Below are 113091 nucleotides of genomic sequence, written 5' to 3' on the forward strand. Positions count from 1 at the left end.
TAAGTGTCCGCACCATCCACTGATAAAGATTGGCCAGCTTACCTGACATCGCTTTGCCCGTGTGTTTCTTATAGAAATTGGGGAAGCTCGGCACGTCGCCAAAGATGTGATCCAAGTTGGCGTAGCCACCAGCAGCAGTCGGCGTCGGGTGATACCACAGTGCGGTTGCCTTACCAGGCTTAACCAATGCATCAACTGCATAACTGGAGAACACGTTTAGGCCCACTGTCTGCATGTCGAGTTCGCCACGCAGCACTGAGTTATAAACTTTTTTGGAGCCCTTAAAGCCAGTCGTGTAGTTATATTTGGCACCTATCAGGTCCAAGCTAACACGACTCAAAAGGTCAAACCTGTGATGAGGCCGTTGGCCACCAAGTTTTGCACCCGCCTTCAAATTGTCAATGTCATCACGATTTTTAACAACTGACGTTCTGGCATAAGTCATAGCCAAGTTGGTCAAACCACCAACGAAAGCCATTGTGGTGAAGTCGGCCCGCATGCTCTTTTGCTTCTGAATTTGCGGAATCGAGTTATACGGCGTGAAGATCATCTGTAGCCCATTAGGTTTGGCTTTGGCGATGTGGTTATAAATCTTCTTTCCGCCACCACCGGTCAGTTGCTTGCCGACGAGTTTTGGATTGCCAGGAATGAATTTGCTCCAGTATTTAAGGAACGAACGGACCGTTAAGTCAGCGCCACTACCTGCAGGACGGCCAATCAGAACCGTAATCGTTTTACCTGCGTAGAATTCCTTCGCTTGTGCTTCTTCCGTGACGGCAAAGCCTGTCACAGCAAGTGAGAACGTTGCCGCTCCCAAGAGTAAGTTTCTAAATTTTCCCATTTTTACTTCTTCCTACTTTGGTTAACCCAGTTGATATAAAGGCGGCATTTGCACGCCCGAAAATATTATTTACCCCCGGCTTCTTAATTGACCGGATTGTTGAAGTTGACCCCGCTTAAGTGCGGGTTAGTGGGAAGAAAATTATGGAAAGCAGATGCTAATATCATCCTTCTCTCCCCCCTGCTGTCGGTAGCCTAGCAATACTTGTTTTCTCCCGCAAGAGATCAAGCTGCCATTGTCGTTTGCATTTCCTTTAATTCTGCAGAGATATCTCGGGCCGTATTAACAACTTCCCGAACAATACTCGAAATTTTCATTTTAGGCAGCCGCGTATCCGGCGCCCGAAGCACCACTGCAGCCACAACATTTCCGAGACCATCAAAAACCGGCGCTGCAATTGCCGACGTATCTATGGCCACTTCTCCGACATTAAATGCGTAGCCGCATTGCCGAACCTCATCCAACTCTCGTATGTAAGCGTCGCGATCTGTAACGCTTTTTGCTGTCATGGCTTTAAAGGCGACCTGATCAAGAATTCGGTCGCGTTGCGCTTCAGGCATGAACGCCATCATTGCGCGGCCCGACGCCCCCATAAAAATGGGTATTTCTCGACCGACGGGTGCGACGATTCGAAGGTCACGGTCCGGTTCCAGCGAATCGCGACACACACGTTGATTGCCCCGCGGCGTGATCAAGCACACCGTCTCCTGGGTCTTGCCCAACAAGGCCTGAAGATGAGGATGGCAAATACTTCGGATATCACTTGGCCAGAAATTATAAATGCCGGCCCCCGGGAGATAGCACCGCGACTCGCCTTCTTGGCGCACCATATCTGCATTCCCAAGGGTGGTCAGCAGGCGAAGCGTCGTCGCCTTATCCAACCCCGCACCGCGGCTGATTTCAGTCAGTCCCATAGGGCTGTCGCTTTGGCAAACAGCCACCAGCACGCTGATAGCTCGCTCCACAGATCGATTGGTCTTCATCTCATGCGCCTTTTTAGCTTTCGTGTTTGAGGGCCTTCATGTTCGAAAACGTCAAAAGGAGTGTAATTCGGTGGGTTCACTAAGTAAACCATTTATTTTACCAATTGAACTCTCATAATTATGGTGGTATTTAATTCGATCTATTTTAGGGAGCCAGGATACATGCCGGAACAGATGGACAATGCCCGCGTCGAAGCGCAAAAAGATGTAAGAGACGTTCGCAGCCGCATAACGCGGCTCGATGATGATGGAATTGATCTCGTATTGCGCCGCGCACGGACTCACTATTCATGGGCCGACATGCCGGTAACCGACGATGATCTGCGGCAAATTTACGACATCATGATCATGGGGCCGACATCGAATAATGGGTGTCCGATCCGACTATTTTTCACGCGCTCTCAAGAATCCAAAGAGCGAATGATCCCGGCCCTTCACGGCAATAATGTTGAAAAGGCCGTCACGGCACCTGCGTGCGCCATTCTCGCCTACGATATGGAATTCTATGAGAAGCTCCCGGTCCTGTTTCCCCATCGCCCAACGAAAAAGCAAATGTTCATTGAAAACAAACAGCGCGCCGACGATGACGCCTTCCGTAACGGCACTCTACAAGGAGCCTATTTCATCATCGCGGCGCGGGCATTAGGCTTTGATGTCGGCCCGATTTCCGGGTTTGATAATGAGATGATCGACAAAGAGTTCTTCGCTGGCACGACCCTACGTTCGAACTTCATCTGTGGTATCGGGCATGGTAAGGAGGCCGATGTTTGGCAGAAACTACCCCGTCCGCCCTTCGAAGAACTCTGTGAGATTATCTAAGGGAAAGACGCCCCATGTATATCCAAAAGACCGGCTTGACCATTTGTGACCATGACCGAGCAACCCCAGGGTATAGAATCTTTTCAACGTTTGGATTACCGGAAGTACGGGTCATCAATATGGCTGGTAAGGTTGTTCATTCTTGGGAACTGCCATACGAGCCCGGCAACTACGGATATCTTTTGCCCAACGGCAACATGCTATCCGCCTGCCGCACACCCGACGGCCCCAAAGGTCTGCCGGCGAAGGGCGGCTTGATCCAGGAATGGGACTGGGACGGCAACGTCGTTTGGGAATTTCAGGACGATATGCAGCATCACGATTTCAGGCGCTGTAAGAACGGTAATACGCTCTACGTCCGATGGGAACTGATGAAAGAAGAAAATCAGAAACGCGTTCAAGGCGGTCGTGAAGGTTCAGAACACGAGGATGGAATTTGGGGCGATGTGGTCCGGGAGATCGAGCCCGACGGCACCATCGTTTGGGAATGGCGCGCGGAAGACTGCGAAGAAATGTATAATTTCCCCATCAATCCCATGTGTCCCCGGGTGGAATACTGCCACACCAATTGCATCACACCGCTGGATAACGGCGACGTACTGATTAATTTTCGCTACAACCATTTAATGGCAATTATTGATCGCAAAACCAAAAAGTTTAAGTGGCACATGTGCGACTACTCCTATGGCCAGCAGCATAATGTCAGCATGATGAAAAATGGGAACATTATGTTCTTTGCTAATGGTGGCAACGTTTTAAGCATTGGTCCCGAAGGCGGATCAAGTGTTGTTGAACTCGACCCCAAAACAAAAAAGCCTGTGTGGCAATATAGGGGATCACCGCCGTTCACATTTTTCAGCTGGTTCATCAGCGGTGCCGAACGATTAGACTCTGGCACGACGTCTATAACGGAAGGTATTTGGGGCCGCTTATTTGAAGTCACCCCTGATGGTGAAACGATCTGGGAATATATTTCGCCCTTTTTTGTAGAAGATCACCAAACGTTCAAGGGCGCTAATTCTATATTCCGGAACTATTTTTATGCACCGGACGCCGTGGAACTCGCGGGCCGCCTGCCTGCTGACCCCTGGTAAAAGAACCCAGGTAAAACAACAAGGAGAATAAGACATGACCGTAATGCTATATCACTGGTGGGGTTCCACATGCTCCAGAAAAGCGCGCACCACCCTTCACGAAAAAGGCGTTGATTGGGAAAGCACCCATATTAATCTCCACGAGTTCGAAAATTGGGCACCGTGGTACGTCAAAATTCACCCCAAGGGTGTCGTTCCCGCGCTAGAGCATGATGGGCGCGTTGTTATCGAATCGAACGCCATCATCGAATACATCGACGAGACCTTCGATGGTTCGTCGCTGAAATCTGACGATACTTGGGAACGGGCGAAGATGCGGGTCTGGATGGATAAGTCCGAACACACCCTGCACAAAAACATGCATCTGATTTCTCACAACAATCACCACGCCCACCGCTGGGAAGAATATGCCGAAAAACATGGTCGAGATGTCCTGATGAAAATGGTCGAATCTCAACCCGACCTGCAACGCCGCGCCGATGAAATCCGCAATTCCGATGGCATTCCTGACGATATCGTTGCCTTCGCGGTCGAACGGGTTAAAGACGAACTCACCCTGATGGAGGAGGATCTTGAACGTGGTCCTTGGATGACCGGCAATACTTTTTCCTTGGCCGACATTGCGGTCCTGCCGTTTGTCGAACGGTTCCAGGCCAATGGCTTTGGTGATGAAGTGACCAAACGCCCCCACCTTGCAGACTGGTTCGCGCGCATCCAAGAACGCCCTGCGGTCAAGGAAGCCTATGCCTTTATGGACCCGGACAAGCAAGCCTGCTAGAAGCAGCTTCGAATGCATGTTGTTCTTGATATCTCTGACCATGGGTATGGCCATCTCGCGCAAATAGCGCCGGTGGCGGGCCGGCTTCGTGTCCACATTCCGAACCTGGAACTTACGGTCAGGTCCCGCATCCCCACGGAAACCCTTCGTCGTTTCATCAGTGGCCCGTTCAAGACTGCCCCTGCTGCGCCGGAAGCTAAAGTCCACATGGCGGGCCCATCAGAGTTGTTGGTCGAGGAAACAGCGACGGCTTTCAAAGACCTGCACGAAAACTGGGGCAATGTTGTTGCAGGGGAAGCGGAAGTCCTCAAGAATCTGTCGCCGGACATTCTCGTCACTGGCATTACCTATTCGAGCCTCGCGGCGGCAAAATTATTGGGGCTGCCCGCACTCGCCATAAGTTCGCTCAATTGGGCTGACATTTATGAGGCCTATTGTGGGAATAGAGCGGAGGCATCCCGCATTGCAAAACAAGTCTTAGACGCCTACAACGGCGCAAATAAATTTTTACAGATTGCCCCCCATCTTCCCATGTCCAAAATTACCAATCGCCAGTCCATCGGGCCATCAGCTCGTATGGCCCCTGACAGCCTTGGAGTTATAAGGGAACGCGCCAACCTGTCCGAAGAAACGCGTATTGTGTTGGTCGGGTTTGGTGGCATTGAGGGAATTGGCCGTCCTAAAACCTTGCCCAAACTCAACGACACTATCTGGCTGGTCGAACAATCGGATCAAGCAAACCGCCCAGATATTCTCTGCTTACCAGACCTTGGGGTGCAATTTTTCGAAGCCATTCCTGATGCAGACTTAGTCGTTACCAAGCCAGGTTATGGCACAATCGTTGAAGCTGCATGTCAAAGCACACGGGTTTTGCTTCAAGAACGACCTGATTGGCCGGAGACCGAATTTATGAAGGCTTGGTTAGACGAGGTTACTTGCTTCGCACCCATTAGTGCGTCGGTAATGGCGGCCGGAGATATTGCTGATGCCGTCCAAAATCTTTTAGAACGTTCCTTGCCGACAACCCTTCCAACGCCCTCTGGCGCCGATGAGGCAGCAATAATTATTAAAGGCCTGGCCCACAATTGATCACTTTTGAATTGAAATATCGGGAGCCAAAAGCTAAGGATATGACCATAAATTTTAGTTCACCATCACCTTCGGTCGCGATACGCCTGCGGCCATAAATCAATTGAGAACAGGGGAAACCATGTCCAAGGATAAAGACGAAGCCTTTAATATGAAACTAATCGGCCACGACCGCTTGTTAGAATACGGCGGCATTGGCGAAGGGATGGCGATACAAGAAGTCAAAGACGGACGCCGTATCATGTGGCTGGCCCACGAAGGACCGCCGAAGAATTTCACCGGCGTTGATGTGACCGACCCGCGTAAGCCAAAGGTCATCTGCCAAACCGAACTGCCCCACAAGCAAGTCCGCTCCAATTCCTTGGAAGTTACCGGCGATATCATGGCGGTCGCATATCAGAGCTTTGGACCGCAGGGTTTGTTTGATCACAAACTAGGTGTAGAACCTGCGGGCATTGAGCTTTTTGATATCAGTGATCCAGAGAATCCGAAGACAATTTCCTTTTTTGATTGCTCTGGTCCTGGCTCCATGGGCGTGCATCAGCTTTGGTTCGTCGATGGTGAATATATTCATGCCTCCGCTGGCGCGCCTGACTTTAAACCTACTAATGATCTGGATTGCCAGTTCTACCGCTGCATCGACATTCGCAACCCCTCAAAACCTGAAGAAGTAGGCCGTTGGTGGTATCCTGGCACGTGCGAAGGCGACAGCGCCCCACCGCCGCCGCGCAATCCGTTGTTCGACAGTGGCTACAGGACTCATAACACCAATGTCTATCCAGACCATCCGGACCGCGCCTATCTTGGCTACCTAGACGGCGGCACGGTCATTTTGGATATTTCCGACAAAGCCCATCCAAAGATGGTGACCAACTGGAGCCCACACCCACCGTTCCCTGGTTTCACTCACACGGCGCTGCCCTTGTTCAGCCGTGATCTCATGATCGTGTCCGACGAATGCGTGCGCGATGGCGGAGCCGATTGGCCCAAGCTGACGTGGATGTTGGACATGCGGGAAGAAACTAATCTCGTGCCGATCTCCACCTTCCCGATGCCAGACAAGGAAGAGTTCTTCCGCCGCGGAGGACGCTATGGGTCTCATAACATGCACGAGAACCGTCCAGGACCTGCGTATCGTTCGGACGAAATTATCTTTGCAACATTCTTTAATGCCGGCGTCCGCGTGTTCGATACCAAGAACCCGTTCCAGCCCGAAGAAATTGCCTATTTCGTCCCCGCAACGCCAAAAGATTCGCGGGTTGATTCAGTGCAAATCAACGACGTCTATGTGGACGAAAATCAAATCGTCTACGCCGTCGACCGTTTCGCAGGCGGTCTCTATATCCTCGAAATGGAAATTGATATTTAAGGAGAATACCCATGAGTGACAAAATCATTGTTTTTGCGAGTTTCACCCCCAAAGCGGGGGCAGAGGCTACTGTCGAAGGCATTCTTCAGGGCATGGTGGCCCCAACCCGGAACGAACCGGGTTGCGAACGCTACGACCTGTTCCGCATCAAAGAAGGCGACGCCTCATTTCACTTGTTTGAAATCTACGAAAACGCGACGGCGCTGGATCATCATCGTGGGACAGAGCACTACAAAAACTACCGCGCTGTCATTGCAGATAATTTAGCCGCAGATATTGCGGTAAAAGTTCTGTCTGGAATTGATGTGGCGGACTGACGCTTAACCTAATAAAGGCACCAATAATCTGAATTCTGTACGACCAGAAAATCCGTCCCCAGGGCAACAGGCGCTAGCCCCTGGGGAAACTGTACTGAGCCTCGATAGCATGATCTCAGGTTACCGCGCGAACCTGATTGTGCCACCGGATCGGCGAGCACGAAAATTAAGCAAAAAATATATTGAGAAAAATCTGAACGCCCTCCATCGCGACCTCCATGCATTAAGGGTAGAAGCCGACGCGCATTTTCTGGAACTCCGCGATCGTGCGACCCAAGGTGATCTCGAACTCAATGCCGAGCAACATTGGAAACTTTCGAATTATCCTGTGAGTTGCTGCTTAGAAATCACTCGCCACATGTTATCCAAGATATCGCAAGCGGTACCGTCCTCCAATTCAAAGGGGCTCCGGGCACTCCAGAAATTTTCGCGTGAGGGCGGTCAGATCAAAAGGGTTTGGGGGGAGCTTCGACAAAGCTATTTCCAAAATGCCATTCAAGCCGGCAGCTATTATATCGATGTTGCAAATGACACGGTCGATCCGACCAAGGATAAGGTAGATATCCTTCCCATTCAGGATTCCGGATTTCGCAACATTGACTCCTACCACGCATTTGCCGCTGTCGCAGAAAGCTATTGGAAATGTAGAATGGTGCCCAATATCTTCTTTCCAAATTTAGCACCGTTTTTGCCAATCATTACCGAGTTTGAAAATGGCGTGTTGGGTTTCGATAGTACGAACACTTTTATGATGCCAATGAACCTAGAAAAAAACTTCCAGCTTGCTCACGAATTCATCTTTGACAACAGTCGCCGAAATGAAAATTTCGAAACCTGCCGGGATGGTTTGGTGGAATTGATGTCCATCAGAAGCAATCCGGACAAAACCCATCTCCTCCATTTCACTCCGGTCCGTGATGACGCTAAATTGGAAAACTCATTCGAGGCCTGTAAGACTGCCAGCCCAACCGCGATGACCCAAACCATCAATCAGGCATTACGGATAAAGCGCTACATAAAGGATGCTGTTTCAGCCCTAGAAATTTGAACCAGGGTTCATCAATGCTCTAAACACTTCTGTGGGTATAGGCAGCAGTACTACAGTTCTGTACGTTCATTAAATCGCAAAGCGGGGAGTTTGTTCCATGACTAAGGCAATTAAGTTCCTTTTTGCAATTGTGCTAATGGGGACCTGGATCACAGGTGATGCACGGGCGGAAAGCACCCCGGTGTTCTTATCATTTATGAATGGTGGAGGCTCAACCGATTTTTCTTTAAGCCATATCAATTTTGATGACAATTTTGTTGCCGCACCCTTGATAGTCTAGCGACGAGAACCCGGCAATTCCGGCCATGGCAATGCCGCGACCGTGGGTGTGGGTCCCTCTGTTCGGATCAAACTGAAGGTAGGGTGCCCAGTCAAAGCCTTCGCCTTGATCCTGAATTTGGATATCAATTTCGGTCTTGCCCTTAACAACCCATACATCGACGGATTTTTCAGCGTATTCTGGCAGGCCCAAGCGTCGATTAATTTCTCGGTCGTAATCTCCATTCTCTTTAAGGACTGTTTTGAGATTGTACCCAATTTCTAAATTTCCATGCTCCACTGCGTTCACCATGAGTTCCACAAGCCCAATAATTGCTGCGTCCGGATTGGGGCACGTAAGCGCAACAAGTTTTGCAATGTCCTGCGCCTGAGCAATTGTCTGGAAGCGGAAATGGCCTGTAAGCATATTGGCTAAAGCTTCTTTCCTGCTATTCAAGTCTTCGCGTAAATTACGATAGAGCCTTGAATCATCGATTGCAGATTTGACAATGGTCAGCATGACGTTAGGGCTGTACGGCTTGATTAAATAATAATAGGCCCCAGCCTTTATGCCTTCGGCCACTTGCTTCGTCTCTTTTTCCGCCGTCTGCATAATAACGGGAATACTTTTGATCTCCGGGGTCTTCTTTATTTTTCGCAAAACATCAAAGCCGTCCATCTTGGGCATATTTTTATCCAAAAGGATTGCACTGAACTTTTGGTGGGGGTCGGACAGAACTTCCAAGGCTTCTGGACCATCTTGGACTTCTTCAACCTGATAACCATCATTCCCCAAGATCAAATTCAATAGATCGCGGTTATCTTTATTGTCATCAACAACGAGGATTCTTTGTTTCACGATGCGGCCCCATCAGTTGGGTGTCCATCAGTTGGGCGAACGAGGCAAACGACCGTAAGATCATCCTTCAAAGGACGAACGGCAATTTCAAAAAACATTTCCAGAACTTTAGAAGCATCGAATTCTTCTCCGGCATTCACACTTGCTGATTTGACAAGACCAATTACGCCAGCATCGCCAATCAGTGTTTCATCTTCCCGGCGGCCTTCTGACATGGCGTCACTATAAAGAAAGAGCGCCATTCCCGGTGAAAAAGGCAGACTTCTGTTTACATACGAAGCATTACTAGAAATCCCAAGGGGAAGCCCTGACCGTTCACCAACAATTATCTCCTGGGCACCCAAACTGAGCACAAGAGGTTGAGTCGAAGCTCCGGCAGCGTAGGTAAACGTATGGCTCTCTATGTCAATAATTCCATAAAGTGCTGTTGCAAATTGCTCAGGTAACAATACCGGACATAATTGATTATTTAGAAACTTAAGATACTCAGCTGGATCAAACATTAACTTATCACGTCGACGGACCATCATATTGAAACTTAACGTATTCAATGCCGCTGTAACGCCGTGTGTTGAGAAATCTAGTAGATACACAGCCATTTTGGTGGGGCTCAAATTCCATACACCCCAAATGTCGCCGCTAATTTGATCACTGGGCTCAAACCAGGCCGTAATATTAATGCCAAAGTTCTTTTGAAGGATCTGTAATTGTTCTGCCTTAGGCAGAGTTTCCAACTGCATTATTCTAGCTGTTGCTAACTCGGCTTCCATTTGAGCATGGTAGCGTTCTAAATCAACGGCCCGGCCATCATCTGTCTGCTTCGACACTGTAGTAATTGCAGAGGATGCTGCCATATTTTCTCAACCTAGCTATCGATATAGCGAGTTATTGGATAATCGCTATTACACCACCGAAGTGCGCAACTTCTAACATCGTCGCGACCTGCCCACCTTCCGACACGCGCATCGAAACTGCACGTCCTTTTTTATCAGCATTCGCTTTGATCTCCAGCAACAGCCCTAGTCCGGCAGAGTCGATGAATTCCACACTTGTTAAATCGAGGACTATGCTCTCACCATCTTGACCGTTAATCTCCGTATTTATAACCCTGAACTGACTATTTACTTCCATGACAAGATGCCCCGATAAAAACACCTCTATCGCGTCCCCATTAGCGACACACCTGTATTCCATCAATTTTTCCTTCGTGAAATAAGCTGGTATATTTTAATCTTGGAACAATTCTAAAATTTATTCCAATCATTTTTCCTTGAAGAATTTTTTATTAATTTATACATAAACAGGACAGAAAAGTGTGCCATTATGGGTAGACCGCTGTGTAGTAGGCTGAAATGCGTATAGAACGAAAAGAACAGGATCAGAAACTCAAGGCTGCCGCCAAGCAGGCGTTGGACACAGTCTCCAGTGCGGCCAGTCAAACGGGTCGGCCCTGCGGATCGGATTGCCATCGTGAATGCGACAAGTGCGGATCAACCTCCTGCACATGCATGTGTTCGCGCGATTGCCGGTTTATTTCAAAAACGCTGACCAGCGACCCTGAACACTTCCCGCTTGAAGAAAGAATCGCACCCCTTGTTTTTGAAATTAACAAACTTGGAATCTTCACCCCCAATTGGTCCTGTGAAGGGCATGTTGGTCTTGATGGTAAAATATGGAAAATTCCAAGGGTTTGGTTTTACGCGGAATCAGTTCTCCACGTCCGACTGCTAGCCGACAGCCTCAGCAAAATGTCTATTGAAAAGAAATTGAAGTGCCCGTGGCAGGTGGTGCTTACATTCACCGATAATGACAATCTGGATACGACTTTTTCGGTCGAGCCGGTTTTCGAAGAAGCTCAGAAACTAAGTTACAAACAACTGAGCGACGACATCTATGTTCTGGCTGAAAATATCGGCCCGATGGTTTCGGCCCGCGCGCGCGAGCTCTCCCGCCTTACATAAATTCACTTAACGAAACTGAACGGCCTTCCTTCGACGACCGTTGCGCCGCCAGCACCACAGCCAGCGGCAACAGTGCTTCCGTGCCGCCAACTTCTGGTACCTTGCCATCCTGAACACATTCGGCGAATTCTTCCAGTTCCGCCATTAGATGGTCGCTAGGACCGATGTCGACGGGGGACGGCTTATCTTCGCCAATCCGCTGAAGTCTCAGACCGTCGTTATCAATATCGAAAAAGGCATTCGCCTTGGTCCCGTGGAGTGTCATCTGAAACCGACGAGGGGAAATATAGTCTGCTGCGACGTAGCCGACAGCCCCACTTTCAAACCGCATCAGCAGTGCCGTAACATCTTCGATTTCAGGTTCGACTTCCAAGCGGTTGAAGTACGCGGTGACATCCGTCGCAGGGCCGAGCAAATATAAAAGATTATCAACGTGGTGAATGCCGATTTGCATTAAGCAACCGCCCGGAATTTCCACCGCGTCCGTCCGCCATGCGCCAGGTTTGAGCTTCAAACCGTTGGAATTGGAGAAAACACCTTCGGCCAAACTAACCCGCCCCATTTCGCCCGTATCAATCAGGTCACGTAGCTTGCGAAGGGCTGCATGTCGGCGATAGCTGTGGCCGACGCTTAAGACCACCCCCGCCGCATTACACGCCTCAATCATCGCGCGGCCATCTTCCATGGTGTTCGAAATTGGCTTTTCGACGAACACATGCTTGCCGGCTTTAGCAGCGGCTTCCGTTCCTGGACGGTGGGCGGAATTTGGCGTCGTCAGGATCACGCCATCGAGGTCCTGCATCGCCAACATGTTTTCGTAGCTCTCTGCCGGGTAGCAGTCGAACTTGTCAGCAAACGCTTTGCGCTTTTCAGCGCTGCGCGTGAAGCAGGCGGCGACTTCTAGGTGGTCGCTTTTCTGCATGGTTGCAGCCAGCACATCAGACCACCATCCGATGCCGACCACGCCGACCTTCATTTTACTCACTGGCAGCTAGAATCTTCTCTGGCCCGGTCCAGAATTCGTCGTCATCCTTCACCTTAGACGAACGCGCTTTTTCGACCGTCTCGATGCAGTCTTCGGCCATCTCGACATACCATTTGGCGACATCTTCGGGATAATCCGGAAAGCTGCCCAGGTCTTTGGTGATGGGGCCTTCTACCGTCGGAATGTCATTTTCACCGTCATAGAAATGCGTATAGGGCTTGCCCTTGGCATCTGCCATATCGGACGGAATGGTCGCATCCAGCTTCAGCCACTTGCCATCAAGATAGGCCTCTCCTAACGAATGCCACGGCAAAGGACGATCAGTCCAAACCGCCTTGACTTCATCGTTCATGAAATCTTTGTTGGGGCAGTGAATTTGTTGAAAACCAATGCGCGACGGAATACCAACCGCGCGGCAGAGCGTCACGAAGATACTCGCCTTGCCCATGCAAAACGCGTAGCCCTTTTCCATGGCATCACTGGCGCGGTATTTGCCTTCGGCCAAGTAGCGGAAAGATTCATAGATATCGTAGGGGTATTCACGCGAATAATAATAAATCTTTTCCAGCTTTTCCTTGTCCGTGGAGCACGACGCTGTCAGTTCGTCTGCCTTGTTCTTAATTGCCGGGTGCTTCCAGTCCAAATAATCAGTTGATTCCAAGCATTCCGCCAGTTCTGTTTCTTTATCGGTCATCTTTATTCCCTCATTTTAATTTAGACGGCATTTAGGTCAATATGACTCTAGATTGCAAGGAGCCTTTGCTGAATTCTTCGTGATCGCGAGAGAAACCTCACATCCTATTGAGTTGACGCATCCCTTCTTCTGTGGCCGATTCTGGGGCCGATTTCATAAATGGAATTAAGACTCTGGAAGAAACATGGCGAACTCAACGGAAACTGACGATGACCTTCTGTCCTTGGATGCCATCAGCCTTTCGTTTGGCGGCGTCGCGGCGCTAGAAGACGTCAGCTTCAACGTCCGCCAAGGCGAAATTCGTGCCATTATCGGTCCCAATGGTTCAGGCAAGAGTTCCCTGCTTAACTGCATCAACGGTTTTTATCAGCCTCAAAGCGGCCGCATTACTTTTAAAGGCGAAACCCGTTCCCGCATGAAACCTCATGCCGCAGCCAAGCTGGGCATCGCCCGTACATTTCAGAATATCGCCCTGTTCCCCGGCATGGCGACCCTGGATAACGTCATGACGGGCCGGAACTTAAAAATGCACAGGAACATTTTCTGGCAGGCCTTGCACTTCGGCCCCGCCCGAAAGGAAGAAACCGAACACCGCGCGGTCGCAGAAGAGATGATCCACTTTCTAGGACTTGAGGCCGTTCGCGATACCCAGGTCGGCGAACTTCCCTATGGCTTGCAAAAACGAGTTGAGCTTGCCCGCGCTTTGGTTGCTGAGCCTGACCTTCTTCTGCTCGACGAGCCCATGGCTGGAATGAACCGCGAAGAGAAAGAAGGCATGTGCCGCACCATCATTGATGCCAAAGAAAAGTTGGGGATAACGATTGTGCTGATCGAACACGACATGAGCGTGGTGATGGACATTTCTGACCGGATCGTCGTGCTGGACCACGGCAGCAAAATCGCCGACGGAACCCCAGATGAAGTCCGATCCAATAGCGACGTCATCGATGCCTATCTTGGCGTTAAGCACAGTTAAGCAGGCGAAACATGGAAGCCCTATTTATCACCCCTTTTGTTGAGATCGTCGACAGCCCTATCTTCTTTATGGAAGTCGTTATCAACGGCATGCTGACCGGAATTTTATATTCGTTGGTGGCCCTGGGTTACGTGCTGATTTTCAAGGCCTCCGGCGTGTTTAACTTTGCCCAAGGTGCCATGGTGTTATTCGCACCGCTGACATTGGTCGGGCTTATGGAAACAGGTGTGCCATTTCCAATCGCTTTTATTCTAACCATTTTAGTGATGATCGCGTTGGCCATGCTGATCGAATGGTCGATGCTTCGGAGATTGGTCAACCAAGACGGCATGATCTTGTTCATGGCGACCATTGGTTTGAGTTTTGTCCTAGAAGGCAGCAGTCAAATTATCTGGGGCTCAGACGTTAAGAAGCTCGATATCGGCCTGCCGGATAGTTCCTTTGAAATTTGGGGAATGCTTCTGAATACCCTTGATCTTTCCGCCGCTGCCGTTGCCGCGTTGCTGGTCGGCGCGTTGGCACTGTTGTTTCAGTATACAGCAACTGGTCGCGCCCTCCGCGCCGTGGCGGATGATCATCAGGCGGCACTGTCAATCGGCATCCCCTTAGGCAAAATGTGGGTCATCGTCTGGTCGGTGGCAGGGATCATCGCCTTGGTTTCCGGTATGGTGTGGGGCGCGAAATCTGGCGTGCAGTTTTCGCTCACTCTTATCGCGCTGAAGGCATTGCCAGTGCTTATTCTCGGCGGGTTCACGTCGATCCCTGGTGCCATCATCGGCGGGCTGATCATCGGCGTTGGAGAGAAGGTTGCAGAGATTTATTGGGGTCCCGTGTTTGGCGGTGCCATCGAAGGCTGGTTCGCCTACATGCTGGCGTTGGTGTTTCTAATGTTCCGCCCGCAAGGCATGTTCGGCGACAAGATTATCGAGAGGGTCTGAGGAATGCGTAACCACCGTTTCATAGCGGTTGTCCTAATCATTGCGTTCGGTGTTGTGCCGTTCGTCGCCAATGAATACTGGCTTCAGGCGATCCTCATCCAGTTCTTGGTCTTTTCCTTGGCCGCCATTGGTTTAAACATCCTAACCGGATACGCGGGTCAAGTCAGCCTCGGCACGGGTGCCTTCATGGCGGTCGGGGCCTATGCGACATTTAAGATCACAACCGCGTTTCCTGAGATCAATATTCTCATTGTCTTTATTCTGGCCGGTGGGGTTGCCGCCGGCGTGGGCATTTTGTTCGGCCTGCCAAGTCTTCGGATCAAGGGTTTCTATTTGGCCGTCGCAACCCTAGCGGCGCAGTTTTTTATTCTCTGGCTGTTTAACAAAGTCGGCTGGTTCTACAACGACAGTCCATCCGGAACGATTTCAGCGCCACCCCGAGACGTCTTCGGATTTTTGGTCACCGGACCTGAGGCTACACCACAGGCAAGATATCTCGTCGTATTGGGATTCCTGACGGTCTTTGCATTGATCGCCAAGAATATCGTTCAGGGGCGAATTGGACGATCATGGATGGCCATCCGTGACATGGATATTGCAGCGGAAATCATTGGTATTGAGCCCTTAAAAACAAAACTCCTAGCCTTCGCCGTCAGTTCGTTTTATTGCGGCCTTGCCGGGGCGCTATTCATTTTTGCCTGGCTGGGCAGCGCCGAGACTGAAGCGTTCGATATCTTCCTGTCGTTCCAAATTCTTTTCATGATCATCATTGGGGGCCTTGGCAGCATTACAGGCTCCTTCATCGGCGCCGCCTTTATCGTCCTGTTTCCGATCTTCCTGACCAACGTTCCACCGATGATCGGGGTCACAATCCCAACCGATTTATCCAAACATATAGAAGAAATAATCTTCGGTGCCTTGATCGTGTTCTTCCTCATCGTCGAACCCCACGGCCTTGCGCGACTGTGGCAGATGTTCAAAGCAAAGCTCAGGAAAAGGTCTTTTCCTTAACAGAGGTATGACTCTAACATGCAGGACAGCTCGGCACTAGAGTAAGGGGGGCAGATTTGGCAATGTCATTCACAGTTCAACCCTGTACCAAATATCTTGGTGCCGAGATTGGTGGCGTTGATCTCTCCCGTACGATCAATACGGAAATCTTTGCTACGATCGATCAGACATATGCCAAACACGGCGTCATCTTTTTCCGCAATCAAGAGATTTCACCCGATCAACAGATCGCATTTTCCGGACGGTTTGGAGAAGTTGGCAGCTTCCCGCTGGCGCAGTATTCCCTGGAAGGCCACCCAGAAATTCTGCTTATTTCGAACATTCAAAAAAACGACGAAAATGTAGGCCTCGCTGATGCCGGACAAACTTGGCATACGGATATGTCCTGGAGTGCTTTGCCACCCCGAGGCACCGCGCTTTATGCCAAAGAAATTCCCATCAACAATGGTGAAGTGTTGGGCGATACTTTATTCGCAAGCGCAGATGCCGCTTACGATGCGCTATCTGATGCAATGAAAAAACGTATTAAGGGACTGAAAGCGATCCATTCCTATCACGCCAAACATGCCTATCGTGCGAAGGTCGGAACTAGTGACCGGGAAGAGATGAACCAAGACCAAAAAGATGCTCATCCAGATGTGCTCCATCCCGTTGTTCGCACCCATCCCCTGACAGGACGGAAATGTCTCTATGTCATGACCGGGGAATGCGTCGGTATTGAGGGCATGCCGGAAGACGAAGCGTTGGCGCTGTTGGATGAACTGGCAACCCATACGGTCAAACCCAAATTTCAATACCGTCACAAATGGCAGGTTGGCGATTTTTTAATTTGGGACAATTGTTCCGTTCAACATTTGGCGGTCCGTGATTATGAATTGCCGCTACGTCGTATGATGCACAGAACCCAGTTCGCTGGCTCTCGTCCCTTTTAATTTAAAAGGAATTGATGATTTTTTATGAGTGAGATTTACCAATTACCTGTCACCGGCCCGTCGGCTTGGAAGGCCCGAGATTTTGAAACCAATCAATCCTGGATTAGGGAATTCACGGCGGACGAGTTAGACGAACTGCACACGGCAACCCTTACCCTGAAGGCAACAGGCAAGGGGCCTGAGGAGTTTGGTCCTGATGATTTTCCGTTGCCTGCGTTCTCCCGCACCATCGCCGAAATTCATAATGAGTTGGCCGAAGGCCGGGGCTTTGTCTTGCTACGCGGGATTGATGTTGATCGCTATGACCAAGAAACGCTGGAGCTTATGTTTTGGGGATTTCAGGCACACTTGGGCACAATCATTTCGCAGAATTCCCAAGGTGACCTGCTCGGCTACGTCACCGACCGGGGCGAGAATTATGAACTTGGGTCGCATTACGAAAACAACATTCGCGGACACCGGACGCGATCAGAGCTGAACCCTCACACCGACACCTGCGATGTGGTCGGCCTGTTATGCGTGCGCCCAGCGAAATCAGGTGGCACCAGTTCTATTTGCAGTTCCATGGCGATCTACAACGAGTGCCAAACCCAGCATCCTGAATTTATTGATCCCCTAACCAACGGGTTCCATTTCGATCTGATCGGCAAGGGCTCAAAAGAAATCGAATACACGGAAACCCGTATCCCTGTGTTCAGCTTCCATCAGGGGTATCTGTCCTGCCGCTTCAATAAACGCCAGATTGAACTCGGCATGGAGCGGTCAGGTAAGGGACTGACTGATTTAGAACAAGCCGCCATTGATTATGTGAGAGAGCTTTCCGTGCGAGAGGATTTTCTCCTCCACATGGATTTTCGACCCGGCGACATTCAGCTTCTCAACAACCACGTCGCCTTGCACGCCCGCAATGAATATGAGGACTGGCCAGAGGCAGAGCGTAAGCGCCTTCTGCTGCGGGTTTGGATTAACGTACCCAACGGCCGACCCCTCGCACCAAATTTCGCCAACCGCCTCAATTCCGGGGACAGGGGTGGCGTCGCCAAACGCGCCTAACTTTTACAAACAAGGAAGAAATATCGTGACTGTAACAGATAGAAGAAATCGCCTTCGGGACTTATTCAACGCATCGGAAATTCTTGTCAGCCCCGGCGTCTATGATGGCTATAGCGTTCGCTTAGTGGAAGCGGCGGGGTTCGAGACCGGCGCCATTTCAGGTGCCGGGGTTTCCGAATCTCATTTGGGCTGGGCCGATAAAGGGATCATGTCGTTCAAGGACAACCTAGAAGCCTGCCGCGCCATTCAAGCCTGCACCGACCTGCCGCTTATGGCCGATGCTGACACCGGGTATGGCAACGCCGTCACCACCCATTTTACGGTTCGTGCGTTTGAAGATGCCGGGCTGGCGGGGGTCATGATCGAAGACCAGGTATGGCCGAAACGATGTGGGCATATTGCAGGTAAGGCCGTCATTGAGGCCGAGGAAATGGTGCAGAAGGTCAAGGCCGCGGTTGATGCCCGCCGGGACGAAAGTTTCATCATTCGGTCGCGCACCGATGCCGCCGGGCCGCTCGGCGTTCAGGCCGCCATTGATCGGCTGAATATGTATGCCGAAGCCGGGGCCGATGTCTTGTATGCGGATGCCTTGCTGAGCGCTGACGATATTAGCGCGGTCGCCGCCGGAGTACCAAAACCCCTGACCGTAAACATGGGGCTTGGCCTGCGTCACCGATCAACGACCCCCCTTGTTCATCCCAAAGATCTACAAGCCATGGGCGTCGCTGCGGTCACCTATCCCCGACTCCTGTCGACCTCAGCAATTCGCGGCATGCAAAACACGATGGGCGCGTTTAAAGAGATGCTAGATGGGGACGCCCCCGTAGAAAGACACGATCTTCAGGCGGACTTTGGAGAACTTAATAGTTTAATGGGACTGACTGAATTGGATGCGATGGATGCCAAGTACGGCGTGAACGAAAGCTAGTCGCAAAGAATTGAACAGCCCCCGCCGAAGGCACATGATAGGGTCCGGGCCCATAACGATAACGAAAAATCTTGGGGGATTTTATCTGTGAGACGACATCGATCAATTTTGTTTGCTGTCGCTGTAGCTTTGGGAGCTACAGGAGGAAGTCAATCCGCCAAAGCCGCCGAACAATTTTTTCCGATCCTGACCTATCGCACCGGCCCCTATGCGCCAAGTGGGATTCCCATCGCCAATGGGTTTCATGATTATTATACCCTGGTCAACAAACGCGATGGCGGCATCAACGGCATTCGCGTGACCTTTGAAGAATGTGAATTCAAATATAAGACCAACCTCGGCGTCGAATGCTATGAGAAACTAAAACATAGAGGTGAAAAAGGTGCCTCGATGTTTAATCCCTTGTCGACTGGCATGACCTATCAAATCATCCCCAAAGCAAGAGTCGATAAAATCCCAATCCTATCAATGGGCTACGGTCGTACGTCGACAGCGGACGGCAGGGTCTTCCCCTGGGTGTTTAATTTCCCGGCGACATATTGGAGCCAGGCCTCGGCCACAATTCGTTATATCGCCAGCCAAGAAGGTGGACTTAAGAATCTAAAGGGCATGAAGATTGCTCACGTCTATCATAATTCCGCTTACGGCAAAGAAGCCAATCCGACATTAAGAATCCTCGCTAAGAAATTCGGTTTCAAACTGATCGAACTGGCAGTCGATAGCCCCGGTCAGGAACAAAAGGCAACGTGGATTCAAGTGCGTCGCAAAAAGCCACGCTGGGTCTTTATGTCAGGATGGGGGGTGATGAACCAAGTCGCGATCAAAGAGGCTGCGAATATCAAGTTTCCCATGGAGCGGTTTATTGGCAATTGGTGGTCGGGATCAGACGCCGATGTCATCCCTGCTGGCAAAGGAGCGATTGGTTATAAGTCTTCGGCTATGCATGGGGCCGGCGACCGCTGGCAAGTTCACAAAGACATCATCAAGTATGTCTACAACGGCGATGCGGCCAGGGCGAAGAAGAAAAAACTGGGTGAGGTTCTTTATAATCGTGCCATCTTGAATGCGATGTTTTCTGTTGAGGCCGTCCGCACCGCGCAAAGGAAATTCGGCAAAAAGACCATGTCGGGGACAGAGGTCCGCTGGGGTTTAGAAAACCTCCGCCTCACGAAAGAAGATTTTATAGCGCTTGGCATGAAAGACTTTGCCCAACCGGTCGCACCGACCTGTGCCGATCACGCGCCAGGCGGTGGCATCGCCATTCAGCAATGGGACGGCAAGGCATGGAATGTCATTTCCGACTGGGTGCCGCCGTTCAGCGAAATCGTCCGCCCACTGATCGAAAAGGCGGCGGCGAGCTACGCAATTGAAGCCAAGATAACCCCGCGTGTTTGCTCTTGAAAAATGGAAGCCGCTCTGCCCCTCCTTTCCGTTAAGAACATTGAAGTCATCTACAATCGAATGGCGTTGGTGCTGAAGGGGGTTTCGCTTGAGGTTCCCATGGGTGGCATCGTTGCCCTGTTAGGCGCTAACGGGGCGGGCAAGACAACCACGCTCAAAGCCATTTCTAATTTGATTCACAGCGAACGCGGTGAAGTGACCGAGGGCTCTATCGAGATCATGGGAGAAAGAACGGACACCCTCACCGCCAACGACCTTGTCCGCCGGGGCGTTGTTCAGGTCATGGAAGGTCGACATTGTTTTGAACACTTAACCGTTGAAGAAAACCTTCTTACCGGTGCCTATACCCGCGAGGATGGACGCAACGTCATCGCTGCTGATCTAGAAAAAGTCTTTGAGTATTTCCCAATCCTAAAACAGCGTCGTAGCACGCTGGCGGGATACACCTCAGGCGGTGAACAGCAAATGACGGCAATCGGTCGGGCACTGATGGCGCGGCCAAGAATGATCTTGCTCGATGAACCCTCTATGGGTCTCGCACCGCAATTGGTTGAGGAGATTTTTGACATTATCGTTGGCCTCAATAAAGTCGAAGGTGTCGGCATTCTCCTCGCCGAGCAAAATACTATGGTGGCTTTACGGCACGCCGACTACGGCTACATCCTCGAAAACGGGCATGTCGTTTTGGAAGGCGAGGCCGAGCAATTGCGTGAGAATGATAACGTGCAGGAATATTATTTAGGTCTCAGAAGTTTTAGAGAAGGTAAACACGAGCGGAATGAGAAGCACTGGCAGTAGGGCTTTTCTTGGCGTCCTTCGAGACACCGCTAGCGCGGTTCCTCAGGATGAAGGATTTAATTAAATTAACCAAAATTCTTCATCCTGAGGAGCGCTAAAAGCGCGTCTCGAAGGACGCTGAGTAAAGCTTTGAAGTTAATAGCATTGCGCTTCCTGACCGGGGCGTTAAACTTTCGCCATAACGTATCTAGGAAACAATATTATGACGTTACAGATTTCGCCCTTGTCGGCTGCTTTGGGCGCGGAAGCAACTGGAGTTGATTTAAGCGGCTCGGTTTCTGATGCTGATCAGGAAGCTCTGCGCCAAGCGATATCGGATAATCTTGTATTGGTTATCCGGGATCAACAAATGACCTCGCCCGAATACCTTGCGGCTGTGCGTCTGTTTGGCGAAACGATGGAGCAACAGTTGTCCACATTTCTGTTGGAGGATCATCCTGAAATTGCAGTTTTGGATAGCAGTACGTCAGAGTTGGATGAAGATGGCAATCCGTTCCCTGTCGGCTCCCGGGCTTGGCACTCTGATCACACCAATCATGCGGAGCCGCCAAAGATGACCGCGCTCCGCGCTGTTCAACTGCCTAAATCAGGTGGTGGTGATACAGGTTTTGCGAATATGCACAGCGCCTATGATGCATTGCCTGCCACCCGGAAAACAGAATTAAACGCCCTTCAAACCGTCAATAAGATTGAAGACAAAGCCTATGTCAGCGATGAGGCGCGAGCAAAGTTCGGTGCCCTTCAAAGCCACCCCCTGATCCGCACCCATCCGGAAACCGGTAAAAAAGCAATTTACCTGCACCCCGGCAAGGTCGACCATATTGAGGGTATGACATCTGCGGATAGTAAAGACTTCGTTGATGACCTAATGGAAGAAATCATTCAGCCAGATGTTATCTATCGCCACGTTTGGCAACCTGGCGATTTAACCATATGGGACAACCGCGCGGTCTTGCACATTGCCCATCGGGGCTACGATCACACCGAACAACGGCTCATGCACCGCGTGCTCATAAAGGGCGACAGACCGCATTAACAAACCCCGTTAAAACATAGAGAGAAAATTATGAAAGCAGCTTTTTTTAGTAAAATGGGCGGACCGGAAGTTATGGAGTACGGCGAGGTCCCGGACCCCATTGCGGCCCCTGATCAGGTAATCGTTGATATTCATGCGGCGAGTGTCAACGCGGCGGACGCAAAAGTGCGCACCGGCCACTATGCACCCATCACCGAATTCCCTTCTATATTGGGGCGGGATTTTTCCGGTGTTGTCAGCGCGCTTGGTTCCGAGGTGGACGATCTAAAAGTTGGCGATGAAGTGTTTGGAGTCTGCGCTGGGGGCCAAGAAGGCGCTTATGCCGAAAAGATCGCCATCAAGGCCAGCATCATTGCGAAGAAACCGGATGGGCTTTCCCATGTCGAACTCGCCGCCCTTTCCCTGATCGGGCTCACGGCGCTGGTCTCTATTGAGGACACGTTGAAACTGAAATCTGGCGAAAAGATTCTGATCCAAGGCGGAGCCGGTGGTGTCGCCAGTTTCGGCATCCAAATCGCCAAACACATCGGTGCCCATGTCATCACCACTGCCAGCCCCGCCAACCATGACTACGTGCGCGGTCTTGGCGCTGATGAGGTCATTGACTACAACACCCAAGATTTTACTGAGGTCCTATCAGATTGTGACGCGGTGTTTGAAACCGTTGGCGGCGATGTCGCGACGCGTTCCTTTGCGGTGCTGAAACCTGGCGGTCGAGCGGCCTTCATCGGCTCCGGCGGCAAGGCACCTGAATCGCCCCGCGACGATGTGGACTCCCTACGGCCCGCCGTCGGACGTGACCGTCCGCATCTTGAGCGCATTGTCGAATTGGTTCAGTCAGGTGCCATTCGCGTCCCTGAAATTACCGAGTATCACCTCCGCGATGCAAAGGCGGCCCAAGAAGTAAGCGATTCTCGCCACCTTCGCGGCAAAATGGTCTTTAAGGTGCGGTAAGGTCAGCTATGGACTTTCAGCTAGAAGGCAAAACCGCATTGATCACCGGCGCAAGCCGGGGGATTGGCGAAGGCACGGCCAAGGTCTTGGCGCAGGATGGCGTCAAGTGCGTGATCAGCGCGCGGCGCATGGACCTGCTTGAACAGCTTGCTGATGACATCGAAGCTTCTGACGGCGTCCGCCCAATCACAATTCGGTCCGATCTATTCGAACGTGATGCGACGCGCAAGCTTGCGGCAGCGGCCGAAGATGCCCTTGGTCATGTGGATATTCTTGTGAATTCGGCCGGTCGCAGCAAACACCCCGACGCCCCAAGACACACTCCCTTCGATCATCGGGATGCCGCCTGGGATGATGAAATGCATCTGAACTACAGCACCATCCGGCAAATTTCTTTTGCTTTGCTACCTGGCATGATTGAGCAAAAATATGGCCGCATCATCAACATTACCGGCAAGTCGGAACCGGAAAAAATTGGCACCGCAAATCCACCCAAGGCCGCTGTCCATGCTTGGGCCAAGGGAGTGTCGCGCAGGGTCGCCAAGGACGGGGTGACGATCAATTCAATCCCGCCTGGCAAAATCACCAGCGAGCAAATTCAGCGAAATTATACTGATGAAGAGCGTGCCGCGTATTCTTCAAACGATATTACGCTCGGCTATTTTGGCGAGCCCGAAGACATCGGCCATCTCATCGCCTATCTCGCCTCACCCTTGGGCAGCTATATCACGGGCACTGTCATTCCCGTTGACGGTGGCTTTAGAAAGCATAGTTTTTAATGATGAAAAGAGACTCACAGCTCAAGGGAAAAACAGCCTTGGTGACCGGTGATAATGATATCGCCAGCGCCATCCGTGAAGCGCTTGCGACCGAAGGTGCCGTTGTAACTGACACGCATTCGGGCGCGGTAGATATCCTCGTCAATGCCGCCGCTGATCTTCATGCGCCGTCAAGCACGCCGCTTGATTCGGATACTTGGGCTGACGATATGGAACGCTGCTTCGAAGCACCCCGCCAGCTTGCCCATTCTGTCTTGCCGGGCATGATCGAAAATAAATTCGGCCGCATCATCAATGTCATTGGATCGTTCGAGCCGATGCATTTTAACAGCGAATTTGCCGCCTGGGGTGCGATGGCTGCGTGGTCAAAAAGCCTCACCCGCGAAGTCGGCCAACACGGCATTACGATCAACTGCATCCAGCCCGGACTTATTGAGACCGCCGACACCAGCACAGAAGATTTTGACGCAAATATAATTCCCGCAGGCCGATTGGGAACCCCGGCAGATGTCGCCAACTTCGTGGTCTATCTGGCGTCCGGCTATGCGCGCTATATCACAGGCACAGTTATTCCAATCGATGGCGGTCTAAGTCGGTATCAGCATTAGGGGGGGCGACTTGGCGTCCTTCGAGACGGCTTCTTCGAAGCCTCCTCAGGATGAGGTTGTTGAGTAGAATTCACAGGATGGGGTTGCTGAATAAATTTCAGAGAATCAAATATAACCCTCATCCTGAGGAGCGCTCTCTTTGAGCGCGTCTCGAAGGACGCTCAGCGGCACAATATCAATTAGCTTTTTCTCCTACCCACAGAGCTTCGTCAATTCCCCCAAATTACCAACCTCATCCAACGCCCAAACCATGTCACAGATTTTCCCCGCGCGTTCAGCACCAACGACAGGTTCTACATTGGCCATAAATTTCGCCTTAATTACCTCGTCCGACATGGGGCAGTCCGTGGTGCCGGTTGCGTGTTCAGTGACGAAGTCAAAAGTTTCACCGTTGTTAGACGTCACCACGCCGCGAGCTTGATCGGCCGCTAAATTATCATCGGTGGCAACATTCACCTTATCGCGCAAGGCAACGACATCCGCCGCCAAGGCACGTTCATTGCTGAATTGCGCGCGGCCTGCGGTGCCATCAATATATCCAACAGCCGCAGAATGCGTGATGCTGAATTTGGATTTAAGACCGGTTTTCGGATTGGCGACGCCTGTGATGATAACCGCCTTTGCATTCGCCGTGATATCGATGGATTTTACGTCATCGGGTGAAATTCCTGAGCCCTTGGCAAGCCCGATTGTGGTGTCGATGATGGGATGCAGCACAACGCCGCAGGCATAAGGCTTATAGCCGTTTGTGGTGATGCAATAGCCCTCGTCCAGGCCCTTCAAGATTTGATCTATGTCTGTGCCGGAACTGTAGATGCGGCAGAAGCCTTTTGTTCCTTCGAGAATTTCTCCGGAACTATCAAAGCCGCCTTCCGCCAACAACGCGGCCAAAAGTCCGTTGGATGCAGCTTTGCCAGCTTGGAAACTTTTGCACATGGTGCCCCGGTTTTGCTGCATGCCAGCGGACTGGGTGCCCGCGATGCCAAATGCGTGCACGATTTGCTGCGCATTGAGACCCAGCATGACGCTGCACGCTGCACCGGCGGCCATGGCACCCAGGGTACCGGTCAGGTGCCAGCCGCCGTCGTGATGGTTAGGCGCGCCCCGACCCGAACGCACACCGGCTTCGAACCCAGCGACATAGCCCAGCATCAGGTCTTTGCCACCGAGCCCTCGCTTCTCACCCAGTGACAACATCGCCGCCAACACCGGCCCACTGGTGTGCAAAATTACGCCGCCCATGTGAGTGTCATCATAATCCAGAACATGGCCCATTTGACCATTTGCGATTGGAGCTTCCAGAAGGCCAAGCTTCGTGCCTCGACCGAAGACAGTGCTGTTGCCTTCCCCATTCATTGATTGCAGAACACCGGCGAGTGTATCAGTGGTCGCGTGCCCACTGCCGGCAATGGCGCAGCCGATCCAATCCAGCACGCCACGCCTGCATTCATGCACGACATCGTCGGGCAAATCATCAAATTTTAAACCAGCTAGGTATGAACTCAGTTTTTCAGTAATGCCGAGATTAAGATCGGCTGCTCCGTATTCGGCCATCGATTGTTCCTTGGTTAAATCTTAATTTATGCACATCCATATTACGGCTTACATTTGCATCATCAAGCCAACTGAGTACATCGAGCGCAATATTAAGTCTCTACCCGAACCTAAAATTGGCCTATGATTGCACTCTGGGGGAACAGCACCGATGGCGAAACATATCGTCTGTTTATCATTTGATTATGATGTCACGTCTTGGCACATGCCGGACGAGGACACCGAATTGGCATCGGTGGTCGAAATCGAAGACGGCCATGTGGGTGCCAAGAACATTCTCAAGGTTCTCGAAAAGCAGGAAATACCGGCAACGTGGTTTATCTCCGGCTTCACCATTCAGATGTTTCCAGAAATTTGTGACGCAGTCATCCTCGCTGGACACGAAGTCGGGCACTCCGGCTGGACCCATGTGGCCCCGGCGAAGCTCAGCCGCAAGAAAGAAGAAGACCTGCTGATCCGCGCTAACGCCACAATTCAAAAGCTCAGCGGTCAGAAAGCTCTCGGCTACCGTTCCCCCGCTTGGGATCACAGTCCGCACACGCTGGATTTACTTTTGAAGTATGATTTTTTGTACGAGAGCAGCATGATGGGAACCGACTACGACCCTTACCGTGTGCGACGGGGATACGTGGAAGACGGAATTAAAATGCAAAAGGAAGGGCATGATACCCGGCTAATTGAAATTCCCATTAAATGGTCCCAAGACGATCATACGAAAGTTGCCTTGCCTTTGCTTGAGCCTGAACCCGGTCAGCAGCCTGGCGTCATCGATGCGTGGTTGGATGAATTCCTTTACATGCAGGCGACAAGCAAATGGGGAATTATCACCTACACCTGCCATCCCTACGTCATAGGGCGCGGCAAAAGGGCTGATATCTTAAGCCGCTTTGTGGCGCAGCTTAAAACGAGAGGCGCAACCTTCATGACCATGGAAAACGCCGCCCGCGAATATAATGCCCGCGCGCCCTTTGCAGCACGATCTGATTTATCTAAGGCAAGCTAGGGGGCCCTGACACATTGTCAGCATGGGCCATACTTAGATCTGCGGAAGAGACGCCTCAAACCCGATCGAAGCATCTACCTCGCCCATTCGTTTGGATGGCATCGACAATCCCCACTGGTCAATTCGCCCCGGCGGCCAAGTCCAATCTTCAGGCATGCCGACTTTATAGGTGTCGTCCACCTGTTCGACTTCGGCGGTGTATTCGATCACCACATCATCAGGTCCGACGAAATACGCGAAGACGTTGTTCCCGGGTCCGTGCCGTCCCACACCCCAGGCAATAGGGTAACCTGCATCCCGCATTCGACCGCCGCCCAGCATCACCGATTCCCAATCCATGATTTCAAACGCGATATGGTTGAGCGTCGGCCCGCCCGCATTGGTGATGGCAATGCTGTGATGGTCCGAACAGCATCTGAGGAACGTCATCTTGCCAGTGATGTCGGACGTTTTGAAGCCCAGAACATCCTTGAAAAAGCCGACCGAATTTTCCGGTGTGCCCGCATTTAAAACGATATGTGACAATTGACGGGGTTGGCTCGGATCGTCTTTCATCGCCGATCCAGGTGAAGCATCGGCGATCACCCTTAAGTTTCTGCCCTCGGGGTCCTTAAAGGAAAACCCGAAACCGCCGCCGGGGAATCCAATTTCGGAAATATCTGAGACTGTTTCCATTCCTGAAGCCGTGACCTTGGCATGTAAGTCCTTCAATACACCGCCATTTGGCGCCGTAAAATTGATCGAACTGACTGTTGTCTTAGAACCTTCCAACAGCCGCACCAAATAGGGTGAGCCGCCTGACCCCCTGAGAAAAATCCCTTCCGCATCAGATGACACTGATGTCAGTCCCCAAGTCTCCTCATAGAATGCTGCCGTCTTAGCAATATCGGCTACGACAAGATCAATACTATGAAGACCGTTGACTTGGGGGGAGTTGGACATGGTTCAACTAATCTCGCACGTACCGTCGGAATAGTTGATGGACACATTCAAGCGACCTTCATTCACGCGCCAAGCTTGGACGGTAAATTTCCGGACGTTGTTTTTATGGAAGGGGTCCTGGGATGCAATCTCCGCCGCCTCTTCTTTATTGCCCGCGCGGACAACGATCATGCCGCGTCCGATGGGGACGTTCGATTCATCAACCAAAGGGCCTGCCGCAAACAAGATGCCTTTTTTCTCTAATCCATTCACATAAGCCAGATGGTCTTTGAAAAATTGATCACGCTCGGAAATATTGTCGCTGGCTTCTGAACTGATAACGTAAACGATGAGTCCCAAGCCGTGAGGAATTTGATCTGCCATGGTGTGGTCTCCTTATTCCTTGGTGCCGTCAATTAAAACAAACGCAATTCGGCAGACATCCGTCCCACGGTTGGACCACGCATGGTTGGTGCCCCGTTGAATGAGTACATCACCCGCCTTCAAATGAACCGAAGACTCATCCATCAGCATGTCGATCTCGCCTTCGATCACGATGGCATAATCAACCGTGTCGGTCTTATGCATGAACGGATGGCGGGTATCTTCTACCAAATTATCAGCGGCCCCCATGGCGCCGAAGGCGGCCTTGGTGTCCAACTTGGCGAGAGCTTCCCGGTCTTCCGGCCAGAATTCAAGAATTCTCAGGACCGAACCATTCTCTGGTGGGCTTAGAACTACCTTGCCGGCTACCGGATCACCGTCTTCATCCCACGGAGCAGGTGTCCGTTGTGTCCGCCATAAATTAGTTAAAGCAACCCCGGGACGTTCCGGTCGTTCGAGAATATTTGTTGCGGCGCTGTCTTCTATAACAATTGCTGTGCCATTTTCGTCGTGGCCGGTGACCACACGCCTTACCGGAATAGCCATGAATGAAATCCCTTTCCAAAAGAACTAGGTTTATATAATTACTTTTAGCTTCGAATTTCAGAGAAGGAAAACCCAATGACGCTCGAACTCTATAATTTTCCACCATCAACGTGCAGTTTAAAAGTACGTATCGTCCTGGCGGAGAAGGAACTGGAGTGGGTGGACCACCGGCTTCTATCGAAAAACAACGACCATCTAAAACCTGAGTATCTAAAATTAAATCCTAACGGCGTGGTGCCAACGTTGGTGCATGATGGGGTGCCGATTATCGATTCCTCTGTCATTATGGAATACCTGGATGAGGTCTATCCCGAAATAAAGCTAACCCCTGACGATCCAATAATGCGCGCGAAGATGCGATCTTGGTTGCGATTCATGGAAGAAGTTCCAACCCCCGCCATCCGTTTCCCCTCCTTCGAAAACGTCCTGATCATGCATTACGCAAAATTATCGAACGATGAATTAAATACCGAAGCGGAAATCCGCCCGCTTAAAACTGAATTCTACAAAAATATGGGAACCGACGGCTTTGATCAAAAGCACTTGGATAAGGCGATGGACGACGTACGCTTGACCCTGGACCGGATGGAAAAGGAACTTGATGAAAATGGTCCTTGGCTGGTTGGAGAACAATACACCATCGCTGACATTTGCGTGGCACCCTTGATTGATCGGATGGAAGACCTGGGTCACGCAGATATGTGGGAATCATCACATCCCAAAGTCGCCGATTGGTTTCAACGCATAAAGGCCCGGCCTGCTTATGCAATAGCGTATTACCACGGCGCACGCTTTTCTGAAGTTTACCCAGAATTAGACCTTCGGAGCCCTAAAGTCTCTTCTTAGTTCCTAACGAACAATTGCGTAAGTAATCGTAATTGACGTTCTCTATAAACTCTTGCATCATTCTTCTCGACAGGGGCGCACACCAGCGCATATTGACTTTGACACTGATTGAACGTACGTATAATTTTATACATACGTTCAATCAGTGTTGAGCTGAAAACGTAATCGGGTGTGATATATATCAAGCATGAATGAGATAAATAACAAACATCGAATTGAAGTAAGCAGTGTCGGCAAACACTTTGGCGACCTGGAGGTCTTTAAGGATATTAATCTTAGCTTTGGGGAGCGAGAGATCGTCACCATCGTCGGGCCTTCCGGCTGCGGTAAAACAACGTTGCTTCGGTGCATTGATGGGCTGATCCCAATTACCAAAGGTGATATTCACATCAACGGAGAGCGCATTACGGAACCCACCGAAGGTATCGCCATGGTGTTTCAGCATTTCGGTCTGTTCCCGTGGAAAACGGTTGAACAGAACGTGGCCTACGGTCTCAAGCTTGCCAATCTACCCACCGCCGAAATTAACGAGCGCGTACCCAAGTTTATTAATATGGTCGGTTTGACCGGATTTGAAGGCTCCTACCCCTACCAGCTTTCCGGTGGCATGCAGCAGCGCTGCGGCCTAGCCCGTGCTCTAGCGTTGGAACCGAGCGTATTGTTAATGGATGAACCCTTTGCCGCGATTGACGCGCAGACTCGGGAAATCCTGCAACTGGAACTCTTAAAAATTTGGGACCTGCGCCCGATGACCATGGTGTTCGTCACCCATTCCATTGAGGAAGCGGTGTTGATGGGCCATCGAGTGGTTGTGTTGAAGGGACGTCCGAGTGGTGTATTCGAAGTAATTGAGGTTGATTTGCCAAGTCCGCGCGACAGATCAACCCGCTCTCATCCCCGGTTCGCTGAAATTCGCGAACATGTTTGGGGAACTTTGATGGACGAAGCGCGTGCTGCGGAATTTGAAGTTTAAGACGAAGAAATAAAACCAATAAAACTCTAACTAGGGAGGTTTCAATGATGAAATCACGTTATTTGCTAACACTACCTGCTGTGGCATTCGGCCTCAGCTTATCCGCTACCAATCCCGCGACGGCCATGGACAAAGCGACAATTGCTGTCCCTGGTGTTCCGCCGGTATTTTCCACCGTTTTCGTTTATGTTGCGAAGGAAGCTGGCTTTTACAAAAAGCATGGTGTGGATGTTCGCATCAAACCGTTCAACTCCGGTGTTGCGGCAGCTAAGGCCGTTGCAACGGGCAAGGTGGATGCATCTCTGTCACCAACCGCGCCAGTCTCCAAGATCGTTTCCAATGCAGGCATCAAAATGGTTGGCCTGATGGGCTTGGAGAAGCCGGACTGGTTCATCGGTTCCATGGATCCAAGCAAGAACAAATGCGAAGACCTTAAGGGGCAAGCTGTCGGTGTAGATAGCCCGCACGGTGCACGTTGGATCCAATTGGCCAACATGGCGCGGAAATGCAAACTGCGTCCTGACAAACACATCCCGACCGTGAACTTAAGCTCCAACGTGGGGTCGGCCATGGTTGCGGGTCGCCTGACATTTGGTGTTCTGCACCGCGACGACATCACCGTAATCGAGCGTGAGAGTGGTAAAAAACTCACCATCGTATCCGAAATTGAAAAGGCGGCACCTGGCACGCACTACCTTCTGTTCATGACGGTTAAGAAAAACCTCGCTGCCAAGCGCGATATGTATGTTCGTATGGTGGCCGCCAATATCGAAGCAATTCGGTACATGAATAATCCAGCGAATGTTGATAAAGTCGCAAAGATTGCTGGGGTTACGAAGCGTAAACTTATGGATGCAAAGGCTGCTGTGAAAGATTTTGTAGCCTACAAATACTGGCCGCTAGATTACGACGGTCTAAACGCCAAGCGTTTGGCCAAGACCATTAAGATCCAGGCCATCGTTGGCAAGAAGACCAAAGGCAAGGCCGGCATCAAGCCGGGCAAGAAGCCTGTTGCCGTTAACGAACTTGTTGATACGTCCGTCTACAAAGACGCGATGAAGCTGGTCAAATAAGAACCTAAATACACGAAGGCCGGGCGGCGCTCTTTAATCGGAGCGCCGTCCTTCCATCTCCTGCATTACAAATTTAATAGAGTTTAAATGCTTAATTCCGATTCACCGTGGGTCCGCTGGGGCACTGTCGTTACAGGTCTGATAATTGGCGCGATCATTTGGGAAATTGCGGGCCTGAACTTTAATCGCGCCCTGATGGCCCCAATTTGGGGCAATGCCGAACATCCGGGAGCCGCACCCAGGCTGTGGGAACTATTCGCCGACGAAGAATTTCGGCATGCTTTTGTCGGTTCGATAAAATTATTCTGTACGGGTTTCAGTATTGGTGTTGTTCTGGCCTTGCCGCTGGGGATCATCCTGGCGCGTTTTGTCCTCCTTCGGGTCGCCTTGGAAAGCTATATCCTGGCGCTTTATGTCACACCGATGGTGGCGATTATTCCATTTATTATGGCGCTGATGGGTTTTGATTTTTGGCCCAAGGTGGTGGTTGTCACCCTCTTCACATTTTTTCCAATTCTGTATAATACCCTCGAAGGTGCGCGCAGCGTAAAGCCGGAATTGATCGAGGTGGCCCGCGCCTTCCGCACCAACGAATGGGCACTGTGGCGAGATATTCTTATTCCCTACACACTGCCTTTCGCATTGACCGGCATTCGCCAGGCAACGGGTCGGGCCTTGGTTGGCATGGTTGCTGCGGAGTTTTTCCTCTCCACCAGTGGCCTCGGCGGCGAAATCATGGTCGCGTCCCGGAACTTCGACATGGCCTCAGTCTTGGCCTCGATCTTTTTGATTACGATTTTAGGCACTGGGCTGATGCGTTTGGCTCAAGTGTTTGAAAAGAAATACTCCGCCTGGCGAGGGCTTGACCGATGACGTCTGCTCTTTCTCGAATCCTGCCCAGCAAAGACATGCAAATTAAGCTGTTCACCGGCTTGATTATCTTGGTGATTTGGCAAGTTGGCGTGACCTATTCTGGCGCGCCTCGGTTCATTGCCAAGCCTTTGAATATCTTTGCCGTATTCCCTGAGGTGGTCGTTACGGATGAATTTTTGGATGCAACATCAAGCACCATCTTCGCGGTCATAAAAGGACTGCTGATATCGCTGGTGGCTGGCACGATTGTCGGATTTGCGATTGGCCGGATGAAAGTCTTTGATCGGCTGCTGAACGTCTACATCAACGGCTTTTACACCATGCCCATGGTGGCAGCACTGCCGCTGATTACCGTCTGGTTCGGCTATGAAGAAGAAGCCCGCATGGCGACAATCATTTTTGCGTCTTTTTTCTCCATCACCATCAACGCCGCCGATGGGGCGCGATCCGTTCCGCCGGAATATCTGGAGGTTGCACACGCCTATAGGGCGAGCCCTCGCCATGTATGGTTTGATATTACCCTGTTTAGTTCGATGCCCTATCTCATCGCCGGCATCCGATTAGCGGCGGGTCGTGCAGTAGTCGGTGCTGTGATCTCTGAATTCTTTGTTTCTTTGGAAGGCCTTGGCATGTTCATCTTGGCGAATACGCGTTCTTATGCCCATAACGAGGCCGTAGTCGGGGTATTGGCGCTCGCGGCCTTTGGGCTTGCATTCGAGTGGATCACCAAGTGGGTTCTGGCGACCTATTACCCCTGGTACCGCCGAGCGAACAGATAAGGCGGGTCGTTAACATGGCAAAGGACCCGCGCGTAGAATTAGCCGTCGCCCATTGGGGCGGAAGGTTTGTTTCCAACGGTGTTCCGCTGGCTGACTTTCAGGAAGTCACGGCGGGTTTGGATCGTTGGGAAGACTGGTGCGCTGGATTTTCTGAACGCGCGGCCTTACATGAAAAAATGGGGCGCGACGCGCTGGCGCAAAAGCTTTTCATCAGTGCTGGTGAGCACCTGACCCGCGCGGCTGTGCTGTACCATTTCGCCAAGTATCTGTTTGTAATTGATCTTGACCAGATGAAGGCCGCGCATATGAAAGCGGTCGACTGTCACAAGCTGGCCCTGCCCTATCTCGACCCACCTGCCGAACGTGTCAAAATCCCTTACGAGGGCAGCACAATCTACGGTAATCTACGGATACCCAAGGGAGTGGACACCCCCCCAATTCTGATCATGTGCATGGGACTTGATTCGACCAAGGAAGAGATGGGCGCGAATGAGGCAAATTACCTCCGGCGCGGCATGGCGACGCTTGCCTTCGATGGCCCTGGTCAAGGCGAAGGTGAATATGATTGGCCCATCCGTCCCGACTATGAAGCTGTCGTTACCGCCGTCTGTGATTTTGTCGAAACGCGCGACGATGTCGATGCGGAACGCATGGGTGTTTGGGGTGTTAGCATGGGTGGCTATTACGCGCCCCGAGCGGCGGCGTTTGAGAAGCGCCTAAAAGCTTGTATCTCGCTATCGGGCCCGTTTGATTTTGGCGAACGCTGGGACGCCTTCCCACCAATGTCCAAAGACACTTTTCGGGTGCGCGCGCAGTGCGAAACCCTGGAGGACGCCGCAGACGTGGCCGCAAAGCTGTCCCTCGTCGACGTCGCCAAAAACATCACCTGTCCGCTGTTCGTTGTTACCGGTGAATTGGATCGATTGTTTCCCTATACCGACGCAGAACGGCTGGCCCGCGAAGCATCAGGCCCGACGGAACTTTTGATCGTTGAGAGAGGGGGCCACGTTGCGAATAACCGGCGGTATGTTTATGATGCAGCAACGTCTGATTGGATGGCGGTGCAGTTGGGAGTCAGGTCATGACGCCCAGACGCCATATTTATTTCACAAACTTTAAATTGCCTAAAAGTTGACATTGATCGAACGTACGTATAATTTATACATACGTTCAATCAATGTTGGCAATCACTCCTGATTCGGAGCTTCAATTGAATAAAATTAATCCCGTCATTGATCGTAAAACTCAGATTCTTGATGCCGCCGAGGAGCTTTTTGCCTTCAACGGTTTCGATGGTGCATCTATCAGGGATATCGCCAAGCTTGCCGAGGTTCAATTGGCATTAATTGGATATCATTTCGGCCCCAAGGAGCAGCTTTTTGAATCGGTCGTGACCCGCCGAGCGGGCTACTTTACGGACTGTCGTCAGACCGAATTGGAAGACGCCCGTACAGCGGCTAAAGGCAAGCCAATCCCGGTGAAAAAAATTGTTCATGCGTACCTATGGCCCTTTTTTGAACGTGTAATCGATAGCGATCCGGGTTGGAAGAACTATGCCAAAATGATGGCGCAAATTGCAAATTCCCGGCGTTGGCAGCCTGTAGTTGGCAAATGTTATGATGAATCGTCGCTGATCTTCATTGATGAGCTAAAACGGAGCCTGCCGAACTGTTCCGATCTAACTGTATTATCGAGCTTTCAATTTATGATTGGTGCCATGCTGAATGTATGTGCTGAAACCGGCCGTTACGAAGTTCTTCCCGGCGGCACAAAAAGCTCTAAAGACTTGCAATCGATCTTTGCCGATCTTGTTCCTTTTATATCTGCGGGCTTTAGAGAGGTTAACAAAAAGGACCATGCATAGGGCCCATGCATAGAGCCCATGCATAGAGCCCATACATAGAGCTAAGAGTAATTTGGTTAGTTGACGCTGTAAGACCCACATGGAATCATTTCTGTAACTGAGAAATTTATAAATTTGCACTCATATCGATGTGCATTTGATTAGGAGAACATACGTCATGGCAAGTTATGAGCCGGATATCATTAAACCAGAGGACATCAACCCCAACTACCATTGGGACCGGGCCATTCCTGCACCGGGTCATTCCGCTGTGGATTTTGAAGAGCGGGTGAATTTTAGCCGCCTCCATAAATATCGCTTGGGTCGCACGCGGCAAGCGCTGAAGGAATCAGACCTTGGTGCCCTGCTTTGCTTTGATAACAACAACATCCGCTATATTTCCAGCACCTCTATTGGTGAATGGTCGCGGGATAAAATTGCCCGGTATTGCGTTCTAGCCGGTGACGGTGATCCACACGTTTGGGACTTTGGTTCGGCTGCGGCTCACCACAGATTGCACTCCCCTTGGCTGCCAACCGGTTGCTGCCACGCAGGCATGATTGGGCTTCGGGGTACGGTACCACCGAGCGCTGGCTTCATGGAAAGCGCTGCCAAGGAAATCAAGCAGATGCTGGTTGATGCAGGTGTTGCAGATCAGCCCATCGGCGTTGATATTTGTGAGCCGCCGATGATGTTTGAACTGCAAAAAGTTGGCCTTAACGTGGTTGACGGTCAACAGATCATGCTCAACGCGCGTGAGATCAAAAGCATGGATGAAATCATGCTCTTGAATCAAGCCGCCGCCATGGTCGACGGCACCTATCACATGATGTTCGAAATGATGAAGCCGGGGGTTAGTGAAGCCAACTTGGTCGCGGCTGCGAACAAGATGCTTTATGACCTAGGCTCTGACGATGTTGAGGCTATTAACGCGGTTTCCGGCGAGCGCTGCATGCCCCACCCCCACAACTTTACCGACCGGATTTTACGTCCGGGCGATCAAGCCTTCTTCGACGTGATTCAGGCTTATATGGGATATCGCACGTGCTACTACCGCACCTTCAATATTGGCAAGGCGACACCTCCGCAACGGGACGCTTATGTGAAAGCCCGTGAATGGATCGATGCCTCGATTGCAATGATCAAACCCGGTGTCGGCACGGATCAAGTCGCCGCCGTTTGGCCTGAAGCACACGAGTTTGGCTTTACTGACGAAATGGAAGCCTTTGCGCTACAATTTGGTCACGGTCTTGGCGTGGCGCTGCATGAGCGACCAATTATTTCACGGTTGGTTTCCTTCGATGACCCGATGGAGCTTAAGGAAGGCATGGTGTTCGCGCTGGAAACATACTGCCCGGCAGCCGACGGCCATTCAGCCGCACGGATTGAAGAGGAAGTTGTTGTCACGGCGGACGGGTGCAAGGTGATCACCCTGTTCCCAGCTGATGAACTGCCGATTGCGAACCCGTACTAATTAGGAGACTTTGTGCCGCCTAGCACCCTTCGGGACGACTGCTTCGCAGTCTCCTCAGGATGAGGTTGATTTAAAGACACCTCATCCTGAGGAGCGCTGAAAGCGCGTCTCGAAGGGTGCTCAGCGGCACAATTTAAGAAACGTTTAACCAAGGAGCAATCCGTGCCAAACGATAAGATGGAAAACGACGACATCGGCGAAGAGAAACGGCTTGAACTTTATCGGCTGCTACTCGAATGCCGCTACATGGAAAAGCGTGCCTACGACCTTTTTTTGCAAAATCTTGTAAAGGGCACCAGTCATTTGGGTCTTGGGCAAGAAGCCGTCGCTGCCGGTTTCGGTGCGGCGATGCATTCCGATGATTACACGTTCTGTACCTATCGCGGCCATAACCATACCTTGGTTAGAGGCTCGTCCATGACCGGCATCCTTGGTGAATTGATGGGGCGTGAATGTGGCCTGCTGCATGGCAAGGGTGGATCGATGCATCTGACCAGTGCAGAACATGGCGCGATGGGGTCTTACGCCATCATTGGCGCGCATATCCCGATAGCCGCTGGGGCTGCCTGGTCGGCGCAATACCGCGGCACGGATCAGGTGTCCGTCTGCTTCTTTGGCGATGGCACGACCAACATCGGTGCCTTCCACGAAGGCATTAACATGGCGGCGGTTTGGAAGCTGCCCGTGGTCTTTGTCTGCGAGAATAACCTTTATATGGAATACACCCCGATTGAAGAAGTGATCCCTGTCGAACATCCGGCAGCGGATCGGGCATCAGCCTATGGGCTCGAAAAAATCATTATTGATGGCAACGACGCCGACGAAGTCTACCGCACCGCAGAGGTTGCTTTTGCCAAAGCGCGTGCGGGAGAGGGTCCGTCCCTGATTGAGGCAAAAACCTATCGCCATAGTGGTCATTCCCGTGCCGACCCCGCAGACTATCGCCCGGACGGCGAATTGGAAGAATGGCTGAAGCGTGACCCGATTGATATGTACCGGGGGCGCTTGGCGGAGTTTGGCATTGCCGAGAAAGTAATTTCTAAACTGGAATCCGACGCCATAGCCATCGTCGATCAGGCGACCGAAGAAGCCAAGGCATCCCCCACGCCGTCCTTGGATGCGATTGAAACAAACCTTTGGGCGGATGGAGGCTCGTCATGGCGGAATTAGCCTATAGAGACGCCGTAGCCGAAGCCATCGCCCAGGAAATGGAACGCGACGAAAGCGTCGTGTTCCTAGGCGAAGATGTTGCCGAAGCGGGTGGTGTGTTCAAAACGACAGTCGGTCTGCTGGATAAATTCGGCCCGACCCGAGTCCGCAACACCCCCATTGCCGAACAAGCAATCTTGGGCGCGGCCATGGGGGCGGCCATGACCGGTTTAAAACCCATCGCCGAAATTATGTTTTCGGACTTTTTGGCGGTCTGCTGGGACATCGTCGTCAACGAAATCGCCAAGGCGCGTTACATGACCGACGGCCAATTCAACATGCCGCTGGTCATTCGGACGGCCAACGGTGGCGGCTCCCGGTTCGGTTCTCAGCATTCGCAAAGCGTTGAAAACTGGGCCATGGCCGTTCCTGGACTGAAGGTCGTCGCCCCTTCAACACCAGCGGACGTGAAGGGCCTGCTTGCCGCCGCCATCCGCGATCCGGACCCCGTCATCTTCTTCGAACAAAAATCTTTGTATGCCACCAAGGGCGAAGTACCTGACGGTGAATTGGTTGATGAACTCGGCAAAGCCAAGGTACTTCGGAAGGGTGACGACGTCACCATCGTTGCACTCGCTGCCATGGTGCCCCGGGCAATGGCCGCCGCCGACCGTCTGCAACAAGAAGATGGTGTGTCAGCGACCGTGGTCGATGTGCGCAGCTTGGTACCGCTCGATACCCAAACGATCTTCAAGGAAGTTGAACACACGGGACGCTTGGTCACCGTCGAAGAAAACCCACGGCTGTGCGGCTGGGGGGCTGAGATTTCTTCCATCGTTGCGGAAGAGATGTTCTACGACTTGGACGGCCCAATCATTCGCATCACATCGCCCCATTGCCCGATCCCGTCAGCAGACGACCTGGAAGACCAGTACCTGCCGACACCCGAACGCATCGTCGAGACCATCCGGCGGGAGGTCGACTGACATGGATGTCATCATGCCGCAACTGGGCGAGACCGTCACCGAAGGCACGGTTACGGTTTGGCACAAGAAGGTTGGCGATAAGATCAAAGCCGACGAGTTGTTGTTCGAAGTCGGGACAGACAAAGTTGAAACCGAGATCCCGGCAGCTGTCGCCGGAACCTTGACCGAAATTTTGGTAGCCGAAGGCGAGACCGTGGATGTCGGCGTTACTCTGGCGGTGATCGATGACGGCAAGGAAACATCGGCACCCGCGCCTGTCGCTGCTGCCGCACCGAGTGCCGCACCTACCCAGAAAAAACCATCTAAACCCGCTATGGCCAAACCCACTCACGCGGCACCGATTTCGCCCGTTGTGGCACGGCTTCTGACTGAACATAACCTGAATGCTGCTGACATTACCGGCACGGGCCGAGACGGGCGGATTAAGAAGAAGGACGTGCTAGCTCACATTGGCGGCGCGGCCCCTATTGTAGATGGTGACGCCGAAGTGGTTCCCTTTACCTACACCCGCAAGTTAACCGCCGAACACATGGTTCGCTCCAAAGCGACCAGCCCGCATGTCTTGCAGGCTGTGGAAGTTGATTTTCTTGCGGTGGATATCGCACGGCGGTCGATTAAGGACAATTGGAAGGCGGAACAAGGTTTCTCCCTCACCTATCTACCCTTTATTGGCAATGCAGTATGTGAAGCAATTGCCGACTTCCCGCGCGTCAATGCCAGCGTTGTTGGCGAAGCCTTACACATTCACAAAAAGATCAACCTCGCCATTGCGGTTGATTTGGGTGACGAGGGTCTGGTTGTTCCGGTGATCCGGGATGCTGATGAGCTATCAGTGCCGGACTTGGCCAAGGCAATTAACGAGATCGCTGCCAAGGCTCGGGATGGAAAGCTGTCCGGTGACGACTTTACCGGCGCAACCTACACCCTATCCAACAATGGCAGTACCGGGACCTTTATTACAGCGCCGATCATCAACCAACCGCAAGTCGCCATCCTTTCAACCGATGGGGTGCGCAAAAAACCTGTGGTCATAGAAGGCGACAACGGGGACGAGATCGTCATTCGCCCTGTTGGTGTGCTGGCGCAATCATTCGACCACCGCGCTATTGACGGCGCCTATTCAGGTGCCTTCCTGGGCCGGGTCCGACAAATTCTTGAAGAAACCGACTGGGCAGCCGAGTTGGGCTAGCCGGTCCCCTAATATTTAATTCACTTGGAAGGAACAGCAGAGTTATGGCTGAGAACGATCTTACGAAATATACCATTGGATGGATTGGTGCGGGCCGCATGGGCTACGCCATGGTGTCGCGACTTTTGAAAGCCGGTTGCGACGTTTCTGTCTATAACCGTACCCGCGCCAAGGCCGAACCCTTGACCGAATTGGGCGCGACCATCGTCGATAATCCATCAGATTTGGCAGATAGAGACATCGTCTTCACCATCGTCGGCGGCCCGGATGATTTTGTTGAAGTGACTTTGGGTAAAAATGGCGTTCTATCCAAAGACACAAAACCTCAGTTGCTGATCGATTGCACCTCCATCAACGAAGAAGCGGCGAAGAAAGTTCGCTTGGCGGCCAAGGAAATGGGCACCGATATGATCAACGCGCCGGTCAGCGGCAATGCCAAGGTCGTCGTTGCGGGCAAACTCAGCATCGTGGCATCGGGCGAAAAGCCAGCCTTTGAGAAAGCCCTGCCATATCTGGAAGAAATCGCCATTGGCGTCAGCTATGTTGGCGAAGGTGAATTGGCCCGTATGGTCAAAATCTGCCATAACGTCTTCTTAGGCGTGGTGACCCAGTCGCTGGCGGAAATCACCGTACTGGCAGAAAAAGGCGGCGTGCCGCGTCATGCGTTCTTGGACTTTATTAACAAGAGCGTCATGGGCTCCATGTTCTCTCGCTATAAAACACCGACGTTCGTTAACTTGGACCTGACTCCGACGTTTACGCCATTGTTGCTGCGGAAAGATATGGACTTGGGCCTAACGGCTGCGCGGGAACTCGAAGTCCCCATGCCTGTTGCAACGACGACTCGAGACGCTATTCAAACGATGATTGGCCATGGCTACACGGATACAGATTTTGGCGCACTTTTGCATATGGTCGCGAAAGCCGCCAACTTGGAGCTGAAATCAGAAGACAAAGACGTGGGGACCGGCCTTTAGTCGATCTCCATAAATATCGAAAATATACGCACTGCCGGTTTAAATTCGATAGGGCGTTGACAATATATCAGTTACGGATTTTTATGCGCCCTTGGCATTTGGATGGGCGGACAACGGTCCGTAACCGATTTTCTCAGGAAGGATTGAAGAAATGAAAATATGTCTCTACTCCGACATTCACGCACAACTGCCCCAATTGGAAGCTGTTCAAGCGGCGGTCGATAAAGAAAATCCCGACCGGGAAATCGTCATTGGCGATTTGATCATGCTGGGCCCCGATCCAGCCGAAGTCGTTGATAACATCATGAACCGCCCTAAGGCTGTATCGGTTGTCGGCAACTTGGACCTGTGGGTCGTTAACAAACGTTGGGAAACCCACGAACCGAAAAGCCCGCACCAAGCTTGGATGTTTGGCATGGCGAAGCAGACCCGTGAGCTTTTGTCAGAAGAGCAGCTTGATTACCTCAGGAACCTGCCTTTCACGATGACGATTACGCCGGAATACGGCCACGACTTTCATATCTTCCATGGCACGCCTTATGAGATTGGTGATGAAGACGCAATTCCGCTTCGGCTGACCGATGATGAGGTTGCCGATAAGATTAAGACCGTCGATGCCGAAGTTATGGCGCACGGTCATATTCACGGCCCCTTCGTGCGCAAAGTTGGCGATCAGACCATCGTCTGTGTCGCCGCTGTCGGAATGCAGTGGGATGGCGATCCGCGTCCGTCCTATGGCGTTGTTGAATACCTTGGAGATGGCAAGTGGGACACCCGCATTGAACACGTCGAATTCGACTGTGAAGAGCAAGCGACGAAGAACGAAAATTGCTGGATCGAACATGGCGACCGTATTGCCGGGATGATCCGAAGCGGAACCTTCTGGAATCCGGACCACATGCCTCACTAAGCATGGCTGGCCTTGAACTTACTGCTCCTCCCTCGTGGGAGGAGCAGGTTAAGGCGCAAATCCGCCGCCGCTATGATCGCATGGCGGCTGAGGATACATTTAGACCGGGTGCCGCCGAACGCGCGGTTTCGGTCGGTTACCCCCAAAACAAACTCAACAATCTGCCATCCGGTGTGGCAGATACCTATAGCGGTTGCGGCTATGGCTTGGCAGGTGTTGATCTGGCAGGCGTCAATCTTGCCGTCGATTTGGGATGTGGCGCTGGTTTGGATACGCTGCTTCTGGCGCAAGACTTGCCAGAAGATGCGAAAATCATTGCCATCGACCTGGCCTCCGAAATGCTGCTAAGGGTTGGAGAAGGAGCAGACCTTATTAAGGGTGCGGCGATCTCCCTGCTGGCGAGCGATATCGAGTGCCTTCCCCTAAACAACAACATTGCCGACCTTGTAATTGCGAACGCGTCTCTGAATCTGACAATCTACAAAGAAGTGGCATTCAAGGAAATTATCCGTATCTTGCGGCCCGGCGGCAGGCTGGTTGCGCGCGATCTCATTCGCTTAGGCGAGCTTGACGTCGAACTTGCCCAAGACCCCGGCGCGTGGAATACATCCTTGGGCGGCGTGATGCTGGAAAACGAACTTGTCGATGCGGCGAGGCAGGCAGGATTTGACCAGCTCGATATCTCAGAACATACACCTTTCGGCCCCGTGACCGCAGTCCGGCTGGAAGCAATTAAGGCGAAGGAAAATTTATGACACAGGCAAAGCTCTGCGACTTGGAAGACATCGGCGAAGGAGAAGCCAAGGGCTTTATCGGTCTCGTTGAGGGAAAGCAGCGAAATATTTTCGCTGTTCGGAAAGACGGAAATTACATCGTTTATCTAAACTTTTGCCCGCATGCCGGTGCATTGCTCGATCATATTCAGGGTAAATTCTTTAATGGGGATGGAACACTCTTGCGGTGTGGTATGCACGGGGCCTTGTTTAGAATTGAGGATGGCGAAGGCGTCGATGGCCTCTGCGTTGGTGATCAGTTAACCAAACTACCGTCAGAGACCAAAGACGGCGGACTTTATATTGAGGAGACTTAAAAACAATTGTCCCATAGAATCGATTAAATTATCGATTTGATTTGAATTTCGATAAATTTCAGCCTATTTCTAGCGCAATTAGGGGAAAATGCCTTCACAAATCCGAGAGCCAGAGGTGTAACCGCACGTCTATAAGGCTATAGTCTCGCCGGTCCAGTGTGCAGCTTATTCTAACAATTTCGAAGCAAGAGAATAGAGGGTTTTAATATGGCGGATGCAAAGCCAAAAATGGTTTATAACGCACCACGTTTTATGGTGAAACAATATGACTGGGACGTTTTCGTCGGGCCTGCTGCTGGTGATCCCGCAGTTGATACTACCCTGACAGACTTGGACACAGGCGAAGAAGTCAAAATTTCTGATTTTAAAGGAAAATGGCTGGTACTAGAGACCGGGTCCGCCACCTGTTCCATGTACACCAAGAACATCCCAGACATGAAAGCCATCGAGGACGACTTCCCCGATGTGGAATTCCGCCTGATCTATGTGCGTGAGGCACACCCCGGCGAACGACTGCACCAGCACCGTTCAATCGAAGAAAAAGTCGAAGCCGCCAAATTGTTGAAAGCGCGCTATGGCGAACACCGCAAAATCTTGGTTGATTCAATCAATGGTGGACATCACCTAAAGTATGCCGCCATGCCCAACACGATGTATGTTATTCGCCCGGATGGCACAGTTCATTATCGCTGCAATTGGGCCACGGCTGAGGGACTACGCGAAGCATTGAGCGACCGCGAGAACCTTCATACGATGGAAAACGCCGACGTCAAAAGCCTGAAAGCATCGCGTGGGGTTTACACGTCGCTACGCACCATGTGGACGGGCGGGTTCCTCGCATTGATAGATTTCGTCAAGGCCGGCCCACAATTGGCCAAACGCCACAAGCTAGTCGATGACTACTACAAGAAACACGGCAAATTTAAACAACAACCGAATTAATAAAACAAATATGGGAAGGCTGGGGAATGTCTGAAGAAGCTCAAACTCTGGATTACAACAACGCACGTTTCAAAGTTAAATTATATAATTTTGAAATGTTTGTTGGTCCGGCTGCTGGCGAGGTCGCACCGGATTTCACGGTCACTGATTTAGCAACCGGTAATGACGTGAAGCTTTCCGACTTCAAAGGCAAGTGGACGGTTATCGAAACCGGGTCTTCGACGTGTTCCATGTACACCAAGAACATCGCCCGCATGAAAGAGGTCGTGGATCAATTCACCGACGTTGAATTCTTACTGGTCTATGTGCGTGAAGCGCATCCTGGTGAACGCTTGCATCAGCATAAATCCATCGAAGAAAAGAAAAAGGCGGCAGCTTTAGTCGCCCCCCGGTACGGTGAACACCGGCGCGTTCTCGTCGATAGCTTTGAGGGCGATTTTCATCGCGCCTACGGTGCCATGCCGAACATCGTCTATATCATCCGACCTGATGGCACCGTGCACTATCGCTGCAACTGGACGTCGGTGGATTTGGTTCGCGATGCGCTAAATGATCGCGAGAACTTACACACCCTTGAAAATGCCCCCTTGGCAGAACTTCGCGCCACACGCGGCGCTTGGAACATGTTCAGAACCATGTACACGGGTGGAATCGTGGCGTTATGGGATTTTGTCAGGGCCGGGCCCGAAATTCTAAAGAAGCACCATCTCGTAGACGCTTACTATGAAGAACATGGGCGTTTTAAAAACACGCCCTAGGATTCAAAGAACTTCAAATCCGAGTTCAGAATAATATCTGCTGTCCGGTTATAGTGGGATAACATGATCCGGATGGCTTCGTCCGCGTTGCCGTCAATGGCAGCGTCCATAAGCAAACGATGTTCTTTAAGTGAATCCCGTTCGATAAAACCAGCTTCATCAGCAAGTTGGCAATAACGGCTCGCCTGATCATACAACTGAGCACAAAAGCCGAGCATCCAATGGGAATTGCATCCATCAATGAGGGTCATATGAAAGGCGCGATGTAATTCGGACCATTTGGCATTTGGCGTTTTACTCTGGTCATCCAAATACCGTTCTGTGCGCGAAAGATGGTGGAATGACAAGACCACCTGCTCTTCCCATTCGACAGTCCGATTGCGAATGGATTCCCTTAAAGCCACTTCTTCCAACCAGCAACGAGTACGGATAAGTTCTTCCAAACAGCCCTTGCTGACGTTGGCGACGCTAAACCCTTTTTGGTCTTCACGAATAACGAACCCATCGACAGAAAGCCTGTTCAAGGCTTCCCGCAAGGGGCTGTTGCCTACATCATAGCGACCGCGTAGCGAATCAGAACGCAACTTTTCTCCCGGTGCTAAGTCCCCGCTAAGAATATCCTGGCGCAAATGATCGTAGACAGACGTCGCCAATGTCCCCGGATGTGACGCGGAATCTTCGTTCCCAGATAAGGCGTTTTTTAACTCGTTCATCTGTTTTACCGTGGCTAAATGGGATGATTGAAAAATAAGGTACACCTATATGCTGTACCCGGCCAATCTTTATGTGAATCAGCAACTAATCTTTACCGGAATTGTATGTGCCATACTTTTGCCAAAATATCGAACATAATTTGACAATACTGAGAATCTAGATATTTTTGAGCGTCTAACAAATCACAAATCAACAGAAATTCCTTGGAGGCTCCATGTTTCGCAATAAAACAATGACAAAAGTTTCGTTCTCGGTCCTGGCAGCTGCCGCTGTCACCGTGATCGGACTGTCCTCACCGGCCCATGCTACGAAAACCATCGAGCTGACGGCCATTGACGGTTATCCAACCAAAGCCAGTTGGGTCAACAGATTTCAGAAATTCTACATTCCGAATATCGATAAGGCGCTGGCAAAAACCGGCAACTACAAGATTAAATGGAATCAGGCTTGGGGCGGACAAATCGTCAAGCCTAAGCACGTTCTTGAAGGTCTTCAAAAAGGTCTTGGCGACATTGGTGTCGTTACCACCGTGTTCCACCCTGATAAAGTTCCGATGCAGGGCGTCGCTTATAACACACCCTTCGTTTCGACCGATGGTGGCCTGATTTCCAAAACTGTTGATGACATGGCCAATAAGTTCCCAAAAATGAAGGGTGCTTGGAAGAAGTACAATCAACATTATCTGACAAACTTGGTGGTTCTTGATACGTACAACATGTTCACCAGGAAGAAAATTTCCAACCCCGCCGATCTCAAAGGATTGAAGATCGCTGGCGCCGGTGCCAACTTGAAGTGGCTTAAAGGCTTAGGCGCAGTTGGTGTTGGTGGTAGCTTGGTTGGTTACTACAACAAATTGAAGACCGGCGTTGTTGACGGCGCGATCGTTTGGGTCGAAGCAGCGGCTGGTAAGTTCAAACTGGTCCAAGTTGCTCCTTACATGCTGGATGCCAGGATGGGCGCTGTGAACTCCAAGGCGATTACCGTCAATAGCAAGACCTGGGCCAAGCTTCCTGCGGAAGTGCAGAAAGTTCTTCAGGACGAAGGTATCAAATACCGGGTTCACATGGCTGGTTTCGCGATGAAGAAGGCCGCAAAAATGAAGAAGGTCTTTGTGAAAAAGAAGGGCACGATTGTCCCCGTAAGCGAAGATGCACGTATGGCTTGGGCCAAAGGCATGCCTTCGGTTGGTAAGCAGTGGGCTGCTTCATTGGACAAGAAGGGCCTGCCGGGTACGGCTGCTCTGAAGTTCTACATGGATGCCATGCGGGCTGGCAATCAGCCAATCCTTCGTCATTGGGACAAATAAGAGTATCTTTTCGGACACTTTAGGTCCGAATAGCTGATAACGTGAAGGGCGCCGCCGATTGGTGGCGCCCCGAGCGTATTTTTACCATCTCATAAAAATTAGTATTCTAGGTCCCCGAGCATGCTCGAACAATTTGGCGCAACCTTTAATAAGGGATTGGATTGGGTTCTCTCGATCCTAAATACCGCAGGAACGATTTGGGTATTTGCGCTGACGGCCCTAATTAACGCGGATGTTTTTGGTCGTAATATTTTGCTATCTCCCGTTGTCGGCGTCATCGAGATGATCGAACTGTCGCTGATCGGCATCGTGTTTCTTCAGTTGGGGGACGCGACCCGCAAGGGGCGGATGACCCGATCAGACGGTTTTCTAAATCTTATTAGCCGCAAAAGCCCAGCGTGGGGACATCGGCTATCCGGCCTGTGGGATGTAACGGGGGCTCTGTTCTTCGGCGTTATTCTTTACGGAAGCTGGCCCATACTCGTTCAGTCATGGGTAGAAAACTTTTATAAGGGTGATGAGGGCCGCTTTACCGCGCCCACGTGGCCAATCAAATTGATCATTATCATTGGCTGCGTTATCACCATGCTTCATTTTATCCGCATGGCGCTGCATCATTTTCGCGCACGGCAGCCTGAAGATGTTTCTTCAGACGCCCCCGCATTATCAACCGATTAGGACGTAAGCTTTATGGAACCGGTTTCAATTGGTATTAGCTCGGTCGTCCTTATTGTCGTCCTGATCTATCTTGGGCTCTACATTCCAGTCGCATTGGGGTTGGTTTCCTTTCTCGGTGTCTTAATCATGAAGGGCGGCATTACGCTGCCCATCAACCTGCTGAGCCTGGCCGTCGCCGACACGGTTTCACATTCAGTCTTCGCGACGATACCGTTGTTTTCTTTAATGGGATTACTGGTCAGCAAATCTGGTCTCGGGAAAGACGTCTACGAAGTTGCCAACTTCTTCTTTTACAAAGTTCGCGGTGGTCTCGGCATCGCCACAGTTGCCGCGAATGCCATCTTTGCAGCGATTACCGGCTCCTCCATTGCGTCGGCTTCAGTATTCACCAAGGTTTCTGTCCCTGAGATGCGGCGCTTTAATTATACCGCTATGTTCTCCGTCGGCGTGGTCGCAGGGTCTTCCGTGCTTGGCATGTTGATTCCGCCAAGTGCCATGCTGATTATTTACTCCATCGTCGCCGAGCAATCGGTCGGTGAAATGTTCATTGCAGGCATTGTCCCCGGTATAGTTTTAACGATTGCCTACTGCCTGTTGATCGTCGTGATGTCGTATGTCGCACCAAAGTTCGTAGGCGGCACAGGCGTGGAAATCCCCGAAGAAGAATGGGAACATTTTTCAGTACTCGGCGTGACAAAAAAACTGTTCCCGGTTGGTGTTCTAATCGTTGTGGTCTTGGGCGGCATTTATTCAGGCATTGTTACTCCTGTTGAAGCCGGTGCCGCCGGATCAACGGTTGCGCTGGTCATTGCCCTGCTAAAAAGAAGCATCGATTGGCGCGGATTTTGGGAAGTCCTGATGGATACAGGCCACATAACAGCATCGATCCTCTTCCTGATCATTGCGGCATCGATGTACAGTCGCATGCTGGGAGTCGCCGGGCTACCGACGTTATTCGGCGAGTGGCTCGTCGAACAGGAAATGACTGTCCCGCTTCTCATGACCATGGTCGTCGTCATGTTTGTTTTATTGGGCACCGTGATCGATACCGCCTCCATGATCCTGATTGTCGTGCCGCTGTTCCTGCCAGTGTTGGATAACTTAGACCTGAGCATGGTGTGGTTCGGCATCATCGCCGTGATCGCTGCCGAAATTGGATTGCTGACCCCGCCCTTGGGGATATCGGTGTTTGTCATCAAGAGCACCCTCGACGACAAATCGATCACGTTGTTTGAAATATTCGCCGGCGCATTTCCGTTCGCCGTCACCATGCTGCTGGTGCTGATCTTGCTGATCGCGTTCCCGGATCTCAGTCTTTATCTGGTGGATAACAATCCCGGAACTGACTTTTTGGAATACCTAGGGATACTTACGCCAGAGAAGTAACATAAGCGAAGTAACATAAGCGAAGTAACATAAGAGAAGTAAGTTTAGGCGTCAGATTCCGCGTGGTAGCTGACAACTTGTTCGACTTCATTTTTCGACCCCATAATCACCGGCACTCGTTGGTGTAGCTTTTCCGGCTGCACATCCATAATGCGTTGGCGTCCTGTTGAAGCCAGACCACCCGCCTGTTCAACGATAAACGACATCGGGTTGGCTTCATACATTAGTCGCAGCTTGCCACCTTGCTTTTGAATTTTACTATCCATGGGGTACATGAAGATACCGCCGCGGCTCAAAATTCGATGGACGTCGGCAACCATTGAGGCCACCCAACGCATATTAAAGTTTTTACCCCGAGGCCCCGTTTCACCTGCCAAGCATTCGTCCACATAGCGTTTGACTGGTGCTTCCCAGAACCGCGCATTGGAGGCATTTATTGCGTATTCTTGTGTATCTTCAGGGATTTTAATATCGGGATGGGTCAGGATGAAGTCACCAACGTTACGGTCCAACGTAAACCCATTCACGCCATTGCCGGTGGTCACCACCAACATGGTCGACGGCCCATAAAGCGCATACCCGCCGCAGACTTGCTCTGTGCCCGGCTGCATGAAATCTGCTGCTGTAGGTTGGTCAATTCCGTCTGGACACTTCAGCACAGAAAATATACTGCCGACCGAGACATTGACGTCAATGTTTGATGATCCATCGAGAGGATCGAAAACCAACAAGTATTTTCCTAAAGGATATTCTGCCGGAATCTGATAAATATCATCCATTTCCTCCGACGCCATAGCCGCCAAATTTCCGCCCGGAATATTCGCTTGAATGAAAACCTCGTTCGACAGCACATCCAGTGTCTTCTGGGTCTCCCCTTGAATGTTTTCCGTCCCGGCACTGCCCAACACGCCAATTAACGCGCCGTGATTAACCTGATCGGAGATCACTTTGCACGCAGTCGCGATATCACTCATTAACAGGGTAAAATCCCCGCTGGCCCCTAGGCGGCGCTGTTCCTCAAGATTGAAATGCATAAAGGTCTTTGGGATGTCCGACATGGTCTCCAAATCTCTTAATCTGTTAAATATTCCCTAGCCCTTGGTTTAATCCGCCAGTGCCCTGATGGCAAATTCTATATCCGTTCCGCGAGGACAGCGAGGCGCTGTTTCGGGTTTATGATCTTGCTGTCAAATGGCCAACAGGTGACCAGAATTACCCGATCCGTGCCATCTTGACGTGGCAAGATAAGGTTGGAGGTTTCCAGCACCCAGGTGTGTCTAATTTTGTATGAATGAGAAATTCCGTCTGGACGTTCAATTTTAACAACATCGCCAAGTTGAACATGCCGCAATGGCTTAAAATGTGTGTCCCTATGGGCGGCGATGACACTGGTTCCAGCGGTTCCCGGCGACGCGGAGCCTCTGACATGGGACGGGCCGAAGGCCAAGCTTTGTCCCCCTGCATCTGCCAATACATAAAGGCTTTCGCCCTTCATCGTCAGCTTTGCCACCGGCCACGTGTCAGCCCAAGGCCACGGCTTGGCGGGCATGTTGGGTCTGACCTTGCTATTTCCTTGCCGCGTTTCCTGCCAAGCCTTTTCTAGGAGGATTTGCGCCAGGGCGGCCTTCATCGGTATCCATAGACCGACCCCGGCGAAAGCCGCCCCCGCAATGATTAAGAAGCTGAGGACAAACACATGGGTCCGGTGCTTCATGGTGTGGGGCTTCATGGTGTCTCCCGTCGCCACGGGTCGGTCCACCAAACAATAAGTCCTAGGCAAAGCAGAACGAAACCAATCAAAAGGTAAAGTTCGCCAAGTGTTGCCGTTTGCGGCAAATGAAGGGATTGATTGCCCGCCCCCGTCGGCCCTGCAATGTCAGCGACAGGCGCGGCAGAAGCCATCAACGCCGGACCTGCGGCCTTGTAGTGCCGACGCGCCCGCTCCAGCAATTTCTTTCGAAACCCGGTCCCGCCCATATCCGGTGAATTAGGCTTCCATCCTTGGGGCAAGTTGGTTGGCATCTTCTTGGTGATAAGAGGAGCATTATTAGGACGCGACGAATTTTGCTCCACCGCGACCAATGATGTATGGCGGGTCACAAGGTTAAATTGCAGCGCTGTGCTCAATACCGAGTCGCGCACCTGCTCCGGTGTCTTTCCCTGAAAAAAACTGCTTTCTATCCCCGCGATTTTCTCTCGCGCCCAAAGTTTTGCGATTCCCTGGCCAGGGATAGCTGTTTCTAATTTTAAAGCGTGAACCCAGGGTCCATCGGCGCCAATTCCTGAGACCTTGATTCCTTCAAGATTCTTGTCATGCCGAAAAGCAAAGACAACGGGCTCACCTGAAAATAAATCTGGAATTGGATTGGGCCAAATATCAAGCGATCCGTCGCCCAGGGGTTTCGCGGTCAAATGGGTCACGACTGGTTTTGCGAGCTTATCCCAAAGTTGCGCCATGCGTTTCCCAACCTGATCTGGCGCGCCAATAAACGTAAAGGTTCCCCGACCCTGCCGGGCAGCCCCCCGCATAAAATGTTGGTTGGGCGCGGAGCCAATCCCGACCGTAAACAAACGCGCATCGCCAACGCGGTCTGTGATGATTTGAAATAATTCCTGTTCGTTCGAAACCGCGCCATCGGTCATAAAAATGACCTGCCGCAGCCGCGATTTGTCCCAACGGCCATCAAGCGCCATCGTCAGGGCGGAGAGCATTTCAGTCCCACCCCCCGCCTGAAGCTGTCTGATATAGGCTCGGGCTGTATCGATATTTCGCTCATTAGCAGGCACGACTTCGCCGAACAATGCGCTGCTTAAATTATTGAACTTAATAATATTGAAAACATCCGTCGGCTGAAGTTTCTCAATTGTTTCAAGCAAAGACGCCTTGGCTTGACGGATGGATTCCCCCGCCATCGAGCCGGACGTATCAATGACAAAAATAAGTTCACGACGCAGACGCGGCATCGCAAAATGTTTGCTGCCCGGTGGCGAGATCATCACCAAGCCAAATTTCTCGCCCTTCCATTCTTCGCTAAATAAAATTGGTGCCGCAACGTCATCATTCGCTGGCCACGTCAGTTCGAAATCCTGGTCTGCGGGCACAGGCCCCCGCGCGAGTTTGACGACAACGTTGCCGGATATATCATTCTCTACAATAACCGGATGGTGATGGCTTTTAACTTCTGAGACCGGCCATTTGCCGCCAAGCCGAACCGTCACGTTCACTGGATTAACTTTCCCCGCCCCCGGTGGCATTACTGGTTGTGAGACCCAAGCCTCACTTTCCAATTTATTTTCAGATCCGGAGAGGTACACCTTGCCTTCCTTCTTTGGCGTATAACGGGGACCGACAACCATCGGGAAGCGCAGACGGAACTCGCCATTCTTGAACGCCACGGTCTCTTGATAGGCCATTTCGACAATGATCGCTTCTTTAGGACCGATGTTCGTAACTGATGCCGTAAAAACATTTGGGCGCTCGGATTCCAAGAGGGCCGCTTTCTTGCCTTCTTTCTTGGCAGCTTGGTAAATGCGGCGCGCCTGACTTCGTTCTTTTATCTCGCCTTCAACGATGCGCTCGCCAATTTTTAGCCTAAGTGTGTCCACTGCCGATTTGTCGGCCATAGGGAAGACATAGACCCCTTCCAGCCATTTATCGGTTGGGTTCATATAGAACTGACGAATATGAACCCGGGCAACGATGCCGGAAACGTCGATGTCTACATTTGTCCCCAACAATGGGGCAGGCAGGAATTGGCCCTTCTCATGAGTTTTGAATAACAACCCATTGTCTTGTGTTTCTGAAGCACGCGCTTCTGAAAATCCAAATGCCAGCGCCAAATACAAAAAAGCGCCGATCATCAGGATGATAAATATTCGAAACGGCTGCGGTTCATAGCCGTCATGTGCACCATAGGAATCGTACATAGGAGATCGCTCCAAGTCTGTGAATTTCAGACTTGGAGAAGACCACCTGATCCAGGCTAAAGTGTGCTGGGATTAGGGCATTCTGTGATCGTTTTTAGGGCGTTTTTTAGGCATCATCTCCGAGATAATTCGCCATTGCGCTGTCGTAGTCGTCTGCGCGGGTGAGTTGCTTCATCAGATCGGGCTTGGCGAAATAATCTATATCTCCTGGTGCCGTGCCATCCCGCAACGCCTTCAGCGTGTCATAGGTCGCCTGTACCGCTGCCATGATGGGCTTGTGTGTCTGCAGCGCGATTCGCACCCCTTGGGACGCGATATATTCTTTATCCGCTAATTCTGGACCTCCCCCGCCGAGCATAATTGGCAGGGAGACCTCTGCTGCAACGGCTTCGAGTTGTTCACGGGTTTTAACGCCAACCAAGAAAATCATATCGACGCCGCATTCCTGATAGGCAGTGACCCGCTTGATCGCATCTTCAACTCCGGTCATCCCAACAGCGCTGGTGCGTCCGGCAATTACAAAGCGGGAATCTTGGCGGGCCGCAACCGCGGCTTTCATTTTGCCAACACCTTCTTCGACCGACAAAAGCTGCGCACTTCCGACCGTGCCGTAAGGCGTGGGCAATTCGGTATCTTCGATCGACATGCCAGAGACCCCAGCGGTTTCCAGCTCTTCCACCGTCCGCATCACGTTCAGCGCGTTCCCGTAGCCATGATCCGCATCGACCATCAGCGCCAAATTACCGGCCCGACAAATGCGATACGCCTGATCAGTAAATTCGCTGAGGGTTAAGACAATATGGTCCGGAGCACCAAGTACCGCGAGGGAGGCAACAGAGCCCGCAAACATACCAATCTCAAATCCCAGGTCTTCAGCGATTCGTGCGGATATGGGATCGTAAACTGAGCCCGGGTTAACGCAAATATCTCCGTCAATAACAGTGCGAAACCGTTCGCGGCGATCCGTCCAATCCATGATTTCAATCCTCCAGTTTTGAATTCGGACAACAGTAATCGCGAAACTAACGCACGGCAACAGCTCCCTCTGCCAAATTTTTCCTTGATAAAAGGGAGTAAAATCGTCCCTATTGCCGCACCCAACGGGAGGACAATACCATGAACCGCATCATCTTCACCGCACTCGCCCTTTCAGTTTTGCTTTTTACGGAATCTACAAACGCGGCACAGGATTTTTCGAAGGTAAAAGTCGAGACCATCCCCCTCACGGATAAGATTTACATGCTAAAGGGTTCAGGTGGAAACATCGGGCTGTTCGCGGGTAAGGATGGCGTGTTCATGATTGATGACCAATTCGCACCACTGACCCCGAAAATTCTGGCGGCCATTAAGAAAATCACGCCTGACCCGGTGCGTCTTTTGTTGAACACTCACTGGCACTTCGATCATTCCGGCGGAAATGAAAATATGGGCAAGGCAGGTGCGACTATTATTTCGCACGACAATGTCCGTAAATTGATGAGCGCTCCACAGGAATTAAAGGCATTTGGAATGAAAGTTCCGGCTGCACCCAAGGGTGCACTGCCGATTATGACTTTTTCCAATGACACGACAATTCATCTTGATGGTGAAACCATTCTAATTCGCCACCTTCCAAACGCCCATACCAATGGCGATTCGTTTGTACAATTCAAGAAGGCCAATGTCATTCATACGGGGGATACGTTCTTCAATGGGTTCTACCCATTCATCGATACAGAACATGGCGGTTCTATCGCTGGTATGATTAAGGCGGCCAATACGATCCTGAGCATCGCCGACGACAAAACCAAAATTATCCCCGGCCATGGCCCCCTCGCTGACAAAGCCAAGCTGATCGCATTTCGCGATATGTTGAAGGGTGTCGAAAAGCTGAGTATCGCCGCGCGCGCCAAGAAACAACCCTATGACGAGCTTGCCCTTAGCACTCCGGTAAAAAAAATTGAGGTAAAATGGGGCAAGGGCTTCTTGAATACCAAGACATTCCTGAAAATCGTCTATTCGGGAATGGATAAGTAACTAACGTTTCAAGGATACCCTAGCGGACATGCTCCCTCTTTCGACGGTTCCCTTGCGCACGGTTATTGTGGGCCTGACATTTGCGTGTCTGTCCACCATTTTGGGTGGCACGACGGTCGCATTAACCCGCCTGATTATCCACCAAACAGACCCCTTGTCGTTGAGCTTTGCCCGTTATGGAATGGGCGCGATCGCGTTGCTCATATTTTTATACCCGACACTGAAACAAAAAGTATTTTCCCGCCAAGATGTCATAGGAATGGCGGCCTTGGGCGTGGTGATGTTCTCCGGCTTCCCTTATTTCATGGCTTTGGGATTGGAATTTACGACATCTGCCCACGGCGGCTTAATCTTTTCTACAATGCCATTGATGACGCTTATCATTGCGGTCGCCGTCGGCGTAGAGCAACTGACCGGAATTAAGCTCGCAGCTGTCGCTCTGGGAATTGTGGGGATCGTCATTGCCCTAGGTGAACAATTAGGCGCCATCGCGCCGAACGCTCTCCAGGGGGATATCTATTTTCTGATCGGGGTCATGGGCACATCGATCTTCAACGTCTTCTCCAAACGCTATATTGCCCGTTATGGCAGCTTACCGGTTCTTACCTACACCATGGCGGTCGGCAGTTTGTTCATGTTCGTGCTGGCGCTATTTCTAGAGCACCCATTTTCCGGGTCCCTAAATTTTGATGTGAAAAGCTGGGCCATTGTTGTCTGGTTGGGCGTTCCGGGTGCGGCACTCATGGTTTACTTGTGGTGTCGGGCATTGGCGCTGATAACACCGACGCAAGTTTCCATCACAATTGGACTGAACACCCTAACGGCGATGCTGGGCGGTGTATGGTTGATGGACGAACCCTTATCACCGCGCATTTGGATCGGCTTTGCGTTGATCCTTGGGGCGATTGCCTTAGTCAGCCTGCATCGACCTAAAGCTGTGGAATTTCAAGCTTAAATCCTTCGTCTTTCCAGCCTTCGATCCCGCCGATCATTTCTTTAACCGGGCATCCGAGCCGGGCCAATCGAACAGCCGCCTTATTGGCACCGTTACAATGCGGTCCGGCGCAATAGACCACGAATAACGTATTTTCCGGATATTCTCCCATCCGTCGTTCCGTCATTTTTCCGTGGGGAATGTTAACGGCGCCCGGCACATGGCATGCGGCAAAAAGGTCCGGTGAACGGACATCCACCAGCACAAAATCGGCCTCTTGCTCCGTCAGGGCGTAGTGGACGTCCCAACAATCAGTTTCAAAGCCCAACCGCGCCTCAAAGTGTCTGAGTGCATCGGAAGAATTGGCGGCGGAAATGTCGGATACAACTGTACTCAATTTGGCAACTCCTACTATATCTTGTTACATTCTGTCATTAAATTGATACATCTAGGACATATCTTAGACACATTACCGGTTTATACATAACCATACGACGGCTTCTTTAGTCACCTATTTGAGGAGCGGAAAATGGCAAATAAAATGGATATCGGTTATTTAAAAAGCTATGCAACGAATTTAGCACGGGAAAAGCATCATCTTACGCAGGCACTTACCCAAGGCTTTATGAGCGAAGACGAAGCTAAAATCGCGTCCCGTGACCTAGCACTCCGCATCCATCGCATGGAACGCCTGGTCAAGCCGGTGCTTGGTACCCAAGATAACGTGTTGGCACTGCCTGTAAACTAAGCTTCTGTGAGCTTAATCAACGATCCAATGCTCTAACCCCAGAACTGTTTTGGGGTGCTCCCCAAGTGTTCTATACTTCCCTCCATGACCAATACCCTACCCAAAGCCCGTAAGGCCTTCATGCAGAAGGCCCAGGAAATGGAAGCACTTGCCGTCCGTACCGGTGATCAGTCCTATGGTGCGGTAATCGTCAAAGACGATAAAATCGTCGGTCTGGGGCCAAGCCGGGTCGTCGTCAGCGGCGACCCCACCGCACATGCGGAGATGGAAGCCATCCGCGACGCAAGCCGCCGACTCAAGACCGCTGATCTGTCAGGCTGCGAGATGTATTCAACGTCGGCACCCTGCGCGATGTGTGAAGCAGCGGCAAGCTGGGCCAACATTGACGACTTAATTTCTGGAAGTGACCTAAGCCCGGGCGGCAGACCAAGGATCAATCGATGCTAAGCCGCCGAAATATTTTAGGGCGTATTTTAGCGAGTCTAGCCGCTGTGCCTTTGGTATCTGTGATCGCGCATGCAAAAGCTTCCAAAAAACTATGGCAACCCGTCAATCCCAGCCCCCTGACGTTTATGAATAGGGCTCGGGACCTTGCGCGGCTTGGGTCGGAACGCGGTGACGGCACGCCTTACGGCGCGGTGATCATCCGCGATAATATCATCGTCGGCGAAGGCTGGAATCGCAGCCATATCCACCACGATGCCACCGCCCATGCCGAAACCGAAGCCATCCGCGACGCAGCCAAACGGCTCGGCACCCGTGACTTATCAGACTGCCAGATGGTCACAAATGGTGGTCGCCCGTGTCCGATGTGTGAAACAGCAGCCTACTGGGCGCAGATAAAAAAGATGTGGCTGGAAGACGGCGAAGATGTCGTCAACGCAGGGGGGCCTAAATACGGCGGCTGTTAACCCTTCCCTGAAACCTGCCCTGCCAACGCGACCGCCCCTTCGATGACTAAATCCAACGTCTCATTTTGGTGCGGATCATTCAATTCACCGGCCTCATCAAAGAATTCATGCGCTGAGGGCAATGAAAAAGTCCGGTGATGAAGTACCAATCGCATTTTAGCTAAGATCGGTACAATTTGAGCAAGGCCCTGGGTCCCGGCATAACCGCTCGGGGATGCAGACATCAGACAACAGGCTTTGCCGCTAAACGGTGCCAACACCGGCTCACCAGGGTAAGGCCGGGATAACCAATCGAGGGTGTTCTTCAGTAACGCCGAATACCCCCCATTATATTCAGGGGATGAGATCAGGAAACCGTCTTGCTCCTTGAATAAATTCCGTAGTTTCTCTGCACTCTCAGGCAATCCCTCGGCGTCCTCTAAGTCACCGTCATAGATCGGCATTGGATAATCCTTGAGATCGACCAGAGTGACATCGGCACCCAAGGCTTCAGCCTTCTTTGCCGCAACAGTGACCAGCGCCTTATTCAACGACTCGCGCCGCGCACTGCCTGAAAAAGCGAGAATTTTTACCGCGTCCGCCATGGGAATCCTCCATAAATTTCTTTGTGAGAGGTAATCAACGCCCTCAAATAACGCAAGGCCGGTATTGCAGACGTGGTGCTGGTTGATAGAATTTACAAACTAGAATTTAAAATGGAGAAATCATTCGATGGGAAGACTAGAGGGCAAAAAGGCCATAGTGACGGGTGCGGGTGCTGGGATCGGCGAATCAATTTCGGTCTTCTTCGCACGCGAAGGCGCCTCCGTCATCTGCATTGATCTAAATGGCGACACGGTAAAACAAACCGCGGCACAGATTAACGACGCCGGCGGTACAGCCATCGCGGTTGAAGCCGATGTTGCGAACGAACAAACGTTCGTTGATGCGGTTGAAATGGCGAAGACGGAATTCGGTGGCCTGACCACGTTGGTGAGCAACGCGATCTATGATCTGCCCTATGTGCCGATTACTGAAATCCCCACCGAAGGCTGGATGCGGACCATGGACGTGAATCTGAACGCGACCTATTTCTTCTGCAAGCACGCGATCCCTGTCATTGCCGACAGTGGCGGGGGCTCAATCATTTTAGTCGCTTCCCAATTGGGCCAAGTCGCCAGGCCAGGGCGGCCTTGGTACTGCGCCCAGAAAGGCGGCATGATCAATTTGGCCCGTGCCTTAGCCCTGGATCACGCAAAACAAAACATCCGCGTTAATAGTCTATCGCCAGGGCCTGTTGAAACTGGGCGTTACGTGAAAAATTTTGCCAGTGCCGAAGAAGCCCGACAGAATAATTTCACCCTGATGGAGCGCCTGGGGTCCCCAGACGAGATCGCGCCCGGCGCAGTTTTCCTCGCCAGCGACGAATCGTCCTTCATGACCGGTTCGGATTTGTTGATCGATGGAGGATATACAGCGGTTTAAGACTTGCCATAGACTCACCTTAAATCTTCCGCCAAACTCCCTTTCTGAATTTTCGGCGAAGACAGGAAGGAACCATCATGTCGCTCAAGAAACTCCGCACGAAGCGGGATAATCAACAATGGATTTTAGACTTAGCCCTTAACATGCGCGGTCGGGTGCAGAACTTTGAACGGGATGATTTAGAAACCCCAACCCGTGCCCACAACTATCGTATGTTGCCCAAGCAATGGCGCAAAAAAGGTGAACATGATGAGGCTTTGGGAAAACAAGCCCAGGCCCAAGGCTTTACCGCCACTGCCTGTGCGCACTACGGTCACGCCATCGAAGCCTACCGCATGGCCCAGCATCCAGTGTTTTATGACGACAACCCGGTAAAACTATATCTCTACGGCAAACTGAACGAGATGGTCGACCGCCAAATCGAAGTTGCGCCCTACCCCGTTGAGCGGGTCGAAGTGCCGTTCGATGACGGCAAGACGATATCCTGCCTGATGCATTGGTTGCCTGGAAAACCCAAAGCTCCTTGCGTAATTTACGTTCCCGGCATGGACCAGTCCAAGGAAGCGTTTCCCAAAGTCATGGGCAACCCCGGCACCACGCGCGGCGTGCATATCCTAACCATGGACGGCCCCGGTCAGGGTAATTCCAACATGCAAAAAATTCGCGCAGTTGGTGATAATTACGAACGTGCCGGTGCCGCCGTGATCAGCCATCTGGAAGGCCTCGACGAAGTGATTTCCGATAAGATCGGCATCTATGGCGTGTCCATGGGCAGCTTCTGGTCCATGCGGCTCGGCAGTTATGATCACCGGGCGGCGGCGTTGGCCTCTGGCGTCGCCTGTTTTAATCCCAACAACACCATCTTCAGCCAATCGTCACCGCGGTTTAAACAACAGTTCATGTACATGGCGGGCATGGATGATGAAGACGAGTTCGATGAAATGGCGGCGAAGATGACCGTCAAAGGCTACGCCGACAAAGTCGAATGCCCGACGTTATTGGTTACCGGCGAATTTGATCCCCTGTGTCCGCTGGAAGACGCGGTGGAGGTTTTTGGTGACCTGACCTGTGATCGCGAAATGTGGGTGATCGAAGATCAGTTCCATCCGCTTTGGGGCATTCCTAACTTAGGCAAATTAGATTGCCACCAATACATCATCGATTGGCTCAGCCGGGTATTATTGGAAGGTAAGACCAACAAAGACCGGGTCGCCTACGTTGAAGCCGGTGGAGATGGACCATTCGGCGACTGCGAATGGACGCCGCCAGTGGGGCCTGGTCAAGCGTACTTCTAGGCCACCCACTCAGCGTGGTTCGAGACGCGCGTTATACGCGCTCCTCACCATGAAGAAAATTTAAATGCACCTCTCTCTTCATCCTGAGGAGCGCTCACTTGAGCGCGTCTCGAAGGGCTAGCCGATATCCAGAACCACGTTGCCCATGTGAGCGGCTTTTTCGACCGCTTCATGGGCAGCAACTACATCATCCAGCCCATACCGTTCCGCGATGGTCGTGGTCAGCGCGCCTTCGGCCAGCATCGCGTTCAATTCGGCGACCCCTTCATCTCGTTCTTGATCGGTAATTTCATAGACGATGAACCATTTGAGCGTCGCCCCCTTGCGGATGAAAGCCATGCCAGGGACTTCCGCCATCGGTGCCGTCGTTCCATAAATCACCACTGATCCCCGTTCTGCCAAGACCTCACCATAGGTCTTACCGTTGGCGGCTAGATTGACTTCGATAATCAGGTCGGCCCCTTTACCATCCGTCTTACTAAGAAGCTGCTGGACGAAATCATCGTCTTTGTAATTCAACGCCTCGTCTGCCCCTGCCGCCAAGGCATAGTCAGCTTTTTCTGGGGAACTGACGGTGGTCAGGACTTTAGCCCCATTCCGCTTTGCAACTTGAATTGCGTGGTGAGCGACGGCCCCGGCCCCGCCTTGGACGAGAACGTTCTTGCCTGTCACATCCCCCATCATGGTCACCGCCCGCCAAGCGGTCAGGAAAGGGATACCGAAACAGGCGGCCTCGGCGATGTCCGCACCATCCGGCAGATCAATCACAAATTTCTGCGGCAACACGATGTATTCCGCTGCCGTTCCCAGTGCCCGACCGTATTGCCCATTCATGACCCAGGCTCGGCGGCCCACGCGATCCGCGCCAACGCCCTCACCAACCGCATCGATTACGCCCGCGCCATCGCTGTGGGGAATGATAAAGGGAAAAGGCATGCCGCCGCCACGGCCATTTAGACGCGCCTTGGTGTCAGACGGGTTAACACCTGAGACCTGCATTCGTAGGCGGATTTCTCCGGGCGCTGGCGCAGGTGTTTCCACCTCTCCCACCGTCAAGACATCAGCAGCAGTTCCCAATTTTTCGTAATATGCAGCGCGCATGGCAATTTATTCCCTGTTAGAATTTTACTTTCCTCACGGTAGATTGATAGAGGAACACAGGTCAACCGCAGTGAATTTTATTTACATAGGGATAGATGGGACTAAACTCCCGATCAAATTTAACGTTCGGATAAAATCATGAAAGTAGTCTTCCTTGCGGCCTTTATTCTATTGCTATCGAGTGCCAATAACGCAACAGCCAGTGAACTGGAAATTTCCAATGCATTTGCCCGCGCCTCAGCTGGCCCTGCCCGCAATGGTGCCGTTTTCTTGACCGTTAAGAATCACGCCAAACAAGCCGACGTCCTGCTGTCGGCCAAAACGGACGTCGCCAAGAAAGCTCAACTTCACGGCCATACGATGAAAGACGGCATGATGCACATGAGCCAAGTCAAAGGTGGCATCTCTATTCCTTCTAATGGCATGGCCGAGCTAAAACCGGGCGGTTATCACGTGATGCTGATGGGGTTGAAGTCACCGCTGAAGAAGGGCGGAAAATTTATGTTAAGGCTGACCTTCAAGAATGCGGGGGAAAAGACCATCCACGTCCCAATCCTGGGCGTTGGTGCCAAATCAGCCACGAGTAATGGCCACATGGGGCACAATAAATAAACTCACCGATTGGCAGCAATAATCATATCAGCAGCCTTTTCCGCGATCATGATGACCGGGGCGTTGGTGTTGCCACTGGTCAGGCGCGGCATTACTGAGGCATCAACGACACGCAGCCCCTTGACGCCGCGGACGCGGAGTTCCGGGTCAACCACGGCCCTGTCATCGATCCCCATCTTACAAGTCCCAACCGGGTGATAAATCGTCGCCCCATTATGAGCTGCGAAGTCCAATAAGGCTTGGTCGTCCACGACTTCTGCACCCGGAACTGTTTCCGTCACGATAACCGACCGCATGAGATCGGTCGCCATAATTTCCCGTGCGATCTTCATGCCTGCCACATGGACGGCGCGGTCCGTCGGATGCGTTAAGAAATTTGGCGCAATTTCCGGCGCGTCTTGGTAATTTGGAGAGACAGCGTGAACATGTCCCCGACTTTCTGGGCGCATCTGACAGGGCCCAATGGTCATCCCGGGGAACCGATCAAACACGCGCTTCTTTGGGTCTTTGAAGGTTGCGTTGGCAATATGATATTGGATGTCCGGCTCATCCAAATCCGGGTTGCTTTTGACAAAACCGGCGACCATGCCAGCAGGAACGGTCAGCGCCCCCTTTCGGAACAATAGATATTTGAGCACTTCCCCGACAAGAGGTAGACCACGGGTGCGCTGATTCAGGCTGGTAACATTTTTAAGCTGCCAGCAGAGGCGTGAAATATAATGGTCATGAAGGTTTTCGCCGACACCTGGTAAATCGTTTATTATCTCAACACCGAGTTCCTGGAGCCGGTCACCCTGGCCAATTCCTGACAGTTCCAACAGTTGTGGCGACTGCACCGAACCCGCCGCCAATATTACTTCGCATCGCGCTTTTAGCGTCAGCTCTTGGCTGTGTTGTTCATAGATAACCCCAGTCGCTTTCCCATCTTCGATGAGAACCTTTTTTACAAATGCGCGAGTCTCAATCCGAAGGTTCTGCCGCTGCTTCCGGATCGGATTAATAAATGCGTTCTTCGCACTCCATCGCCGACCATTCTTTTGAGTGACCTGATAATGTGAAAATCCAGCTTGCGAAGCGCCGTTATAGTCGTGGTGCGTGGGATAACCGAGTTCCCCACCCGCGTCTATCACCCGATTCAGAACCGGATAGCGTTCCCTGTGGTAGGTAACATTCAGCGGGCCGCCGACCCCATGATAGTCATCGTCTCCTTGTTCGCGGTTTTCGGAACGCTTGAAGTAAGGCAAGACATCTGAATAGGACCAGCCAGTGCATCCTTGTTGCGCCCAGGTATCGTAGTCCCGCGCCTGCCCCCGCACATAGAGCATGCCGTTAATCGCGCTTGATCCGCCCATCACCTTGCCACGCGGAACGGGAATATTCCGATTGCCCGTGGCTTCGTGTGGCTTGGTTTCAAACAACCAGTTCACGCTTGGATCGACCATCGTCTTGACATAACCGACAGGGATATGAATCCACGGATTTCGATCCTCGCCGCCCGCCTCTAAAAGACAGACCTGCGATTTGCCATCGGCACTCAAACGATTGGCAAGAACGCATCCGGCAGACCCCGCACCAATAATGATGTAGTCGAATTCCATCAGGCGTCGCTCTTCATCAGCCGTAAAAACTCATCCACACAGGCATCAGCGAAAGCCGGGTCATTCACATGCAGATCGAATTCATTGATGTCTCCCTGCTTAAGGCTTTCGCGCAAGACTTTAGCAAAAACCTCGTCCGTTTCCGGTCGGAACCAGGGACCTGTTTCCTTGCCGTCGATATCGTGGGCGGTGTGGTCTGTGAATTGACAAAAGCCCTGCGTCGGCACCATGACCGTAACCGGTCCTTTGGCTTCGTTGAGGCGGCGGGCGATCATTCGGGCAAGCATCGCCATTTCTTCGACGTTGGTGCGCATCAACAAGATTTCGACGTTGTACTGATAGAATTCCCGGTCGTGGTAGCGTTTGGGCACCTCGCCAACCCACCAGTTGGTCATGTCCAAGGCACCGGGCACCACGACTTGAGGCAGGCCTGCGGCACCGGCACCGGTCAATCGCTCAGGCCCTGCGCTATAGACGCCGCCAGTTAAAAGATCGGTCAACTCACTGGTGGTAATATCTATTACACCTGCCAATTCGCCGATCCTGGACAGTTGTTCCAACGCCTTGCCACCAGGCCCGGATGAATGAAAATGAATGACCTCGAAGTTTTCGTCCTCAAGACGCGCCGTCACTCGATCAACGCATTTTTGCAGATTGCCAAAAGACGTAACGCCGATCAGTGGAGGGTGTGATTTTTTATCATCTGACCGTGCGCGCCAAGCTTCTGCCTGGGCAACAATCGCATGCGCCGCGTTTGTCATCGCTTCTCGGGTAATCCGATTTAACGAAATATCGCCGATGGTCGGATACATGGCGATATCGCTTTGCGCGACATACCACTGCACTGCTGCGGTTGCGGCCACGGGCGTCACCATGGCTTTCGGGAACAAAGGCGGCAGTGCGCGCATCATGCCGCACGACATGGTGCAGCCGTTGGCACCGCCAACTCCGACGACTCCGCCAATATCACCCGCTTCAAATTTTTGTTTTAGAATCTCCGTGGCGCCGATGATCATGGTCTCGGCGGCTTCAGCGCGAGACATCTTGTCCAGAGCATCCCAGGTTGTACCCGACGCTTCGGCTATCTCACGTCCACCGACGGCAGCACCTTGTTTGTCGTGAGGCCTAAGCGATAAGTCCATCAGCCAGGGATCACCACCGGCCTTCTCAACGACATCACAGAAAAACGCGACGACGTCTTCCTTGCTGTCGAGGGTCGAGAGAACGGCAACCTTAGTCTGAGGCATCACCGCCGCCCTATTTCTTGAGCTTGACGTTCTTGAAGCCTTGTGTCGCTTTCGGCACGGACTCTTCCACCGGGAAACGTTCTGCCGAAGATCCACCGACATAACCGTCCAAACGCGGCTCACTTTCCAAAAATGCAGTGAAATCCTCAGGCGTTTCAATGCCACCGCCGTGGCAGGTGATGATGACATCCGGGTATTTTTCACAGACGACATCACAGATTGCCGCAGCGCGGGCGACGGCCTCTTCTCGCTCCATCACGCTTGTTGAACCAATGGTACCGCCGGATGAGTTGCCAAAGTGAACGATGATATTATCGACGCCACTGTTGGCCATGTAGATCGCTTCGTCTGGCGATGTACAGAACGATTTAGTCCAGAGACCCTTGCGCGACGCATAGCCCAAAACCTCGATCTCCAGCTGATAGCCCATGCCGGTCTCTTCCAGGTCTTTCCGAAACTTGCCATCAATCAGCGCGATCGTTGGACAGTTCATGATGCCGTCGAACCCAGCATCGGCCAATTTATCGACAAACCGTTTCATATCGCGGGTCGGATCAACACCCAGGACGCCCGCAATCACCGGGCATTCCTTGACCACATTCAGAATCGAGCGTTCGCCCAATTCCAGGGTAATCGCGTTGGCATCGCCAATCGGGAGATACCCCGCCATGGAACTTAGCCCCTGCATACGATAGTAAGCCAAGTTAAACGTGGTGACTAAATCAGCCCCACCGCGCGCCGCCATCTTGGCCGTAATGCCCGTACCACACAGCGCATCGTAGACCGCTCGGCCTGAATTCACTTCAGCCCGCAGCCGCGCATTAATTTCGTCTTTGGTATATTTTCCCATGATCTTCCCTCCTCCGTCTTTTCGTCGCTCCCATTTCCGAATAGATTACCCGCCAAGACCATAAGAGGGAAACGTTAGTTGGAAATTCAATTCGATAAGGGGCTGCTGCTGTTCGGTGGAACCTATGGGAACTTACAAGCGACGGAAGCATTGTTTGGCGAAGCGGAGCGCTTGGGCTTCAATTCGGACCGCATGGTCTGCACCGGCGACCTCGCGGCCTATTGCGCTCAGCCCCAGGAAACTGTGGACCTAGTTCGGCATAAAGATGTCGCAACAATCTTGGGCAACTGCGAAGAAAACTTGGCAGCGGATGCAGATGATTGCGGCTGTGGGTTTGAAGACGGCACGGCCTGCGATCTGATGTCTCAGCAGTGGTATACCTTCTGCCGCGAAAAACTGAGCACGGAAACCAAAAGCTGGATGGGCACCCTGCCCCGCACCCTCACCGCGATCATTGGCAATAAAAGATTACGCGTGGTTCATGGCGGGCTCAGCGTTATCAACGAATTTATATTCCCCTCTTGCCCGAACGATCATCTAAACAGCGCCATGAATGAGGCTGAATGCGATGGCATCTTGGCCGGACACAGTGGCATTCCGTTCGCTCGGATTATTGGTGATAAGTTGTGGCTCAACAGTGGCGCGGTCGGTATTCCCGCCAATGATGGAACCAACAGGGTTTGGTATGCGATTATTGAACCTGTAGACGGTGGTCTAAAAATTTCAACTCATCCTTTAACTTACGACTACGAAATTGCTGCCGATGAAATGCGCCGGGAAGGCCTGACGGCGTATGCTGATGCGCTTGCAAGCGGGCATTGGCCAAGCACCGATGTCTTGCCTGAAAAAGAAACGGCTGAGACGGGCCAACGTCTCGAACCTTTATCCCTGACTTGGAACTAATGATGCGGAAAAAACGTAAGAACCGTGAACGCAAAGCGAAGCCCGCCGGGCCCAAGGACGGTAAACAATTTACCATCACCCATCTTGGGCGGCATGGTGATGGGGTGGCGTCGTTAGAGTCGGGTCCTGTCTATATCCCCTTCTCTCTGCCAGGGGAAACAGTCACCATTCGGCGCGATGGCAATGAAATCACCAACCCGTCAGTAGATCGAATCGAGCCCTTCTGCCCCCACTTCACCCGCTGTGGCGGCTGCATGACGCAGCACTTGAGCCAGGATAAATACGTCGAATGGAAACGCGGCACTGTTGAAACGGCGCTTAGGAACAGAGAGATCGCGGCCCCCGTCGCAAACCTTGTGGATGCCCATGGCGCCGGGCGCCGTCGGACGACCCTCCATGTCCGGAGCAAAAGCGGGGCCCTCGACGCCGGGTTCATGCGCGCCGGCAGTCATGACCTGATTGAAATTGACGCGTGCCCAATTCTCGCACCTCCGCTTAAACAAGCTCCTGAGCTTGCGCGCGCTTTGGGCGGTGCAATTCCAGATTTATCAGGTTCTCTCGACATTCAAATAACCGCGACGAATTCCGGGCTCGATTGTGATATTCGAGGAATAAAAGAACTATCACTCGATGCGCGAATGAACTTAGGCGAACTCGCAGAGCATCACGACCTTGCGCGTGTTTCCGTTGGCGGTGAAGCTGTCGCTGAACGCAGACGACCAATCCTAAAATTCGGCATTGCCGACATCACGCCGCCGCCTGGCGGTTTCCTGCAGGCAACCGTGGCCGGGGAAGAAACCCTTGCCGGGTTGGTCTTGGAAAAAGTCGGCACCGCCAAACGTGCCGCTGATTTATTTTCCGGCATCGGCACCTTTGCCCTTCGCTTGGCGGAACAGACCGCTGTTACCGCCGTGGATGGATGGGGGCCTGCTGTCGAAGCGCTCACCCACGCCGCCCGCCACACCCCAGGGCTAAAACCAGTAACAGTGGAAAAGCGCGATCTGTCCGGGCATCCTCTGCTGAGCAATGAACTAAATGGGTTTGATACTGTGGTCTTTGATCCTCCACGGGCAGGAGCCAAGGAACAAACTTACGAGTTGGCAACGTCAGAAGTTAAAACCATCGTCGCGGTTTCCTGCAATCCAGCGACCTTCGCCCGCGACGCGGAGATTCTGATCAATGGCGGCTACAAACTGGTCGACGTGACGCCGGTTGATCAGTTCAAATGGACGGCGCACGTGGAATTGGTTGGACATTTCCAGAGAGATTAGCTGGACGGAGCCAAATCGTGTCGGGTATCGTGGCAGTAGTTTAGAATTAAATAACGAGCGGATTTCATGAAAATTATTAGCTGGAACGTCAATGGCATTCGCGCCATTGAGAAGAAGGGCGAATTGGATGTCTTGTTAGCGGTTCAAGACCCGGACGTGTTGCTGCTGCAAGAAACCAAGGCCAACCGCGACCAGCTATCCGAACACCTGACCGAGAACCCGGACTATGCTCAGTTCTACCATTCGGCCGAAAAGAAGGGCTATTCCGGGGTTAGTACGTGGGTAAAACGAAGCCTCGCAGAAGGCGCTGAATTCTCCACCGGCATGCCAGGGTTCGATGATACCGAGGGTCGCATTGGACGGATCGATCTCGGCGACACCACGATTTTTGGGGTCTACTTCCCCAACGGCGGAAAGTCCGAAGCCGCGTGGGATGATAAGCTCGTCTTCTATGAAAAGTTCTTGGGCTATGTGAATGATCTTCGCGACGCCGGGCAAACCGTAATCTGGGCTGGTGACGTCAACTGCGCCCACGAAGAAATTGATCTCGCCCGACCCAAAGACAACATGAAATCCATCGGCTTCCTGCCTGAGGAACGCGCTTGGGTCAGCAAAGTCATCGAAAACGGCTGGGTTGATATCTATCGCCACAACAACCCGGAAACAGTGATGTATTCATGGTGGCATATGAGATCAGGTGCCCGGGCCCGAAACGTCGGCTGGCGGATCGATTATTTCTTCGTCGATGAAGCAACCATGGGCAAAGTCACAGACATGACCTACCTCAACGATCAAATGGGGTCTGATCACTGTCCGGTGGTGCTGGAGATCACTTAATCTTCCAAACCTTGCGGTGCGACATTCGCCGTGGCATTCTCCGTCGCAGCAGACATAGAGGGAACCTAAACAATGGCAGACGAGCCTATTGAGCTGGAAGTTTTCAGCGACTACGTGTGACCGTGGTGTTATCTCAGTACCGGGCGTATTGAAAAACTTAAAGAAAATTACGACATCACGGTTAAGTTGGTGCACTTTCCGTTGCATCCGGACACACCTTCTGAAGGCCGCACTTTGCAGGCCATGTTCGGCAGTGGACCCGAGGATATTCAGGCCAAAAACGACCGCATGCGTGGCTTGATGGAAACAGAAAACCTGCCCTTCAACGACCGTTCCCATACCTACAACAGTCGCCTTGCCCAGGAACTGGGTATCTGGGCCGACACGCAACCTGACAGCGATGCCTATCACATGGCGGTCTATCAGGCCTACTTTGTCGAGAACCGTAATGTTGGCGACCCTGACGTGTTGTTGGCCTTGGTCAAATCAGCAGGGCTAGACGTGGACGCTGCCAAGGACGTACTGGAAAATCGCACCTTCAAAGATGCAGTGGATGCGGACTGGAATAAATCCCGGCAGTATGGCGTTACCGGTGTTCCGACCTTTGTTGCAGGCGGCCAAGGCTGCGTTGGCGCGCAGCCCTATGAAGCTATTGCGGGCATGCTTGAATCCATCGGTGCGAAGAAGAAAACGGACTAAAATTCCGTTACGATTCAGCGTCAACTAAGTCGGTATCTTCGTCATCCACCTTCGCTGCGGGAAACTTGTAGGACCCGTATCGCAGGATGACCACAGCTACTGACAAGAATAAAATGCCTGTAGTCACAATCAAAATTGCATAATCTGAGGGATGGTGTTCTTCGTTAACCAATCCAATGAGCAAACGGGTCAGTGCGGTAATTGCGACATAGAGCATGTAGCGCACGGGCATGTGGTTGGTCTTGAAATAAATCCCAACCATCGCGCCCAGTTCTAAGTAGATGAACAGCAGCAAGACATCCTCGATCGAGGCGCGCCCGCCATCTACCATGCCCAGGAAAGTAAACGCTGCTGCCCAGACAATTGTCGCACCAATGGCAAACAAGGCCAGCAAATGAAAACTTTCGACACATACGTGGCCGACAAGTTCGATAAAATCCTGAGTGCGCTTAGACGCGTATTTAAACCGACGAATTGACGCCATTTCTAGGGACTCCCTATCCCTAACCTTGCTTATGTTCTTGCTATTAAGCAATGATATTATGGTGGATGCTTCCCCTCATGCGTCGGGGGGAGTATGATTCCAACCTATGCAAAAACTAAAAAAATCTGCCCATTTATTGTATCACGGTCGTGCCAAGCGAGCAGTTCTATTTCGCTACGCGTTGTTATGCTTTGATATCGTGACGATAAGCTTCTTTGTTGCCTCCAGCATGGTTCCGGCGACACCCATCGTCTTGGTAATCGATTTCTGCATCGCTGGTGTCTTAATTGTGGACTTTGTCGTCAGGCTCTGGATCGCGGAAAGCCGACGCAGATTTCTATTCCAGTTCATGACGCTGGCCGATTTGATTGTGATTGCGACCTTACTGGTGCCGCTGGTGTTGGAGAATTTTGCGTTCTTGCGGGTGGTGCGAACCTTGAGACTCATTCGGTCCTATCGCGTTCTGATCGACCTTCGCACGCGATATAAGTTCTTTGCCCGAAACGAACAAGTCCTACAAAGTGTACTTAATCTATTTGTCTTCATCTTTGTATTTACGGCCCTGGTGTATGTGTTTCAAGTGCGCATTAATCCGGGCATTGAGACCTACACCGACGCGCTATATTTTACTGTCGCGACACTGACCACCACAGGTTTTGGGGACATCACACCAGAAGGCAAATTGGGTAAGGTCCTGGCCATCTTTATCATGGTCTTTGGGGTGGCGCTGTTTCTACGCTTGGTGCAAACAATCTTTCGCCCACAGAAAGCACATGTGCGCTGTAACACCTGCGGCTTGACCCGCCATGAACTGGATGCGGTCCACTGTAAGCACTGTGGCGATGTCATTAATATTGAGACGGAAGGGGCATAGCCCGCCACGCGGCACCTAACACAATGAGGAAATTAGCCTGCGACCGGCCTTCCCATAATTTCCGAATATCGTTCCGAAAACTTTGGCCACACCTCTGGATTAATGAACCTTTGGGGGCGTTTTCCGTCAAATATATTGATCCACTGATCCGCCGCCCATTTGGCCATATTAAACATACAATCCGTAGTCACGCCGGCATTGTGCGGAGAGGCGATGACATTTTCGAACCTCATCAACGGGTGATCGTGTGCAGGAGGTTCCGCGTTGAAGACGTCAACGCCTGCGCCCGCTAATCGCTTTGTCGCGATGGCATTTTCTAGGGCCACTTCATCGTGAATTCCACCCCGCGCCGTCGATATAAAGATAGCACTTGGTTTCATGGCATCGAATTCAGGCTCGCCAATCATACCCCTTGTTTCTTCCGTGAGCGGACAATTGATTGAAACGAAATCGGATTTGGACATTAAGTCTTTCAGCGTAACGGACATTGCGCCACGCTCAATGAAATCGTCATCCGTAATGTAAGGATCATAAGCAATGACATTCATTGAAAATACTTTTGCAATTTCCGCAAGCCGTCGCCCAACTTTGCCAAGCCCAATAATGCCAAGGGTGCGGCCCGTTAACTCACTCCCAACGTAATCCCACCGGGTCCAATTGCGGTCAACACGACGAATGGCTCGGTCTGTCTGGATAATTTGTTTGGCGAGGCTCAACATCAAACCAATGACGTGTTGGGCGACCGATTCCGCATTGGCGCCAGATTGATTGGCAACCAATACGCCCGCTTCTGTGCAGGCATCAACATCAACCATATCATAGCCGGCACCACTTACTGATATCGCTAACAGGTTGGGACAGCGTGTCAGAAAGTCAGCGCTTGGGTAAAATTGCTCTTCTGTTTCCGTCGAGGGTAGACACTGATACCCATGTGCTGTCTCTAGAACCCGCCATGTCTGACCAGGATCATCGGAAAACAACATTTTCATGAGTTCGATGGAGCTTGATGCGCTGATCGTTTCAGGCCCTATCGGGTCCATCCAATTTTCGAAATAAACCAAGTTAGCCATTTTTCAACAGACCCTGCGTCGTTAAGTTGTTAAACCAAATTTTAAAATCCACCGGATCAAGAATAAAAAGCATGTTTTTATCGAGTACAGCAAGCACCGTGGTGAGAGGATTAATATAAAGACAGAAGGAGCGTAACCTCACTAAATCGCCGAGGTTTTATCGGCTGACCCGTCAGCAAGCCAATAACATGCGCCAACAAGGCGATCACCACCAGCAGGCTAACAAATAGAAATACTTTCGCCGGATACCTAAGCGCCCCCGGTTCGTATTCCCGCCGGTCCATCCAAAGAGAAAACGCGAATACAGCTGCCGCGATGGCAAGAGCGATCAGCGTGACCGTGAGAGACATAAAACACGTTACCTTATTTATTCAGAAAGGCTGTTAATAATCGAGAAACCATTATCCGCTAAGTTATTCCATAGAATCAACACACTGCGACAAGACTCAAAAATCTGGGGGAGCATCATGGCTCAAACTGTAAAATGCGGCGATAAATTTTTTAGACCTGAAGCACCGGGAACTGTTTGGAATGTCGAACGCGTAATCGACATGCCTGGCCTTCCGCAACATGCTGAAATCGTGGCCTACGGTCTCAGAACAAAAACCATGTTGTTGTCAGAAACGGCTCTTCTCGATCACCGGATGTGGCAAGCCTACGGTGAAAAGGCGGCTTAATCAGCCGTCTTTCGACACCCAGGATCATTCCTCGCCTCTCATTCCTGAGGTCAGGCATAGTTATCCGTTTGCGAACCGGGGAACGGCCTCGTCATTTATGGGGGCGTGAAGCGCGGCTGCGGTCAAGGCCAAGGCGATCCCCGCCCACCAAACAGGCATGTATGACCCAAAGTTATCGAAGAAGTAACCGCCCAGCCAAACCCCAAAGAAGGCTCCGACTTGGTGGCTAAAGAAAACGATGGCAAACAACGTCCCCATGTACCGCGTGCCAAAAATCTGCGCAACGATGCCAGAGGTTGGCGGGACGGTGCTGAGCCAAAAGAAACCCATAAGCGCTGAAAAGATGAACACGGTTACATTGCTGATGGGGAACATAATAAAAGCCAAGATGATAAAAGCCCGACACGTATAAAGCCCACTCAACAAATACTTTTTTCGATAGCGTCCAGAAAGAACCCCAGACACATAACTACCAACAACATTAAAGAACCCAATTAATGCCAGCGACCACGCCCCTGTGCCAGTAGGCATCCCCAAATCAGTGAGGTAAGCGGGCAGATGCACACTAATAAAGGCGACATGAAAACCACACACGAAAAAGCCCGCAACCAGCAATCGGTACCCGTTATGGCGCGATGCTTCGGCTAGGATTGCGCGTAAGGTAAAGCTCTCTCCTCCGGCTTTCTTGGGTGGCGCAATGCGTTTTTCGACCCTTCCGATCACGAAAGACATAGCGATAACAATGGAGGCCAGAAGAGCCAGCAGCCCGTACGTCGCAGACCATCCGTAATTTGTGAGTAAAAGCTGGCTCAATGGCACGATCAAGAACTGCCCAGATGCGCCGACTGAAATTACGATGCCGATGGCCCAAGTTCGTTTCTCCGGGGGCATAACCCGCCCGACAACGCCAATGATAATTACATTTCCTGCAGCTGCCTGTGCCATACCGATAATCACGCCAGCACTGAGTTGAAAGGTCAGAGGATCGGTAGCATGCATCATCGTAAGAAGCCCAACCACGAAGAGGATGCCGCCGATGAAAATACTCTTTCCCGCCCCTGCTTTATCTGCAAACGCTGCAGCAAATGGTTGAAATGCACCCCACAACAGATTTTGCATGGCGATGGCGAAGGCAAACACTTCCCGTCCCCAGCCTAATTCCAAGCTCTGGGGTTTTAAGAACAGCCCGTAACTGGCACGAACGCCAAAAATTATCAGGACGCACATGGCACCCGATATAAGAATGATCCAAGGCAGGTAGGCCGAAATTTTTGGTTGTTCGTTAGACACGTTGATTTTCCTCAGGCGGGATTAGTCGAGCGCGCGCCAGTCTATGCGGGAAAGACAGGTCACACCATACGCTTAATACACATTGCCGCTATGTGTTGGTATATTCGGCCAATTGTCCTGGGCGCTAAATTGTGCTTTGATTTTTCACATGAATTCACAGGCAGCTCAATCGAAGGTTATGAAACAGTTTGGTTGGTTGGCGCTCGCAATCGGCCTTTTCATGCTCTCCCAGCCTGTCCTCGCAGATGGAATTGCCACCAGAGGCCTGAAATTTGCCGAACAACCCTGTTCCAGGTGCCATGTCGTCGGCAATAATAGGTTTGGCGGCATTGGCAGCACACCATCGTTTCGGGTTTTTGCTAGAATGATGCAACAGAATGAACAGTCCGTTTTGGTACGCTTTCGAACATTCTACCTTCGACCACCGCACCCCCCTTTCGTACAGGTTGATGGTGTCGCACGATCGACAAAGGACACACCTACTATTGCACAATTCGAGGTTAACCAGGATAATTTAGAAGATATTATCGCCTATGTTCAAAGCTTGAAAAAAGCCCTGTAGGCATCCGTCCAAGACCAAAGTTAGGATATAAATGGAAGTTAATCCCAAACGCAGGCTCAGCGCCTTAATCTTAAATACAGTTGGCATTATATTGCTGCTTGTTGGGGGGTATGTGTCCCATTGGGTGACGGTTGCAGGGGGCCTTTGCTTTGGTATTGGCACATTATTGTGGGGTATTGAATTTCGCCACAGTCAGTATAATCCAGACGAGGATGACATTGAAGATGATGGGATGGTTTTCGTAAGCCGCGACCCCAGTCAGTATCTCCCGCAAAAGAAAAAACAAGAATGGCAGGAAGAACTGGATACACTGGAACTCGAACGGCGTCATAAGATCTGCTAATCTGACCTAACGGAATCTCTGCATGCCCAAACAATGTTCCTTCGTCGGTACGACAAACAAACGATGCCCCGGCACGGCTGAGAATGATGATTTGTGCCACTGGCACGATCCAAACGAAACCAAGAACCGGCCCCGGGACCGCCGAGATTTGGAAGCCTGGGCAAAAAGCGGCAAACCTATGGAAGGGTTTTCGTTACGCTACGCCGATCTGGAAAATATTGATCTGGTCAATAAGGATAGCGACGAAGGCTTCAACCTTACCAATGCTGATCTCAATCACGCCAACCTCCGCGGTGCACATCTTTACAATATTGACCTAAAGGGAAGCGCGCTTCTTAAAGCTGATTTCCGGCATGCCAATCTAAATTTTGCGGACATGCGGGACACCGACATCTTGGGCGCAGATATGACCAAGGCCAGGATCGAGCACACAAAATGGGGCGACAAAGTTCGTCAAGAAAACTTGGCTGAGATCGCGATTAAGCAAAACCAACATGAGGAAGCGCTCGATTATTATCAGCAAGCCGAGGAAACTTATCGTGCACTTTGCACCGTCTGCGAAGCGGAAGGTCAGTTCGAAGAAGCGGGCCAGTTCTATTACCGAGAAATGATCGCCCGAAGGCATCAATTACCATTGCTTTCCAGCAAACGATTGCTTTCCAAGATGGTGGATTTCATGTGTGCCTATGGCGAAAGCCCGGCACGGGTGATCGGCATCTCAATTGTCTTAATTCTGTTTTGTGCCGTGTTTTATTTCTTTCTTGGAATTGATAATGAAGGTTTGGCCATTGTTTTCCGCCCGGATAAAGATTTGACCGAAAACGTGCTCGCATTGGGGAACTGCATTTATTTCAGCGTCGTTACATTTACGACACTGGGGTACGGCGACATTACACCAATTGGCTTGGCACGGTTTATTGCGACAATTGAGGCTTTCTCCGGAACCTTTATCTTGGCACTTTTCGTTGTTGTCTTCGCCAAGAAAATGATGCGCTGAGAGCTGTAATGGACGAAACGCCCCAACGCAGGTCTATCGACATCGATGCTTACGCACCGCCGGAAATCGCTTCCAGGATTGAAACGGCAGGCGTCAAGAAAGCTCACTTGCCTGTATTACAGACGATGGTTCTAGCCGTGTTGGCTGGAGCCTTTATTGCCTTTGGCGGCATGTTTTATACGCTTGTCGTTACCGACAGTGGAATGGGGTTCGGACCCCAAAGACTCTTGGGTGGGATTGCGTTTTCCCTCGGGCTTATTCTCGTCGTTATAGCGGGTGCAGAACTGTTTACCGGCAACAACCTTATCGTCATGGCGTGGGCTGAAAATAAAATCAGCACTCATCAACTAATGCGAAATTGGCTGCTGGTCTACATCGGAAATTTTGTTGGTGCAATGGCAACAGCGTTGATCGTTTACTGGTCCGGAATTCTATCACTTGGCGATGGAGCACTTGGCGAAACAGCCAAAGCAATCGCCCACGGCAAAGTGCAGTTACCGTTTATGGAAGCCTTCTTAAGGGGGGTGCTGTGTAACACCCTGGTCTGCCTTGCTGTTTGGCTGTGTTTTGCCGCCCACACCGTGACCGGAAAAATTCTGGCAATTATTTTTCCCGTCTCAGCCTTTGTCGCGTTGGGATTCGAGCACTCGGTGGCCAACATGTATCTTATCCCCATCGGCTATCTGGCAAGCGTCGGCGACTCATCGGCGACCGGATTGATGAGCTATTTCACAGCAACAAACGGCATCACCCTCAGCGGCTTTATCGGGAACTTGGTTCCCGTCACTTTAGGAAACATTGTTGGCGGCAGCGTGTTCGTCGCACTGGTTTATTGGATCGTCTACCTGCGCGACACCGACTCATAAAGGCTCAGCCGCCATCCCTTCGAGCTTGTACACCCCAACGGCGGTATCATGCAGGATCGCCCGTTGATCAGCTTCTGGTAAATGAGCGATTGCCTTCCGGTGGGCCGTAACGATGGGCGCATATGGCGTCCACAGCATTTCAATTGGATAATTGGAACCAAACAAGCACCGTTCCGGTGGGAAGATTTCCAACGTCTGACCAATCAATTCGGCGATGTGGTCTTCTGAATTCTCGTGAATAAACGTGCCGAAGGCGGACAGCTTACAGAATACATTGGGCTGATCCGCCAGCGCTTTCATGCCGTCGCGCCAGAGAGCCAACCCTTCGGGGGAGCGATCTTCGGCCATGCCTGCGTGCTGGAGGATTTGAGGAATTCCAGGATAGTCCGCCGCGAGCTTGGCCGCATCTTTCATTTGTGAGGCAAAGACCTGCAAGTCAAACGACCAGCCATAGTCTTGAAGCCGCGCAAAATTCTTGCGCCAAGTCGTATCGTTCATGACATCCGGGCGGGGTTGAATGCGATAAAGATCATTTTCGTGCCAATGGAGTTGATGACGAATGCCTCGCATTTTCGGAAATGCGCTTAGTTTTTTCAATGTTTCAGGAGAATCGTCATCGAAGAAATTGGTATAAGCGACAATGCCATGTGGCCACCCCAGGCGGTCCGATACGCTCTGCACCCAAGCCGCTTCATCAACGGCTTGTTCCGGGGCCCAATTGACCTGCAGATAAACCGATCCAACGATACCTGAGCCCGCCATATCGGCCATCAGATCTTCCATCAAATAATCCCGGCGCAGTCCCTCGTAAGGGCCAAAGACGCGTGTAACCTCAGGCCCGTTCAGCCACGGCAAGTCGGCATGACGCCAAATATGGTGGTGCGAATCTAATATTGGAATCATATGGTTAGCCCCCGAATGCGCCTTTATTGGCTTCAAGCCATTCTTTCAGTGTTCGGGGCGCGTGTCCCGTCAATTTCTGAACCCACTCACTTTCATGGGCCATGCCGCCTTTGGCAACAAATCCCATCATTCCCCCCATGTGGGCAATCAACCAATCTGGCATGCCTTTGTCTTCCATGGCTTTCTTTGCGGCTTCCGGCGGCACTTGAACGTATTCGATTTCCCGGCCCAGAACATCCGACATCGTGTTAACAACGTCTTCCATGGTCACAGCAGCCCCGGCGAGATAATAGGCAGCACCTTGGTAAGACTTATTCGTCAGCAGTTCCGCAGCACACTCACCGACATCCGCCGGGTGAACCATGGAAATAACCGTTTCTTTTGGCAGAGCCGTAATCAGCTTATTCATGGCGACAACAGGAGCCGCCATGTTCATTAGATTACTCGTGAAAAAATTAGGCTGGCTAATCGCCCAATCGATGGCGCCTTTGCGGACTTCTTGTTCGACGACGTAATGGTTGCGAATGATCTCAGACGGCGCATCTGCGGTGACGCCTTTTTCACTACCCGAAGATTTAACTAAGTAAGAAACACCAGCGCGCTTTGCCGCTTCCAAACCATTGAGTTCCATTTCCGCCAGTTTCGGGCTGTGACCGCACAGGAGATAAAGCGTATCAAGTCCGGCGAACGCCGCATCCAAACTGCTGGGATCGCTTAGATCACCCTGAATCAAATTAACATCCCCGCCCAATTTTTCCGCTGCTGCAGCAGGATCGCGCACAATACACTTAAAATCCGCACCCTTCGCCTTGAGCGCTGCCACCACCTGAGAACCGGTTACGCCGGTCCCGCCTAATACACCAATCATGTCGCTTTATCCTTTTTCGTCTCGTTAATCCCGATTGTCGACGCGCTTTGAAAAGGCGCGCACCTCAACCAATTCCCAAAGGTCGGCTGCGACCAAGGGGTCATCTTTTTGAAACGCCTCAATTTCGGCTCGATCTGCTGCTTCCACAACGTAGAGACTACCCACAACGGTTTCGCCATCATCATCAACTAAGGGCCCTGACATCACGATCTTGACCGATGCCTGCGCAAGATAGTCCCGATGCGGTTGCATGACAGCAGCGCGTTTTTCCGCCATCCCTGGTTTATCAATACAAAATATCGCAAACAGCATTTACATCCCCCTGTATGGAACATTCATCTTGGAGTCATGCTAGCGTGTAATATACGAAATACAACACACACGGAGAGTAAGAATAGTGCCGAATTTTTAAAGGTGCTTATTTATCGACGCTGATCCCGACATAGGAAAAAATAGAGGCCCACACATCAGGCAGGCCGTAGATCTTGGCTACAGTCGGCATCATCGGGACAATCATGCCAACGATGAGCACAAGTCCGATGATCAGTCGGCGTTTTTCTTGCTGGGTCAACTTCATTTATGCGAACCCTTACAGGCCCAAACGTCGAAATAATCTAACGCTGTCCGACGTTCATACGCAGCGCTAAACGCTTCTTGAAACTCAGCCCAAAAGGCGGGTTCGTTCTTGAAATAATTATTCATGGCAAACGGGCGCTCCGCTTTGGGAATTAACCAAAGATCCGTCTTACAGCCCCGGATATGCTCAAGAAGAACAGTTGAAACAGGCTTGCCTTGATATCGCATTTCCATGGCGCTTGGCCCTGTAACCGTCGTTGGGTTTCCTGCAAATGCGAGCAATGGCCGCGGGTTCGTCAGGCTGTACGTTACCGCAACATCTCGGCCGTACCCCATTTCGATGCTTTTCCCCGGATATTTTTTAAGGATACCTCTAATTTCGTCTGCAACAGGGCTCATCGCCGAAAGTCGGTCATAGGTGCGCCATAAACGCTTTTGCGGAGTAATACTGATAATGACAAACACCAGGAAGAAAACGCCTAAAATTCCCATCCTAGGTGCCGGATTGTCGTTCAGGGATTGGGCAAATTTTGAAAACAAATCAACGCTAGCCGGAACGAAGGGCAACAAATGGTACCAGCCTGCGCCGGGAACGGACGCTGAATATATCCCAACGCAAATGCTGAGGATGAAGGTCCCCAGGTACCATATGTTTCTGACTTCGATCCGGGGACGAGCCCACCACCAAACGGCGGCAAGGGCAATTATCGGCGACAAGAAAAGGGTTGAGTACTTAAGCACTGTACGAAGAAGATCGAGACTAATTGTTCGACCGCCAACCATATCAAATAACCGACCCAAATAAAGTTCCAGAGATATGGACGGCAATCCAAACGGCAATAGAAAAACCCCGACCGATAAGACCGCCATCAACGGCCAAGAAACATACCAACGCGCGGCGCAATACCGAAAGACGATGGGAATAAAATAAATAAAAGCGTGCGCCTTGAAATTTACCGCGAGGCCAATACACACCGCCACTGCAGCGTGAGGAGCATAGGTTCCATATTTTTGTAGCCCGCTAGAGGCCACTGCGACACAGACCAGCATTAAAATAAAAGGATCAGGTCGCGTCCAAAAAGACAGCGGTGAAACCGCAAAAATTATCCCTAAGAACATGATCACACCAACGGCGGCGACATCGCGATCGCTTGTTCTGAATAAATGCAGGGAAATCGCAGCCAATCCGACAAACAAAGCAATCCCGCCAGCCAGATTGCTCGTCGCCAAGTTGCCACCGAAAATCCATAAAATCAGCCCGTTGGCGATATTCAACAACGGCCCGTAAACACCGGCCATGAAATTAATGGACTCGGCTGAATAATAAAGATCGAGACCGCTCAGCAAACGCCACGATCTAATCGCAATATTGGGCAACGCGTGATCGACGTACGTATCCAGCGAAGCGTACCAACCGACGATCAGCGCGAGATAAGTCACCCCGACAATTGCGACGGAAAGGAAAATCCAATTTTGTAGCTTATAAAAATTCATTAAACTGGTGGCGGGCTGGCGACAATGTTTTGTTCGCTGCGAATGGCCTGGGGGCCACCATGTTTAAGGGCATGAGCCAGTTGATCTGTTTTCGCACGAACATTAGCGGCATCAGGGTCAACGATGCGCCGAAGCTCCCGTTGCAATTCTTCAAGGGTTTCCTTATAGGCAGGGTTTTGCGCGAGGTCGTTGGTTTCCTGCGGATCATTCCCCAAATCAAACAACTGGCTCGGCGCGCCGACGTGGAAGATTAACTTCATATCCCCGTCCCGCACCATAAATGCCGCGTTCTTGGTTGATTTAACATGTACTTCAGCAAAGCCCAATCGATCCATTGGTGTCTCTTCGATCATTGGCCACAATGAGTTTCCAAAGCGCAAATGATCAGGGGTGCCTGTGGGGCAGCCAGTGGAGTCGAGTATAGTTTCATACAGGTCCACATGCGACACGACTTCCTTGATCGCCCGCCCCACTGGGATGTCAGGCCCCGACATCAGCAGCGGGACACCCAGAGAATGCTCATAGAGCGTGGTCTTCCCCAAAAGGCCGTGATTGCCTGCGGCTTCGCCATGGTCACTGGTATAAAGGATGCGGGTATCATCCATCATTCCAAGCGTCCGCGCTGCCTCCATTACTTCGCCAATTTGTTCATCGACATGGCTCACTAGTCCGCAATAACCAGCGACTGTCCGACGGACGAGTTCTTCACTAAACGGCTCCTCCAACCAATCCAACCGCCGAGTATGGTTGAGTGCGGGATGATCGGGCCGGGTTGTGCCCTCCCATTGCACTGGCATCGGCACATCCTCCATGGGGTACATATCGAAGAATCGTTTGGGAACTGAGAATGGTGGATGCGGGCTCGCATAGGAGACCAGCAAAACCCAAGGATGGTCCTGCTTTGGGGCTTCGTTCTTAAGCCATTTCACCGCCTCAGCGGTCACATCCCGATCATAGTTCTGGTAAGGTGCTGTCCCTTCGCCTGATTGATTATACATCTCTCTGAATGGAGGACGAACAGGCACGCCCTCATCCGTCGCTCGCAACAGGCCAATCAAGTCACCCGTCCCTTTTACGATGTGCATGGTGACGATTTCGTCGCTAAAGCCCTGATCAATCTCTTGGGAAAGGTAATGCAGCTTGCCGATGGCCACAGCTGAATATCCCCGATCCCGCAACTGCCCGTGCCAGGACGCGTGACGCCCATCAAATACTAAAGCATTGTCCCAGTACCCTGTCTGATGGGGATATAACCCGGTCGCCATGGCTGCCCGAGAAGGGCAACACAACGAACTGGCGCAATAAGCATTTTCAAATTTAACGCCTGTGTCTGCGATCTGGTCCAAATTCGGGGTCTTGACCATAGGGTGGCCATAACAGCCCGCCATGGATCTGGCATGATTGTCCGTCAGAATAAATATTAGGTTCGAAGGTGTTGGCATGTCTCACTTCGGAGGAAATTTATGGTCCCCCATTGTACGAAATTCGTCTCCGTTAACAAATTTATTAGCTTTTTTCTGCTAAATGTTCGATAAAAGAAGAGAGGCAGGGGGAAGAGTGTTAAGGAGCTACCATGATTTTACGTCGTAATTTAATTGCATTTGCTATTGCAGTTCTTGTCGCAACGGCTGTTGCGCCCCAGTCTGCGTCAGCTACATCGCCTGAGAAAGCTGCGGGTTTTCTCACCCAGCTTGCAAATTCCACCGTTGCTGTTTTGCAGGTCAAGGGGACACCGCTAGATGTCCGCGAGGCCAAGATCCGTGATCTTCTACGCGGTAACTTTGATTTCTATCGTATTGGTCGATATGTCATGGGCCGGGCGTGGCGATCCTCAAGCAAGGCACAACAGAAAGAATTTTTAGGTCTGTTTCGTGAGAACGTACTCCGCACCTATTCAAGGCGGTTGGGTGGCTATGTCGGCCAGAGCTTCAAGGTCGTTGGCTCACAGAAACTCGGCAAGAAAGATGCGTTGGTCAGGACCGTTATTTCGCGACCAAGTGGCCCCCCAATTAAAGCTGGGTGGCGGATAAGAGAAACACCCAAAGGCTTCAAAATTCTCGACGTCATGGTCGCTGGACTGAGCATGATCAAAACTCAGCAATCCGAATATGCTTCTGTAATCAAATCACAGGGCGTTAACGGCTTGATTGAGAGTTTGCGACTGAGAAACACCAAATTCGCGGCCCGGCGCTAGAGCGCTGGAATATAGGAGGGATAATACAATGAAAGCTCTCATAGGAATATCGAAAGTTTATCGCCCTTTGGCAGGTGCACTTGCTGTGACGGCGGCCATCACTTTGGCCGTTCCTGCAGAAGCGGAAACAGGGTCTGGCTGGGAAAAATATCAGCAGGGTGACTTTATGGGTGCACTGGCTGTCTGGAAGCCCCTGGCGATGAAGGGCGACGCAGGCGCGCAGTTCAATGTCGGCGTGATGTACAACGATGGCCGCGGTGTTGAACAAAACCGCAAGATAGCGCTCAATTGGTGGAATAAGGCCGCCGATAATGGTGATGGTCAGGCACAACACAACCTGGCCCAGGCCTATGCCAATGGATTAGGCGTCAAGAAAGACTACAAGAGAGCAGTTGCCTTGCTAAAAATGGCCGCCAAGAAGGGCGTTATCCGTTCTCAATACTCGCTTGGCAAAATGTATTCCTCAGGCTTCGGGGTTCCGCAAGATCATACTGAGGCCTTCCGCTGGATTAAAATGGCGGGAGAGAAAGGCCAAATGAAGGCTCAGTACAACCTTGGCAAGATCTATCGGGATGGCCGTGGTGTAGAAAAGAATATTAAGACTGCAGCGCAGTGGTTTTTAAAGTCTGCTTTGCAAGATTATGCGAAAGCACAAAATCATATCGGCACGCGCTTAATTGAGGGCAAAGGCATCGCCCAGGACAAGGTCCGCGGCATGATGTTTCTAATTTTATCCTCTAATCAGGGCCACAAGTCAGCGCCTATGAATATGAGAAAACATGGTGCAAATTTGACCACCAAAGAACGCCTTGAGGCTGAAATTCGCGCTAAAAAATGGGCCCCAGCGGAGCAGATGAACTAATAGACAACGACACCACAAGCTGCCCTAGAACCGCCCCCACCGAGCTTTTTCGGGATATCGGAGTGGTTGTCACCGCCTGAGTGAATTACGATGGCGCGGCCTTTAAGGTCTGACAATTTGAGTGCTGGTGCGTAGGACGTACGTGTCGCCCTGCCATTAGAATCGACATAGAGCAACGGTAAATCGCCTAAGTGGCCGCCGCCGTGAGGGCCTAAGTGCTTGCCAGATTTTTTTGGATCAAAATGGCTACCTGCCGCCAATCCCCCGACCAACTTTCCACCCTTCATCTTAGGACCGCAGTCTGGATTCTGATGAACGTGGGTGCCGTGCCGACCTTCGGATAGCCCTTTCAAATTGGGCATGATTTTTAGGCCACGTGCCGTATCCTGAAAAACGATCATACCGACGATCTCACCAAGCCCATTCGCCCGTTCCGTCTGGACTTTATGAAACGTAACGGTGATGGTCGCCGCTGATGCGGTCCCACCAAGAGCAGCCATCGCAACAAATATTCCAAATGTGATCCATAAATAAGATTTTTTCATTGTTGGGTCCTTCCCTGAAGTGCCGCTTTTAAGTGGTATTTTCAAAATATCTTCTAGAATTATTGGTTGAGCTGGGTAGGATTACAATCGTCTCTCTAAAAAAATTTCTCTCCCCCTTGCAACGCCCCCCGGCGTCTTCGCATAATACCCTTATGAACGATACAAAGACATTTCCCCAAACCGCGCTGGCCGGTGAAGACCTGATCGAATGGTATTACAGCCAAGGCGTTTCTGACGGTTTTCCGGTTGTCCCGCCAACGCCCGAAAAAGTACAGGCGATGTTGGACGCGCTGGGTGGTGAGCCAGACTTTGTTGAGTGCCGAGTACCCCCGCGCTGGGGCAATCTCACACGTGAAGTCTTGGCAGTGAACGCGGTGATGGCAGGATGCTTACCAATTTATGCCTCTGTGGTTCGCGCGGCGATGTTGGCGCTGACGGACGAGAGCTTCAATCTCAATGGGGTACAGGCAACGACGCATATGGCGTCTCCCCTGCTGATCGTGAACGGGCCGATTCGAAATGAGATCGGCATGAATTCAGGATGCAATGTTTTTGGCTCTGGCAACCGCGCCAATGCGACCATTGGCCGCGCCGTTCGAATGATCCTGTTAAACGTCGGTGGAGCCTGGCCCGGGGACTTGGACAAGAGTACCCTTGGCCATCCTGGCAAATACACCTACTGCATTGCGGAAAACCAAGAACACAGCCCATGGGCACCTTATTCTGTCGAGAAGGGATACAGCGAAACCGACTCGACGGTATTTATGATCGCCGCCGAACCGCCGCACAGCGTTACCAACCACGTTGCCGATGATCCTGAAGGAATTTTAGATTCTCTGGTTTCAGCAATGAGTACGATCGCCCACAACAACGCCGTCTCCAGCGGTCATTGCACTGTGGTGATTTCGCCGGAACACGCGACCACTATTGCTGGCAAGGGTTGGACACGGCACGACGTACGAATGTATCTCTGGTATCATGCGCGGAATACTTTTGGTGAAGTCGCGTTCCAGCACCGCTACGGCAAGGTCTACAACCGCAGCCTGCCCAAATGGTTCCGCAGGCGCGATGACGAAAATATCCCCGTCGTGCCAGAACCTGATAACATTCATCTGTTTGTTGCTGGCGGCGAGGCGGGTCGGTTCTCTGCCTTCATTCCCGGTTGGGGTCACATGACCAGCCCTGTCCTGCGTGCCGTTGACGGCAGTGCCCCCATCGGAGGCCCGGTCTGCATCGACGGCACCTGTCGGCTATAAACTATCTTTAAGAAAGGAACTCCCATGGCATTGGATATCCCGCAAGATGAAGTCAGGGTCTATGACCCCAGAGGCGTGGTCGAGGCTGAACCGCTGCCAATTGCACCCCGGGTTAAATCTTTGGCGGGCCTCAAACTCGGCATACTGGACAACACAAAATGGAACGCCAACAAGCTGCTTCGAAAAGTGCTTGCTCGGTTGGAAGACACCCACGACTTTGCCGAGACCAATTACTATCGCAAAGAAAGTTTCTCCAAGGTCGCCACCCCAGAACTGATCGCGCGAATCGCAGCGGAGAATGATGTGGTGGTGACGGCCATCGGGGACTGAGGCTCCTGCACGTCGTGCTGTATGCATGACGGGATTACGCTAGAAACTGCGGGCCGCCCAACCGCGGTTATTGTCACCACTGAGTTCGTTCACGAAGCAGAGGTCCAACGTGCGGCCCTTGGCATGACGGATTTGGTTCCGGTCATCATCGATCATCCGGTAAGTACGTTGAGTGAAACTGAGTTGGACGCGCGTGCGGAATCTGCTGTCACGCAGGCCGTGGGAAAATTCCTCGGAACTGCATAACTGAGGGTATAGACCATGCCAGCCAACCCTAATCCTAAAACGATTAGTTTTAATGTTGGCTTGCGCGGACAGCCACATCCATTCACGTGCTTCGATACAGATATAAATCGCAAAATTACCAACGATATATTTCAGGGTATAACCTACCCGTTATTTAAAAAAATACCCGACGTCACTTGTATCGTTGATATTGGTGCGAATGTAGGTGCTACGACGGTGCTCTTCGCGAACGAATATACGAATGCCAGAATCGTCGCATTCGAACCGGCGCCCGAAACATTTCAGCTTCTGCAAAAAAATACGGCGAGTATTTCTGGGGTCGAAGTTCATCCCTATGGTCTCTTTGACACGGATAAAGAGGCCATTCTTTATCAGGGAAATGAAGATACCGTAACGCGTTCGCTGGCAGAAGGAATTGATACAAAGTCAACCGGAGGCACCATCATTTTGCGGGACGCTCGCAAATGTTTTCAAACTCTGTCTATTGAGAAGATTGATATTTTGAAGATTGATACGGAAGGGGCTGAACGGCACATTCTGTCCTCTATTGCGGGAATGTTGCCGCAGATATTGGTGATATATATAGAATTCCATAGCGAAGAAGACAGGCAATTTATCGATGCGCTTCTTTCGCCCAGTCACCGCTTGTTCAATGCAAAAATTAATGTGCCGCACCGGGGTGATGTAACCTATGTCGCGAAAGATGTCCTTCGCACCTGGCCTGGGGTGGAAGACTACAAGATCGTTCTTTGAAGAAATCTAAGGGGCGACAAGTTCCAAAATACTTTTTGCCGCGAGTTCGGCCCCATTAGGTCCGGCCCAGTCCCGCATACGGGTTTGCAGGGCATGCCGATATTTGGCATCGCGCATGGACTCAATTGCCTTGCGCAATGCTTCTGTATCCAACGGCGTCACCTTGACCCCAAGGTCGGCATTCGTGAACCGATCCGCGTTAAATTCTTGATCGGTCGCCGGAAATCCGAACGGCACCCAGATTGCGGGTAGACCTGCATGAACCGCTTCGGCAGAATTAAAGCCAGCTGCAGAAATGCAGAAATCAAAGGCAGAATAATATTCGACCATGGGGAAGTGATTGACCGGTACACAGTTGTCCCTTTGAGAAATTTTATCGACATCACTGGAGAGGGGCTGCGCTGCGCAGGCAATTCTGATATCTGAAAATTCTGAAAGGACATCCAAGGCCCAGTCCCTAAACTCTGAATTTTTGACATTTCCACCACCGCCAAGCCCGACGTAAGCAGTTAGCTCATCTTCACCCTGCTCCCTTAGACCAAGGTGTCTACGTGCCACATCGCGAGGCTGAATTTCATCAACTGAGCGCACCAGAATATCTCCCGTCCAAACAAGTTTTCCTTCTTTTGAATCTTTGATGGGAAGGATGTCTTGCTCATCTTCGTGATAGGGCATGATCACCCGATCATAAAAATTGACCGCAAAACGATAGGCAGAGTGCTTTATCATATTCGGGAAATTGCCGTAGAGAAAAACGCGCTTCGGAACTGTAGACAACAAAGAAAGAAGTTCCGAAAATGCGCCTTGAGGTGCGCTATCGACAACGATAATTTCAGGCTGAAACGTGGCAAATACCTGCGCTGTCAGAGAGGAAGCGAGATGCCTAATCGGCAAATTTTTCTCGAGGGCAATCGTTTCCTGTGAGGGAATTTTAACAGAAACAATCTTTTCCTGCCAAAGAATGTTCGAATTTTCCGAACTTGTAAGAACCAAGAGTTCCGTCTCTGGCGCGAGCTTTCGAAGCTGCCGACTGACTGCCAAGATTCGGGTGATATGCCCCAACCCAGTCCCGTTCATGCAATACAGTAATATACGCGCCATCGTTTGAATCCACCGTACTACGCGGGCGAAGAGTCCTTGAACACTGGAACCGCCGCTGAAAACTCACCAAGCCAGCCGAGGAGGTTCGGATAATCATCCCGCCAGTCAAACTGCCCGCGAAAATCGATGTATTCGAGCGCACAGCCGAGGCCAATGGTCCCCACAGTCACCGGGTCTACCGAGGGAAGTGCGGTTTCTAAAGACGTTAGCCCGCGCCTGATCTTTTCGCGCTGCATGTCGAGCCAAGGTGCGTAAGGTTTCTGATCCGGGCGATAGCGTCCTTCGTAAACTACCAACAACGCGGCTTCCATAATTCCGTCAGCCAGAGCCGCAAGTGTCAGTGCATTGAATTTCTCATCTGTGTCTTCAGGGATAATGCTGCCCCCAGCGACCGTGTTTAGGTAGTCCATAATGACCCTGCTGTCATAAAGCACGCGCCCGTCCTCCAAAACCAACGCCGGGATTTTCCCTAATGGATTTTGCGACAGCAACGAGGGTTCCAAATTCTTTGTCACCGCGACTTCGAGTGTGATTTGATCGGATATCCCCAGCACAGCTGCAGCGACATTTACTTTACGAACGAAGGGAGAACTGGGCGACGAGCGAAGGGTGAAGGGCATGATATCCTCTACGACAAAAATAATGGAACCTCTTCAATACCGAAAAATTTCCGCCGGGGGGAGACAAATCTAAGTCACTGTACTAAAATCACCCCTTCAAATGGTCTTAGGCGAATAGACCTTCCTATAGCTTGGTAAGGAGAAACCGATGCGGATCCTGACGTACCCCCTGTTTTTGGCCTTAATTTCAACTGGATTTATTTTGGCGCCTACGCCGGTTTATGCAGCACCTCAGATTTTGGGATTGGTCGCGTCGGCTGAGCCTGTACCACTAACGTGTGAGAACGGAATGTGCGCCGCTGAGATTACCTCCATGTGCCTGCAAAAAAGTCGCCCCGCGCCAGTTTATGGAACCGCCTACAAACTTGCCAAGAAATCTCGCATCACGCTTATACTTACAAGCTCAGATGGAGTTCAAAAGACCTTTCCCATTGCGGAGCAGGTGGAAATTAAGTCATTCAGTATGTATCACTCGGTCTCCCTCCGTGTACCTGACGATGTTGTCGCCAAACTTGGCAAAGGCCACGCTGCCGTAGTGATTGAGCCCTTGGCCTCAGCCATTCCTGTTGCCCTGAAAGACGATCCCAAGCCGCTAACTGCCCGCGAAATTCGCCGCTATACAGGCCCGCTTCGCGTGGTGGCTGCGCGCGCATTCGAAGCAGACCAAGTACGGGTGTCCGCAACCCGATATCTCAATCAAATGGTCAACCAGTTACCCGCAGATAATTCGGCCGGTATCGACAAACTTCCATCCGTTTTGAAGAAGGTAAAATCCCAACGCCAGCCGCCTGAGGCTGCCCGTCTGACCAAGACTGCCATCAACGACTGCCGTGAGCTTTTGAGAAAAGATATCTCCCCCGGCCTCCGATCCTGCCTGTCCCACCAACACGACCTGATCACGTCGGAGACGAACAACAAAGTCTGGAAGGCGTTGAAGCCCGGGAGTTAGAGGAAATCCTACCGCTTAAATTTAACAACTGTCCCATACGCAAGAATCTCAGACATTCCCTGGGATACGGTACTCGTTGAATAGCGCATGCAAACAACGCCATCGCCACCTAAGTCCCGTGCGGCCTCCTCCAGCCGCGCGCGGGCCTGTGCACGGGCTTCTTCCAGCATCTCCGTATAACCCATAATTTCACCGCCAAAGATAGATTTGAGACCGGCCATGATATCCCGTCCAAGGTGCTTGGACTGCACCATGCTCCCCGACACGATCCCCAATGCTTCGGAGATTTCATGCTGTGGGATTGTTTCGGTGGTGACGACAATCATTTGGATTCCCTTGCTTTAAATTTAGGATGCCCTATGCAGGAACGAGTTCACTGATTGTCCCGTCTTCATTTAGTTTCAGCCCGGTTTTTTCCGCCTCACCGATAACACTGCCGGCCCAGGAAACACTGCCCGAGTTAGAACCGCCCAAAATGGCCATGATAAAACCATGCTCATTACTTTCATTGCGGAAACCACGCATGACGCCTGGCGGCACGGACACAACATCAAATTGCTCAATAGTGGTCTCGAATTGCCCTTCATCGCCCCAAATAATGGCCCACGTCCCGGTCATTGGAATAAACACTTCAACCGTAGGGTGGTCGTGCAAGGCTGCTCCCTTTCCCGGTTCCGCACCAATGTAGGTTAGGTTGAAATCTTGGGCGTCAGTAATGGCCGGGGAAAGATTAGGATCTTCCGTTACGCCGCGACCAATGACGTTATAAGTATTTCTTTCATGGGCGGGGATACGAGTGTCTAGGTACCCTTCTGCACTATAGCTTAATTTTTTAAAGCGCGCGGTGCGGGCCTCCATATCTTCAGGCGTGATTGTCATTTCCCCCATCTCCCTCTTTTTAATGGCGATTTCGTTTGATACAGTTAGACGAAGCCCTGATGTAACATACTCCTGGAAAATTCACCATGCCAACTCACCACACCCTCAACCCCTCCTCCTCCACCGTTCACTGGGGCTATTGGGATTCTGCTCTTGATCCCGTACTCCGTATTCAGTCTGGGGACACTGTCACCGTGACGTCAATTTCGGGCGGCATTTCACGAATGCCTGAGGACAAAAGTCTGGTTCGGGCGGAGCATATGGAAGTTGTCGAAAATCTGAAGCCTGAAATTGGCCAGCATATTCTAACCGGGCCAATTTGGGTTGAGGGGGCTGAACCGGGCGATACCCTGGAAGTACGCATTCAAGACATAAAACTCGCCGACAGTTGGGGGCATAATTTTATTCGCGTACTGAGCGGCGCGTTGCCGGAAGACTTTCCCTATACCCGCTGCATCATCATTCCCATCAACCAAGAAGCACAAACGGCAGAACTGCCATGGGGAAAGACGCTTAAGTGTAATCCGTTCTTCGGTAACTTCGGCGTCGCACCGCCCCCGGCGTACGGACGGATCTCATCCAAGGAACCCCGCGAACATGGCGGCAATATCGATAACAAAGAACTGACGGCGGGCTCGACGGTTTATTTCCCGATCTGGACCGAAGGCGCGCTGTTTTCAGCCGGTGACGGCCATGGCGCGCAAGGCGACGGCGAGGTCTGTCTGACCGCACTAGAAACCGGATTAACCGGCACCTTCGAATTTATCCTGCACAAAAACACGGGCCTGAAATTCCCCCGCGCCGAAACAGAAACCCACCTGATTTCCATGGGCCTGAACCCAGACCTGGACGATGCTGCAACCCAAGCCCTGCGTGAGATGATTTCCTGGGTGACCGAGATATCCAATTTAACGGATGAAGACGTCTATCGGCTGTGCAGTCTGGCCGGTGACCTGCGAGTCACGCAGATTGTCGATGGCAATAAGGGCATTCACTGCGTATTAGAGAAGGCGCTGTTTTAGGCGTCCTTCGAGACGCGCATTCTGCGCTCCTCAGGATGAAGAGGTTCGTTAAATCTAAATAAACATCTTCATCCTGAGGAGCCGCGACAGCGGCGTCTCGAAGGACGATGAGTAAAGCACTAATTACTTGGCCGCACCCCAAAATCCCGCAACCGCCACGGCACTTCTTCCAACGTTGCAATCACCGCCGCCCCTGCGTCCGTCAGGGCTTTTGCCTTGGCGGAAATGGTTTGCTTGTCATTACCAATCATAGCGGCGGCGTGACCGAAGCTGATGCCCGGGGGATAGTTTTCTTGGAAGCGTCCGGCTAATAATGCAATAACTGGTTTCTTCATACCATTGGCCACCAAGTGTTCGGCGACTTCCAGTTCGTTGTCGGTCCCGGTTTCACCGAACAGGATAATGGCGTCGGTGTCCGGGTCTTGTTCAAACAGGCGCACGTATTCCACCATTGGCGTGCCGGTGATCCAGTCGCCGCCCATGGCGAGGGCTGTTGATATACCATAGCCGTCTTGCTTCATCGCCAAGCCGATTTCGCCTGTTAATCCGCCAGAGCGAGAACAGACACCAATCCGACCGCGAGGATAGAGGAAGTCTGAGACCTCGCCACCAATGCCGCCAAGCTTGGCCTCTCCGGCAGACAGTACCCCGGTCGTATTAAATCCGACGAGCCTTGCACCCTTGGCTTCGGTCAGCGCGCGGAAGTAAGCCGCTTGTTGGCGGGAGATTCCTTCTGACGTGCCGACGATCAATTTTATGCCAGCCGCGACTGCATCTTCGACCGCGCTTGGAACGGCAGCAGCAGGAACGTAGAGCACTGTCGCCTCGGCCCCGGTTTCAGCAACGGCGTCCGCAACCGTGTCAAAGACAGGAACGCCACGAACGTCCTGTCCGGCTTTACCAGGGGTCACGCCAGCCACAACGTTGGTGCCGTAATCTATGGAAAATTCAGTGTGGCGTCGGCCTTGGGTGCCGGTGATGCCTTGGATCAAAACTCGGGTAGCGCCATCGACAAGGATACTCATGATGCCGCTCCCTGATCCAACTCGCTTGTGAGCTTGATGATCAGCCGCACAGCATCCTCTACCGGAGTCGCGTGGGGCAGATAATGGATGCCCGGCAGGTCTTCACAAACTTTCCTCGCATCGGGCTCCCCCGGTCCAAACATGCGAATGACCACCGGGAATTTCTTTAGGTCTACATTGCGTTCCGTAAGCAACTCCGCCACTGGAATCACCCGTCTATCAATGCGTCCCATTTGCTGGAAATGCCAGCTGACCAATAGACCCCGAACATTCGGATTGTCCAAAATCGCTTCAGCCAGGACCCTGACCTTATCCGCATTGACGGTGGAGGAATCTGTGTGGTTTGCCGGTCGCCCCCCTTCGGCCAGCATTAGGTCATGCTCGATCACGCCCATACCGCCGCCGCCGACATACAGGCCTATGTCGCCATCCAATTCGGTATAGCGCATCATGCCGCCGGGCAAGTTGATGTTGGCTTCCGCCACGCGGCGTTCGCGCTCATTCAATTTGCGTCCCAGGCTCACCATGCCGCCACTGTCTGTGTGCAAAAACATCGGGTCTTCCAATGCCATCATGGTGCCGACCAATTGCACGTCTCCATTGCCATCTATAGCGACGGGGTTAAGTTCCAGAGTCAGAGCACCTTGGTCGCGAAAGACTTCATAGAGTGTTTTTGTCACATCACCGAGTTTGCGTAGGTGTTCGTCGGCGACGCCTGCCTCGCGCCAATACTCAGTAGCAGCGTCCGCCGTGACACCGACCAAGGGATCAATATCCTTCATCACTACGGCTTCTGGATTGGTGCGAAAGGTGTCTTCAATATCAACCCCGCCTTGGCGGCTGATGAGTAATTTGGGAGGGTAGGATTCTATCGCAAACGACAAATAAAATTCGTCGGCAATCGCCACCCGTTCTTCGATGTAGACCTGATCCACTTGAAAGTCGTGGATGATTTGGCCGAGCAATTTTTCTGTGGCTGCAGCGGCGTCATCAGGCGCATCGATCATATGAACCGCCCCGGCCTTTCCGCGCCGTCCTGTCGGCACCAACGCTTTCAACACTGATCCACTTTCAAAGCGTGCCGCAGCCGTACGAGCCGCAGCCGCACTTGAAACAGCTTCACCCGTTGGAACCGGCAGCCCGGCTGCTTTCAAAATTTCCTTGGTTTCGTCTTCGGTCAGTCGCCGCACGTAAGAGTTCCTTCTCTACTTCTTTCGTTCATTAAACGCCGCGATCCCTTTTAGTCGACTTTCAGAAGATGAAATTCGATCATGGTTTTCGGCTTCCATTTTTAAGCCTGAAGTCAGGTCGGTCTGCAAGCCATCGTGAATGACTTGTTTCACAGTTCGCACCACTTCGGTTGGATGGGCCGCAATTTTTGCCGCGATGGCGATTGTAGCCGGGAGCAGTTCTTCCCGAGTGAATAGCCGGTTTACCACCCCCCATTCAGCCGCTTCCTCCGCGCTAAAATGCTCCCCCGACAAAATAACTTCCTTGGCGCGGGCTTCGCTGGTCAGGCGCGGAAACCGTTGGGTCCCACCGGAGCCCGGAAAAAAACCATGCCGAATTTCCGGCAGTCCGAATTTTGTATCTTCGACCGCATAGGCGAAATCCGACCGCATGATCATTTCCACCCCACCCCCCATGGCAAGACCGTTTACGGCGCAGATGATTGGGATCGGACAGGCTTCCTGCGCCCGGTTATATTCGCGAAAGACCACACGCTGTGATTGCCACTGTTCGTTGGACATGCCGTTTCGTTCTTTCAGGTCGCCCCCCGCAGAAAACGCGCGTTCTCCGGCGCCCGTCAAAACCAGGCAATTGATATCGCCTAAGACACCCGTTTCCATGGCTAAGAACACATCCCTGAGTTCCCCCGCCAAAACCGTATTAACCGCGTTCATGACCTCAGGCCGGTTCATCGTCGCCACGCCGACATTGGGTTCGGGCTCTTCAAAAGTCAGGTGCTTGAAATCAACCATGCTCTGTTTCCAAGAAGTCGCGCAGCACGTCCGCCATTTTTTCCCAATCAGTTTCAGGGGCCGCATGGCCGTCGTCGCTGTCGATGATAAACGTCGTTGCTTGATTGACTTTTTCAACAATAGGCGGCGCGACATCGGGCGGATAAAGGGTGTCTGACCGAGACAGAATGTACAGCATGGGGGCGGTGATTTTCGCCACCTTATCGGTTACATCAAACCGCATCGCTGTCTTACGCAGCGCGATGAGAGAATTCGGATCACATTGATCCGCCCAAGTTTGCGCCTCATCATCTAACGCTTGCTCGACCTTCGCTGCGTCGTTCAGGTCTTCCATAAAAGCGTCAGCGACACCTAATTCTCGGTTCATGTCGATGCGAAAGGCGACCATGGCGTCACGGATTTCGCCTTCGCCTTCACCCCCGTAAAAGTGACCGCCGTTCCAGCCTTTGCGTGCGGCGAACGGTTTTTCCAAATCTACTAGGACTTGCGCGTCGCCCCGCCCCTTTGGCGCACTTGCCACCGGGATGATCCGCTCTACCTTTTCAGGCCGACTCATCGCCCACTCAAATGTCAGATGGCCGCCGAAGGAATAGCCCACGACGGCCGCCAATTCGCGAATACCCAAGTGTTCTGTTAGTAAAGCCTGGGCATTGACCATGTCGCCGACGGTGACATCAGGGAAGTCTGGGCCGTAGGGCTTGCCGGTTTCGGGACTGATGCTTTTGGGTCCCGTGCTGCCTCGGGCAGAACCCAGCATGTTGGAACAGACAACAAAAAATTTATCCGTATCCATCGCACAGCCTGATCCGATTAGGCCCTGCCACCATCCGCCTTCTCCCCCCGCATGACAGCCTTCCGTATAGCCGTGGCAGACCAAAATTGCGTTATCACCCGAAGGATTTAAACGCCCCCAAGTTTCATAGGCGAGGTCCGCATTCTGAAGTCGCCCACCGAGTTCCAGGTCTAGTTCATCAATGTTAAAATTTTCAGGCACGGTCGACTCTGCACAAGAGGGATTTGAGATTTGTTTGCTCGGAAACTGGATCACGCTGAGTTCTATCGGTTAGAAAGTTCACCGACTTCCATGGATGAAATGGTTGGCGTTCGTCCCAACCGATGGGTAGGAAAACCGCGTGATCGCGAATGCCGTTGGTGATCCAAGCGACGGCTTCAACCGAGCCATGCGACGTCGCGACGCGAACTTTATCGCCGTCTTCGATGCCGCGTTCTTTGGCACGGTCTGGATGGATTTGGCAATACATATCCGGGCACATTTCCTGGGCCTGCCAGAAATAATGGGTCCAACTGTGGAAGTGGGCCGCGGATGCACGGCCCGTGACCAATTCCAGCTCGAACCCTTCGGCGCGAAGCTTCTGTCCCGGCGTATCATTGCCGGGCGACACCAGCCGCCCTGGTGACCCGGACGTCGGGGCCGGGTGGAAGGGATTGATGACACCTTCGCCGCCATCGTCTTGCAATAGCTCGACATAAGGGAGATCAATCCGCTGTTCGCGTTCAGAATAAAAAATCGGCAAGGCGGAAAGCCCCATGGTTTGGAACTTTGCTTCCATCTCTTCGGTCCAGAATTCGAGCTTACCCGAGGGTGTTGGAAAACGATGGCCGTCGGGTTTACCCACCGCCGTGGTGCCTTCCTGGTACAAGGTATCAATCTCAGGCGCGTCTTCGGTGGCGACAGGGAACCGAACCCAGCGATACGGGTTTGAGTGTAGACGTTTCTGGGTGACGCCTTTCAGGTGCAAATTATCTTTGATGCAAACCTCATCCCAGAAAAGTGCTGAGTCTTTGTATTCCTCTTTCAGCACATCGTCGAAGCCCAAGCGCTTGCCAAGTTCGATCCAAATCCAGCCGTCCGGTTTTGCTTCGCCGGGGGGATCAATCAGGCGATCAATCCAGACGATGCGCCGGTCATCATTTGTGCGCCCGATCTCGCCTTTCTCAATGCCTGCTGCTGCCGGCAAAACATAATCCGCAAAGGCAGACGTCGCATTGGCAAATAATTCAATATGAACAATCAGGTCGAGAGCCTCGAAGGCCTCGCGGACCGTATTCTGGCCTGGCCATTGGCCGAAGGGATTGTTGCACGCAATCATCGCCTTCATCGGGTAAGGCTTACCGATGCGCATGGCTTCGGTCCAACCGGACGGGCTTTTCCGAATTTTAGGTTTTTTGATTTTAGGGCGACGGTCAGCGGGGGCATCTGGCGCAATCGGCGGTCCGGCAGTCATGTTGAAATACGCACCGCCCGGCCGGCCCCAATTGCCGGTGATCGCGGCCACAAACATCAAGGCCCGGTTGGTTTGAGTTGAATTGGTATGCTGGTTGATACCGCGCGACCCGAACATGATGCAGCCATCCGCTGCTGCTATTTCTTCGGCTAGTCTGCGGATGTCATCAGCGGAGAGGCCCGTAACAGGAGCCGCCCAATCTGGCGAATAGCCTTTTTCAAAAATCAGATCGCGCCAGTTCTCCCAACCAACAACCCAGTCTTCGCAGAATTCTTTGTCTTGCAGCCCTTGGTCCAGAATGTGGTAAGCCAACGCCAACGCCAACGCCATGTCAGTTCCGGGGCGCACGCCCAACCACCGGTCCGCCTTAGCCGCTGTTGGCGTCAAGCGTGGGTCAATCACCACCATTTTTGCGCCATGCTTGATGCGCCAATCATTGATCATGCCGAAATAGACGGGTCGGGTTTCGGCCTGGTTATCGCCGAAATAAACATACAGTTCGGCCGAACCCATATCGTTTTCGGTATAACTATTGCCAGAGCCAATGGCTCCTTGGGTCAACTGATAGGCGACTGATTTTCCGGCGGCACAGAATGGGTCGGTGCCTTCCAGGTTGGGCGTGCCGAATAGCTGGGCAAACAAGCGCACATATGCTGCTCTGGTGATGATGCCGGTGCGGGTACCCGCAAACAAGCCGAGGGCCTCAGCCCCGAATTCATCGCGAACGGCTTTCAGCTTGTCGGCAATTTCGTCGAGCGCTTGATCCCAGAAGATGGGTTCGAACTTTCCTTCGCCGCGCGCACCGACACGCTTCAAAGGTCGTTCCAGGCGTTTATCGCTGTTATAAAGCTGCAAGGTCATTTGCGATTTCGCACAGACCTTCCCCTTCAACAACGGGTCATCTTCGTTGCCCGTAATGCGGACCAGCTTGTCGCCTTTGAAATGAAACTTGGTGCTGCAGCAATTGAAGCAGATGTTACAGCCGCCGGGCTCCACCCGATCTGGTTCCCGGTCGGGCCGTGCCTCGCGGTAGGGAAAGCTGGGAGATTTTTTCTGGAAGACACCTTGCGCAACAGGTGAGTCCATAAACTTAGGCCGCCGGACTTGTTCTTTATCAATCGGGCGCAGGCCATCGATGCGGTTATCTCGGGGCAGCGCATCCAGATAAACCGTCGCGGGATTTAGCAGAAAATGGTCTTGGTCCCGCACCGTGCGATTTTCTTCTTTAGCCTGGGCCAGGTGATCGTTACGATCTCCAAACGAAATAGCATAACCCGGGCAAACGCTGGAACACGCCGGGATAAGGTCCTTTTGTCTTCGGTCATGACAAAGGTCACATTTAACCGAATGATGATCTTCCGCGTCATACCCCATGGCCCCATAGGGGCAGGCAATGACACATTCGCCGCAGCCGGTGCAACGGTTCTCCATCACCCGAACGACGCCAGTTTCCGGGTCTTTTTCAATCGCCTTTGGATTGACTGGGCAGGCGCGAAGACAGGCAGGTCGGTCGCAGTGCTGACACGTTACGGTTAGGAAATCAAAAGCGCCGCCGTCCGGGTCGCCCAGCCACGCGACTTTATTTCGAAATTCACCCGGTCCCAGGCCATGTTCTGCCTTGCACGCCGCCTCACAGCTTTTGCAGCCAATGCAGCGTTCCAGGTCAATCATCAGGGCCAAGCGATTTGAAATATTGTTCATCGTGCTCACCATGCCGCCAAATGCCACCAAGTGATGTCGCCATAGTCGGCAACATACCCAGCGAAGAATGTTACGGTAATGATATGAATGATAACACCCAATACGAACAAAGCCGCAAGTGCACGATGCACCATCCACCAATAGCCTTGCATTACGGACACAGCTTCACGAGTTCCCATAAGCGCATTTTCTTCCGCCACCAGCTTGGCATAACGCCAAGACGATATGGGTTTCGAACGCCAATGGCCCGGACGCAGAGAAAAAGTTCCCTCGTTCGCACTGGGATCAAGTGCGCTTAGAAGAGTTTGTTTTTGGTCGATCAGGGCCTGCAATCGGGTTTTATCCAGCTTCGGACCATCGGCCGAAAAGTTTTTGTGCTTTTGGGAAAACGTCGCTGATATCTGGCGCGACAAGCGTACCCGCGCCCAAATTCCCAACGCCATCAATCCCAAGATCGCCAGATACAAAAGCGCCGGTGGACGGGTCAGATTCCCCGTCCCATGCACCGCAACCAACACTGCCCCCGCACAGGCGCAAATTACGTGAGCGATGTAGTAAGTAGGGGCGCGGTCCCCGCCACCGCCGCGCTTAACTGCGACAAAGAGCACAGAAACCAATAGCAACAGCGCGCCCGCAACGCCCGTTAAGTACAATTCAGGACTTCCGGCTTTCCGCCAAGCCTCCGGCAAACCGGGAAACAGCGCGACATAATACACCGCCACCGCCACCAAAACGGCGATGCCGAGTGCTTTTAGCGGCGCGTTTCCAAGAACCGGTCGATTCTTAAAAGCCGTCTGTTCGTCGGGGAGTGATCCATCCATTGCGGTGAAAATGTATCCTCTTTCGGGACCCTAGGAAAAGGCTTTCCGCTTAAAAAATTATTGCTTTTTGGGAGCCACGTTTAATAGTCGCGGAGTTATTTAAAAAATTAGGAACGAACATGCCAAGTACGGTCGAGACACTCGTCGAGTCATTTCAAGAAGCTGGCACGCCTTTTATGGTAGGCCACCCTGGCGGAGAATCAGTTGAACTGTTGGACGCGGCGCGGCGCGCCGATATGCGGTTTATCCTGATGAAACAGGAATCCGCTGCCGCCATGATGGCTGCAACTTGGGGTGAAATCACTGGCTCGCCGGGTGTTTGTCTTTCAACCTGCGGACCTGGGACTGCAAACATGACAAACGGCATTGCGCACGCCTGGATGGATCGCAGTCCGCTGATCGCTGTGACGGGGCAATATGCGTCACACGTTTATGAGACCGGGCTCCGGCAACGTATGGATCAAAAGGCCCTGTTCGCGCCGATCACCAAATATAGCATGTCGATCAACAGTAAAACCGTGAGCCATCAAATTCGCCGCGCGATGCGGATCGCGACATCCCACGCGCCCGGCCCCATTCATTGTGATTTGCCAGAAGATCAATCCCTACTGGACGCGGGTGAAATGGTCGCCGATGCACCGCTGATGCCAAATGTTCTTTCGCTTGTGCCTGATGAAGAAGGTCTTACCGACGCGCTGCAAATGCTCAAAGACGCCAAACAGCCCATTCTGATTGTCGGGATGGGTGTCCTTTGGTGTGACGCGGCAGAGGAGTTGGTGGCGTTCGCGGAGCATCTAGGCGCTCCCGTTTTAACGACAACAAAATGCAAAGGCGCTATTCCTGAAGACCATCCGCTCCGCGCGGGTTGCATCATCGGCGGCTTGATCGAACGAAAGCTGATCAACTCATCGGACTTGATTGTAACCCTCGGCCTCGATGGCATCGAACTTCAGCCCAAGCCGTGGCCTTACACGCTGCCGGTTCTGTCCTTGGCCAGCGTCCCGAATTTGGATGCCGTCATTCCGTCCACGATGGAAGTCATTGGTGATTTAAAAGTTCTGTTATCGAGCTTGACTGAATTTGTTTCTGAAGGGTCCGGTTGGGGCGAAGCCGCCGCCGATAACTTTCGCACTCAAGTCTCGGCGGCCCTGGATGTCCCAACCAAAGGACTGTCGCCGCAGAGCGCGCTGGAAGTGGTCAATGCGGTCATGCCACGAAATACGGTTGCAACGTGTGATGCCGGGGCCAGCCGATTGTTGGTGGTTCAGAAGTGGGAATCGTACGGCGCGAAAGACTTCCTCACTTCGAACGGATTGGCCACCATGGGCTACGCCATTCCAGGCGCGCTCGCGGCACGCATGGCGCATCCGGATCGACCGGTTATAGCATTCACCGGAGACGGCGGGTTTTTTATGGCAGTGGCCGAACTGCAAACCGCAACGCGAGAAAATCTGCCGATCATTGTCCTGGTGTTCGATGATTCCGAAATTGCACTGATCAGAGTGAAGCAGGAAGTGAAGGGCGTGACACCCTACGGTATCGGATTAGGCGGCGTCGACTGGGTAAAAATAGCCGAAGGATTTGGCGCTGACGGCGCGGTTGTTGATACAGATCATGCTTTGGGTGACGCCCTCAAAGCCGCCTTAAAATCAGGCCGCACGACCGTCATCGCAGCACGCATTGATTCGTCGTGCTACGTTGATCAATTCAACGCCTTACGGGAAGTCTAAAAATTAATTTGCCAGAACCGGCGCTTCACCCTGCAGCATAACCCGGTGCAGATAGCGCCGTTCCGACGGATCGATGCCGGCAGATCCTTGGTGCAAGGTGCTGCGGTTATCCCATACCAAGACATCACCCTTCTGCCACTTGTGGCTGTATTGAAATCGGGGTTGGATGCAATGGTCCAATAGTTCCTTAAGAAGATCAGTTGTTTCCTTTTCAGAGAGTCCTTCGACTTCTTCCATACGCATATCATTGAGATAGAGCGCCTTGCGACCCGTGTCCGGGTTTAACCGAACCAGCGGCTGCCAAACGCCTGGACTGCTATCTTCCTGTTCCTTGGTGCGAACGCCCATCTTACGGGGTGCGCGACTGGCTTGATAGACGTGCAGCACGCGGCGACCATTTATGAAATCTTTCATATCTTCCGAAAGCGCATCATAGGCCGCATACATATTTATAAATTGGGTGTCGCCGCCTTTGCTGGGAATATCAATCCCATACAGCATCGTCGCTTTCGGTGGTTCCGCAATATTGGAATGATCGGTGTGCCACGTCAGTCCGCGACGTTGGGGCACAATGCCGCCAACGCGCTTGTCATGGGCGTCGCTGGTGAGGGCCTCGACTTCCTTTTGACCGGGCAACAGATAGTTCGTCAGGATCGGAGCAACGGGAGTCCCTAAGTAACCGGCCCCCTTCAAAAATGCGTCGGGAGAGTCAAAGTTTTGCCCACGAAAGCAGGCGACTAAATTGTCCACAAAGGTTTTGTTGATGGCTGATTTGGTTTCGTCATCGAGAGTCTGGGTCAGATCAATTCCTGTGACCTCAGCACCCATCGTTTCGTTCAGTTGATTTACTTCCATGACGCACTTTCAATTTTAAAAATGGTTCCCAACAGTGTGGCGGACCAGAATTAATCGTCAAGGGATTTGGCGCCAGAATGGTATGGAAATAGAACACTAGCACGCACTAATAGATTCGGGTATGGTCACTTCGAACATAAGGGAGGGGAGAAGAATTTATAAAAAATTCACTCTCCAGTGAGCGTCTCACTTTTTCCCTTAAAATTTTAATTGTTTTCTTAGTCGGGAGGACTGAATGAAGAACAAATTAGTATACGGCCTTACGGTCGGCATTGGTGTTATCGCGGCGGTCGCGGCTTTCACCCCAAAAGCAGCAGAAGCGGCTGGCACAGCACCAAAATGTAGTACGGCCAAGCTGATCGTGCCTTGGAAGGCCGGCGGCGGCACCCAGGTGATCTTCGCGATCTTTGAAAAAGTCGTTAAGTCGATGAACATCCCTTCCAAGATCAAACTGGTGATGATCCCAGGTCAAGGCGGCAACAAAGGCGCCAAAGAAGCAGCCAAGTCCAAGCCAAATGGTTGCACGCTTTTCGCCATCCACCAGAGCGCCGTTACCAGCTATCTCAAGGGCCGTATTCCTTATCACTACAACAACTTCGAAACCATTGCGTTGTTGACCTCGACGCCAGATATCGTTGGCGCCTCGAAAAGTGTTCCTTGGAAAAACTTCAACGAGTTTAAGAAAGCCACACTGGCAGCTCCCGGCACCGTCAAGGTTGGCGCAACCTTCGGGTCTACCAGTCAGTTCTATTGGTTGGTCCTGGAAGACTTGACCGGTATGAAGTTCAAGTTCGTTCCTTATGACGGCACCCGCGAGCGGATGACGGCCATCCTTTCTGGCGCCATTGATATGGGCGGACTTAATGTTGCATCGGGACGGAAGTATCTCGAAAAGGGCGATCTTAAGGGTTTCGCTATTGCGTCAGCGAAGCGCTCCAAGCACTTGCCGAACATGCCAACTCTGAAAGAACTTGGCGTTGATATGATTTATGCTCTGCAACGCGGCATTGTCGCGCCAAAGGGAACACCAAAGCCTATCATCGAGTATTGGGCTAGCGTGTTTAAAAAGGCTGCTGCCGATCCTAGCTTCTTGAAGCAGATGGACGCGAAGGGAACCGGTGTTGAATACGTCGGGCCTGATGGCTACCGCAAGTGGGCAAACAAGATGTATAAAGACCACGAAAAGCTTGCCATCAAAATTGGCATGTGGAAGCCAAAGAAATAAGGACAAAAGACGAAGTTAGTTTGAATTCGGCCCGGGCCATTAAGCAAGGCCTGGGCCGTTTTCGATTTTTCCATTTTTTGTTCCAGGGGAGATTTCATGCAGCGTCTTAATCGTGACGCCGTCATCGCCATCGGATTACTGATATTTTGCGGCGTTTTTTTCTGGTCTAGTTTTGAAATTAAAGTAACTAATTATGGCGTCTTAGAGCCATCGACATGGCCGCGGGTGATTATCGGCGTCATGTCATTCCTGTCTTTGATTTATCTGATTCAATCCCTTCAGGGAAATCCAGCAGTCGCGACAGCAAAAAAGTCCGACCGCGACCCCGGATTTAAGAGTTGGCTTGTTTATTGGCGCAACCCGCTTTGGTGTTTTGGATTATTTTTTGTATATCTAGCTCTCCTTCCAATTCTCGGCATGCTTATTGACGGGATACTTTTTGTCTTTGTCCTGATGGGTGTCCTGGGCGGCTGGGACGGTCGGAAGCCTTTAGTTCACCTAGGCATTTCCATACTCGCCATCGGTTCCATGTGGAGCCTGTTCACCTTTGCCCTCGAAGTGATTTTGCCCCCCGGCATTTTCATGGACCCATTTTAGGAAGCTGGCATGGTTATCGATAACATAATTGCGGCCCTCGACGTGCTGGTCAACGGCCATGCCATGCTGCTCATGGCCGTGGGCGTATCTGCCGGTTTGATCGCTGGCGCAATTCCCGGCTTCACCATTGCAATGGCCGTAGTGCTTACCCTGCCGTTTACCTTTGCTATGCCTGCGCATTTAGGGCTGGCGACCATGGTGAGTGTTCTCGTCGGTGGCCTGTCAGGTGGCCTGATGGCGGGGATTTTAACCGGCATTCCTGGCACGCCATCGTCAGTGGCGACGACCTTCGACGGCTTTCCCATGGCCAGAAATGGCGAGCCTGGCTTGGCGCTCGGCATCGGTGTGTGGTCGTCGTTTTGTGGCGGTATCATTAGCGCCATACTTCTGATGACCATGGCACCTCAGCTTGCCAAGATCGGTCTCGAATTTAATCCGTGGGGCTATTTTATGTTGGTGATCTTTGCGCTCACCATCACCGCTAGTTTGGCCGGCAAGAATATGATCAAGGGACTGATCGCCGGTGCCTTGGGGCTGTTGCTCAGAACAGTTGGCGAAGATGAAGCGGCTGGCATGGCCCGGTTTGATTTTGGCTCCGACGTGTTGCTTGGCGGCTTCGACTTCATTGCTGTCCTGATTGGCCTATTTGCCTTTTCTCAGTTGTTGAATGATGTCCGTGATCCGGAAACAGCACGAAAGTCGCTAACCCAGCGTGGGACAGTTCACGTTAAGATCGAACACCGCCGTGCCATCCGCGAAATCGCGAAGCGCTGGACCGTTGTTGTTCGGTCTTCGCTGATTGGGGTGTTCACTGGAATTCTACCCGGTGCTGGCGGCTCCATCGCCAACATTCTCGCCTATGACCAAGCTAAGAAGGCATCGCCCTATCCAGAAAAATTTGGCACCGGCATCGCCGACGGAATCATCGCGCCAGAGAGTTCCAACAACGCTGTTGAAGGCGGCGCGCTGATTATATTGATGGCCTTGGGCATTCCCGGCGACGTGACCGCGGCAATCATGCTTGGCGCGTTGCTGATGAATGATGTTGTTCCCAGCCCATCGTTCATCACGGAAGAGCCGGTGTTGGCGTATTCTATCTTTATCTCATTTTTCATCGCCACCTTCATGATGCTAGGGCTGCAATCTTTCATGCTCAGAATTTTCGTCCGGGTCACCCGCATTCCGATGTACATGCTGGCGAGCATCATTCTCGGCTTCTGCGGCATCGGCGTGTTTGCACTGCAGAATGTTACCTTTGATCTATGGACGTTACTGTGGTTTGGGATTCTCGGTTTTCTCATGCGGCATTTCGGCTTCCCGCTGGCGCCGATGATTTTGGGCGTGGTGCTGGGTAATATTGCTGAATTGAACCTATCGCGCGCCTTGGCCATTACCCCGGATCTTACGCCCTTCTTCACCCGGCCATGGTCGCTGTTCTTTATGATTATCGCGATATTCTCCGCCTTGTTCCCCCTGTTCCAAGGACACCGAAATCAGAAAAGGTTCTGGACCTTGTTCTATTTGCCGGCGGCATGTTTCGCGATTTCTTTGCCGCTAATTATGATGGGGGGCACGGTCCGACCGACACTGGCGGTGATCGTGTTCTGCTTTGGTGCTTATCAGTTGTGGCAGCGCAAGCAAAACGGCTGGCAATTTGAGGCGGACCAAGAGACCACTTAATTCCCTGAAACAGAATCCACCTTACCAAAAATCTCATTTAATTTCTTGAGATTATCGTCCGACAACGGCCCCTTTTCGATAGCAGCAAGATTTTGTCGCAGATGTTCAACATTGCCGGTGCCAGTCAGAAGGACTGAGACGCCGGGTTCATGCCGACAGAATCGATAACACGCTTCAATGATACTTTCCGCGTCACCGCTTTCGACAAGAAAGCCGATGGGATCATTCTGATCGACCGTCGTGGGATCGATCTGTCCTTCCTTGATCAGGTCCGCAACAATATCCCGAAGTGCCTTCTGGTCCTTCAAGACCCGGCGCACTGCATACATATTCAGAATACCGATATCATTTTCAATTGCAGGCGCAAGAACACTCTCCCTTGCGGACGGATTAAGAATACTGAACCCAGGCATAAACACATCCCAGCATGAGTCTTCAAATGCACGGGCTAACATTTCATGTTTCATATCTTTGATGAATCTTTCGGTCAGACCGAGGAAACGAATTTTCCCTTGCTCTTGGAACCGCAACATAATCGGCACCAATTCTCGCAGGCAATGTTCATACTGATCTGGCATCACCACATGAAGATGTAGGATATCCACATAATCGGTCCTGAGACGCGAAAGGCTATTTTCCAGCTTTTCCCTAAGTTGATCAGCGCTAACAAAATCCTGACCAAATTGAGAAACACCCGGCGGGGTGATATTCAGCTTGGTCGAAATAACGACCTTATCGCGTCGCCCCGTTATAGCTTCACCGATGATATCTTCGGTGCCATACGCTTCTGCCGTGTCTACAAAATTAACCCCAAGGTCCATCGCTTCCCTGACCACTGCGACCGAGTCTGCGCGATCAGCACCATATCCCTGGCCCAACCGACTGTAACCGCCGCCACCTAATCCGGCGATGCTGACCTTTAGTCCTGTTCTGCCCAACGTCGTTGTTTGCATCTTTTCCTCAATTTAGATTCTAAATTCGCTATTCATCCAACCTGATATTGTTTTGCCTCTAGGACAATGTATTATCCGTTTTAACTTCAGTGAAATATCACACAAGGAAAAATCATGGATCTCGGAATTAAAGGTAAACGTGCAATCATCTTAGGTGCCAGCAAAGGAATCGGCTTTGCATCGGCCAGTGCTTTGGCGGCAGAAGGCGTCGATGTGGTGCTCAGCGGTTCTAGCATGGAGCGAGCGGAAGCGGCAGCAGCTAAAATCACCGATGGAAAAGTCGTGCCAATGGTTGGTGATGTTTCCAACCCTGACAATATGAACACGCTTTACGAAGACGCAAAGAAAGCGCTCGGTGGTCCAATTGATATTCTGTTCAACAATCACGGTGGCCCGGCGGTCGGAGCAGCACTTGATTTAGACGAAGCCGAACTGATTAGCGAATTTAACAAAATGGTCGTCAGCATCATCCGTCTGACCGGCCTGTGCGTGCCCGACATGATTGCCCAAAAGTGGGGCCGAATTATTGCTGTTGGTTCTTCCGGCGTGGTTCAACCCATTCCCAACATGGTGCTGTCCAACACCCTTCGCGCGTCCACGGTTTATTACATGAAGACCTTGGCCAACGAAGTCATTAAAGATGGCGTTACGGTCAACATCGTATCACCGACCCAAGTTTTGACGGATCGCACCCGGTCTTCAGCAGCGATCAAAGCCGAAAAAGCGGGTATTTCCGCAGAAGAATTCTTGGCCAACCAGGAAAAAGGTTTGCCGGCAAAACGCTTTGGCGACACCAAGGAATTCGGCGGTCTCGTCGCGTTCTTGTGCAGCCAATACGGCGGATATTGTTCCGGCAGCAATTGGCGCGTTGATGGCGGCATGGTCAAAAGTATTGTCTAACGGGGGTTTATCTCAGCACTGATGACAGCGCCCTCTCTTCCATCAAAGATTGCCTCGCTGGATGCGTTCCATTTCAAGGTCCCGCTGGAGACCCCGCGCATAAATGCGTTTGGAAAAATGACGCATCGTCCGGCGCTGATCATTCGCTTACGAGATGAAGACGGTGCGGAGGGTTGGGGCGAGTGCTTTTCCAACTGGCCCAGCTTTGCGGCTGAACACCGCTACAATATCCTGACCGAAATTATGCGGCCTCTTCTGGTGGGGCAGCATCTGGAAACGCCGGAAAAGGTTTCGGCTTATCTGGCCCAGCGCACCCGTATACTGAGGGTTCAGTCTGACGAGCAGGGACCCTTTGATCAGGCTGTTGCCGCCGTGGATATCGCGGCGTGGGACCTAGCGTCGCGTCGGGCGGGTGTGCCGCTTTGCCAAATGCTGGGGGGATCAGGGACCGATATTCACGTACCTGCCTACGCCAGTGGCCTTGCGCCAGGAACTGCAGCGAATACTGCTGAGAAGGCATTTGGCATGGGTTTGCGCGCGTTCAAGCTCAAAGTTGGCTTTGGTCATGACGCGGATGTCGCGGAACTGCAAAAAGTACGCGATGTGATCGGTCCTGACTCGCGCCTTATGGTCGATGTTAATCAATCCTGGAAAATTGACCAAGTCGAGTCAGGTATTAAAGCATTTGAGCAATTTGATCTTGGCTGGGTGGAAGAACCGATCCCTGCGGATTCCGATTTAAAAGAATTCGCAAAAATTGCCGCCAAAAGTTCCATCCCGATTTCTGCGGGTGAGAACGTTCGGGGAATTGAGAACTTTGTTGAACTGATGACCACGGGCGGCGTTTCGGTCATTCAGCCGGACATTATAAAATGGGGCGGCTTGAGCGGATGTCGCGCCGTCGCCCTTGAGGCCCTGAAGCGCGGACGGCGTTATTGCCCCCATTACCTGGGCGGGGGCATTGGATTGGTGGCAACAGCACACCTTCTGGCTGCCGTCGGCGGCGACGGACTTTTGGAACTGGACGCGACGGATAACCCTCTGCGGGAATTGCTGGCTCAACCATTTCCAGAATTGCTAAATGGCGACTTTCACCTTACGACAGAACCAGGACTTGGTGTCGCGCCTGATATGAAGGCACTTAAGCCCTATCTGATTTCTGGCTAAGATTAATAACAAAGGAAAAATCAATGGCAAATGAAACAACGTCTGAAGGAAAAGCACTGGCTGACGAAATTGCAAAGCGACGGGGGAGAGTTTATCCCGCCCACCAATTCATTGCCGAACATTTCCCGGATTATATGGAAGCGTTGCTGGAGCTCGACACCGTCATCCGCGGAAAGGAAAGACGGTTTGACGAGAAAATGCACGAGCTGTTTCACATTCTGGCATTAGCCGTCGAGACATCCAACCCACATAATCAGCCGCATCTAAAGCAGCACCTAAAAAAGGGCATCTTGATGGGCCTTGAGCCAGTTGAAATTGCCGAAGCGCTGATGGTTTGCGTTAACCCGTGCGGAGCCAAAGTCCTGACTTACGGCGTCACCTGCATGCTTGAAGCGCTTGAAGAGATTGAGGCGGAGAAGGCCGCAGGCTAAAGCGTGCCGAAGACTTCTTCCGCCACCGCATGAACCCTATCAAGAGCCTCCTGACTGCGCGCCAGGACTTCAGGACCAAACGGTCCAGGGCCGCGTACATAGGCGGCGCGCAATCCTTCGAACACAGCCAAAGCGTCCAGCAATCCGCCTAGCTGATCATCTAGCCCCGCCAAGACTCGATCAGGGTCTGGGCAGCGATCAATGTACCAGGAATGTTCAAAATCAAATTCGACGCTGGTTAATCCTTTTGCGTGAAAAATCGCATTGGTCCAATGGGTGCAGGTATGCATCCCCGCCCACATGATGGCTTCGTAGTCTTCTACCGGGTCAAGACGCGCAGCCGATACCGCAAAATGTGCCGCTTTGGTTAGGTGCAATTCAGGAGTCACGTCGCACCTCCGACCATTCTCTATCGCTCGCTGCATCGCCGATCACGTCGAAAAATATCTGCTTTGCAGTGGCAAAATTCTGTAGACAACCATCCGCTACCTCTTGTTCAAAGGGCGCGCCGCCGCGTACATAAACAGGCCGTAGTTTTTCCAGATCGGAAAGTGCATTCATACCTTTGTTGATGGCATCACTGGGCGATTTCCGATGATATTCCATGGGCGGGCGAACCGTATGAGATTGGTCCGAATGGCCGTGGGTGACGCCTTCCACGTGCAGAGCTGCATTAAACAGATGGGTGGCCGCCAACACGCAAAGTTCAATCACCATTTCGAAGTCATCGGATGGATCGAGCTTTCTAAGCGATGCTTCGAGACGCTCTGCTTTCAGAATATGTTCACGGGGCCGCATGATTTATAGATCTAATTTAAGCAGCCGCTGCAATGTTCCGTTCATGATCATTTCAAGATCATCGTCGCTTAATCCTGGCGTGCTTAGAAGATGTGCCACTGCGTTCACGTTGGCCATGCCCGCCGGATGGTCGGTGCCCAGAACAAGTTGGCTCACACCGCATTCGTTGATCAGGTGCGTTAGGTTTTCCGTACCATAGACCAGGGTATCGAAATAGAGCTGCTTTAAGTATTCACTCGGTAGTTTTTTCTCAACACCGCGTCCCCCGCGATCATTGCTGTTGTGGCCATGATCATAGCGCCCGATGTAGGACGGCAACGTACCACCTCCGTGTGCACCAACAATTTTGAGACCCGGGTATCGATCAAGTGTTCCTTCGTAAATCATATGCGAAAGCGCAACCGTCGTATCCAGAGGATTGCCGATGACATTGGCGAGAAAACCCTTACCCTTCAATCGATTAGCGGCCTCAGGAAAATGCCGAGGATGAATAAATATCACCACATCGAGTTCCTCAGCCTTCGCCCAAAACGGATTGAACTTTGGATCAGCGAGTTCTTCGCCGTTGATGTTTGCCGTTAACATTGCACCGCGAAGCCCAAGGTTTTTAACCGCGTGTTCCAGTTGCTGGGCTGCGAGTTCTGGATGCTGGAGGGCGACAACCGCAAAGGCAGAAAAGCGATCCGGATAGGTGGCACAAATCTCCGCCAACTTCTCGTTCTGAACTTTGACCAGTTCCTCGGCGAGGTCTCGTTCGGCCCAGTTGAAATGCTGAAACACGGTGACGCTGAGGACCTGCATATCAAAGCCCATGGCGTCCATTTCTTTGATCCGGGTCGGAATATCGGCAACGCGAATTTTATCAGGATCGTCGTAGGGCGCATGCCCTTCCATTTCGGGCTGCCCCTGAACCAAGGGCCAGGCATCAATGATCTGGCAATGGGCATGCACATCAATCGCCAGCATCCGCTTGCCGTTGATAATTAAGGGACGATGGGTGTGGCTTTCCAACGATGTTGGATTGCGATCAAACGCAGGCTTGTCCGCGTGGTAAGTTAATTCACACCCAACAAACTCGACGCCACTGCTTGTATCCGACATAGAATTTTTATCCTTTAGAAATCGCAACCGGCAAACCGGTACGGGCTGATTCATCGATGGCCAAGGTCACTTCAACGGTTAAGCGACCTTCCTGCACCGTGGTGTGACCCGTCGGTGTACCCATAACCAAATGATCCAGCCACGTCCGCGTTTCATTCGCTATCGGCCCCCAGAAATCCCCCAAGGCCCAATCTCCTGATGAATTCGTCTGCATGAAGACCATGTCGGTCTTGTGGTCCGGCACGTAAGCGTGCGGTGACCCTTTATCAGTAAACAGCAGGCTGTCCTTGTTATCGGCATCTAACAGGATGACGCCGTCTTGGCCGATGATTTCGAAGCGTGAGCTTTGGCCGTTGGAAGGGTACTTTGCCGGCAAGGCGTAGCATACGCCCAAGTTCACCACGCAGCCGTTCTCGAACGTGATGATCGCCCACGTGACATCCTCAGCATCATATCCCATGCCCTTAAATATCTTGCCGTTAGCCCTGGCAACGACTTCAACCGGACGAATCCCTTCCATAAACCAGCACGCCATATCAACGTAGTAGGTCAAGACATCCATAACTGGGGTGGCTTCCGGCGAACGCTTAAGGATTTGAAGCATTTGTGTGCGGGAGTTGTAAACCCGAGATTGAATGCCAAGAATTTCACCAAGTCGACCCTGGGCAATATGCTCCTTAGTCAGCATCCAGCGGCGGTCATGACGCCTGGAATATCCAACAACGACTTCGGTTCCTGTTCTTTCCGACGCTTCGACGATCTTGTCGGCATCTTCAATCGTCAGCGCCACCGGCTTCTCAAGAAAAACCGGCTTGCCTAACTCAATTGCCGCGAGCACAGCTTCCAAATGGTCATGCTCTGGCGTCGAAACAAAGACGGAGGTAACACTCGGATGCGCGATGACTTCCTGGTTATCGCCACTGGCGAGATCAGCACCAACGGCTTGTTTCAGAACATCTGCACGGGTCGGGTCTTTATCAGAAACTGCGAGAAATTTTACCGATGGGTGGCGCGCTGACATACTGGCGCGCAACGTTCCAATCCTTCCCGAACCAACAACCGCGACGCCGAGTTCTTTTTCACTCATGATCATTCCACCAACATGATTTCATATATTCTACGTACTGATCGACATCGATAACCGCACCTTTTGCACCCTTATCAACACTCTTTTGATCTTCCAGATCAATCTCCAAGATATCGGTAAACCGGTTCCAATAATTGGTGTAACCGATGGCGTGGGTCAGTTCGATAATCTGGGCAGTCGAATAATACTTTTTAAGTTCTTCCAATGCTGGGCGGTGTTGCGGCGGATTGCCAGGGCTACCTTGGTATTGCTTCTCTGTCATGATCACAGCCCAGCGGATGGCGGCTTTCTCTGCATCGCTAAAGTGCGCAGAATTCTCGTAGTCGCCGTCCAGCGCCTCTACCATTTCGTCCGTAATTTCCAGCGCTCGACCGAGCCCTATACGATGCGTCGTTCAATAATTACACGAATTCAGCATCGAGGTTTTCATTGTCGCCAGCAACCGGGGGCGGACCTCCAGATTGCCGGTAATTTCCTTGCGCTGAGTGGCGACGATAAAACCATAAAGAACCTGCGCGATCCGTGGTGAATGTGCAGAGACCCGATGCGCGTTCGCAAGCCTGCCGAACAGGCGGGCAGCATTCTTGAAGAGAACCCGTTGTTCCGGGTTTGCTTCCTCATCAGTGATGGCTGGAATGAGGGACATTTTGTTTGTCTCCTAACTTTAAGAAATCGGCGGCCAAATACGTTTGGCAAGATTGGGCGAGCCCGGCGCATGGTCAAGCAATCGGACGACATCATCGGTCCATTGTTCCATTTCAGGATTGTCACTTTCATGATCAACGAACTTTTGATTGCGCGCATCAGTCGATATGAATTCATAAAGGATCGCGTGCTTAGCCCACCCGGCGACGGATACCAATTTCCGTACCGCCAGCGTTCCATCCAATTTTGACAAACGCGGCAACCGCCATTTCGCGTACCAGGCGGAAAGTTCGTATTCGTGTAGGCCTTCCATCGCATTAAAACTGCCCATTTGGATGCACGGTGCCAAAGCGTATTCTCCGTCCCTCGTATCGGCAGCAGGTCCAATACAACGCGCCACTTCGGTCATAATGTTGACCCGTTCTCCTTGGCGCATGGCGATCATGGCTTTGCCTTTGTCATCCAAGGCGTCATGAATTTCATCTGGATTTGGATCAACGAAGGCATGTGCATCCGCAGCACCAAAGATAAGAATGTAACGATCACCGGCAGGAATATCTGTGTTCTTGGTATTCTTTAGGCGACCCTTTTCACCGGACAGCGTGACGTTGTATTCAGATGCATAGTGGGCGGCGTAAAGATATCTGGAATCTTCCAAGCGTTTTGGAATGTACTCACCATGCAGCCATTCCAAGTAGTCGTCCCGGCCCTCTTCCGGCAGGTCGTACCACGTAATCCACAGACCGTGGTCCATATCATTTCTCCTAAATTCTAAAAAAATAGGGAAGGTATGAGGCTGTCTAAAGCCCCATACCCTATCCCCATTAATAGACGCAGAGGCTACATTTTCTTCTTATATTTTAGGCCATTAGCTTCAAATAGCTTGCCATAGAAATTGTAGGTATCTCTGTATTTTTTCGTCAGTTCCGGTCCATCCAACGGAATGTTCTGCTCACCAAAACGCTTCAACAACCGCTTGAAGGTTTTGTCCTTGGATGTTTTGCGCAGGGCTTTAACCAGAACATCTAACTTGTCCTTTGGTGTTCCGGCAGGAGCCGCGAAAACACGCCATGAAAGATATTCGTAGTCGATCCCAAGCTCATGCAACGT

127 protein-coding genes (1 of these 127 only partly in view) are annotated in these 113091 nt (G+C 51.8%); 74 read left to right on the forward strand and 53 right to left on the reverse strand.

Annotated features, from left to right (window positions below; genetic code table 11):
- Together HOM51_12935 and HOM51_12940 are read right to left on the reverse strand one after the other, a co-directional pair.
- Positions 1-841, reverse strand: an 841-nt coding sequence (locus HOM51_12935) for a hypothetical protein (protein ID MBT5035410.1), incomplete at its 3' end; no start/stop codon positions are given.
- 224 nt (positions 842-1065) lie between these two features.
- Positions 1066-1824: an IclR family transcriptional regulator gene (locus HOM51_12940; GenBank protein MBT5035411.1), complete on the reverse strand. Its 759-nt coding sequence runs from the start codon at positions 1822-1824 to the stop codon at positions 1066-1068.
- A 162-nt stretch (positions 1825-1986) separates the two neighbouring features.
- Here HOM51_12940 and HOM51_12945 point away from each other — a divergent pair, with 162 nt between their 5' ends.
- The 7 genes from HOM51_12945 (at position 1987) to HOM51_12975 (ending at position 8338) form a co-directional block, all read left to right on the forward strand.
- Positions 1987-2643, forward strand: a complete 657-nt coding sequence (locus HOM51_12945; protein MBT5035412.1) for a malonic semialdehyde reductase — start codon at positions 1987-1989, stop codon at positions 2641-2643.
- A 14-nt stretch (positions 2644-2657) separates the two neighbouring features.
- Positions 2658-3737 carry an aryl sulfotransferase gene (locus HOM51_12950; protein ID MBT5035413.1) on the forward strand — a complete coding sequence of 360 codons (1080 nt, stop codon included), beginning with the start codon at positions 2658-2660 and terminating at the stop codon, positions 3735-3737.
- A 34-nt stretch (positions 3738-3771) separates the two neighbouring features.
- Positions 3772-4515 (forward strand): glutathione S-transferase family protein, encoded by a 744-nt coding sequence (locus tag HOM51_12955; GenBank protein ID MBT5035414.1) that lies wholly within the window; start codon positions 3772-3774, stop codon positions 4513-4515.
- Between the two features lie 12 nt (positions 4516-4527).
- Positions 4528-5604, forward strand: coding sequence for a hypothetical protein (locus HOM51_12960; GenBank protein ID MBT5035415.1), 1077 nt, complete (start codon positions 4528-4530; stop codon positions 5602-5604).
- A gap of 151 nt (positions 5605-5755) precedes the next feature.
- Positions 5756-6973: a hypothetical protein gene (locus tag HOM51_12965; protein ID MBT5035416.1), complete on the forward strand. Its 1218-nt coding sequence runs from the start codon at positions 5756-5758 to the stop codon at positions 6971-6973.
- 11 nt (positions 6974-6984) lie between these two features.
- A complete protein-coding gene (locus tag HOM51_12970; protein MBT5035417.1) occupies positions 6985-7290 on the forward strand; it encodes an antibiotic biosynthesis monooxygenase in 306 nt (101 codons plus the stop codon).
- A gap of 109 nt (positions 7291-7399) precedes the next feature.
- Positions 7400-8338, forward strand: a complete 939-nt coding sequence (locus HOM51_12975; GenBank protein MBT5035418.1) for a hypothetical protein — start codon at positions 7400-7402, stop codon at positions 8336-8338.
- Positions 8339-8564: 226 nt separating this feature from the next.
- Here HOM51_12975 and HOM51_12980 read toward each other — a convergent pair whose 3' ends face one another.
- From HOM51_12980 to HOM51_12990, 3 genes are read right to left on the reverse strand one after another with little or no spacing between them, the layout of a single operon-like run.
- On the reverse strand, positions 8565-9455 hold the full coding sequence (locus tag HOM51_12980; protein MBT5035419.1) for a response regulator: 891 nt from the start codon (positions 9453-9455) through the stop codon (positions 8565-8567).
- Entirely contained in the window at positions 9452-10309 is an 858-nt protein-coding gene (locus tag HOM51_12985) for a serine/threonine-protein phosphatase (GenBank protein ID MBT5035420.1), read from the reverse strand. Before HOM51_12985 ends, HOM51_12980 begins: the two co-directional genes overlap by 4 nt.
- A 31-nt stretch (positions 10310-10340) precedes the next feature.
- Positions 10341-10586, reverse strand: coding sequence for an STAS domain-containing protein (locus HOM51_12990; GenBank protein MBT5035421.1), 246 nt, complete (start codon positions 10584-10586; stop codon positions 10341-10343).
- 221 nt (positions 10587-10807) lie between these two features.
- Between HOM51_12990 and HOM51_12995 the strand changes: the two genes are divergently transcribed.
- Complete coding sequence (locus HOM51_12995; protein MBT5035422.1) at positions 10808-11416, forward strand: hypothetical protein; 609 nt, start codon at positions 10808-10810, stop codon at positions 11414-11416.
- On the opposite strand, the gene HOM51_13000 is transcribed toward HOM51_12995, so the two are convergent.
- Together HOM51_13000 and HOM51_13005 are read right to left on the reverse strand one after the other, a co-directional pair.
- Positions 11409-12401 (reverse strand): Gfo/Idh/MocA family oxidoreductase, encoded by a 993-nt coding sequence (locus HOM51_13000; GenBank protein MBT5035423.1) that lies wholly within the window; start codon positions 12399-12401, stop codon positions 11409-11411. The two genes, HOM51_12995 and HOM51_13000, sit on opposite strands and share 8 nt — an antisense overlap.
- Positions 12394-13095 carry a transglutaminase domain-containing protein gene (locus HOM51_13005; protein MBT5035424.1) on the reverse strand — a complete coding sequence of 234 codons (702 nt, stop codon included), beginning with the start codon at positions 13093-13095 and terminating at the stop codon, positions 12394-12396. Before HOM51_13005 ends, HOM51_13000 begins: the two co-directional genes overlap by 8 nt.
- A gap of 184 nt (positions 13096-13279) precedes the next feature.
- Between HOM51_13005 and HOM51_13010 the strand changes: the two genes are divergently transcribed.
- The 12 genes from HOM51_13010 (at position 13280) to HOM51_13065 (ending at position 24509) form a co-directional block, all read left to right on the forward strand.
- A complete protein-coding gene (locus HOM51_13010; GenBank protein MBT5035425.1) occupies positions 13280-14071 on the forward strand; it encodes an ABC transporter ATP-binding protein in 792 nt (263 codons plus the stop codon).
- A 68-nt stretch (positions 14072-14139) separates the two neighbouring features.
- Entirely contained in the window at positions 14140-15009 is an 870-nt protein-coding gene (locus HOM51_13015) for a branched-chain amino acid ABC transporter permease (protein ID MBT5035426.1), read from the forward strand.
- A 3-nt stretch (positions 15010-15012) separates the two neighbouring features.
- Complete coding sequence (locus tag HOM51_13020; GenBank protein MBT5035427.1) at positions 15013-16020, forward strand: branched-chain amino acid ABC transporter permease; 1008 nt, start codon at positions 15013-15015, stop codon at positions 16018-16020.
- A gap of 62 nt (positions 16021-16082) precedes the next feature.
- Positions 16083-16952, forward strand: coding sequence for a TauD/TfdA family dioxygenase (locus HOM51_13025; GenBank protein MBT5035428.1), 870 nt, complete (start codon positions 16083-16085; stop codon positions 16950-16952).
- 24 nt (positions 16953-16976) lie between these two features.
- Entirely contained in the window at positions 16977-18005 is a 1029-nt protein-coding gene (locus HOM51_13030; GenBank protein MBT5035429.1) for a TauD/TfdA family dioxygenase, read from the forward strand.
- 25 nt (positions 18006-18030) lie between these two features.
- Positions 18031-18933 carry an isocitrate lyase/PEP mutase family protein gene (locus tag HOM51_13035; GenBank protein MBT5035430.1) on the forward strand — a complete coding sequence of 301 codons (903 nt, stop codon included), beginning with the start codon at positions 18031-18033 and terminating at the stop codon, positions 18931-18933.
- Positions 18934-19020: 87 nt separating this feature from the next.
- Positions 19021-20334, forward strand: a complete 1314-nt coding sequence (locus HOM51_13040; protein ID MBT5035431.1) for an ABC transporter substrate-binding protein — start codon at positions 19021-19023, stop codon at positions 20332-20334.
- A gap of 15 nt (positions 20335-20349) precedes the next feature.
- Positions 20350-21132, forward strand: coding sequence for an ABC transporter ATP-binding protein (locus tag HOM51_13045; protein ID MBT5035432.1), 783 nt, complete (start codon positions 20350-20352; stop codon positions 21130-21132).
- Positions 21133-21334: 202 nt separating this feature from the next.
- Complete coding sequence (locus HOM51_13050; protein MBT5035433.1) at positions 21335-22168, forward strand: TauD/TfdA family dioxygenase; 834 nt, start codon at positions 21335-21337, stop codon at positions 22166-22168.
- 30 nt (positions 22169-22198) lie between these two features.
- Entirely contained in the window at positions 22199-23122 is a 924-nt protein-coding gene (locus tag HOM51_13055; GenBank protein ID MBT5035434.1) for an NADP-dependent oxidoreductase, read from the forward strand.
- An 8-nt stretch (positions 23123-23130) separates the two neighbouring features.
- On the forward strand, positions 23131-23901 hold the full coding sequence (locus tag HOM51_13060) for an SDR family oxidoreductase (protein MBT5035435.1): 771 nt from the start codon (positions 23131-23133) through the stop codon (positions 23899-23901).
- A gap of 41 nt (positions 23902-23942) precedes the next feature.
- Positions 23943-24509: an SDR family oxidoreductase gene (locus HOM51_13065; protein ID MBT5035436.1), complete on the forward strand. Its 567-nt coding sequence runs from the start codon at positions 23943-23945 to the stop codon at positions 24507-24509.
- Positions 24510-24701: 192 nt separating this feature from the next.
- Here HOM51_13065 and HOM51_13070 read toward each other — a convergent pair whose 3' ends face one another.
- Positions 24702-26063: an MmgE/PrpD family protein gene (locus HOM51_13070; protein MBT5035437.1), complete on the reverse strand. Its 1362-nt coding sequence runs from the start codon at positions 26061-26063 to the stop codon at positions 24702-24704.
- Positions 26064-26214: 151 nt separating this feature from the next.
- Here HOM51_13070 and HOM51_13075 point away from each other — a divergent pair, with 151 nt between their 5' ends.
- Entirely contained in the window at positions 26215-27066 is an 852-nt protein-coding gene (locus HOM51_13075) for a polysaccharide deacetylase family protein (protein MBT5035438.1), read from the forward strand.
- A gap of 33 nt (positions 27067-27099) precedes the next feature.
- Here the strand turns inward: HOM51_13075 and HOM51_13080 are convergent, their stop codons facing one another.
- From HOM51_13080 to HOM51_13090, 3 genes are all read right to left on the reverse strand, one after another.
- Positions 27100-27741 carry a glyoxalase gene (locus tag HOM51_13080; protein MBT5035439.1) on the reverse strand — a complete coding sequence of 214 codons (642 nt, stop codon included), beginning with the start codon at positions 27739-27741 and terminating at the stop codon, positions 27100-27102.
- 270 nt (positions 27742-28011) lie between these two features.
- The gene (locus HOM51_13085; protein MBT5035440.1) at positions 28012-28371 is read right to left on the reverse strand and encodes a hypothetical protein; all 360 of its coding nucleotides are present in this window, start codon (positions 28369-28371) and stop codon (positions 28012-28014) included.
- A 12-nt stretch (positions 28372-28383) separates the two neighbouring features.
- Positions 28384-28917 (reverse strand): cupin domain-containing protein, encoded by a 534-nt coding sequence (locus HOM51_13090; GenBank protein MBT5035441.1) that lies wholly within the window; start codon positions 28915-28917, stop codon positions 28384-28386.
- 75 nt (positions 28918-28992) lie between these two features.
- Here HOM51_13090 and HOM51_13095 point away from each other — a divergent pair, with 75 nt between their 5' ends.
- The 17 genes from HOM51_13095 to HOM51_13175 all read left to right on the forward strand — a co-directional run bounded on the left by HOM51_13095 (position 28993) and on the right by HOM51_13175 (position 44779).
- Positions 28993-29763: a glutathione S-transferase family protein gene (locus HOM51_13095; GenBank protein ID MBT5035442.1), complete on the forward strand. Its 771-nt coding sequence runs from the start codon at positions 28993-28995 to the stop codon at positions 29761-29763.
- Between the two features lie 187 nt (positions 29764-29950).
- Entirely contained in the window at positions 29951-30736 is a 786-nt protein-coding gene (locus tag HOM51_13100; GenBank protein MBT5035443.1) for an ABC transporter ATP-binding protein, read from the forward strand.
- A gap of 44 nt (positions 30737-30780) precedes the next feature.
- Positions 30781-31809 carry an ABC transporter substrate-binding protein gene (locus HOM51_13105; protein MBT5035444.1) on the forward strand — a complete coding sequence of 343 codons (1029 nt, stop codon included), beginning with the start codon at positions 30781-30783 and terminating at the stop codon, positions 31807-31809.
- Positions 31810-31896: 87 nt separating this feature from the next.
- Positions 31897-32682 carry an ABC transporter permease gene (locus HOM51_13110; GenBank protein MBT5035445.1) on the forward strand — a complete coding sequence of 262 codons (786 nt, stop codon included), beginning with the start codon at positions 31897-31899 and terminating at the stop codon, positions 32680-32682.
- Positions 32679-33461, forward strand: a complete 783-nt coding sequence (locus tag HOM51_13115; GenBank protein MBT5035446.1) for an ABC transporter permease — start codon at positions 32679-32681, stop codon at positions 33459-33461. The genes HOM51_13110 and HOM51_13115 overlap by 4 nt, the downstream gene beginning before the upstream one ends.
- Positions 33462-33475: 14 nt before the next feature.
- Positions 33476-34546 (forward strand): alpha/beta fold hydrolase, encoded by a 1071-nt coding sequence (locus tag HOM51_13120; protein MBT5035447.1) that lies wholly within the window; start codon positions 33476-33478, stop codon positions 34544-34546.
- 125 nt (positions 34547-34671) lie between these two features.
- Positions 34672-35325, forward strand: a complete 654-nt coding sequence (locus tag HOM51_13125; protein MBT5035448.1) for a TetR/AcrR family transcriptional regulator — start codon at positions 34672-34674, stop codon at positions 35323-35325.
- Between the two features lie 157 nt (positions 35326-35482).
- Positions 35483-36778 carry an aminopeptidase P family protein gene (locus HOM51_13130; protein MBT5035449.1) on the forward strand — a complete coding sequence of 432 codons (1296 nt, stop codon included), beginning with the start codon at positions 35483-35485 and terminating at the stop codon, positions 36776-36778.
- A gap of 177 nt (positions 36779-36955) precedes the next feature.
- Positions 36956-37948, forward strand: coding sequence for a thiamine pyrophosphate-dependent dehydrogenase E1 component subunit alpha (locus tag HOM51_13135; GenBank protein MBT5035450.1), 993 nt, complete (start codon positions 36956-36958; stop codon positions 37946-37948).
- Positions 37936-38913 (forward strand): alpha-ketoacid dehydrogenase subunit beta, encoded by a 978-nt coding sequence (locus HOM51_13140; GenBank protein MBT5035451.1) that lies wholly within the window; start codon positions 37936-37938, stop codon positions 38911-38913. The genes HOM51_13135 and HOM51_13140 overlap by 13 nt, the downstream gene beginning before the upstream one ends.
- A 1-nt stretch (position 38914) precedes the next feature.
- A complete protein-coding gene (locus HOM51_13145) occupies positions 38915-40102 on the forward strand; it encodes a 2-oxo acid dehydrogenase subunit E2 (protein ID MBT5035452.1) in 1188 nt (395 codons plus the stop codon).
- 44 nt (positions 40103-40146) lie between these two features.
- Positions 40147-41079, forward strand: coding sequence for an NAD(P)-dependent oxidoreductase (locus tag HOM51_13150; GenBank protein MBT5035453.1), 933 nt, complete (start codon positions 40147-40149; stop codon positions 41077-41079).
- A 151-nt stretch (positions 41080-41230) separates the two neighbouring features.
- Positions 41231-41989 carry a metallophosphoesterase gene (locus tag HOM51_13155; protein ID MBT5035454.1) on the forward strand — a complete coding sequence of 253 codons (759 nt, stop codon included), beginning with the start codon at positions 41231-41233 and terminating at the stop codon, positions 41987-41989.
- Positions 41908-42744, forward strand: a complete 837-nt coding sequence (locus HOM51_13160; protein ID MBT5035455.1) for a methyltransferase domain-containing protein — start codon at positions 41908-41910, stop codon at positions 42742-42744. Before HOM51_13155 ends, HOM51_13160 begins: the two co-directional genes overlap by 82 nt.
- Positions 42741-43079: a Rieske 2Fe-2S domain-containing protein gene (locus HOM51_13165; protein ID MBT5035456.1), complete on the forward strand. Its 339-nt coding sequence runs from the start codon at positions 42741-42743 to the stop codon at positions 43077-43079. Before HOM51_13160 ends, HOM51_13165 begins: the two co-directional genes overlap by 4 nt.
- Positions 43080-43286: 207 nt before the next feature.
- Positions 43287-44021: a redoxin domain-containing protein gene (locus HOM51_13170; protein ID MBT5035457.1), complete on the forward strand. Its 735-nt coding sequence runs from the start codon at positions 43287-43289 to the stop codon at positions 44019-44021.
- A 26-nt stretch (positions 44022-44047) separates the two neighbouring features.
- On the forward strand, positions 44048-44779 hold the full coding sequence (locus HOM51_13175; GenBank protein ID MBT5035458.1) for a redoxin domain-containing protein: 732 nt from the start codon (positions 44048-44050) through the stop codon (positions 44777-44779).
- On the opposite strand, the gene HOM51_13180 is transcribed toward HOM51_13175, so the two are convergent.
- Positions 44776-45492 (reverse strand): GntR family transcriptional regulator, encoded by a 717-nt coding sequence (locus tag HOM51_13180; GenBank protein ID MBT5035459.1) that lies wholly within the window; start codon positions 45490-45492, stop codon positions 44776-44778. The genes HOM51_13175 and HOM51_13180 overlap by 4 nt on opposite strands.
- Before the next feature lie 215 nt (positions 45493-45707).
- Here HOM51_13180 and HOM51_13185 point away from each other — a divergent pair, with 215 nt between their 5' ends.
- The 3 genes from HOM51_13185 to HOM51_13195 all read left to right on the forward strand — a co-directional run bounded on the left by HOM51_13185 (position 45708) and on the right by HOM51_13195 (position 48863).
- A complete protein-coding gene (locus tag HOM51_13185; GenBank protein MBT5035460.1) occupies positions 45708-46799 on the forward strand; it encodes a C4-dicarboxylate TRAP transporter substrate-binding protein in 1092 nt (363 codons plus the stop codon).
- A gap of 120 nt (positions 46800-46919) precedes the next feature.
- A complete protein-coding gene (locus HOM51_13190) occupies positions 46920-47477 on the forward strand; it encodes a TRAP transporter small permease (protein MBT5035461.1) in 558 nt (185 codons plus the stop codon).
- A gap of 12 nt (positions 47478-47489) precedes the next feature.
- On the forward strand, positions 47490-48863 hold the full coding sequence (locus tag HOM51_13195) for a TRAP transporter large permease (GenBank protein MBT5035462.1): 1374 nt from the start codon (positions 47490-47492) through the stop codon (positions 48861-48863).
- A gap of 44 nt (positions 48864-48907) precedes the next feature.
- Here HOM51_13195 and HOM51_13200 read toward each other — a convergent pair whose 3' ends face one another.
- The 4 genes from HOM51_13200 to HOM51_13215 all read right to left on the reverse strand — a co-directional run bounded on the left by HOM51_13200 (position 48908) and on the right by HOM51_13215 (position 53766).
- Positions 48908-49912: a class 1 fructose-bisphosphatase gene (locus tag HOM51_13200; protein ID MBT5035463.1), complete on the reverse strand. Its 1005-nt coding sequence runs from the start codon at positions 49910-49912 to the stop codon at positions 48908-48910.
- 83 nt (positions 49913-49995) lie between these two features.
- Positions 49996-50592: a class GN sortase gene (locus tag HOM51_13205; GenBank protein MBT5035464.1), complete on the reverse strand. Its 597-nt coding sequence runs from the start codon at positions 50590-50592 to the stop codon at positions 49996-49998.
- On the reverse strand, positions 50589-52790 hold the full coding sequence (locus tag HOM51_13210; GenBank protein ID MBT5035465.1) for a marine proteobacterial sortase target protein: 2202 nt from the start codon (positions 52788-52790) through the stop codon (positions 50589-50591). The genes HOM51_13205 and HOM51_13210 overlap by 4 nt, the downstream gene beginning before the upstream one ends.
- 106 nt (positions 52791-52896) lie before the next feature.
- A complete protein-coding gene (locus HOM51_13215; protein ID MBT5035466.1) occupies positions 52897-53766 on the reverse strand; it encodes an oxaloacetate decarboxylase in 870 nt (289 codons plus the stop codon).
- Positions 53767-53906: 140 nt separating this feature from the next.
- On the opposite strand from HOM51_13215, the gene HOM51_13220 reads away from it, so the two are divergent.
- Complete coding sequence (locus HOM51_13220) at positions 53907-54806, forward strand: MBL fold metallo-hydrolase (protein ID MBT5035467.1); 900 nt, start codon at positions 53907-53909, stop codon at positions 54804-54806.
- Positions 54807-54834: 28 nt separating this feature from the next.
- On the forward strand, positions 54835-55761 hold the full coding sequence (locus tag HOM51_13225; protein ID MBT5035468.1) for a DMT family transporter: 927 nt from the start codon (positions 54835-54837) through the stop codon (positions 55759-55761).
- On the opposite strand, the gene HOM51_13230 is transcribed toward HOM51_13225, so the two are convergent.
- Positions 55736-56137, reverse strand: a complete 402-nt coding sequence (locus tag HOM51_13230) for a rhodanese-like domain-containing protein (protein ID MBT5035469.1) — start codon at positions 56135-56137, stop codon at positions 55736-55738. The genes HOM51_13225 and HOM51_13230 overlap by 26 nt on opposite strands.
- 132 nt (positions 56138-56269) lie before the next feature.
- On the opposite strand from HOM51_13230, the gene HOM51_13235 reads away from it, so the two are divergent.
- The 3 genes from HOM51_13235 to HOM51_13245 all read left to right on the forward strand — a co-directional run bounded on the left by HOM51_13235 (position 56270) and on the right by HOM51_13245 (position 57399).
- Positions 56270-56488: a hypothetical protein gene (locus HOM51_13235; protein MBT5035470.1), complete on the forward strand. Its 219-nt coding sequence runs from the start codon at positions 56270-56272 to the stop codon at positions 56486-56488.
- An 84-nt stretch (positions 56489-56572) separates the two neighbouring features.
- Positions 56573-56935, forward strand: a complete 363-nt coding sequence (locus HOM51_13240; protein ID MBT5035471.1) for a nucleoside deaminase — start codon at positions 56573-56575, stop codon at positions 56933-56935.
- Complete coding sequence (locus HOM51_13245; GenBank protein ID MBT5035472.1) at positions 56929-57399, forward strand: nucleoside deaminase; 471 nt, start codon at positions 56929-56931, stop codon at positions 57397-57399. Before HOM51_13240 ends, HOM51_13245 begins: the two co-directional genes overlap by 7 nt.
- On the opposite strand, the gene HOM51_13250 is transcribed toward HOM51_13245, so the two are convergent.
- Entirely contained in the window at positions 57396-57983 is a 588-nt protein-coding gene (locus HOM51_13250) for an NAD(P)H-dependent oxidoreductase (GenBank protein ID MBT5035473.1), read from the reverse strand. The two genes, HOM51_13245 and HOM51_13250, sit on opposite strands and share 4 nt — an antisense overlap.
- Before the next feature lie 127 nt (positions 57984-58110).
- Between HOM51_13250 and HOM51_13255 the strand changes: the two genes are divergently transcribed.
- Complete coding sequence (locus HOM51_13255; protein ID MBT5035474.1) at positions 58111-58863, forward strand: glucose 1-dehydrogenase; 753 nt, start codon at positions 58111-58113, stop codon at positions 58861-58863.
- A gap of 77 nt (positions 58864-58940) precedes the next feature.
- Complete coding sequence (locus HOM51_13260) at positions 58941-60158, forward strand: alpha/beta hydrolase (protein MBT5035475.1); 1218 nt, start codon at positions 58941-58943, stop codon at positions 60156-60158.
- 117 nt (positions 60159-60275) lie between these two features.
- Here HOM51_13260 and HOM51_13265 read toward each other — a convergent pair whose 3' ends face one another.
- Positions 60276-61259, reverse strand: a complete 984-nt coding sequence (locus HOM51_13265; protein MBT5035476.1) for an NADPH:quinone reductase — start codon at positions 61257-61259, stop codon at positions 60276-60278.
- Positions 61260-61397: 138 nt separating this feature from the next.
- On the opposite strand from HOM51_13265, the gene HOM51_13270 reads away from it, so the two are divergent.
- Positions 61398-61871, forward strand: coding sequence for a copper chaperone PCu(A)C (locus HOM51_13270; GenBank protein ID MBT5035477.1), 474 nt, complete (start codon positions 61398-61400; stop codon positions 61869-61871).
- Positions 61872-61873: 2 nt separating this feature from the next.
- Here HOM51_13270 and HOM51_13275 read toward each other — a convergent pair whose 3' ends face one another.
- The 3 genes from HOM51_13275 to HOM51_13285 are packed head-to-tail and all read right to left on the reverse strand — an operon-like array spanning position 61874 to position 65566.
- A complete protein-coding gene (locus tag HOM51_13275) occupies positions 61874-63469 on the reverse strand; it encodes an FAD-binding protein (protein ID MBT5035478.1) in 1596 nt (531 codons plus the stop codon).
- The gene (locus tag HOM51_13280) at positions 63469-64716 is read right to left on the reverse strand and encodes a Tm-1-like ATP-binding domain-containing protein (GenBank protein ID MBT5035479.1); all 1248 of its coding nucleotides are present in this window, start codon (positions 64714-64716) and stop codon (positions 63469-63471) included. The genes HOM51_13275 and HOM51_13280 overlap by 1 nt, the downstream gene beginning before the upstream one ends.
- Before the next feature lie 10 nt (positions 64717-64726).
- Complete coding sequence (locus tag HOM51_13285; protein MBT5035480.1) at positions 64727-65566, reverse strand: phosphoenolpyruvate hydrolase family protein; 840 nt, start codon at positions 65564-65566, stop codon at positions 64727-64729.
- Positions 65567-65644: 78 nt separating this feature from the next.
- Between HOM51_13285 and HOM51_13290 the strand changes: the two genes are divergently transcribed.
- The 4 genes from HOM51_13290 to HOM51_13305 all read left to right on the forward strand — a co-directional run bounded on the left by HOM51_13290 (position 65645) and on the right by HOM51_13305 (position 69276).
- A complete protein-coding gene (locus HOM51_13290) occupies positions 65645-66469 on the forward strand; it encodes a metallophosphoesterase family protein (GenBank protein ID MBT5035481.1) in 825 nt (274 codons plus the stop codon).
- Positions 66470-66471: 2 nt separating this feature from the next.
- Complete coding sequence (locus HOM51_13295) at positions 66472-67740, forward strand: class I SAM-dependent RNA methyltransferase (protein MBT5035482.1); 1269 nt, start codon at positions 66472-66474, stop codon at positions 67738-67740.
- Positions 67741-67806: 66 nt separating this feature from the next.
- Complete coding sequence (gene xth / locus HOM51_13300) at positions 67807-68577, forward strand: exodeoxyribonuclease III (protein MBT5035483.1); 771 nt, start codon at positions 67807-67809, stop codon at positions 68575-68577.
- A 72-nt stretch (positions 68578-68649) separates the two neighbouring features.
- Entirely contained in the window at positions 68650-69276 is a 627-nt protein-coding gene (locus HOM51_13305) for a DsbA family oxidoreductase (protein MBT5035484.1), read from the forward strand.
- A gap of 7 nt (positions 69277-69283) precedes the next feature.
- Here the strand turns inward: HOM51_13305 and HOM51_13310 are convergent, their stop codons facing one another.
- Positions 69284-69760 (reverse strand): phosphate-starvation-inducible protein PsiE, encoded by a 477-nt coding sequence (locus tag HOM51_13310; GenBank protein MBT5035485.1) that lies wholly within the window; start codon positions 69758-69760, stop codon positions 69284-69286.
- 106 nt (positions 69761-69866) lie between these two features.
- Between HOM51_13310 and HOM51_13315 the strand changes: the two genes are divergently transcribed.
- Positions 69867-70634 (forward strand): potassium channel family protein, encoded by a 768-nt coding sequence (locus tag HOM51_13315; GenBank protein ID MBT5035486.1) that lies wholly within the window; start codon positions 69867-69869, stop codon positions 70632-70634.
- 32 nt (positions 70635-70666) lie between these two features.
- On the opposite strand, the gene HOM51_13320 is transcribed toward HOM51_13315, so the two are convergent.
- A complete protein-coding gene (locus HOM51_13320) occupies positions 70667-71704 on the reverse strand; it encodes a hydroxyacid dehydrogenase (GenBank protein MBT5035487.1) in 1038 nt (345 codons plus the stop codon).
- Between the two features lie 110 nt (positions 71705-71814).
- On the reverse strand, positions 71815-72054 hold the full coding sequence (locus HOM51_13325) for a hypothetical protein (GenBank protein ID MBT5035488.1): 240 nt from the start codon (positions 72052-72054) through the stop codon (positions 71815-71817).
- A 117-nt stretch (positions 72055-72171) separates the two neighbouring features.
- Here HOM51_13325 and HOM51_13330 point away from each other — a divergent pair, with 117 nt between their 5' ends.
- Positions 72172-72381 carry a hypothetical protein gene (locus HOM51_13330; GenBank protein ID MBT5035489.1) on the forward strand — a complete coding sequence of 70 codons (210 nt, stop codon included), beginning with the start codon at positions 72172-72174 and terminating at the stop codon, positions 72379-72381.
- A 60-nt stretch (positions 72382-72441) separates the two neighbouring features.
- Here HOM51_13330 and HOM51_13335 read toward each other — a convergent pair whose 3' ends face one another.
- Positions 72442-73608: an MFS transporter gene (locus tag HOM51_13335; protein MBT5035490.1), complete on the reverse strand. Its 1167-nt coding sequence runs from the start codon at positions 73606-73608 to the stop codon at positions 72442-72444.
- A gap of 241 nt (positions 73609-73849) precedes the next feature.
- Here HOM51_13335 and HOM51_13340 point away from each other — a divergent pair, with 241 nt between their 5' ends.
- From HOM51_13340 to HOM51_13355, 4 genes are read left to right on the forward strand one after another with little or no spacing between them, the layout of a single operon-like run.
- Entirely contained in the window at positions 73850-74233 is a 384-nt protein-coding gene (locus HOM51_13340) for a hypothetical protein (protein ID MBT5035491.1), read from the forward strand.
- Positions 74234-74264: 31 nt separating this feature from the next.
- Entirely contained in the window at positions 74265-74576 is a 312-nt protein-coding gene (locus HOM51_13345; protein ID MBT5035492.1) for a hypothetical protein, read from the forward strand.
- 22 nt (positions 74577-74598) lie between these two features.
- Positions 74599-75573 carry a hypothetical protein gene (locus tag HOM51_13350; protein ID MBT5035493.1) on the forward strand — a complete coding sequence of 325 codons (975 nt, stop codon included), beginning with the start codon at positions 74599-74601 and terminating at the stop codon, positions 75571-75573.
- A gap of 8 nt (positions 75574-75581) precedes the next feature.
- Positions 75582-76439, forward strand: coding sequence for a formate/nitrite transporter family protein (locus HOM51_13355; GenBank protein ID MBT5035494.1), 858 nt, complete (start codon positions 75582-75584; stop codon positions 76437-76439).
- Here the strand turns inward: HOM51_13355 and HOM51_13360 are convergent.
- The 6 genes from HOM51_13360 to HOM51_13385 all read right to left on the reverse strand — a co-directional run bounded on the left by HOM51_13360 (position 76434) and on the right by HOM51_13385 (position 81722).
- Positions 76434-77342: an amidohydrolase family protein gene (locus HOM51_13360; GenBank protein ID MBT5035495.1), complete on the reverse strand. Its 909-nt coding sequence runs from the start codon at positions 77340-77342 to the stop codon at positions 76434-76436. The two genes, HOM51_13355 and HOM51_13360, sit on opposite strands and share 6 nt — an antisense overlap.
- A gap of 4 nt (positions 77343-77346) precedes the next feature.
- Positions 77347-78210: an NmrA family NAD(P)-binding protein gene (locus HOM51_13365; protein ID MBT5035496.1), complete on the reverse strand. Its 864-nt coding sequence runs from the start codon at positions 78208-78210 to the stop codon at positions 77347-77349.
- Positions 78211-78234: 24 nt separating this feature from the next.
- On the reverse strand, positions 78235-78522 hold the full coding sequence (locus tag HOM51_13370; protein MBT5035497.1) for a YciI family protein: 288 nt from the start codon (positions 78520-78522) through the stop codon (positions 78235-78237).
- A 106-nt stretch (positions 78523-78628) separates the two neighbouring features.
- Positions 78629-78787, reverse strand: a complete 159-nt coding sequence (locus HOM51_13375; protein MBT5035498.1) for a hypothetical protein — start codon at positions 78785-78787, stop codon at positions 78629-78631.
- Positions 78784-80280 carry a hypothetical protein gene (locus tag HOM51_13380; protein ID MBT5035499.1) on the reverse strand — a complete coding sequence of 499 codons (1497 nt, stop codon included), beginning with the start codon at positions 80278-80280 and terminating at the stop codon, positions 78784-78786. The genes HOM51_13375 and HOM51_13380 overlap by 4 nt, the downstream gene beginning before the upstream one ends.
- Positions 80280-81722 carry a sulfatase-like hydrolase/transferase gene (locus HOM51_13385; GenBank protein ID MBT5035500.1) on the reverse strand — a complete coding sequence of 481 codons (1443 nt, stop codon included), beginning with the start codon at positions 81720-81722 and terminating at the stop codon, positions 80280-80282. The genes HOM51_13380 and HOM51_13385 overlap by 1 nt, the downstream gene beginning before the upstream one ends.
- A gap of 131 nt (positions 81723-81853) precedes the next feature.
- Between HOM51_13385 and HOM51_13390 the strand changes: the two genes are divergently transcribed.
- Complete coding sequence (locus HOM51_13390) at positions 81854-82474, forward strand: ABC transporter substrate-binding protein (protein ID MBT5035501.1); 621 nt, start codon at positions 81854-81856, stop codon at positions 82472-82474.
- Between the two features lie 28 nt (positions 82475-82502).
- A complete protein-coding gene (locus HOM51_13395) occupies positions 82503-83336 on the forward strand; it encodes a sel1 repeat family protein (GenBank protein MBT5035502.1) in 834 nt (277 codons plus the stop codon).
- Here the strand turns inward: HOM51_13395 and HOM51_13400 are convergent.
- Positions 83333-83836: a superoxide dismutase [Cu-Zn] SodC2 gene (locus HOM51_13400; GenBank protein MBT5035503.1), complete on the reverse strand. Its 504-nt coding sequence runs from the start codon at positions 83834-83836 to the stop codon at positions 83333-83335. The genes HOM51_13395 and HOM51_13400 overlap by 4 nt on opposite strands.
- 197 nt (positions 83837-84033) lie before the next feature.
- Between HOM51_13400 and HOM51_13405 the strand changes: the two genes are divergently transcribed.
- From HOM51_13405 to HOM51_13420, 4 genes are read left to right on the forward strand one after another with little or no spacing between them, the layout of a single operon-like run.
- Positions 84034-85137, forward strand: coding sequence for a hypothetical protein (locus HOM51_13405; protein MBT5035504.1), 1104 nt, complete (start codon positions 84034-84036; stop codon positions 85135-85137).
- Positions 85138-85161: 24 nt separating this feature from the next.
- Entirely contained in the window at positions 85162-85467 is a 306-nt protein-coding gene (locus HOM51_13410; protein MBT5035505.1) for a hypothetical protein, read from the forward strand.
- Positions 85468-85488: 21 nt separating this feature from the next.
- Positions 85489-85713, forward strand: a complete 225-nt coding sequence (locus HOM51_13415; GenBank protein ID MBT5035506.1) for a hypothetical protein — start codon at positions 85489-85491, stop codon at positions 85711-85713.
- 15 nt (positions 85714-85728) lie between these two features.
- A complete protein-coding gene (locus HOM51_13420) occupies positions 85729-86466 on the forward strand; it encodes an FkbM family methyltransferase (GenBank protein ID MBT5035507.1) in 738 nt (245 codons plus the stop codon).
- Positions 86467-86472: 6 nt separating this feature from the next.
- Here HOM51_13420 and HOM51_13425 read toward each other — a convergent pair whose 3' ends face one another.
- Both HOM51_13425 and HOM51_13430 read right to left on the reverse strand, forming a co-directional pair.
- Positions 86473-87567, reverse strand: a complete 1095-nt coding sequence (locus tag HOM51_13425; GenBank protein ID MBT5035508.1) for a hypothetical protein — start codon at positions 87565-87567, stop codon at positions 86473-86475.
- Between the two features lie 17 nt (positions 87568-87584).
- Complete coding sequence (locus HOM51_13430) at positions 87585-88187, reverse strand: glutathione S-transferase (protein MBT5035509.1); 603 nt, start codon at positions 88185-88187, stop codon at positions 87585-87587.
- A 148-nt stretch (positions 88188-88335) separates the two neighbouring features.
- Between HOM51_13430 and HOM51_13435 the strand changes: the two genes are divergently transcribed.
- Positions 88336-89136: a hypothetical protein gene (locus HOM51_13435; protein MBT5035510.1), complete on the forward strand. Its 801-nt coding sequence runs from the start codon at positions 88336-88338 to the stop codon at positions 89134-89136.
- Positions 89137-89144: 8 nt separating this feature from the next.
- On the opposite strand, the gene HOM51_13440 is transcribed toward HOM51_13435, so the two are convergent.
- Both HOM51_13440 and HOM51_13445 read right to left on the reverse strand, forming a co-directional pair.
- Complete coding sequence (locus HOM51_13440; GenBank protein MBT5035511.1) at positions 89145-89462, reverse strand: YbjQ family protein; 318 nt, start codon at positions 89460-89462, stop codon at positions 89145-89147.
- 31 nt (positions 89463-89493) lie between these two features.
- Entirely contained in the window at positions 89494-90015 is a 522-nt protein-coding gene (locus tag HOM51_13445) for a cupin domain-containing protein (GenBank protein ID MBT5035512.1), read from the reverse strand.
- An 86-nt stretch (positions 90016-90101) separates the two neighbouring features.
- Between HOM51_13445 and HOM51_13450 the strand changes: the two genes are divergently transcribed.
- The gene (locus tag HOM51_13450; protein ID MBT5035513.1) at positions 90102-91037 is read left to right on the forward strand and encodes an acetamidase/formamidase family protein; all 936 of its coding nucleotides are present in this window, start codon (positions 90102-90104) and stop codon (positions 91035-91037) included.
- Positions 91038-91156: 119 nt separating this feature from the next.
- Here the strand turns inward: HOM51_13450 and HOM51_13455 are convergent, their stop codons facing one another.
- Genes HOM51_13455 through HOM51_13480 form a run of 6 tightly spaced genes read right to left on the reverse strand, consistent with a single transcriptional unit; the run spans position 91157 to position 98812 of the window.
- Positions 91157-92062, reverse strand: a complete 906-nt coding sequence (locus HOM51_13455; protein ID MBT5035514.1) for a succinate--CoA ligase subunit alpha — start codon at positions 92060-92062, stop codon at positions 91157-91159.
- The gene (locus HOM51_13460; GenBank protein ID MBT5035515.1) at positions 92059-93252 is read right to left on the reverse strand and encodes a hypothetical protein; all 1194 of its coding nucleotides are present in this window, start codon (positions 93250-93252) and stop codon (positions 92059-92061) included. Before HOM51_13460 ends, HOM51_13455 begins: the two co-directional genes overlap by 4 nt.
- A gap of 15 nt (positions 93253-93267) precedes the next feature.
- On the reverse strand, positions 93268-94044 hold the full coding sequence (locus HOM51_13465; GenBank protein ID MBT5035516.1) for an enoyl-CoA hydratase: 777 nt from the start codon (positions 94042-94044) through the stop codon (positions 93268-93270).
- Positions 94037-95038 carry an alpha/beta fold hydrolase gene (locus HOM51_13470; GenBank protein MBT5035517.1) on the reverse strand — a complete coding sequence of 334 codons (1002 nt, stop codon included), beginning with the start codon at positions 95036-95038 and terminating at the stop codon, positions 94037-94039. Before HOM51_13470 ends, HOM51_13465 begins: the two co-directional genes overlap by 8 nt.
- Positions 95031-97991, reverse strand: coding sequence for a molybdopterin-dependent oxidoreductase (locus HOM51_13475; GenBank protein ID MBT5035518.1), 2961 nt, complete (start codon positions 97989-97991; stop codon positions 95031-95033). The genes HOM51_13470 and HOM51_13475 overlap by 8 nt, the downstream gene beginning before the upstream one ends.
- A 5-nt stretch (positions 97992-97996) precedes the next feature.
- The gene (locus tag HOM51_13480) at positions 97997-98812 is read right to left on the reverse strand and encodes a hypothetical protein (protein ID MBT5035519.1); all 816 of its coding nucleotides are present in this window, start codon (positions 98810-98812) and stop codon (positions 97997-97999) included.
- 119 nt (positions 98813-98931) lie between these two features.
- Between HOM51_13480 and HOM51_13485 the strand changes: the two genes are divergently transcribed.
- The gene (locus HOM51_13485) at positions 98932-100542 is read left to right on the forward strand and encodes a thiamine pyrophosphate-binding protein (protein ID MBT5035520.1); all 1611 of its coding nucleotides are present in this window, start codon (positions 98932-98934) and stop codon (positions 100540-100542) included.
- A 3-nt stretch (positions 100543-100545) separates the two neighbouring features.
- Here the strand turns inward: HOM51_13485 and HOM51_13490 are convergent, their stop codons facing one another.
- Complete coding sequence (locus tag HOM51_13490; protein MBT5035521.1) at positions 100546-101397, reverse strand: TauD/TfdA family dioxygenase; 852 nt, start codon at positions 101395-101397, stop codon at positions 100546-100548.
- Positions 101398-101632: 235 nt separating this feature from the next.
- Here HOM51_13490 and HOM51_13495 point away from each other — a divergent pair, with 235 nt between their 5' ends.
- From HOM51_13495 to HOM51_13505, 3 genes are all read left to right on the forward strand, one after another.
- A complete protein-coding gene (locus HOM51_13495) occupies positions 101633-102622 on the forward strand; it encodes a tripartite tricarboxylate transporter substrate binding protein (protein ID MBT5035522.1) in 990 nt (329 codons plus the stop codon).
- A 96-nt stretch (positions 102623-102718) separates the two neighbouring features.
- A complete protein-coding gene (locus tag HOM51_13500) occupies positions 102719-103219 on the forward strand; it encodes a tripartite tricarboxylate transporter TctB family protein (protein ID MBT5035523.1) in 501 nt (166 codons plus the stop codon).
- A gap of 9 nt (positions 103220-103228) precedes the next feature.
- Positions 103229-104899 (forward strand): Tat pathway signal protein, encoded by a 1671-nt coding sequence (locus tag HOM51_13505; protein MBT5035524.1) that lies wholly within the window; start codon positions 103229-103231, stop codon positions 104897-104899.
- Here the strand turns inward: HOM51_13505 and HOM51_13510 are convergent.
- The gene (locus HOM51_13510; protein ID MBT5035525.1) at positions 104896-105852 is read right to left on the reverse strand and encodes an aldo/keto reductase; all 957 of its coding nucleotides are present in this window, start codon (positions 105850-105852) and stop codon (positions 104896-104898) included. The two genes, HOM51_13505 and HOM51_13510, sit on opposite strands and share 4 nt — an antisense overlap.
- 114 nt (positions 105853-105966) lie before the next feature.
- On the opposite strand from HOM51_13510, the gene HOM51_13515 reads away from it, so the two are divergent.
- The 3 genes from HOM51_13515 to HOM51_13525 are packed head-to-tail and all read left to right on the forward strand — an operon-like array spanning position 105967 to position 108350.
- Positions 105967-106752, forward strand: coding sequence for an SDR family oxidoreductase (locus HOM51_13515; protein MBT5035526.1), 786 nt, complete (start codon positions 105967-105969; stop codon positions 106750-106752).
- A gap of 21 nt (positions 106753-106773) precedes the next feature.
- Positions 106774-107919, forward strand: a complete 1146-nt coding sequence (locus tag HOM51_13520) for a mandelate racemase/muconate lactonizing enzyme family protein (protein MBT5035527.1) — start codon at positions 106774-106776, stop codon at positions 107917-107919.
- Positions 107920-107942: 23 nt separating this feature from the next.
- Positions 107943-108350 (forward strand): hypothetical protein, encoded by a 408-nt coding sequence (locus tag HOM51_13525; GenBank protein MBT5035528.1) that lies wholly within the window; start codon positions 107943-107945, stop codon positions 108348-108350.
- Here HOM51_13525 and HOM51_13530 read toward each other — a convergent pair.
- The 8 genes from HOM51_13530 to HOM51_13565 all read right to left on the reverse strand — a co-directional run.
- A complete protein-coding gene (locus tag HOM51_13530) occupies positions 108347-108739 on the reverse strand; it encodes a hypothetical protein (protein ID MBT5035529.1) in 393 nt (130 codons plus the stop codon). The genes HOM51_13525 and HOM51_13530 overlap by 4 nt on opposite strands.
- Entirely contained in the window at positions 108729-109148 is a 420-nt protein-coding gene (locus HOM51_13535) for a hypothetical protein (protein MBT5035530.1), read from the reverse strand. Before HOM51_13535 ends, HOM51_13530 begins: the two co-directional genes overlap by 11 nt.
- 3 nt (positions 109149-109151) lie before the next feature.
- Entirely contained in the window at positions 109152-110249 is a 1098-nt protein-coding gene (locus HOM51_13540) for an amidohydrolase family protein (protein MBT5035531.1), read from the reverse strand.
- A gap of 7 nt (positions 110250-110256) precedes the next feature.
- Positions 110257-111336: a Gfo/Idh/MocA family oxidoreductase gene (locus HOM51_13545; protein MBT5035532.1), complete on the reverse strand. Its 1080-nt coding sequence runs from the start codon at positions 111334-111336 to the stop codon at positions 110257-110259.
- Positions 111329-111682, reverse strand: coding sequence for a hypothetical protein (locus HOM51_13550; GenBank protein ID MBT5035533.1), 354 nt, complete (start codon positions 111680-111682; stop codon positions 111329-111331). Before HOM51_13550 ends, HOM51_13545 begins: the two co-directional genes overlap by 8 nt.
- A 48-nt stretch (positions 111683-111730) precedes the next feature.
- On the reverse strand, positions 111731-111982 hold the full coding sequence (locus HOM51_13555) for a hypothetical protein (protein MBT5035534.1): 252 nt from the start codon (positions 111980-111982) through the stop codon (positions 111731-111733).
- A gap of 18 nt (positions 111983-112000) precedes the next feature.
- Positions 112001-112735 carry a hypothetical protein gene (locus tag HOM51_13560; GenBank protein ID MBT5035535.1) on the reverse strand — a complete coding sequence of 245 codons (735 nt, stop codon included), beginning with the start codon at positions 112733-112735 and terminating at the stop codon, positions 112001-112003.
- Between the two features lie 86 nt (positions 112736-112821).
- Positions 112822-113091, reverse strand: partial view of a tripartite tricarboxylate transporter substrate binding protein gene (locus tag HOM51_13565; GenBank protein ID MBT5035536.1) — the 3' portion only. The gene runs 726 nt beyond the window's last position; the window shows 270 of its 996 coding nt (coding positions 727-996); its start codon lies off the right edge, out of view — the gene reads right to left on this strand; its stop codon occupies positions 112822-112824.

This window comes from Rhodospirillaceae bacterium (genome assembly GCA_018660465.1).
In the GTDB taxonomy this organism is placed as follows: Bacteria; Pseudomonadota; Alphaproteobacteria; order Rhodospirillales; family JABJKH01; genus JABJKH01.

Excerpts from the sequence above, each read along its gene's own strand:
- HOM51_13430 (MBT5035509.1), bottom strand. The coding sequence starts at position 88,187 with ATGCCCTTCACCCTTCGCTCGTCGCCCAGTTCTCCCTTCGTTCGTAAA.
- HOM51_13105 (MBT5035444.1), top strand. The coding sequence starts at position 30,781 with ATGATGAAATCACGTTATTTGCTAACACTACCTGCTGTGGCATTCGGC.
- HOM51_12970 (MBT5035417.1), top strand. The coding sequence starts at position 6,985 with ATGAGTGACAAAATCATTGTTTTTGCGAGTTTCACCCCCAAAGCGGGG.
- HOM51_13005 (MBT5035424.1), bottom strand. The coding sequence starts at position 13,095 with ATGACCGATAAAGAAACAGAACTGGCGGAATGCTTGGAATCAACTGAT.
- HOM51_13480 (MBT5035519.1), bottom strand. The coding sequence starts at position 98,812 with ATGGATGGATCACTCCCCGACGAACAGACGGCTTTTAAGAATCGACCG.
- HOM51_13475 (MBT5035518.1), bottom strand. The coding sequence starts at position 97,991 with ATGAACAATATTTCAAATCGCTTGGCCCTGATGATTGACCTGGAACGC.
- HOM51_13095 (MBT5035442.1), top strand. The coding sequence starts at position 28,993 with ATGACGCTCGAACTCTATAATTTTCCACCATCAACGTGCAGTTTAAAA.
- HOM51_13345 (MBT5035492.1), top strand. The coding sequence starts at position 74,265 with ATGGAAGTTAATCCCAAACGCAGGCTCAGCGCCTTAATCTTAAATACA.
- HOM51_12940 (MBT5035411.1), bottom strand. The coding sequence starts at position 1,824 with ATGAAGACCAATCGATCTGTGGAGCGAGCTATCAGCGTGCTGGTGGCT.
- HOM51_13320 (MBT5035487.1), bottom strand. The coding sequence starts at position 71,704 with ATGGCTAACTTGGTTTATTTCGAAAATTGGATGGACCCGATAGGGCCT.
- HOM51_13425 (MBT5035508.1), bottom strand. The coding sequence starts at position 87,567 with ATGGCGCGTATATTACTGTATTGCATGAACGGGACTGGGTTGGGGCAT.
- HOM51_13190 (MBT5035461.1), top strand. The coding sequence starts at position 46,920 with ATGCTCGAACAATTTGGCGCAACCTTTAATAAGGGATTGGATTGGGTT.
- HOM51_13175 (MBT5035458.1), top strand. The coding sequence starts at position 44,048 with ATGTCTGAAGAAGCTCAAACTCTGGATTACAACAACGCACGTTTCAAA.
- HOM51_13260 (MBT5035475.1), top strand. The coding sequence starts at position 58,941 with ATGTCGCTCAAGAAACTCCGCACGAAGCGGGATAATCAACAATGGATT.
- HOM51_12985 (MBT5035420.1), bottom strand. The coding sequence starts at position 10,309 with ATGGCAGCATCCTCTGCAATTACTACAGTGTCGAAGCAGACAGATGAT.
- HOM51_13220 (MBT5035467.1), top strand. The coding sequence starts at position 53,907 with ATGAACCGCATCATCTTCACCGCACTCGCCCTTTCAGTTTTGCTTTTT.
- HOM51_13210 (MBT5035465.1), bottom strand. The coding sequence starts at position 52,790 with ATGTACGATTCCTATGGTGCACATGACGGCTATGAACCGCAGCCGTTT.
- HOM51_13235 (MBT5035470.1), top strand. The coding sequence starts at position 56,270 with ATGGCAAATAAAATGGATATCGGTTATTTAAAAAGCTATGCAACGAAT.
- HOM51_12990 (MBT5035421.1), bottom strand. The coding sequence starts at position 10,586 with ATGGAAGTAAATAGTCAGTTCAGGGTTATAAATACGGAGATTAACGGT.
- HOM51_13265 (MBT5035476.1), bottom strand. The coding sequence starts at position 61,259 with ATGCGCGCTGCATATTACGAAAAATTGGGAACTGCTGCTGATGTCTTG.
- HOM51_13195 (MBT5035462.1), top strand. The coding sequence starts at position 47,490 with ATGGAACCGGTTTCAATTGGTATTAGCTCGGTCGTCCTTATTGTCGTC.
- HOM51_13245 (MBT5035472.1), top strand. The coding sequence starts at position 56,929 with ATGCTAAGCCGCCGAAATATTTTAGGGCGTATTTTAGCGAGTCTAGCC.
- HOM51_13225 (MBT5035468.1), top strand. The coding sequence starts at position 54,835 with ATGCTCCCTCTTTCGACGGTTCCCTTGCGCACGGTTATTGTGGGCCTG.
- HOM51_13495 (MBT5035522.1), top strand. The coding sequence starts at position 101,633 with ATGAAGAACAAATTAGTATACGGCCTTACGGTCGGCATTGGTGTTATC.
- HOM51_13410 (MBT5035505.1), top strand. The coding sequence starts at position 85,162 with ATGGCATTGGATATCCCGCAAGATGAAGTCAGGGTCTATGACCCCAGA.
- HOM51_13330 (MBT5035489.1), top strand. The coding sequence starts at position 72,172 with ATGGCTCAAACTGTAAAATGCGGCGATAAATTTTTTAGACCTGAAGCA.
- HOM51_12995 (MBT5035422.1), top strand. The coding sequence starts at position 10,808 with ATGCGTATAGAACGAAAAGAACAGGATCAGAAACTCAAGGCTGCCGCC.
- HOM51_13250 (MBT5035473.1), bottom strand. The coding sequence starts at position 57,983 with ATGGCGGACGCGGTAAAAATTCTCGCTTTTTCAGGCAGTGCGCGGCGC.
- HOM51_13365 (MBT5035496.1), bottom strand. The coding sequence starts at position 78,210 with ATGATTGGTGTATTAGGCGGGACCGGCGTAACCGGTTCTCAGGTGGTG.
- HOM51_13550 (MBT5035533.1), bottom strand. The coding sequence starts at position 111,682 with ATGGTAGAGGCGCTGGACGGCGACTACGAGAATTCTGCGCACTTTAGC.
- HOM51_13465 (MBT5035516.1), bottom strand. The coding sequence starts at position 94,044 with ATGGTTGATTTCAAGCACCTGACTTTTGAAGAGCCCGAACCCAATGTC.
- HOM51_13185 (MBT5035460.1), top strand. The coding sequence starts at position 45,708 with ATGTTTCGCAATAAAACAATGACAAAAGTTTCGTTCTCGGTCCTGGCA.
- HOM51_13240 (MBT5035471.1), top strand. The coding sequence starts at position 56,573 with ATGACCAATACCCTACCCAAAGCCCGTAAGGCCTTCATGCAGAAGGCC.
- HOM51_13145 (MBT5035452.1), top strand. The coding sequence starts at position 38,915 with ATGGATGTCATCATGCCGCAACTGGGCGAGACCGTCACCGAAGGCACG.
- HOM51_13270 (MBT5035477.1), top strand. The coding sequence starts at position 61,398 with ATGAAAGTAGTCTTCCTTGCGGCCTTTATTCTATTGCTATCGAGTGCC.
- HOM51_13165 (MBT5035456.1), top strand. The coding sequence starts at position 42,741 with ATGACACAGGCAAAGCTCTGCGACTTGGAAGACATCGGCGAAGGAGAA.
- HOM51_13015 (MBT5035426.1), top strand. The coding sequence starts at position 14,140 with ATGGAAGTCGTTATCAACGGCATGCTGACCGGAATTTTATATTCGTTG.
- HOM51_13540 (MBT5035531.1), bottom strand. The coding sequence starts at position 110,249 with ATGTCGGATACAAGCAGTGGCGTCGAGTTTGTTGGGTGTGAATTAACT.
- HOM51_13500 (MBT5035523.1), top strand. The coding sequence starts at position 102,719 with ATGCAGCGTCTTAATCGTGACGCCGTCATCGCCATCGGATTACTGATA.
- HOM51_13355 (MBT5035494.1), top strand. The coding sequence starts at position 75,582 with ATGGACGAAACGCCCCAACGCAGGTCTATCGACATCGATGCTTACGCA.
- HOM51_13545 (MBT5035532.1), bottom strand. The coding sequence starts at position 111,336 with ATGAGTGAAAAAGAACTCGGCGTCGCGGTTGTTGGTTCGGGAAGGATT.
- HOM51_13400 (MBT5035503.1), bottom strand. The coding sequence starts at position 83,836 with ATGGCTGCTCTTGGTGGGACCGCATCAGCGGCGACCATCACCGTTACG.
- HOM51_13255 (MBT5035474.1), top strand. The coding sequence starts at position 58,111 with ATGGGAAGACTAGAGGGCAAAAAGGCCATAGTGACGGGTGCGGGTGCT.
- HOM51_13555 (MBT5035534.1), bottom strand. The coding sequence starts at position 111,982 with ATGTCCCTCATTCCAGCCATCACTGATGAGGAAGCAAACCCGGAACAA.
- HOM51_13090 (MBT5035441.1), bottom strand. The coding sequence starts at position 28,917 with ATGGCTATTCCGGTAAGGCGTGTGGTCACCGGCCACGACGAAAATGGC.
- HOM51_13110 (MBT5035445.1), top strand. The coding sequence starts at position 31,897 with ATGCTTAATTCCGATTCACCGTGGGTCCGCTGGGGCACTGTCGTTACA.
- HOM51_12945 (MBT5035412.1), top strand. The coding sequence starts at position 1,987 with ATGCCGGAACAGATGGACAATGCCCGCGTCGAAGCGCAAAAAGATGTA.
- HOM51_13140 (MBT5035451.1), top strand. The coding sequence starts at position 37,936 with ATGGCGGAATTAGCCTATAGAGACGCCGTAGCCGAAGCCATCGCCCAG.
- HOM51_13050 (MBT5035433.1), top strand. The coding sequence starts at position 21,335 with ATGACGTTACAGATTTCGCCCTTGTCGGCTGCTTTGGGCGCGGAAGCA.
- HOM51_13440 (MBT5035511.1), bottom strand. The coding sequence starts at position 89,462 with ATGATTGTCGTCACCACCGAAACAATCCCACAGCATGAAATCTCCGAA.
- HOM51_13070 (MBT5035437.1), bottom strand. The coding sequence starts at position 26,063 with ATGGCCGAATACGGAGCAGCCGATCTTAATCTCGGCATTACTGAAAAA.
- HOM51_13170 (MBT5035457.1), top strand. The coding sequence starts at position 43,287 with ATGGCGGATGCAAAGCCAAAAATGGTTTATAACGCACCACGTTTTATG.
- HOM51_13335 (MBT5035490.1), bottom strand. The coding sequence starts at position 73,608 with ATGTGCGTCCTGATAATTTTTGGCGTTCGTGCCAGTTACGGGCTGTTC.
- HOM51_13505 (MBT5035524.1), top strand. The coding sequence starts at position 103,229 with ATGGTTATCGATAACATAATTGCGGCCCTCGACGTGCTGGTCAACGGC.
- HOM51_12975 (MBT5035418.1), top strand. The coding sequence starts at position 7,400 with ATGATCTCAGGTTACCGCGCGAACCTGATTGTGCCACCGGATCGGCGA.
- HOM51_13135 (MBT5035450.1), top strand. The coding sequence starts at position 36,956 with ATGGAAAACGACGACATCGGCGAAGAGAAACGGCTTGAACTTTATCGG.
- HOM51_12960 (MBT5035415.1), top strand. The coding sequence starts at position 4,528 with ATGCATGTTGTTCTTGATATCTCTGACCATGGGTATGGCCATCTCGCG.
- HOM51_13370 (MBT5035497.1), bottom strand. The coding sequence starts at position 78,522 with ATGCTGTTTGCGATATTTTGTATTGATAAACCAGGGATGGCGGAAAAA.
- HOM51_13075 (MBT5035438.1), top strand. The coding sequence starts at position 26,215 with ATGGCGAAACATATCGTCTGTTTATCATTTGATTATGATGTCACGTCT.
- HOM51_13380 (MBT5035499.1), bottom strand. The coding sequence starts at position 80,280 with ATGAATTTTTATAAGCTACAAAATTGGATTTTCCTTTCCGTCGCAATT.
- HOM51_13155 (MBT5035454.1), top strand. The coding sequence starts at position 41,231 with ATGAAAATATGTCTCTACTCCGACATTCACGCACAACTGCCCCAATTG.
- HOM51_13120 (MBT5035447.1), top strand. The coding sequence starts at position 33,476 with ATGGCAAAGGACCCGCGCGTAGAATTAGCCGTCGCCCATTGGGGCGGA.
- HOM51_13325 (MBT5035488.1), bottom strand. The coding sequence starts at position 72,054 with ATGTCTCTCACGGTCACGCTGATCGCTCTTGCCATCGCGGCAGCTGTA.
- HOM51_13025 (MBT5035428.1), top strand. The coding sequence starts at position 16,083 with ATGTCATTCACAGTTCAACCCTGTACCAAATATCTTGGTGCCGAGATT.
- HOM51_12950 (MBT5035413.1), top strand. The coding sequence starts at position 2,658 with ATGTATATCCAAAAGACCGGCTTGACCATTTGTGACCATGACCGAGCA.
- HOM51_13280 (MBT5035479.1), bottom strand. The coding sequence starts at position 64,716 with ATGCCTCAGACTAAGGTTGCCGTTCTCTCGACCCTCGACAGCAAGGAA.
- HOM51_13080 (MBT5035439.1), bottom strand. The coding sequence starts at position 27,741 with ATGGAAACAGTCTCAGATATTTCCGAAATTGGATTCCCCGGCGGCGGT.
- HOM51_13515 (MBT5035526.1), top strand. The coding sequence starts at position 105,967 with ATGGATCTCGGAATTAAAGGTAAACGTGCAATCATCTTAGGTGCCAGC.
- HOM51_13215 (MBT5035466.1), bottom strand. The coding sequence starts at position 53,766 with ATGGATTGGACGGATCGCCGCGAACGGTTTCGCACTGTTATTGACGGA.
- HOM51_13360 (MBT5035495.1), bottom strand. The coding sequence starts at position 77,342 with ATGATTCCAATATTAGATTCGCACCACCATATTTGGCGTCATGCCGAC.
- HOM51_13180 (MBT5035459.1), bottom strand. The coding sequence starts at position 45,492 with ATGAACGAGTTAAAAAACGCCTTATCTGGGAACGAAGATTCCGCGTCA.
- HOM51_13150 (MBT5035453.1), top strand. The coding sequence starts at position 40,147 with ATGGCTGAGAACGATCTTACGAAATATACCATTGGATGGATTGGTGCG.
- HOM51_13405 (MBT5035504.1), top strand. The coding sequence starts at position 84,034 with ATGAACGATACAAAGACATTTCCCCAAACCGCGCTGGCCGGTGAAGAC.
- HOM51_13115 (MBT5035446.1), top strand. The coding sequence starts at position 32,679 with ATGACGTCTGCTCTTTCTCGAATCCTGCCCAGCAAAGACATGCAAATT.
- HOM51_13485 (MBT5035520.1), top strand. The coding sequence starts at position 98,932 with ATGCCAAGTACGGTCGAGACACTCGTCGAGTCATTTCAAGAAGCTGGC.
- HOM51_13435 (MBT5035510.1), top strand. The coding sequence starts at position 88,336 with ATGCGGATCCTGACGTACCCCCTGTTTTTGGCCTTAATTTCAACTGGA.
- HOM51_13295 (MBT5035482.1), top strand. The coding sequence starts at position 66,472 with ATGCGGAAAAAACGTAAGAACCGTGAACGCAAAGCGAAGCCCGCCGGG.
- HOM51_13395 (MBT5035502.1), top strand. The coding sequence starts at position 82,503 with ATGAAAGCTCTCATAGGAATATCGAAAGTTTATCGCCCTTTGGCAGGT.
- HOM51_13385 (MBT5035500.1), bottom strand. The coding sequence starts at position 81,722 with ATGCCAACACCTTCGAACCTAATATTTATTCTGACGGACAATCATGCC.
- HOM51_13535 (MBT5035530.1), bottom strand. The coding sequence starts at position 109,148 with ATGCGGCCCCGTGAACATATTCTGAAAGCAGAGCGTCTCGAAGCATCG.
- HOM51_13020 (MBT5035427.1), top strand. The coding sequence starts at position 15,013 with ATGCGTAACCACCGTTTCATAGCGGTTGTCCTAATCATTGCGTTCGGT.
- HOM51_13205 (MBT5035464.1), bottom strand. The coding sequence starts at position 50,592 with ATGAAGCCCCACACCATGAAGCACCGGACCCATGTGTTTGTCCTCAGC.
- HOM51_13415 (MBT5035506.1), top strand. The coding sequence starts at position 85,489 with ATGCATGACGGGATTACGCTAGAAACTGCGGGCCGCCCAACCGCGGTT.
- HOM51_13455 (MBT5035514.1), bottom strand. The coding sequence starts at position 92,062 with ATGAGTATCCTTGTCGATGGCGCTACCCGAGTTTTGATCCAAGGCATC.
- HOM51_13275 (MBT5035478.1), bottom strand. The coding sequence starts at position 63,469 with ATGGAATTCGACTACATCATTATTGGTGCGGGGTCTGCCGGATGCGTT.
- HOM51_13315 (MBT5035486.1), top strand. The coding sequence starts at position 69,867 with ATGCAAAAACTAAAAAAATCTGCCCATTTATTGTATCACGGTCGTGCC.
- HOM51_13525 (MBT5035528.1), top strand. The coding sequence starts at position 107,943 with ATGGCAAATGAAACAACGTCTGAAGGAAAAGCACTGGCTGACGAAATT.
- HOM51_13010 (MBT5035425.1), top strand. The coding sequence starts at position 13,280 with ATGGCGAACTCAACGGAAACTGACGATGACCTTCTGTCCTTGGATGCC.
- HOM51_13285 (MBT5035480.1), bottom strand. The coding sequence starts at position 65,566 with ATGGGAAAATATACCAAAGACGAAATTAATGCGCGGCTGCGGGCTGAA.
- HOM51_13520 (MBT5035527.1), top strand. The coding sequence starts at position 106,774 with ATGACAGCGCCCTCTCTTCCATCAAAGATTGCCTCGCTGGATGCGTTC.
- HOM51_13350 (MBT5035493.1), top strand. The coding sequence starts at position 74,599 with ATGCCCAAACAATGTTCCTTCGTCGGTACGACAAACAAACGATGCCCC.
- HOM51_13060 (MBT5035435.1), top strand. The coding sequence starts at position 23,131 with ATGGACTTTCAGCTAGAAGGCAAAACCGCATTGATCACCGGCGCAAGC.
- HOM51_12955 (MBT5035414.1), top strand. The coding sequence starts at position 3,772 with ATGACCGTAATGCTATATCACTGGTGGGGTTCCACATGCTCCAGAAAA.
- HOM51_13390 (MBT5035501.1), top strand. The coding sequence starts at position 81,854 with ATGATTTTACGTCGTAATTTAATTGCATTTGCTATTGCAGTTCTTGTC.
- HOM51_12965 (MBT5035416.1), top strand. The coding sequence starts at position 5,756 with ATGAAACTAATCGGCCACGACCGCTTGTTAGAATACGGCGGCATTGGC.
- HOM51_13130 (MBT5035449.1), top strand. The coding sequence starts at position 35,483 with ATGGCAAGTTATGAGCCGGATATCATTAAACCAGAGGACATCAACCCC.
- HOM51_13030 (MBT5035429.1), top strand. The coding sequence starts at position 16,977 with ATGAGTGAGATTTACCAATTACCTGTCACCGGCCCGTCGGCTTGGAAG.
- HOM51_13310 (MBT5035485.1), bottom strand. The coding sequence starts at position 69,760 with ATGGCGTCAATTCGTCGGTTTAAATACGCGTCTAAGCGCACTCAGGAT.
- HOM51_13490 (MBT5035521.1), bottom strand. The coding sequence starts at position 101,397 with ATGGAAGTAAATCAACTGAACGAAACGATGGGTGCTGAGGTCACAGGA.
- HOM51_13450 (MBT5035513.1), top strand. The coding sequence starts at position 90,102 with ATGCCAACTCACCACACCCTCAACCCCTCCTCCTCCACCGTTCACTGG.
- HOM51_13100 (MBT5035443.1), top strand. The coding sequence starts at position 29,951 with ATGAATGAGATAAATAACAAACATCGAATTGAAGTAAGCAGTGTCGGC.
- HOM51_13055 (MBT5035434.1), top strand. The coding sequence starts at position 22,199 with ATGAAAGCAGCTTTTTTTAGTAAAATGGGCGGACCGGAAGTTATGGAG.
- xth (MBT5035483.1), top strand. The coding sequence starts at position 67,807 with ATGAAAATTATTAGCTGGAACGTCAATGGCATTCGCGCCATTGAGAAG.
- HOM51_13510 (MBT5035525.1), bottom strand. The coding sequence starts at position 105,852 with ATGCAAACAACGACGTTGGGCAGAACAGGACTAAAGGTCAGCATCGCC.
- HOM51_13085 (MBT5035440.1), bottom strand. The coding sequence starts at position 28,371 with ATGGCAGATCAAATTCCTCACGGCTTGGGACTCATCGTTTACGTTATC.
- HOM51_13375 (MBT5035498.1), bottom strand. The coding sequence starts at position 78,787 with ATGAAGTTGACCCAGCAAGAAAAACGCCGACTGATCATCGGACTTGTG.
- HOM51_13420 (MBT5035507.1), top strand. The coding sequence starts at position 85,729 with ATGCCAGCCAACCCTAATCCTAAAACGATTAGTTTTAATGTTGGCTTG.
- HOM51_13560 (MBT5035535.1), bottom strand. The coding sequence starts at position 112,735 with ATGGACCACGGTCTGTGGATTACGTGGTACGACCTGCCGGAAGAGGGC.
- HOM51_13445 (MBT5035512.1), bottom strand. The coding sequence starts at position 90,015 with ATGACAATCACGCCTGAAGATATGGAGGCCCGCACCGCGCGCTTTAAA.
- HOM51_13340 (MBT5035491.1), top strand. The coding sequence starts at position 73,850 with ATGAAACAGTTTGGTTGGTTGGCGCTCGCAATCGGCCTTTTCATGCTC.